Source organism: Lysobacter sp. 22409 (assembly GCF_052045105.1).
Taxonomy (GTDB): Bacteria; Pseudomonadota; Gammaproteobacteria; order Xanthomonadales; family Xanthomonadaceae; genus Lysobacter; species Lysobacter antibioticus_B.
Window position 1 is genome coordinate 18,362 of sequence record NZ_JBQEOE010000002.1, and the last position, 115,343, is coordinate 133,704.

The 115,343-nt window shown below is 67.3% G+C and carries 93 protein-coding genes, 2 tRNA genes and 3 pseudogenes (1 of these 98 cut by a window edge); 26 read left to right on the plus strand and 72 right to left on the minus strand.

Going from position 1 to position 115,343, the window contains the following annotated elements; genetic code table 11:
* Positions 1–2,104 (minus strand): annotated as a pseudogene (locus ACTJJK_RS01180) (hypothetical protein); the annotation flags it as partial.
* Positions 2,105–2,137: 33 nt separating this feature from the next.
* Positions 2,138–2,224: pseudogene (locus tag ACTJJK_RS01185) on the minus strand (ESPR domain-containing protein); the annotation flags it as partial.
* Between the two features lie 706 nt (positions 2,225–2,930).
* Here ACTJJK_RS01185 and ACTJJK_RS01190 point away from each other — a divergent pair.
* Positions 2,931–3,332, plus strand: coding sequence for a hypothetical protein (locus ACTJJK_RS01190; RefSeq protein ID WP_031370818.1), 402 nt, complete (start codon positions 2,931–2,933; stop codon positions 3,330–3,332).
* Between the two features lie 99 nt (positions 3,333–3,431).
* On the opposite strand, the gene ACTJJK_RS01195 is transcribed toward ACTJJK_RS01190, so the two are convergent.
* The 3 genes from ACTJJK_RS01195 to ACTJJK_RS01205 form a co-directional block, all read right to left on the minus strand.
* On the minus strand, positions 3,432–6,509 hold the full coding sequence (locus ACTJJK_RS01195) for an autotransporter domain-containing protein (RefSeq protein WP_440729252.1): 3,078 nt from the start codon (positions 6,507–6,509) through the stop codon (positions 3,432–3,434).
* Between the two features lie 710 nt (positions 6,510–7,219).
* Positions 7,220–10,066, minus strand: a complete 2,847-nt coding sequence (locus ACTJJK_RS01200; RefSeq protein WP_440729253.1) for a M16 family metallopeptidase — start codon at positions 10,064–10,066, stop codon at positions 7,220–7,222.
* A 237-nt stretch (positions 10,067–10,303) separates the two neighbouring features.
* Positions 10,304–11,767 carry an MBL fold metallo-hydrolase gene (locus ACTJJK_RS01205; protein WP_440729254.1) on the minus strand — a complete coding sequence of 488 codons (1,464 nt, stop codon included), beginning with the start codon at positions 11,765–11,767 and terminating at the stop codon, positions 10,304–10,306.
* 300 nt (positions 11,768–12,067) lie between these two features.
* Between ACTJJK_RS01205 and ACTJJK_RS01210 the strand changes: the two genes are divergently transcribed.
* From ACTJJK_RS01210 to ACTJJK_RS01220, 3 genes are all read left to right on the plus strand, one after another.
* On the plus strand, positions 12,068–12,619 hold the full coding sequence (locus tag ACTJJK_RS01210) for an N-acetyltransferase family protein (RefSeq protein ID WP_440729255.1): 552 nt from the start codon (positions 12,068–12,070) through the stop codon (positions 12,617–12,619).
* Positions 12,620–12,628: 9 nt separating this feature from the next.
* Positions 12,629–12,886 carry a DUF6868 family protein gene (locus ACTJJK_RS01215; RefSeq protein ID WP_223620134.1) on the plus strand — a complete coding sequence of 86 codons (258 nt, stop codon included), beginning with the start codon at positions 12,629–12,631 and terminating at the stop codon, positions 12,884–12,886.
* A 73-nt stretch (positions 12,887–12,959) separates the two neighbouring features.
* On the plus strand, positions 12,960–15,491 hold the full coding sequence (locus ACTJJK_RS01220) for a cation-translocating P-type ATPase (RefSeq protein WP_440729256.1): 2,532 nt from the start codon (positions 12,960–12,962) through the stop codon (positions 15,489–15,491).
* A gap of 3 nt (positions 15,492–15,494) precedes the next feature.
* Here ACTJJK_RS01220 and ACTJJK_RS01225 read toward each other — a convergent pair whose 3' ends face one another.
* From ACTJJK_RS01225 to ACTJJK_RS01285, 13 genes are all read right to left on the minus strand, one after another.
* Positions 15,495–16,664: an acetate/propionate family kinase gene (locus ACTJJK_RS01225; protein ID WP_440729257.1), complete on the minus strand. Its 1,170-nt coding sequence runs from the start codon at positions 16,662–16,664 to the stop codon at positions 15,495–15,497.
* Positions 16,657–19,149, minus strand: a complete 2,493-nt coding sequence (locus ACTJJK_RS01230) for a xylulose 5-phosphate 3-epimerase (RefSeq protein WP_440729258.1) — start codon at positions 19,147–19,149, stop codon at positions 16,657–16,659. Before ACTJJK_RS01230 ends, ACTJJK_RS01225 begins: the two co-directional genes overlap by 8 nt.
* Positions 19,146–20,057: a ribose-phosphate pyrophosphokinase gene (locus ACTJJK_RS01235; protein ID WP_440729259.1), complete on the minus strand. Its 912-nt coding sequence runs from the start codon at positions 20,055–20,057 to the stop codon at positions 19,146–19,148. The genes ACTJJK_RS01230 and ACTJJK_RS01235 overlap by 4 nt, the downstream gene beginning before the upstream one ends.
* Complete coding sequence (locus ACTJJK_RS01240) at positions 20,054–21,601, minus strand: thymidine phosphorylase family protein (protein WP_440729260.1); 1,548 nt, start codon at positions 21,599–21,601, stop codon at positions 20,054–20,056. Before ACTJJK_RS01240 ends, ACTJJK_RS01235 begins: the two co-directional genes overlap by 4 nt.
* Before the next feature lie 133 nt (positions 21,602–21,734).
* The gene (locus ACTJJK_RS01245; protein WP_440729261.1) at positions 21,735–22,091 is read right to left on the minus strand and encodes a DUF4377 domain-containing protein; all 357 of its coding nucleotides are present in this window, start codon (positions 22,089–22,091) and stop codon (positions 21,735–21,737) included.
* A 200-nt stretch (positions 22,092–22,291) separates the two neighbouring features.
* Complete coding sequence (locus ACTJJK_RS01250; protein ID WP_440729262.1) at positions 22,292–23,971, minus strand: ABC1 kinase family protein; 1,680 nt, start codon at positions 23,969–23,971, stop codon at positions 22,292–22,294.
* Between the two features lie 52 nt (positions 23,972–24,023).
* The gene (locus ACTJJK_RS01255) at positions 24,024–24,518 is read right to left on the minus strand and encodes a universal stress protein (RefSeq protein WP_440729263.1); all 495 of its coding nucleotides are present in this window, start codon (positions 24,516–24,518) and stop codon (positions 24,024–24,026) included.
* Positions 24,519–24,600: 82 nt separating this feature from the next.
* Complete coding sequence (locus ACTJJK_RS01260) at positions 24,601–24,855, minus strand: cyd operon YbgE family protein (protein ID WP_223620125.1); 255 nt, start codon at positions 24,853–24,855, stop codon at positions 24,601–24,603.
* Positions 24,855–24,980, minus strand: a complete 126-nt coding sequence (gene cydX, locus ACTJJK_RS01265; RefSeq protein WP_082559664.1) for a cytochrome bd-I oxidase subunit CydX — start codon at positions 24,978–24,980, stop codon at positions 24,855–24,857. Before cydX ends, ACTJJK_RS01260 begins: the two co-directional genes overlap by 1 nt.
* The gene (gene cydB / locus ACTJJK_RS01270) at positions 24,980–26,122 is read right to left on the minus strand and encodes a cytochrome d ubiquinol oxidase subunit II (RefSeq protein WP_440729264.1); all 1,143 of its coding nucleotides are present in this window, start codon (positions 26,120–26,122) and stop codon (positions 24,980–24,982) included. The genes cydX and cydB overlap by 1 nt, the downstream gene beginning before the upstream one ends.
* Positions 26,119–27,696 carry a cytochrome ubiquinol oxidase subunit I gene (locus ACTJJK_RS01275; protein WP_440729265.1) on the minus strand — a complete coding sequence of 526 codons (1,578 nt, stop codon included), beginning with the start codon at positions 27,694–27,696 and terminating at the stop codon, positions 26,119–26,121. The genes cydB and ACTJJK_RS01275 overlap by 4 nt, the downstream gene beginning before the upstream one ends.
* A gap of 6 nt (positions 27,697–27,702) precedes the next feature.
* Positions 27,703–27,909 (minus strand): cytochrome oxidase putative small subunit CydP, encoded by a 207-nt coding sequence (cydP, locus tag ACTJJK_RS01280; protein ID WP_440729266.1) that lies wholly within the window; start codon positions 27,907–27,909, stop codon positions 27,703–27,705.
* On the minus strand, positions 27,906–28,556 hold the full coding sequence (locus ACTJJK_RS01285) for a BON domain-containing protein (protein WP_223620122.1): 651 nt from the start codon (positions 28,554–28,556) through the stop codon (positions 27,906–27,908). The genes cydP and ACTJJK_RS01285 overlap by 4 nt, the downstream gene beginning before the upstream one ends.
* A gap of 228 nt (positions 28,557–28,784) precedes the next feature.
* Here ACTJJK_RS01285 and ACTJJK_RS01290 point away from each other — a divergent pair, with 228 nt between their 5' ends.
* Positions 28,785–29,621, plus strand: a complete 837-nt coding sequence (locus ACTJJK_RS01290) for a hypothetical protein (protein ID WP_440729267.1) — start codon at positions 28,785–28,787, stop codon at positions 29,619–29,621.
* Positions 29,622–29,638: 17 nt separating this feature from the next.
* The gene (locus ACTJJK_RS01295) at positions 29,639–29,926 is read left to right on the plus strand and encodes a hypothetical protein (protein ID WP_440729268.1); all 288 of its coding nucleotides are present in this window, start codon (positions 29,639–29,641) and stop codon (positions 29,924–29,926) included.
* Positions 29,927–29,972: 46 nt separating this feature from the next.
* Here the strand turns inward: ACTJJK_RS01295 and ACTJJK_RS01300 are convergent, their stop codons facing one another.
* Entirely contained in the window at positions 29,973–30,869 is an 897-nt protein-coding gene (locus ACTJJK_RS01300) for a hypothetical protein (RefSeq protein ID WP_440729269.1), read from the minus strand.
* A 220-nt stretch (positions 30,870–31,089) separates the two neighbouring features.
* Between ACTJJK_RS01300 and ACTJJK_RS01305 the strand changes: the two genes are divergently transcribed.
* Complete coding sequence (locus tag ACTJJK_RS01305; RefSeq protein WP_223620118.1) at positions 31,090–31,812, plus strand: helix-turn-helix domain-containing protein; 723 nt, start codon at positions 31,090–31,092, stop codon at positions 31,810–31,812.
* Here ACTJJK_RS01305 and ACTJJK_RS01310 read toward each other — a convergent pair.
* Positions 31,806–33,842, minus strand: coding sequence for a PAS domain S-box protein (locus ACTJJK_RS01310; protein ID WP_440729270.1), 2,037 nt, complete (start codon positions 33,840–33,842; stop codon positions 31,806–31,808). The genes ACTJJK_RS01305 and ACTJJK_RS01310 overlap by 7 nt on opposite strands.
* Positions 33,839–34,585, minus strand: a complete 747-nt coding sequence (locus tag ACTJJK_RS01315) for a response regulator (protein WP_223620116.1) — start codon at positions 34,583–34,585, stop codon at positions 33,839–33,841. The genes ACTJJK_RS01310 and ACTJJK_RS01315 overlap by 4 nt, the downstream gene beginning before the upstream one ends.
* Before the next feature lie 147 nt (positions 34,586–34,732).
* On the opposite strand from ACTJJK_RS01315, the gene ACTJJK_RS01320 reads away from it, so the two are divergent.
* Together ACTJJK_RS01320 and ACTJJK_RS01325 are read left to right on the plus strand one after the other, a co-directional pair.
* Positions 34,733–35,770, plus strand: coding sequence for a zinc-dependent alcohol dehydrogenase (locus tag ACTJJK_RS01320; RefSeq protein ID WP_223620115.1), 1,038 nt, complete (start codon positions 34,733–34,735; stop codon positions 35,768–35,770).
* Positions 35,771–35,800: 30 nt separating this feature from the next.
* Positions 35,801–37,042: an MgtC/SapB family protein gene (locus ACTJJK_RS01325; RefSeq protein ID WP_223620114.1), complete on the plus strand. Its 1,242-nt coding sequence runs from the start codon at positions 35,801–35,803 to the stop codon at positions 37,040–37,042.
* Positions 37,043–37,069: 27 nt separating this feature from the next.
* Here the strand turns inward: ACTJJK_RS01325 and ACTJJK_RS01330 are convergent, their stop codons facing one another.
* The gene (locus ACTJJK_RS01330) at positions 37,070–37,441 is read right to left on the minus strand and encodes a low affinity iron permease family protein (RefSeq protein ID WP_223620113.1); all 372 of its coding nucleotides are present in this window, start codon (positions 37,439–37,441) and stop codon (positions 37,070–37,072) included.
* 54 nt (positions 37,442–37,495) lie between these two features.
* Entirely contained in the window at positions 37,496–38,050 is a 555-nt protein-coding gene (locus ACTJJK_RS01335; protein ID WP_440729271.1) for an N-acetyltransferase family protein, read from the minus strand.
* 163 nt (positions 38,051–38,213) lie between these two features.
* On the opposite strand from ACTJJK_RS01335, the gene ACTJJK_RS01340 reads away from it, so the two are divergent.
* Positions 38,214–39,062: a universal stress protein gene (locus tag ACTJJK_RS01340; RefSeq protein WP_223620111.1), complete on the plus strand. Its 849-nt coding sequence runs from the start codon at positions 38,214–38,216 to the stop codon at positions 39,060–39,062.
* 71 nt (positions 39,063–39,133) lie between these two features.
* On the opposite strand, the gene ACTJJK_RS01345 is transcribed toward ACTJJK_RS01340, so the two are convergent.
* The 5 genes from ACTJJK_RS01345 to ACTJJK_RS01365 all read right to left on the minus strand — a co-directional run bounded on the left by ACTJJK_RS01345 (position 39,134) and on the right by ACTJJK_RS01365 (position 42,016).
* Entirely contained in the window at positions 39,134–39,403 is a 270-nt protein-coding gene (locus ACTJJK_RS01345; protein ID WP_031370821.1) for a hypothetical protein, read from the minus strand.
* Between the two features lie 280 nt (positions 39,404–39,683).
* Entirely contained in the window at positions 39,684–40,070 is a 387-nt protein-coding gene (locus tag ACTJJK_RS01350; RefSeq protein ID WP_031370822.1) for a hypothetical protein, read from the minus strand.
* A gap of 246 nt (positions 40,071–40,316) precedes the next feature.
* The gene (locus ACTJJK_RS01355) at positions 40,317–40,517 is read right to left on the minus strand and encodes a hypothetical protein (protein ID WP_152566097.1); all 201 of its coding nucleotides are present in this window, start codon (positions 40,515–40,517) and stop codon (positions 40,317–40,319) included.
* 282 nt (positions 40,518–40,799) lie between these two features.
* Positions 40,800–41,246: a hypothetical protein gene (locus ACTJJK_RS01360; RefSeq protein ID WP_223620110.1), complete on the minus strand. Its 447-nt coding sequence runs from the start codon at positions 41,244–41,246 to the stop codon at positions 40,800–40,802.
* 299 nt (positions 41,247–41,545) lie between these two features.
* Positions 41,546–42,016, minus strand: coding sequence for a GNAT family N-acetyltransferase (locus ACTJJK_RS01365; RefSeq protein WP_223620109.1), 471 nt, complete (start codon positions 42,014–42,016; stop codon positions 41,546–41,548).
* Between the two features lie 248 nt (positions 42,017–42,264).
* Here ACTJJK_RS01365 and ACTJJK_RS01370 point away from each other — a divergent pair, with 248 nt between their 5' ends.
* Entirely contained in the window at positions 42,265–42,888 is a 624-nt protein-coding gene (locus ACTJJK_RS01370; RefSeq protein WP_081930626.1) for an antitoxin Xre/MbcA/ParS toxin-binding domain-containing protein, read from the plus strand.
* 34 nt (positions 42,889–42,922) lie between these two features.
* Complete coding sequence (locus ACTJJK_RS01375) at positions 42,923–43,399, plus strand: RES family NAD+ phosphorylase (protein ID WP_031370827.1); 477 nt, start codon at positions 42,923–42,925, stop codon at positions 43,397–43,399.
* A gap of 127 nt (positions 43,400–43,526) precedes the next feature.
* On the opposite strand, the gene ACTJJK_RS01380 is transcribed toward ACTJJK_RS01375, so the two are convergent.
* From ACTJJK_RS01380 to ACTJJK_RS01395, 4 genes are read right to left on the minus strand one after another with little or no spacing between them, the layout of a single operon-like run.
* Positions 43,527–44,303, minus strand: a complete 777-nt coding sequence (locus ACTJJK_RS01380) for a DUF4166 domain-containing protein (protein WP_223620108.1) — start codon at positions 44,301–44,303, stop codon at positions 43,527–43,529.
* Positions 44,275–45,786 (minus strand): TIGR01777 family oxidoreductase, encoded by a 1,512-nt coding sequence (locus tag ACTJJK_RS01385; protein WP_223620107.1) that lies wholly within the window; start codon positions 45,784–45,786, stop codon positions 44,275–44,277. Before ACTJJK_RS01385 ends, ACTJJK_RS01380 begins: the two co-directional genes overlap by 29 nt.
* A gap of 13 nt (positions 45,787–45,799) precedes the next feature.
* Positions 45,800–46,237, minus strand: a complete 438-nt coding sequence (locus ACTJJK_RS01390) for a thiol-disulfide oxidoreductase DCC family protein (protein ID WP_051884494.1) — start codon at positions 46,235–46,237, stop codon at positions 45,800–45,802.
* A gap of 55 nt (positions 46,238–46,292) precedes the next feature.
* Positions 46,293–46,970 carry a GbsR/MarR family transcriptional regulator gene (locus tag ACTJJK_RS01395; RefSeq protein ID WP_081930628.1) on the minus strand — a complete coding sequence of 226 codons (678 nt, stop codon included), beginning with the start codon at positions 46,968–46,970 and terminating at the stop codon, positions 46,293–46,295.
* A gap of 369 nt (positions 46,971–47,339) precedes the next feature.
* On the opposite strand from ACTJJK_RS01395, the gene lexA reads away from it, so the two are divergent.
* The 4 genes and pseudogenes from lexA (at position 47,340) to ACTJJK_RS01415 (ending at position 53,437) form a co-directional block, all read left to right on the plus strand.
* Positions 47,340–48,008 carry a transcriptional repressor LexA gene (lexA, locus tag ACTJJK_RS01400; RefSeq protein WP_031370832.1) on the plus strand — a complete coding sequence of 223 codons (669 nt, stop codon included), beginning with the start codon at positions 47,340–47,342 and terminating at the stop codon, positions 48,006–48,008.
* 8 nt (positions 48,009–48,016) lie between these two features.
* A pseudogene (imuA, locus tag ACTJJK_RS01405) lies at positions 48,017–48,640 on the plus strand (translesion DNA synthesis-associated protein ImuA); the annotation flags it as partial.
* Positions 48,641–48,875: 235 nt separating this feature from the next.
* Positions 48,876–50,315, plus strand: coding sequence for a Y-family DNA polymerase (locus ACTJJK_RS01410; protein WP_440729272.1), 1,440 nt, complete (start codon positions 48,876–48,878; stop codon positions 50,313–50,315).
* Positions 50,312–53,437, plus strand: coding sequence for an error-prone DNA polymerase (locus ACTJJK_RS01415; RefSeq protein WP_440729273.1), 3,126 nt, complete (start codon positions 50,312–50,314; stop codon positions 53,435–53,437). The genes ACTJJK_RS01410 and ACTJJK_RS01415 overlap by 4 nt, the downstream gene beginning before the upstream one ends.
* 56 nt (positions 53,438–53,493) lie before the next feature.
* On the opposite strand, the gene pssA is transcribed toward ACTJJK_RS01415, so the two are convergent.
* Together pssA and ACTJJK_RS01425 are read right to left on the minus strand one after the other, a co-directional pair.
* The gene (gene pssA, locus ACTJJK_RS01420; RefSeq protein WP_031370836.1) at positions 53,494–54,108 is read right to left on the minus strand and encodes a CDP-diacylglycerol--serine O-phosphatidyltransferase; all 615 of its coding nucleotides are present in this window, start codon (positions 54,106–54,108) and stop codon (positions 53,494–53,496) included.
* Positions 54,109–54,387: 279 nt separating this feature from the next.
* Entirely contained in the window at positions 54,388–56,361 is a 1,974-nt protein-coding gene (locus tag ACTJJK_RS01425) for a 3-hydroxybutyrate oligomer hydrolase family protein (protein WP_440729274.1), read from the minus strand.
* 100 nt (positions 56,362–56,461) lie between these two features.
* Between ACTJJK_RS01425 and ACTJJK_RS01430 the strand changes: the two genes are divergently transcribed.
* Entirely contained in the window at positions 56,462–57,127 is a 666-nt protein-coding gene (locus tag ACTJJK_RS01430; RefSeq protein WP_031370838.1) for a response regulator transcription factor, read from the plus strand.
* Between the two features lie 348 nt (positions 57,128–57,475).
* On the opposite strand, the gene ACTJJK_RS01435 is transcribed toward ACTJJK_RS01430, so the two are convergent.
* Entirely contained in the window at positions 57,476–60,826 is a 3,351-nt protein-coding gene (locus ACTJJK_RS01435) for a hybrid sensor histidine kinase/response regulator (RefSeq protein ID WP_440729275.1), read from the minus strand.
* Positions 60,827–61,239: 413 nt separating this feature from the next.
* Positions 61,240–63,426, minus strand: a complete 2,187-nt coding sequence (locus ACTJJK_RS01440) for a TonB-dependent receptor (protein WP_440729338.1) — start codon at positions 63,424–63,426, stop codon at positions 61,240–61,242.
* Between the two features lie 316 nt (positions 63,427–63,742).
* Between ACTJJK_RS01440 and ACTJJK_RS01445 the strand changes: the two genes are divergently transcribed.
* Positions 63,743–65,140, plus strand: a complete 1,398-nt coding sequence (locus tag ACTJJK_RS01445; protein WP_440729276.1) for a GntP family permease — start codon at positions 63,743–63,745, stop codon at positions 65,138–65,140.
* Between the two features lie 125 nt (positions 65,141–65,265).
* Here the strand turns inward: ACTJJK_RS01445 and ACTJJK_RS01450 are convergent, their stop codons facing one another.
* On the minus strand, positions 65,266–67,353 hold the full coding sequence (locus tag ACTJJK_RS01450) for a S8 family serine peptidase (RefSeq protein WP_440729277.1): 2,088 nt from the start codon (positions 67,351–67,353) through the stop codon (positions 65,266–65,268).
* A gap of 513 nt (positions 67,354–67,866) precedes the next feature.
* On the opposite strand from ACTJJK_RS01450, the gene ACTJJK_RS01455 reads away from it, so the two are divergent.
* The gene (locus ACTJJK_RS01455) at positions 67,867–68,976 is read left to right on the plus strand and encodes a glycoside hydrolase family 99 protein (protein ID WP_051884497.1); all 1,110 of its coding nucleotides are present in this window, start codon (positions 67,867–67,869) and stop codon (positions 68,974–68,976) included.
* 194 nt (positions 68,977–69,170) lie between these two features.
* Here the strand turns inward: ACTJJK_RS01455 and ACTJJK_RS01460 are convergent, their stop codons facing one another.
* Positions 69,171–69,713: a response regulator transcription factor gene (locus tag ACTJJK_RS01460; protein WP_031370844.1), complete on the minus strand. Its 543-nt coding sequence runs from the start codon at positions 69,711–69,713 to the stop codon at positions 69,171–69,173.
* Complete coding sequence (locus ACTJJK_RS01465; protein ID WP_051884499.1) at positions 69,710–70,918, minus strand: ATP-binding protein; 1,209 nt, start codon at positions 70,916–70,918, stop codon at positions 69,710–69,712. The genes ACTJJK_RS01460 and ACTJJK_RS01465 overlap by 4 nt, the downstream gene beginning before the upstream one ends.
* 230 nt (positions 70,919–71,148) lie before the next feature.
* On the opposite strand from ACTJJK_RS01465, the gene ACTJJK_RS01470 reads away from it, so the two are divergent.
* The gene (locus ACTJJK_RS01470; RefSeq protein WP_440729278.1) at positions 71,149–71,559 is read left to right on the plus strand and encodes a hypothetical protein; all 411 of its coding nucleotides are present in this window, start codon (positions 71,149–71,151) and stop codon (positions 71,557–71,559) included.
* 92 nt (positions 71,560–71,651) lie between these two features.
* Here the strand turns inward: ACTJJK_RS01470 and ACTJJK_RS01475 are convergent, their stop codons facing one another.
* Positions 71,652–74,393, minus strand: a complete 2,742-nt coding sequence (locus tag ACTJJK_RS01475; RefSeq protein WP_440729279.1) for a TonB-dependent receptor plug domain-containing protein — start codon at positions 74,391–74,393, stop codon at positions 71,652–71,654.
* A 482-nt stretch (positions 74,394–74,875) separates the two neighbouring features.
* Here ACTJJK_RS01475 and ACTJJK_RS01480 point away from each other — a divergent pair, with 482 nt between their 5' ends.
* Positions 74,876–76,633 carry a DUF1800 domain-containing protein gene (locus tag ACTJJK_RS01480; RefSeq protein ID WP_051884501.1) on the plus strand — a complete coding sequence of 586 codons (1,758 nt, stop codon included), beginning with the start codon at positions 74,876–74,878 and terminating at the stop codon, positions 76,631–76,633.
* 12 nt (positions 76,634–76,645) lie between these two features.
* Complete coding sequence (locus ACTJJK_RS01485) at positions 76,646–78,079, plus strand: DUF1501 domain-containing protein (protein ID WP_051884502.1); 1,434 nt, start codon at positions 76,646–76,648, stop codon at positions 78,077–78,079.
* 259 nt (positions 78,080–78,338) lie between these two features.
* On the opposite strand, the gene ACTJJK_RS01490 is transcribed toward ACTJJK_RS01485, so the two are convergent.
* Positions 78,339–79,244, minus strand: a complete 906-nt coding sequence (locus ACTJJK_RS01490; protein WP_031370850.1) for a LysR family transcriptional regulator — start codon at positions 79,242–79,244, stop codon at positions 78,339–78,341.
* 154 nt (positions 79,245–79,398) lie between these two features.
* Here ACTJJK_RS01490 and ACTJJK_RS01495 point away from each other — a divergent pair, with 154 nt between their 5' ends.
* Complete coding sequence (locus ACTJJK_RS01495; RefSeq protein ID WP_440729280.1) at positions 79,399–80,151, plus strand: SDR family oxidoreductase; 753 nt, start codon at positions 79,399–79,401, stop codon at positions 80,149–80,151.
* A gap of 90 nt (positions 80,152–80,241) precedes the next feature.
* Positions 80,242–81,171, plus strand: coding sequence for an SDR family NAD(P)-dependent oxidoreductase (locus ACTJJK_RS01500; protein ID WP_440729281.1), 930 nt, complete (start codon positions 80,242–80,244; stop codon positions 81,169–81,171).
* Between the two features lie 33 nt (positions 81,172–81,204).
* On the opposite strand, the gene ACTJJK_RS01505 is transcribed toward ACTJJK_RS01500, so the two are convergent.
* Entirely contained in the window at positions 81,205–81,645 is a 441-nt protein-coding gene (locus tag ACTJJK_RS01505) for a hypothetical protein (protein ID WP_440729282.1), read from the minus strand.
* Positions 81,642–82,292 carry a DUF5671 domain-containing protein gene (locus ACTJJK_RS01510; protein WP_031370854.1) on the minus strand — a complete coding sequence of 217 codons (651 nt, stop codon included), beginning with the start codon at positions 82,290–82,292 and terminating at the stop codon, positions 81,642–81,644. Before ACTJJK_RS01510 ends, ACTJJK_RS01505 begins: the two co-directional genes overlap by 4 nt.
* A 388-nt stretch (positions 82,293–82,680) precedes the next feature.
* Here ACTJJK_RS01510 and ACTJJK_RS01515 point away from each other — a divergent pair, with 388 nt between their 5' ends.
* Positions 82,681–83,145 (plus strand): nuclear transport factor 2 family protein, encoded by a 465-nt coding sequence (locus tag ACTJJK_RS01515; RefSeq protein ID WP_223620094.1) that lies wholly within the window; start codon positions 82,681–82,683, stop codon positions 83,143–83,145.
* 107 nt (positions 83,146–83,252) lie between these two features.
* Here the strand turns inward: ACTJJK_RS01515 and ACTJJK_RS01520 are convergent, their stop codons facing one another.
* Complete coding sequence (locus ACTJJK_RS01520; RefSeq protein WP_031370856.1) at positions 83,253–83,696, minus strand: helix-turn-helix transcriptional regulator; 444 nt, start codon at positions 83,694–83,696, stop codon at positions 83,253–83,255.
* 401 nt (positions 83,697–84,097) lie between these two features.
* Here ACTJJK_RS01520 and ACTJJK_RS01525 point away from each other — a divergent pair, with 401 nt between their 5' ends.
* The gene (locus tag ACTJJK_RS01525) at positions 84,098–85,606 is read left to right on the plus strand and encodes a discoidin domain-containing protein (RefSeq protein WP_440729283.1); all 1,509 of its coding nucleotides are present in this window, start codon (positions 84,098–84,100) and stop codon (positions 85,604–85,606) included.
* A gap of 130 nt (positions 85,607–85,736) precedes the next feature.
* Here the strand turns inward: ACTJJK_RS01525 and ACTJJK_RS01530 are convergent, their stop codons facing one another.
* The 28 genes from ACTJJK_RS01530 to tpiA form a co-directional block, all read right to left on the minus strand.
* Positions 85,737–86,777: a TraB/GumN family protein gene (locus ACTJJK_RS01530; RefSeq protein ID WP_440729284.1), complete on the minus strand. Its 1,041-nt coding sequence runs from the start codon at positions 86,775–86,777 to the stop codon at positions 85,737–85,739.
* A gap of 219 nt (positions 86,778–86,996) precedes the next feature.
* A complete protein-coding gene (gene pnp / locus ACTJJK_RS01535) occupies positions 86,997–89,105 on the minus strand; it encodes a polyribonucleotide nucleotidyltransferase (RefSeq protein WP_031370859.1) in 2,109 nt (702 codons plus the stop codon).
* Positions 89,106–89,346: 241 nt separating this feature from the next.
* Positions 89,347–89,607, minus strand: coding sequence for a 30S ribosomal protein S15 (gene rpsO / locus ACTJJK_RS01540; protein ID WP_031370860.1), 261 nt, complete (start codon positions 89,605–89,607; stop codon positions 89,347–89,349).
* A gap of 222 nt (positions 89,608–89,829) precedes the next feature.
* Positions 89,830–90,477, minus strand: coding sequence for a hypothetical protein (locus ACTJJK_RS01545; RefSeq protein ID WP_223620090.1), 648 nt, complete (start codon positions 90,475–90,477; stop codon positions 89,830–89,832).
* Positions 90,478–90,537: 60 nt separating this feature from the next.
* Complete coding sequence (truB, locus tag ACTJJK_RS01550; protein ID WP_031370862.1) at positions 90,538–91,470, minus strand: tRNA pseudouridine(55) synthase TruB; 933 nt, start codon at positions 91,468–91,470, stop codon at positions 90,538–90,540.
* Complete coding sequence (locus tag ACTJJK_RS01555; protein WP_200875798.1) at positions 91,454–91,828, minus strand: GlcG/HbpS family heme-binding protein; 375 nt, start codon at positions 91,826–91,828, stop codon at positions 91,454–91,456. Before ACTJJK_RS01555 ends, truB begins: the two co-directional genes overlap by 17 nt.
* Positions 91,829–92,083: 255 nt before the next feature.
* On the minus strand, positions 92,084–92,503 hold the full coding sequence (gene rbfA, locus ACTJJK_RS01560) for a 30S ribosome-binding factor RbfA (RefSeq protein WP_440729285.1): 420 nt from the start codon (positions 92,501–92,503) through the stop codon (positions 92,084–92,086).
* A gap of 109 nt (positions 92,504–92,612) precedes the next feature.
* The gene (gene infB / locus ACTJJK_RS01565) at positions 92,613–95,255 is read right to left on the minus strand and encodes a translation initiation factor IF-2 (protein ID WP_031370865.1); all 2,643 of its coding nucleotides are present in this window, start codon (positions 95,253–95,255) and stop codon (positions 92,613–92,615) included.
* Positions 95,256–95,462: 207 nt separating this feature from the next.
* A complete protein-coding gene (gene nusA, locus ACTJJK_RS01570) occupies positions 95,463–96,950 on the minus strand; it encodes a transcription termination factor NusA (RefSeq protein ID WP_031370866.1) in 1,488 nt (495 codons plus the stop codon).
* Between the two features lie 76 nt (positions 96,951–97,026).
* Positions 97,027–97,623 carry a ribosome maturation factor RimP gene (gene rimP, locus ACTJJK_RS01575; protein ID WP_031370867.1) on the minus strand — a complete coding sequence of 199 codons (597 nt, stop codon included), beginning with the start codon at positions 97,621–97,623 and terminating at the stop codon, positions 97,027–97,029.
* A gap of 293 nt (positions 97,624–97,916) precedes the next feature.
* A tRNA-Met gene (locus ACTJJK_RS01580) sits at positions 97,917–97,993 on the minus strand.
* 795 nt (positions 97,994–98,788) lie between these two features.
* Complete coding sequence (gene nuoN / locus ACTJJK_RS01585; protein WP_057918241.1) at positions 98,789–100,234, minus strand: NADH-quinone oxidoreductase subunit NuoN; 1,446 nt, start codon at positions 100,232–100,234, stop codon at positions 98,789–98,791.
* Between the two features lie 158 nt (positions 100,235–100,392).
* On the minus strand, positions 100,393–101,910 hold the full coding sequence (locus ACTJJK_RS01590; protein WP_440729286.1) for an NADH-quinone oxidoreductase subunit M: 1,518 nt from the start codon (positions 101,908–101,910) through the stop codon (positions 100,393–100,395).
* Between the two features lie 19 nt (positions 101,911–101,929).
* Positions 101,930–104,056 carry an NADH-quinone oxidoreductase subunit L gene (nuoL, locus tag ACTJJK_RS01595; RefSeq protein WP_440729287.1) on the minus strand — a complete coding sequence of 709 codons (2,127 nt, stop codon included), beginning with the start codon at positions 104,054–104,056 and terminating at the stop codon, positions 101,930–101,932.
* A 6-nt stretch (positions 104,057–104,062) separates the two neighbouring features.
* Positions 104,063–104,389 (minus strand): NADH-quinone oxidoreductase subunit NuoK, encoded by a 327-nt coding sequence (gene nuoK / locus ACTJJK_RS01600; RefSeq protein WP_031370871.1) that lies wholly within the window; start codon positions 104,387–104,389, stop codon positions 104,063–104,065.
* Positions 104,386–105,024, minus strand: coding sequence for an NADH-quinone oxidoreductase subunit J (locus tag ACTJJK_RS01605; RefSeq protein ID WP_031370872.1), 639 nt, complete (start codon positions 105,022–105,024; stop codon positions 104,386–104,388). The genes nuoK and ACTJJK_RS01605 overlap by 4 nt, the downstream gene beginning before the upstream one ends.
* Before the next feature lie 11 nt (positions 105,025–105,035).
* Positions 105,036–105,524 carry an NADH-quinone oxidoreductase subunit NuoI gene (gene nuoI, locus ACTJJK_RS01610; RefSeq protein WP_031370873.1) on the minus strand — a complete coding sequence of 163 codons (489 nt, stop codon included), beginning with the start codon at positions 105,522–105,524 and terminating at the stop codon, positions 105,036–105,038.
* A gap of 13 nt (positions 105,525–105,537) precedes the next feature.
* Entirely contained in the window at positions 105,538–106,614 is a 1,077-nt protein-coding gene (gene nuoH, locus ACTJJK_RS01615; RefSeq protein WP_031370874.1) for an NADH-quinone oxidoreductase subunit NuoH, read from the minus strand.
* Positions 106,615–106,619: 5 nt separating this feature from the next.
* Positions 106,620–108,851, minus strand: coding sequence for an NADH-quinone oxidoreductase subunit NuoG (gene nuoG / locus ACTJJK_RS01620; RefSeq protein ID WP_440729288.1), 2,232 nt, complete (start codon positions 108,849–108,851; stop codon positions 106,620–106,622).
* A 103-nt stretch (positions 108,852–108,954) separates the two neighbouring features.
* Positions 108,955–110,319 carry an NADH-quinone oxidoreductase subunit NuoF gene (nuoF, locus tag ACTJJK_RS01625; protein WP_031370876.1) on the minus strand — a complete coding sequence of 455 codons (1,365 nt, stop codon included), beginning with the start codon at positions 110,317–110,319 and terminating at the stop codon, positions 108,955–108,957.
* Positions 110,320–110,330: 11 nt separating this feature from the next.
* Entirely contained in the window at positions 110,331–110,858 is a 528-nt protein-coding gene (gene nuoE, locus ACTJJK_RS01630; RefSeq protein WP_223620085.1) for an NADH-quinone oxidoreductase subunit NuoE, read from the minus strand.
* Between the two features lie 151 nt (positions 110,859–111,009).
* A complete protein-coding gene (locus tag ACTJJK_RS01635; protein ID WP_031370878.1) occupies positions 111,010–112,299 on the minus strand; it encodes an NADH-quinone oxidoreductase subunit D in 1,290 nt (429 codons plus the stop codon).
* Positions 112,300–112,319: 20 nt separating this feature from the next.
* Positions 112,320–113,039, minus strand: a complete 720-nt coding sequence (locus tag ACTJJK_RS01640; RefSeq protein ID WP_440729289.1) for an NADH-quinone oxidoreductase subunit C — start codon at positions 113,037–113,039, stop codon at positions 112,320–112,322.
* Entirely contained in the window at positions 113,036–113,623 is a 588-nt protein-coding gene (locus ACTJJK_RS01645; RefSeq protein WP_031370880.1) for a NuoB/complex I 20 kDa subunit family protein, read from the minus strand. The genes ACTJJK_RS01640 and ACTJJK_RS01645 overlap by 4 nt, the downstream gene beginning before the upstream one ends.
* On the minus strand, positions 113,614–113,970 hold the full coding sequence (locus tag ACTJJK_RS01650) for an NADH-quinone oxidoreductase subunit A (RefSeq protein ID WP_031370881.1): 357 nt from the start codon (positions 113,968–113,970) through the stop codon (positions 113,614–113,616). The genes ACTJJK_RS01645 and ACTJJK_RS01650 overlap by 10 nt, the downstream gene beginning before the upstream one ends.
* Before the next feature lie 178 nt (positions 113,971–114,148).
* Positions 114,149–114,233: transfer RNA gene (locus ACTJJK_RS01655), tRNA-Leu, on the minus strand.
* Between the two features lie 122 nt (positions 114,234–114,355).
* Entirely contained in the window at positions 114,356–114,850 is a 495-nt protein-coding gene (gene secG / locus ACTJJK_RS01660; protein ID WP_031370882.1) for a preprotein translocase subunit SecG, read from the minus strand.
* Between the two features lie 73 nt (positions 114,851–114,923).
* Positions 114,924–115,343, minus strand: the 3' portion of a protein-coding gene (gene tpiA, locus ACTJJK_RS01665; protein WP_223620082.1) for a triose-phosphate isomerase. Its footprint extends 333 nt past the window's final position; 420 of the gene's 753 nt are visible here — the last part of the coding sequence; the start codon falls outside the window, past its right edge — the gene reads right to left on this strand; it ends in the stop codon at positions 114,924–114,926.

Below are 115,343 nucleotides of genomic sequence, written 5' to 3' on the forward strand. Positions count from 1 at the left end.
CGGTGATGTCGTCGGCCAGGTCGAAGGCGACGTTATCGTCGGCGCCGGTCTTGCTGACCACGATGTTGCCGTCGCTGTTGCGTAGGTCGACAGTCTCGCCCGGAGCCACGTTGGTGCTGTTGGCGCCCTGTGCGGAGACGTTGAAGCCCGCGTTCGCGGTCGCGCCGACCGCATCGAGCTGGCTCTTGTTGACGCCATCGGTCCCTGCAACACCCGCGGCAACGTTGGTGATCACCTGGTTGCCGGCGTTGATACCGGCGGAGGTCACGCTCGGGCCACCGGTGATGACCAGGCCGGTGTTGTCGAGCCGGCTGTTGCCAGCGGTGACGCTGTTGACTGTGATGTCGTCGGCCAGGTCGAAGTTGACGTTGTTGTCGCCCGCGACCTTGCTGACGGCGATGTTGCCATCGGTGTTGCGCAGGTCGACTGCCTCGCTGGGGTCGACGTTGGAGCCGTTGGCGCCCTGCGCGCTCAAGCCGAAGCCGGCGCCGGCCGCTTGCACCGCCTGGTTGGTGGCGAACAACTGGCTGCCGTTGACCGCATCGGTGCTGGTGCCGCTGAGACGGCCGGCGGCGACGTTGGTGACGCTGCGTTCGGCACCGGCCGTGCCCACGCTGACCGTGCTGGTCGGCGCGGTGCCGGCGAAGTTGTAGGTGGTGCCGCGGATGACGGTGCTGGCGGTACCGACCGCGGCGGCGGTCGTCGAACCGCTGCCCAGTGCGACGCTGCGCGCGATGCCGGCCGAGGCGCCGTCGCCGATGGCGACCGCGCCGGCGGCGCCGGCCGAGCTCGAATTGCCGAGGGCCACCGAGCCCTGCCCGGTCGCGGTGTTGAGGTTGCCCAGGGCCACGGCGCCCTGGCCGTTGGCGTTGTTGTCCGCACCGACCGCCACCGCGCCGGTGCCGGTCGCGGTATTCGGATCGCCGATGGCGACCGCACCGTTGCCGTTGGCGGTCTGGGCGCGGCCGATGGCCACGGCGCCGCCGATGGCGCTGCTGCTGTTGGCGGTAGTGCCGGTAGAACCGATGGCGACGTTGCGGCCGGTTGCGCCGGACACGACGCCATCGCCCTGGGCGATACCGAAGGCACCGTTGACGGTGGCGCCGCGGCCGAGGGCGATGCCCGAAGTGTTGGCTGCGCCGACCCCGGCCCCGCGGCCGATCGCGACGGAGTCGACGGCATTCGCGTGCGCCGCTGCAGTCGTGCTGGTGCCCGCGCCAAGGGCGACGGCACCGGCGGCAGTCGCTTGGGCGAACTCGCCGAGGGCGACCGATTCGATGCCCGTCGCATCGGATTCGGTGCCGACCGAAGTGGACCGCTGCCCCGATGCCGTTGCCAGGTAGCCTACTGCAGTGGCGCTGAGGGCCGAGGCGTTGGCCGAATCGCCGAAGGCTGAGCTGTACTGGGCCGATGCCGTGGCCGATTGACCCAGTGCAACGGCATCCAGGGCATTCGCCTGGGCCTTGTTGCCGATGGCGATACTGCCGATGCTGGTCGCGCTGACGTCGGACTCACGGCCGATCGCGATGGAATCAGTGGCTGCAGCCTCGGCTCCCGCGGTGCTATCAAACGCACCACCCAGGGCAATGGATCCTATGCCGCCCGCATTCGCATTCTCGCCGACGGCGGTGGATTCGCTGCCGGAAGCCTTGGACAAGGTGCCTAGTGCGGTGGAATAGGTCCCCGAGGCACTCGCATCCTTGCCCAGTGCCGTAGCACTAGTGGTAGTCGCCTTGGCGCCCTTGCCTATGGCGGTGGAGTGTTGGCCCTCCGCACTCGCACCGTTACCAAGGGCTGTCGCGTTTGTTTCACTCGCCTTGGCGATGCTGCCTACGGCAGTGGAAAAATCCCCCGATGCCTCCGAGTCGTAGCCCAATGCGGTGGCGCTGACCTTGGTAGCCTGGGCGCTGGACCCTAGGGCCGTCGCATAAGTTCCGCTCGAGATGGCCCGATAACCTACTGCCGTTCCCCAGGTCGTAACGCCGTCGGGGATGTCGGAAAATTCGCCGCAACGGAACCCACCTGCCTGGTTATCGTTGTAACAGGTCCAAGCCACCTCCGCAGATAACACAGGCGGCGCCGCACCGGCCAACACCAGCGCCACCGCCGACACCACCGCCGACGAAGCCTTGCGCGCCTGCTTCTTCCCGCCCTTAGCCAACTCCGAAGCCACCACCCAGGTTCCCAGGCTCTTGCTCCACACCTTGCAGTAAATAAAGTTCATCGGTCATTCCCCTTCGCCTTCCCGGCGATTCGCTCAGTTGTGAATACCGATCTCGGACCGATATCCGCCCGCGGTTAAGACGCCCCGTGAAAGGCGAACCGTGTAATGGAGGGTCTTGAATGCCGATGCGCTGCCGTTCGATTGCTCGAACCGAGGCCGTCCCGGGTATGGCCGATGGGCCTGCCATCGAATCCCCCCGCGAGCAGCAGCCACTCGGCTGTGTCGCTGTCCCTATGGCGGCCAGACTAGGGACGCCGATCGAAGCGGGCATCTAAGGAGATATATTTTTTTTGTGATTTTTTCGGGCCTTTTGCGCACCTCCTTCGACGACAAAGCTGAATGCCCTGGCGGCTTTCGCCCAGGCTGGGAAAGCCTTTCGCGGCCTGGGCCGACGGGGCGCGGCGGCCTGCGCGGGCCGCTCGTAGGCCCGAAAAAATGAGACTTGATCCATAAAAAAATGTGCGCCAGTACCGCTACGGAGATCTCGAGAAGAAAAATTGATCTTTCCCCGCAAGCGTTCCGGCGCGAAATGAACGCTACTGGGCGGATGCCCCACCCCCTCAGACGGCTCACGGCGGTCCGCCCTGCACGCTCACCGAGAGGACGGCCTTGCCAGAGCCGGCAACCGCCCATCCGTTGCCCACCTGACGGAATCCTCCGCCGCCGCGTCGCCGCGCAGCGCGCGCCTTCACCCACCGAGAGCGTCATGACCGAAGCCGAGTTCGAGATCTTCATGGATTCCCTTCGCGTCCCGGGCTCGACCCATATCTCGCCGAAGCGGGTCATCACCGCCCTGGGCATCCGGGCCAAGGACCTCACCGCGATCTCCAACCCACACGGCAACGCGACGATCCGCAATCCGCACGGCTCGGCGAAACTGCAGCTCGCGCTGCGCAACCTGGTGCGGATCCTGTCGGCGGCCAAGGCCAACCACGAGAACGCCGAGCAGATGCTGTATTGGTTCATGAATTATCCGATTCCGCAGTTCTATTACCGGACCCCGTTCGAGCTGTACGCCGACGCGCGCACCGAGGAACTGCTGTCGCTGTTGTCGATCAGTGCCCACCATCAAGCGGCCGGCGACGTCGCCGAGGCGCGCAAAGGCTGAACCCGATACGCAGGCGTACAGGGGCTCGATCTCGCTCGGACATAAAGAAAGCCACGACGGTCGCGACCGCCGCGGCTTGGGGTGCCCCCTCGGGTCGGCTCAGAAGCGCAGCGAGTAACGCGCGTTGATGCCGTGGTCGTGCGCTTCGTCTGCGAATTGGCCGCTGTAGTTCAGTTCCAGCAGGCTGCTCGGGCTCAGGCGTGCCGCCAGGCCGGCTTCGACCAGGGTGGCGTCTTCGCCCAAGGGCGCGCCGGCCACGCTGAAGCTGTCGCCGCCGCGCCAGGCCACCTGGGTCTGCGGCGTCAACTCGCCGCCGGCATGGCGGCGCGCCAGACCGCCGCGCAGGCTCAACCAGCTCTGATCCTGCTGTGCACCCTTCAGGCCGACATCGAAGCGCAGCCCCAGCGTCGAGAGGTCGACGCGGCTTTCGGCAGCGCCACCGTTCAAGGCCGCGGCGCCACCACTTTCCTGGAACGAATCGCTCTTCACCCGTACCTGGGCGAACTGCGCATAGGGCTCGAAGCCCCAAGCGCCGGCCTGCAAGCGATAGGCGCCTTCGACGAAGCCCTGCCGCGTGTCAGCGTCGTAAGACGCACGGGTGCGATCGGCGAAACCGTCGAAGCCGATGCGGCGATCGAGCTCGACGCTCTGGCGCGCGACGGCGACACCGGCGCTGAGGCCGAACCCGCCCCAGCGACGGCCGCCATACAGGCCGAACTGGGTGCCATGGATCCGGCCCCGGTCGAGACGGCCGTTGTCGCTGTCGATGCGGCCGCGGCCGGCGAGCGCACCGAGGCGCCAGCCGCCGTCGAAGCGATAGTCGTAACCGAGCAGCGTGGTCGAACCGCGGTACTCGTTGCGCGCGGCATTGCCGTCGCCATCGAGGGTGCCGCCGGACTTCAACAGCTCGATCCACGCTCCTTGCCTCAGCTCGTCACCCTCGCCGTCGCCCTCGCCCGCCCATCCGCTGCCGTTGCGCGCGCGCACCAGCGCGGCTTCGCGCAGGTGGCGGCTGTCGTCGAGCAGGATCGAACGCAGGCTGGCGTGGCCTTCGCCGCTCAAGCCATCGAGCGCGGCCAGCGCCTGTTCCGGGAACAACTGGGTCAGCGGTTGCGGCAGGCCCTGCCCGACCGCGAGGCGGTCGGCTGCGGCCGCGGCGGCGAGTTGATTGCGGGTGCGCGCCACCGAAGCGAACGAGGCGCCGCGTACCACGCTCAGATCGACCTGGCTGGCCGCATAGCTGAGGCCGAACTTCAGGAACGGCGACAGCCAGGCCTGTTCCAGGGCCGCGAACTGCCCGGCGACGCCGCCGGCTGCATTGATGACGTTGAAGCGCTGGCCGAGCAGGTACTGCCCCGGCGCATACGCCACCTGCAAGGCGCCGCCTTCGATGGTCGCCTTGCCGCTCACCTCGATGCGGTCGGCGCGGCCGTCGGACGCGAGTTCCACGAGATAGCTGGAACCGGCGGCCTGCACGTAATCGCCCAGCACGCTCAAGGTGCCGATGGAATTGCCCGGCGACACGCGGCCCTGCATCAGCACATCGCCGACGATGCGGCCGCTGCCAGCGAGTTCGCCCTGGGCCCGCACCGGTAACGACGCGCTCGCCAGGCTGCCGTTGACCAACAAGGTGCCGCCTTCCACCTGCGCGGGATAGCGGTTGTCGCCGGTGAGTTCCAGCACGCCTTGTTTGACGTTGAGGCCGCCGAAGGCGTTGTCGCCGCTCAGGCGCAGCCAGCCCCCGCCGGACTTGCTCAACACGCCGGGGCCGCCGATGTCGTTGCGCCAATCGTCCCAGGCGTCGCCTTCCCACACCTTGAGGCCGCCGGCGGCGCGGTCCATCGCCACGTCGCTGTCTTTCAGTATCTGAGCCGGCCCGTCGATCGCCTTCTTCAGGTCGATCAGGCCCCAGCCGTAGATCTCGTCCACCCCGGCCACGCCGAGGTCGGTCGCCGTGGTCAGCAACACGTCGCGCACCTGCGGGCCGCTCAGGTACGGGAAACGCTCGAACAACAAGCCCATCGCGCCGATCGCATGCGGCGCGGCCATCGAGGTGCCGCTGAGGTCGGCGTAGTTCAATACCGGCTTGGTCTGGCCGAGCCGGATCTGCAGCGCCTGCTCGCCGCTGAGCTCGCCTTCGATCTGACCCTGCAGGGAGCCGCCGATGCTGGTGGAGTTGATCAAAGTGCCCGGCGCGGCCACGCACCAGTCCTTGGTGTAGGCGCAGATGCTGGAACTCGGCGAGATGACGTAACCGCCGGCGCCGGAGCGCTGCACGTTCGCCACGCTGAGCCAATACGGCTGCGCTTCGGGGCGGAACGCCGCCATGCCGGGATAGATGTTGGCAATGCGGCCGGAGTCGTTGCCCAAGGCGACGACGTTGACGATGCCGTGCCGGATCGCGCCGTCCATGTACGCGTCGTAAGAGGACTGATAGTCGCGATACGTTTGTTCGACCGCGGCCAGGGTGTTGGCTTGCGGCGAGTTGGCGATCGGCAACCAGATCTCCAGGTTCGCCGCACGCACACCGTGCGCACTCAGTTGCCGATAGAAATCCGTAACCACCTCGGCCTCGCCGCCGACGCCGCTGCTGGCGATGGCGGCGCGCTTCCAGGTGCCGTCGGCGCCCTGGTCCCAACGATAAATGGTGTCGCCGAAGAAACGCGCTGTCACCAGTCGCGAGCCCATCGCCACGCCGTGCATGCCGACGCCGTCGCGCTGAGCGACCATGGTGCCGGCCACGTGCGTGCCGTGGTTGCCGTAACCGGCGTATTGATACGGCGCGGTGCGGGCGGGATAGACGAAACTGAATTCGCGCGTGGGCGCATCGCCGCGCGTCGAGAAACAGCGGCTCGGCCCGCGAAAGACGATGACGCCGGGGTCGGAAATACAGCCCGATGCGCCCAGGCTGAGACTGACGTGCCCGCGCCCGGCAAATTCGGCATGGTCCAGGGCCACGCCGCTGTCGTACTGGCCCAAGGCGATGCCCGCGCCGGTCAGGCCGCGCGCGTAGGCATGATGGGCGTTGATCGCGCCCAGGCCCCAGTCCCTCTCGAACTCTTTGCTGCGCCAACTGTCGGCATCGCCGTAGCGGCCGTCGTGCTCGCCCGGTGCGGCGACTTGCGCCGACGAAGGCGCGGATGCGAACAACAGGACACAAGCGATCGCGAGGGACAAAGGCTGAGCGCGTGCGCCGAGCGCTCGCGGAACCGCAACCGGGGCAATACGGGATGGCATGGAGCGTGGTTCCTCTTCGATAACGACGATGAAGGACGGCGACGAAGGCCGCCGATAGTGGATTCCGATCTGCCGATCGACAGTTGCAGATCAACAGCTGCCGATTTCCGACGGCCGCTTTCGCGGCCCGCCGGTTCGTCTCGGTCGGTTTGGGTCCAGTGAGTGGGCGCCCGCTGCAATAACGTGATGACCTCCGTATCCCCCTACACCGCCGCGCGCCATGCGTGACGGTTTTCTCGTTCACCGTGATCGCGGGCACGCTGGCGACGGCTTGCACTCGAAGCCGAAGGCCGCAAACGTACGCGCGAATCGAAAGCAGGAGCCGACCGTACTCTTGCGAATACAGGCGGCATTGCTTCGCCGGGACGCCGCTACACCGACATCGAACGGCGTCCCGATCTTGTAACGCATGCAAGACAACGACACCCCAACGCTGTCACACCTGTAGTCGCGCGCATCGAAGGTCTTCGTTCAGGCGCTTGCACGGTCGCAGCCCGGCCTGAAACGAATCACCGATGCCGGCATCGGTCCGTTTGCACAACGTCGCCGTCGATTACCGCGAAGGCACTGCGCGGCCTGTCCCAGTCGAATACCTGCACCGGCATGGGCGACTCTGGCGGCGGCAAACCCGATGCAGCAGACCGATCTCCTCACCGCACCGCGGCCTCGCCGACAACGGGTTTCACCGCCTCGCCTTCTATAGTCCTGCCATCGGGCTTGGCCTCCCTCTTGGCCACATCGATATCGCCCGCCACGTAAAAGCTGAATTGCTCCGGCTTGAGGTATTTCCGGATCGCGGCATTCACCGATTCGGCGCTGAGCGCGGCCATTTTCCGATCGTACTCGGCCAGAAAATCCAGGCTGCGGCCGTAATACATGAGACCGCCGAGCAACGAGGCCAAGCCGGCATCCGTATCGCGGGCTTGTTCCTGCTCGGCGCGCATCGCCGTCGCCACGGTGCGCACTTCATCGGCGCTCACGCCATCGCGCAGCAGGCGATCGAGTTCTTCGCGTACGCCGCGCTCGACCTGCGCGAGATTCTGCGGAGCGGAGGTCGCGTGAACCATCCAGCTGCCTGCATCGTCGCGGCCGTCGAGGCTGGGCTGGGCGTCGAGCGTACTGGCGACACTGTAACTGAGCCCGCCCCGGTCGCGAATCCGCTGTCCCAGCCGCGAATCGATGGTATGGCCGCCGAGAATCCGGTTCGCCACCCTCAACGCGAAGGCGTCGTCGGTGTATTCGATCAAGGGAATATTGCTGCGCGCCAGCAGCACGCCACTGTCCTTGTCGGGCGTCGCGAACTTGCGATGCTCGGCCGGCACCGCGACATGGCGCCTGGCGATCGGCGCATGGGCGCGCGGAGCCTTCCAATCGGCGAACAGCCGGCGCAGTTCCCGCTCGGCCTCGACCGGATCGAAATCGCCGACCACGCTGATCACCCCGTTCGCGGTCCCATAGAAGTCCCGATGAAACGCCCGCACTTGTTCGCTGGTGAGGGCGCGGATGTCGGCCAGGGATCGTTCGGCATCGGCCTGGCGCATCGGATGGCCGACCGGCCAGGGATCGAAATGACGCGTCATGGCATCGCCGACGATGCTGTTCGCATCCTCGCGAGCGGCTTGCAGGCCGAGCGTCGCGCGTCGTTTGTATTGCTCGACCTGGGCATCGCTGTAGCGCGGCGTGCGCAACAGGCGCTCGGCCAAGGACAAGGCCTTGCCCAACTGCCCACGTTGCGTGTTCAGCGACAAATGCGCCGATTGCAAGCCGCCCCCGAGATCGATCGTGGAATTGAGTCTGGCCAGTTCCACCGCCAGTTCCGCGGCGCTCATCTTGAAGTTTCCGTCGCCCAGGAGCTCGCCGGCGGCTTGTGCTGCCGTATCGCGGCCGCGCAGGCTCTCGACGTCGCCGAAACTGAAGAAGGCCTCGACCACGACCTTGTTGCCGCGACTCTTCTTGGGCAGCAAAGCCAGGCGCAATCCATCGCCGGAGCCCGTGTCGATGTGCACGAACCGGGTGCGTTGTCGGATATTGGAAAGCGATGCATCGAAGCGTTCGACCCTGTCGGCCTCGGCCTTGCCGGCGTAATCCCATAACAGGGATGCGGGCGACGGTGCGTCCGGGATCGCGACTCGCTGCGGCGATGCGGTCGCCAGCAAGCGCCCCAGGGTACGGTTGGCCGGCCGCAGATAAGTACGCGCGACGCGGTTCACCTGCTCGGCGTCGACTGTCTCCAGGCTATCGCGATAACGGAAGTACAAACGCCAATCGCCGACACTGATCGCGGGGGTAAGCGCCATCGCAAGCCGGCCGGCGTCGGTGACTTCGCGAGCGAAATTCTGCCGCAGAAGCTGTTTGGCCGCGTCGACTTCCGCGGCAAGGATCGGCCGCTTGTCCAGCCCTTCGACTTGAGTCAACAGAAGATTCTGGGTGGCCGCGAGGTCGGAGTCTTTCGCTAAAGTGGCGTAGGCCATCCACAGTCCCGGGGCTCGCAGCCACTGCGTGCTTGCGCCCGCGCTGACGGCATGCCGATTGCCTACCACCGTCGAGTACAGACGCTCGCCGACCGGACCCTGCAGGACTTCGCCCAGGATCTGCAGCGCCGCGGAATCGGCGTGCGTCGCCGCCGGCACGTGATACGCCGCCAGAAGCTGGCTGTAGCCGCCGACACGCCGCACCGTGACCTCGCGCTCGCCGGCTTGCGCGGGCTCGGCCGTGTACAGCGTCTGCATCGGCGCATGCGGCCGGGCGATCCTGCCGAAACGGCGGGCCGCCGAGCTCAAGGCCTGCGCCGGGTCGAAACCGCCGGCGATCACCAGGGTGGCGTTGTCGGGCCGGTACCAGGCGCGATAGAACGCTTGCAGCCGTTCGATGCGCAGGTTTTCGACATCGCTGCGCGCACCGATGATCCGTTTCCCGTAGTGGTGCCACTGATAGGCGGTGGAGGCCACGCTTTCGTAGAGTACGCCGGACAGATCGTCGTCGCGATTCTCCATCTCGTTGCGCACTACGGTCATTTCCCGATCGAGATCCTCGCGCGCGACGCGCGAGTGCACCATGCGATCGGCCTCCATGCCGAGCAACCAATCCAGCTTGGCGGCGTCGGCGGCGAACGAAGAATGGTAGTTGGTGTAGTCGGTCGTCGTGGTGGCGTTGGAGTCGATGCTGCGCTTGCTCAGTTCGGCGAAGATATCGGCGTGAGTGGGCGTGCCCTTGAACAGCATGTGTTCGAGCAGATGCGCCATGCCGGCTTCGCCGTAATTCTCGTGCGCCGAACCGACGCCGTAGACCAGATTGACGATCAACTTCGATTCGCTGGCATCGGGAAGCAACAGCACGCGCATGCCGTTGCCGAGCCGATACTCGCAGACCCCTTCCATGCAGGCGCCCGCGCTCGCCCCCTTGGGCAGTTTGAAGGCGCCGGGTTGCGCGGCGAGCGCGGGAAACGACGAGGCGGCGAACAAACACGCGGCCAATAACCAACGTTTATTTAATGCCATGGGCTTTCCTAAAATCTAACGAAACGCCCGATCGTTGCGGGCGAGGTTCGCGATAGACGGAAAGCCATCGGGTATAGTTCCCGCTCCCGGCCGCCACAAGTGTGACTGCGGAAGCCGAGCATTAATTAAACGCGCCCTATTCGCCTCCGCCGGAATCGGACTCGACGGCATTCGTTGATGGCGGAGAACTATCAATCCGCGAACTGGCTTCGGACTGTGCTGGCCCGTCGTTGATCGCTAGCGGGACAACGGCGCACCGACGTGCTCAAGTGCCGGGCGATCGAGAGTCGCCAATCCGAGTTCGGCGGTCTTGGACATGAGATCCACGGTCGCGCCGAATTCCGGCACGCAGGCGGCCCAGCCCAATTCATGCTCGATGCGAACACGCAGCCGGTCGGCCGCGTTCGGTTCGCCGTGTGTCACGAACACCGCGCGCGGGCGGACCGGGCCCGAACGCAGCCAAGCGATGATCTCAGAAGCATCGGCGTGCGCGGACGCCGACGCCAGCTGCCTGAGCTCGGCATTGATTTCGACCTCCTCCCCATAGATGCGCACACGGCGCGCCCCACCGGCCAAAAGCGCGCCGCGCGTGCCGCCTGCTTGGTAGCCGCACAGAATGATCGCGTTGAGCGGGTCTGGAGCGAACGCGATCAGGTGATGGAGCACGCGCCCGCCGGTCACCATGCCGCTGGCCGATACGATCACCATCGGCCCCTTGCGGCGATTGAGCTCTTTGGACTCCTCCGGGCTGTTGATGATCCGGGTGTTGCGATACATCTTTTCCAAAGCCGTTTCGTCTAGGCGCAGCTGACCGGAATACTGCCGGTACAGCGAAGTCACATCGGTCGCCATGGGGCTGTTGAGATAGATAGGTGCGGCGGGAAGCTCCTTGTCCTCCTGCAACTGCGCGATCACGTGCAGCAAGGATTGCGCCCGGCCGACCGCGAAGGCCGGGATCACGGCGACGCCGCCCCGTTGCAGCACGGGCTTCAGCGCTTCGCACAGCTCCTGCCTCATGCCGCCCACTGGATGCTCCCGATCGCCGTAGGTCGACTCGGCGACGATCCAGTCGCTTGCCGCCGGCGCGCTCGGCGGCTGCATGACCGGATCGCTGTAACGGCCGATATCGCCGCTGAAGGTCAGGCGCACGCCGCGGTATTCGAGGGTGACGGCGGCGGCGCCGAGGATATGTCCCTGGCTCCTGAAACGAGCGGTCACCCCGGGCACCGGTTCGAACGGCGTCTCGAACTCCCAGGCGCGCATCCGTCGCACGGCCGTATGCGCGGACGCCACCTCGTAAAGCGGCTCGGCCGGATGGTGCCTGGTCGTGCCGAGCCGGTTGGCGTCGCCTGCCTCCTCCTCCAACAGATGGGCAGAATCGGGAAGCAGGATTCCGCACAGCCTGCGCGTCGCCGGCGTGCACCAGACGACGCCGTCGAAGCCTTCGTCCACCAGCCTGGGCAGGTAGCCGCTATGGTCCAGGTGCGCATGCGTGAGCACGACCGCATCGATCGACGCCGGATCCACGGGGAACGGCGCCCAATTGCGCAAGCGAAGCGTTTTGTAGCCTTGAAACAACCCGCAATCCACGAGCAGCCGCTTGTCGCCGGCTTCGACCAGGTATCTGGAGCCGGTGACGGTGCCGGTCGCACCCAGGAAGGTCAAACGGAATGCGGAGGCTTCGGACGTGGCGATGCCCATGGCGCGTTACCTCTTTCGTGTATGGGTCGTGGATCCGCGAACAGTCCCAAGGCGACAACGCCATCGGTATCCGACTCGCCGGAGCGGACCGAGCCGGCGCGCGGACTCATCGCCCGCTCTTGCCCTCGACGTACCGAGGAAACGGGGCCGTGAACAGGGCCGCGGGCTGCAGGGCCAGATTGCAGTCCGACTGGCGGCGCGGCATTGATCTGGGTCAGCCCCCGGACGAAAGGAGTTGACCTGGATCAATGCAGCCGGCAGCCGCCGGCCTAGCCTGAAACGACCCTCCGGGAGCACGTCATGACTACCCAATCCTTATCCGCCTCAGACGTCATCGGTCCCGATACGCCGCGCTGGTCGGACACCTTGCGCGACGGCCGCCAGGTGACGATTCGCCCCATCGCCGCGAGCGACGGCGCGGCCGAACGCGAATTCATCGAACGACTGTCGGACCAGAGCCGGCGTTTTCGCTTCCTCGGACAGACCCGCCGCCCCAGCGACGCGTTCATCCGCCAGCTGACGGACATCGACTACACCCACGATGTCGCCTTCGCCGCGTTCGACAGCGCCGACGAAGGCAGGATCGTCGGAGTCAGCCGATACAGCACCGCGCAAGACGGATCGCAATGCGAGTGCGCGGTTACCGTCGATGACGAGTGGCAGAACAAGGGCCTGGGAGCGGTGCTGATGAAGCACCTGATTCAGGTCGCAAAGCTCCGCGGCATCCACAGGATGTATTCGGTCGACTCCGCCGAGAACCGGCAGATGCACGAGCTCGCCGCCTATCTGGGCTTCCGCACCGTGACCGACCCCGACGACGCCAGCCAGGTCATCCACGAACTGACCTTGTGAGGCCTGCCCATGGACCCGGCACTGTGGCCCGGCTTCCTGATGTGGTGCGCGATTTTCAACTACGGCCTGTTGCTGCTCGGATTCGTGGCCTTCGTGATGTTTCACGACGCCATGTATCGGCTGCATCGCCGCTGGTTCCAGCTCTCGGCGGCGCGCTTCGACGCGACGGCCTATCTCCTGTTCGGGCTGTACAAGATCGCGATCTGGATGTTCGTCATCGTTCCCTACCTGGTGCTTTGCTTCATCCGCTACACCCCGTATTTCTGAGGCCGGGCGGGTCGCGACGGGCCGGGCGACGGCCTCGCGCATGAGCGCCGTCGAGCCAGCGAGGACGAACGATATGGAATCCAGCCAGGGGGCCCGCGCCCACCCGACAGGGCTGTCGAGCGAAGAGGCCGCGCGCCGGCTGCAGGCCGGAGGGCCGAACCGGCTGCCGGAACCGGACCGTCGCAACTGGCTGCGCATCCTGGCCGGCGTGTTGCGCGAGCCGATGCTCCTGCTGCTGATCTTCGCCTCGGCCGTCTACCTGCTGTTGGGCGATGCCGAGGAAGCCTCAGCGCTGGCCGCTTCGGTCGCGCTCGTGATCGGCCTGACCGCGTACCAGGACTATCGCTCCGAACGCGCGCTGCAGGCCCTGCGCGAGCTGAGCACGCCGCAGGCGCGAGCGATCCGCGACGGCCTGGTCCGGTCGGTGCCGTCCTCGCAGCTCGTGGTCGGCGACGTGATTCTGGTCGCCGAGGGCGACCGCGTTCTGGCGGATGCGCGGGTGCTGGACGACGGCGACCTGATGCTCGACGAGTCCATGCTCACCGGCGAATCGATGCCGGTGCAACGTGGCGCCGCGGCGGCGGCCGAGCCGGACAAGAACCTCATCCATGCCGGCACCCTGGTGGTGCGCGGGCATGCCGCCGCTCGCGTGACCGCCATCGGCATCGCCACGGCGGTGGGCCGGATAGGCGAAGCGCTGCACACCTTGCGCTCGCCGCCGACGCCGATGCAGCGGGAAATCCGCTATGCGGTGCTGGTGTTCGCGGTACTGGGCCTCAGCGTCAGCGCGCTGGTCGCGCTGCTGTACGGCTGGACCCGCGGCGATTGGCTGCAAGGCCTGCTGGCCGGCATCACCCTGGCCATGGCCAATATCCCCGAGGAATTCCCGGTCGTGCTTACCGTGTTCCTCGCCTTGGGCAGCTGGCGCATGGCGCGCCGCAACGCCCTGATCCGGCGCGCGCCGGCGATCGAAGCCCTGGGGTCGGTGACCGTGTTGTGCACGGACAAAACCGGCACCCTGACCACCAACCAGATGACCCTGGTCGAGCTGGCGCGGGGCGACGAGCGCTCGAACCCGACGGCGCGACTCTCCCCCAGGCTGGCGGCGCTGCTCGATTGCGCCGGCCGCGCCTGCTCGGAGCACTCGTTCGACCCGATGGACCTCGCCATCCGCGCCGCCGTGGCCGGTTCGGCCGCGACCGCGCCGAGGACGGGAACGCACTGCGCCCGCGAATACCCGCTTTCCAAAGACCTGCCTGCGGTGACCCACGTCTGGCAGCTCCCCGACGAACCCGGCCTGGCGGTCGCCGCCAAGGGCGCGCCGGAAACCATTGCCGAGCTGTGCGCGCTGAGCCGCGAACAGCGATCGGCCGTGATGCAACTCGCCGCGGACATGGCGCGCCGCGGCTTGCGCGTCATCGCCGCGGCCTCGGCGGTCTGGCGGGACGGCCCTGCCTCGCTTCCGTCCACGCCTCACGGCTTTCGCTTCGAGTGGCGCGGCCTGCTCGGGTTCGAGGACCCGCTGCGAGCGGGCGTTCGCGACGCGGTCGCCGAGGCCCAGGCGGCCGGCATACGGGTCGTGATGCTGACCGGCGACCATCTCGATACCGCCCGCACGATCGCCGCGCAGGCCGGACTGCGACGGGCCGACGCCGCCATGCTCGGGAGCGAGCTGGAAGCGCTCGACGAGAAGACCCTGGCCCAGCGCGTGCGCGATACCGATGTGTTCGCGCGGGTGAAACCGGATCACAAACTGCGCCTGATCGATGCATTGAAGCGGAACCGCGAGGTGGTGGCGATGACCGGCGACGGCGTCAACGACGCGCCGGCGTTGATGGCCGCCCACGTCGGCATCGCGATGGGCAAGCGCGGCACCGATGTCGCCCGCGAGGCGGCGTCCATCGTCCTGCTCGACGACGACTTCGTCACCGTGGTCGAAGCGGTGCGCCAGGGGCGCCTGATCTACGACAATATCCTGCGCGCCATCCGCTACATCCTGGCCGTGCACGTGCCGATCACCGGCCTGGCGCTGCTGCCGCTGATCATCGGCGCGCCGATGATGCTGATGCCGTTGCACGTGGTGTTCCTGGAGCTGATCATCGACCCGGCCTCGGCGCTGGTGTTCGAGCGCGAGCCCGCATCGGCGCAGATCATGCAGCGGCCTCCCCGGCCGCCTTCGCGGCGTTTGCTCGACCTGCCGACCCTGTCGGGCAGTCTGGGCCGGGGCATGGTCGTGTTCGCGGCGGTGGCGGCCGTTTATTTCCTCGGGCGCGGCGACGCCCTGCCGACGCCGCAATTGGCGGCGCTCTCCTTCATCGCATTGATCTCGGGAAACCTCGGGCTGATCGTCGTCAACCGCGGCTTCGGCTATGCGCGCTGGTTCGGCCCGACCGGCAAGGCGTTCTGGATCCTGGTGGTGTCGGCGCTGAGCCTGCTGTTGTTGATCACGCGTTTCCAGGCGCCCGGCGCCTGGTTCCGCTTCGCGCCGCCTCCGCTCGGTCTGTCCTGCCTGGCCTTGCTCATGCCGCTGGCCGGATTGGCAGTGGTCGAGCTCGGCCGCAGCGGGCTCGCCCGCATGCGCCTTAGCCGCCAGCGCAGCGGCTGAGGCTCAGGGCCAGGGCAAGGCGGTCGCCACCGCGCACACGGATGCGATCTCGGCTTCTTCGTCCACGTCCACGCGCCACACTTTCGTCCGGCTCTGCGGGCTTTCGAGCCGCGCATCGCCGCGGACATTGGCCGCCTCGGCCAGGCCGATGCCGAGCCATCCCAGGTAAGCCGCGATCGAACTGCGCACCAACGGCGCGTTGGCGCCTATGCCGCCGGAAAATATCAGATGGTCGATGCCGCCCAGCCGGGTCGCCATGGCGGCGATGCCTTGCGCGGTGCGCAAGGCGAAGATGTCCAGGGCCAGGGCGGCCTCGACGCTGTCGGCGGCGAGCAGATCGCGCGTGTCGCCGCTGAGCCCCGAGATTCCGCGCAGACCGCAGTCGCGGTACAGCGCACGTTCGACCGCGTCGGCAGTCAGGCCGCCGCTGCGCAGCAGATAGAGCAGCGCGCCGGGATCGAGCGTGCCGCTGCGCGTCGCCATCGGCAAGCCATCGAGCGGCGTGCTGGCCATCGTGGTGTCGATGCTTTGCCCATCGCGCACCGCGCAAAGGCTGCAGCCGCTGCCCAGGTGCGCCAACACCGCGCGCTCGCGGCCGAGCGAGGGATGCGCGGAGCGGATCTGGCGCATGGCCGAAGCGAAGGCCAGGCCGTGGAAACCGTACCGGCGGAGGCCGAGTGCATCCCAGGCCCGCGGCACGGCCAGCCGGCGGGTGTTTGCCGGAAGGTTGGCGTGCCACACGGTATCGAACGCCGCGTATTGCTCGACGCCGGGCCAACGATCGGCGACGGCGTCCACCAACGTCAGCGCGGCCGGCTGATGCAAGGGCGCCAGGCCGGACAGGGCGCGCAACCGCTCGCGTTCGGCGGCATCGAGCACACGCGCCCGTGCGGCATTGCCGCCATGGACGATACGGTGCCCGACCAAGGCCGGAGCGGCGGCCAATTCCAGGGTGTCGATCGCCTCGGCGAACGCGGCGCCCAGGCCGGGATTGGGATTGGGATTGGGATTGGGATTCGAATTCGGATCGGGATCGACCCATGCGATCTGGATCCGCCGCGACAGTCGTGCCGACCCGGCCGCCGACGAGCCGCTCATCTCGTAGCGCGCCGCCTTGAGCGTGGACGAGCCGAGGTTGACGACCAACAAGGTGCGATCGCCCGGCTCAGTCATCGCTCTCGTCTCGCCACAAGTGCTCCGGCGCGCCCCGGCCCAGGGCGGCATCGTATTCCTGCGCGTCGAGCCAGGCCGCCGCGCTGCGCTTGAGCAGGGTGCCCGCGGCCAGGAGCGCATGAGCCCAGGTGCAGCGGTTGGCGAACATCAAGCCGTCGACGTCGAAGGTTCCGCCGCGATTGCGATAGCCCAGGGCGGCGGTGAGCGCCGGGCCGTCGTCGAGCCTGCGCAACGCGCCCAGGAACGGTTCCGGACGCGTGTGGGTGAGAAACACCCGGGGCCGACCGGGGATGAACCAGCGCCTGACGGTCTCGTCGTCGTGTATGTACTGCGCCTCTTCCTCGTCGCGCGGGGTCCTGAACCGTCCCGGCTCCGCGAGGTAGATCAGGTTCGTCGCCACGCCGCGCGAGCGCAGCCGGCGCCAGGCCCTGCCCGCGGCCGCCAACTGATAGGCCCCGGTGGCCACCAGGTCGATCTCCGCGTCGACCGATCGCTCCAGGAATGCGGCGCCGTCGTATTGCAAGGCCATCGCCTGCTCGGCATCCAGTGCGACCGGCACTTCGCGTTTCGGCACGACCAGGGCGAAGATCCTGCCGTGATCGGCATAGGCCGCCTGCAGCGCCGTGCACGCGCAGTTCGCGTCCGGCGGAAACACGATGCGTACGCAGTCCTGCATTTCCCCCAACAAGGCCTCGACCAGGGTCGGGTCTTGGTGCGACTGCTCGTTCTTGGCGTTTTCCCAGGTGTGCGAGGTCAGCACCAGCGGAACCGACAGCCAGCCGGGGGCCCGACCGGCGCGGCGCAACTGGCGAGCGAACGTCAGCTCCTGCCGCAGCGCGCCGAGCATTTTCACCGCGAAGGCTTCGTAGGTGACCACCAGGTTGATGCCGCCCTTGTTGGCCAGCGCCGCACACACCACCGCCTCTTCGTTGAGCGCGGTAATGACGCTGCCGGCATGAGATTCGGCCACGCCGGGCTCGGGCGATTGCACCCGATGCTTGAGCAGGTCCAGGCTGCGGTCCAGGCGATTGCTGCGCAGTTCGTCGGGATTTCCGACGCGCACGCGCAGGGCCGGGTTGGCGGCGGCTATCGCGACGAACTGCTCGTCCAGCGCCGCCATCGGCGAATGGGTTTCTCCGCGCGCGCGCCAGCGCGGCGTCGGCGACGCCGGCGGGCGCACCTGACGCGTGGCCAGGGCGTGGTCGCGCTCCAGCGGACGCCGCTGCTGGCCGTGGGTGGCCAGAACGCCGATCGCCTCGCGCAGTTCCGTTTCGGCCACGTGCAGTGTCGCGCAGGCGGCGTTGAACAGCTCGCGCGAGGCCTGGTCGCTGTGCGGATTTCCCGGCAACGGCAGGTTGTGCGCGCGGTTGCTGCCGGCGCCGGGGAAGCCGTAGCCCTTGGGCGCTTGCGCGATGCCGTAGCGCAACGGCGCGGCGGTGTCGAACCCGGCGGTGGCGAACGCCTCGATGCGGGTCTGCTGGCGCAACTCGATCTCGTGGATGCCCCAGGCGATGCTGGCCGGGTCGCGCCCGTCCAGTCCCACCGGCTGAAAACCGTTGAGGCGCAGATGCGCGTGCAGCCAGCGCTCGCCGCCTTCCTGCGCGATCTGGCTGCGCTGCTCGATCCGCCGCCCGTTGAGCACCATGATCGGCGAGACCAGCCCGCTGTCCTGCGGACGCCACCAACGCGGCGCCCAGTCGCTGCCGCGTTGCTCTTCGAACGCGCCGTCGCTGAGAAACGCCACCAGCCGCTCTCCCGGCAAGGGCGCGTGCACGTAGTGCAGTTCCGCGAAGCCGAGATAGCCGCCTTCCTGCAGGCTGCCGCCGGTGTAGGCGTTGACGTGCGAGCCCAACGGCGAGCTGGGATAGCCGTCGGCGGTGACGCCGCAGGCATAGAAATCGCCGACGAAGTCCGACAGGCGGCGGTCGTCCAGCCCGTAGCGTCCGGCGTGTTCGGGCGTCATGTTCCCGGTCAGCAGGTTCAACGCGTCCACGGCGGCGACGCAGTGCCCCTGGCCCATCAGCCAGGCGCGGGTATCGCCGGTCAGGGCATTGATCGCCAGATAGCCCGCATAGGCCGGCACCATGTTCAACGAACCGCCGGTGTGCCCTTCGGGATGGCGCTTGAAGTCGTCCGCGCCGAGCGGACTGCCGTCGAGGCGAACGCTGCGGGCATAGGTCATGTGAACGACCAGCCACATCGCGGCGCTGGCGATGCGGTCGGCGGCCGCCAGGCGACGATAGCCGGTGCGCGCATCGGGCAGGATGCGCTGGCCGACCAGGGTCTCGATCAACCCATGGACCCGCACCTGGGTCAGCGCGTCGTGGACGATCGCGCCGTAGCCTGCGGCCCAATGGGCGAAATCGCGATCGTTCGCGCGCCGCCCCGCCGCCTCGGCTTCGATCCGGCGCCGCAGCGGGGCGTCCAGCGCTTCGCTGGTGCCGCAGGCAAGGACGCATTCGTCCGGGGTCGCGTCGTAGATCATGGCTCGGTTCCTCTCTCGATCTTCGCCAACTGTCCGGAGACGGCGCGCGCGATCGGCCGGGCCAGGCCGATGCCGTTGCTGGGATGGCGGATGCTGTCGGTGCTGACGATGCGCTCCACCCCGGCCCGCTTCAGCAGCTCATGCGCGTTGTCGCTGAAGAGCGGATGGATGACCACGCACACCGGCGGCGGCAGCCCGAGCCGCCGCAGATGTTCGGCGGCCGCGATCAGGGTCCGCCCGGTCGAGACGATGTCGTCCACGAGCACCGGCGTCGCATCGCGCAAACGCTCCGGATCGGGGGCGCTGACCTCGACCTGACGGTCGCCGCGACGTTGCTTGTGCAGCACTTGGTACGGTATCCGCGCTGCGCCGGCGATGTTCGCCACCCATTGCGCGCTCTCTTCGTCGGGACCGACCAGGACCGGATCGCGAACCTCGCGCCGTATCCATTCGGCCAACTCCGGCGCCGATTCCACGCATGCGACCGGAATCCGGTAGAGGTCCTCGAGCGCGGCGATGCGGTGCAGGTGAGGGTCGACCGTCACCAGCCAGTCGACGCTCTGCTCCAGGAACCGGGCGAATACCCGGGCGGCGATCGCTTCGCCGGGACGGAAGCGCGCGTCCTGGCGCATATAGGCCAGGTAAGGCGCCGCCAGCCCGACGCTGCGCGCGCCGAGTTCTCGCGCGGTGTCGGCGACGAAGCGCAACGGCAGGGCCTTGCGATCCGCGCCGTCGAGGCTGGCGAAGACCACCACGTCGGCGCCCGCAAGCGTCTCCTCGATCCTGAGCAGCGACTCGCCATCGGGGAAATGCCGCCACTCGAGCGACCCCAGCCTGGCCTGCAGTTCCCGGCTCACCGAACCGGCCAGCCCGGCATCGTCGGGAAACGACAGCAGCACCGGCTTCATGACGGCGGGCTCCGCACGCTCAAGGTGTCCGGGTGCGCCGCGGCGTAATCCAGCGCATAAGCCAGCTCGCCCCTGGAGCCGGCATGGACCAGGAACAACGGCATCCCGCGTCGGATCGTGTCGCCCTGGCGCAGCGTGCAGACGACGCCGGCGGTCGGGGTGCGCGGCGCTCCGGCGAGCTTGGCGATACGCGCCAGTTGCCGATTGTTGATGCATGCCAGCACTCCGTCGGAGCGCGCGATATAGGGCTCGACGAAGCGTGCCCGCTCGGGCTCGCGAAAGCCGCCCTGGGCGCTGCAGATCGCCAGGAACTTCCTCAGCGCCGAGCCCGAAGCGAGCGCGCCCGCGGCCTGGTTTCGTCCGCTGCCGGGGGCGATGCCGGGCAACAGTTCGAGCACCGCTCCGGCCACGTCGAGCGCGCGCTCGCGCAGGTCGCTCGGCGCCTGCGGCGAGTTGCGCAACACCTCCAGCACATCGTGCGCTTCGAGCGCCGGGCCGATGCCGCGCCCCACCGGCTGGCGGCCGTCGCAGATGTGCACGCCTATGCGCAAGCCGAGCGCTTCCCCGACGAAGGCCAGGCGCCGGGCGATCGCATCGGCGGCGGCCATCGTGCGCACCTTGGCGGTGTCGCCCACCGGGATGTCGATCAATACATGGGTAGAACCCGCCGCGGCCTTCTTGGACAGGATGCTCGCGACCATCTGGCCGTCGCCGTCCAGGTCCAAGGGACGCTCTATCTGAATCAGGACGTCGTCGGCCGGGCTCAGGCGCATTTTTCCGCCGGAGGCCATGCAGCCGCCCTCGCGGTTCACCACGTCCCGCAGGGCCGCGATGTCGAGATCGACGACGGTCATGGTGGCCATGACATCGGCCGTTCCGGCGGGCGAAGTGATCGCCCGAGACGAGGTTTTCGGAATGCGATGGCCCAGCGCAGCGACGATGGACACCACGATCGGAGTGGTCCGGTTGCCGGGCAGGCCGCCGACGCAATGCTTGTCGAGCACCGGCCCCACGCCCCAGTCGATGCGCTCGCCCACCGAGACCATCGCGCGGGTCAGCGCGACCGATTCGTCCAGATCCAGCCGGTCGCCGGCGCAGACCGTCACGAATGCCGCCAACTCGATGTCGGACAATCTGGCGGTGAGCGTGTCGCGCAGCACCGCCTCGAACTGGGCCTCGTTCAAACGCTTTCCGAACACCTTGGCGCGCAGCACGCTCGCCGACCCCGGCGGTTCGGCATGGGCCAGGGTGGCGATGGCACCGGGCTCCGGCGCGAGCATTTGCCAGGCGGCATCGGACAACGCGGCCTCGTCCTTGCCCAGCCAGTCGCCGGTAACGATGTTCAGCAGAGCGACGACTTCGCGCTCGCCGCATTGCACGCTGACCCGGGTCAACGCGGCAAAGCCCTCGGCGCGCGACACCAGGCAATCCCGATGCAGGTACAGGACCGGTTGCCGATAGGTATCGATACCGGCTCGCCGCACCGGCAGCCGGGCGCTCGGCGGCTCGAAGTCGGGGCGCTCGTCGCGTTGGGTCGATCGCATGCCGGAGTTCCGAGAAAGCCCGGTCTCACCCTAGAGCGGTGGCGCGAACCGGCATTGATCTCGATCAATACAGGGGCACGCGCGGGCAATGAACGCCGTTCGGCATGCCCCCTGCTCCACTCTCGTCGCCTGGTCAGTTCCGCGCATGCGGGCGCTGTTCGATCACGCTTTTCAGTATCAGGCGGACGAGCGAGGCATCGCCCGCCGCCCGATGTTCGGTGACCTGCAGGACATAATCGTTACCGGGCCGGAACGCGAAACCTTCCACCTGAGCGCACAACCGCACCCAACCATCGCGGCCTCGTTCGACCACTTGGTACGGCAGGACGGGCTCCCGCCGACCGCACACTTCGCTGGATACGGCATATACGCGCTTCTCGACCGTAGTGCCCGCAATGTGCTCCTCGCCGCGGGGGCCGCCGTCGAGGAAGATCTGCGATACGCAGCCGGTCAGCGAAGCCGCCAACACGGGAAGCAATAGTCGGTTCATGATCGATACTCCCGGGTGGCCGTGGTGGAGCGGGATCGGCCCTGCAATGGAACGACTTGCGAACCGTCGTCACAGGCTAGGTCCGCCGCCATCGGTGAGGGCTGACCCAGATCAAACCGGAGGCATGCGCAACCGATCCCACGCTCGCCGGCAGGCTGCCGCGCCGCGCTTCGCTACCGACACGGTGGGCCGAACAGACGCTAGCGCCCGCCGCCGCTACGGAATATCGACAGCAGGAGCCAAATGCCGGCGAGCGAAGCTCCGGCAAAACCGACCAATCCGAACAAAGGCAGACCGAACAGTGTGGGACCGCCCTCGACCGTCATCGCGATGGACGAACCGACGATCAGCGCGGCGATGACCATGCTGCCCGCCAGGCGATTGGCCGAATGCGCCATCTGGCTGCCGAAGTCGCGCAGCTCGTCCATCCCGATATGCAGCCGCGCCCCGCCCGTACGCATCGCACGCAGCGCGCGCCGAAGATCCTGAGGCAACGTCGCCAGCACCTCGACGGTGTCCGCCAGCGACTGCACGCCGCGCCGCACGACCCGGCGAGGACGGAACCGTGCCGTCATGGCGCGGCGCAGGAAGGGCCGCGCCTGAAGCGCCATGTCGAATTTCGGATCGAGGCTGCGCCCCATTCCCTCCAAGGTAAGGCAGACCTTGATCAACAGAGCCAGGTCGGAAGGCAAGGCCAAACGATGCGATCGAAGCAAACTCACCACTTCGAGCAGCATCGCCGCCAGGTCGAGCTGCCCGAGCGGGACTCCGTGATAGCGGTCGATGAACGCATCGATGTCGATGGCCAGTTGCGCTTCGTCCACATCGGCCCGCCCGGTCCAGTCGAGCAATACCTCGGTGACGCGTTCGGGGGCGCGTTCGACCAATCCGAACAACAGGCTCACCACTTCCGCGCGGCGCGCTGGCGACAGTCGCCCCACCATGCCGAAATCTATCAGGGCGATGCGCCCGTCGCGCAACACGAACACGTTGCCCGGATGCGGATCGGCATGGAAGAAACCGTCGTCGAGCATCATTTTCAAAACGATCTGCGCGCCGGTGCGCGCCACCCGAGCGCGATCCAGTCGGGCGGCATCCAGTGCGGCCAAGTCGGCTACGGCAATACCGTCGACGAAGTCCTGCACGTTCATCCGTTCGCTGGTACAGAGCCAATGCACCGCCGGAACGACCAGGCGTTCGTCGCCGGAAAGATTGGCCGCGATACGCTCGGCATGCCGGCATTCGGCGGCCAGATCGAGTTCCCCCTGCAGCGATGCGTGGAACTGCCGCACCATGCCGACCGGATGGTAGCGGCGCATATCCGGGAATTTCGCTTCGATCTTGCTTGCCGCGTATTGCAACAGCCGCAAGTCGGCCTCGATGAGCGGTCGGATATCGGGACGCCGAACCTTGACGACGACCTCTCGTCCGTCGGGCAAGCGTGCCCGGTGTACCTGGGCGATCGACGCCGCCGCTAACGGCGAAGGATCGAGCCAGGCAAATGCCGCCTCTGGGACCTGGCCCAGCGCCGCCGACATCTCCGAGCGGATCGCCTCGAAAGGCACCGGCGGGACAGCGTTTTGCAGACGGCTGAACTCGGCGATCCATTGCGGAGGAAAGAGGTCCACTCGCGTCGCCAGGACTTGGCCGAGCTTGACGAACGTCGGCCCCATTTCCTCGAGCGCGCAGCGCACCCGCACATGCGGAGGCAGGGCCACCAACTCCTCGAGGTGCGCGAGCGGCAAAACCTTGCCCGCACGCGCGAGCGTCTGCGCAAGCCCCAGCCGGCGCGCCAGATCGCCGAACCCGTATCGCGCCAGGATGGCGACCAAGCTGTGCAAGCGGGCGAGGTCCTGGCTGGCGGTCAGCGTCTCCCACATGCGCGAGGGCTCCTCGTAGTGTCGCTGCAGCGCGAGCGTTGCCGCAGGGCGGTCAGCGCACGATGGTCAATGGCACCGAGCAACTGACCAGCACTTTGCTGGTCACCGAACCGAGAAACAGACTCTTCAGCGCCGAACGGCCGTGCGACCCCATGATCACCAGGTCGCATCGGTTGGCCTTGGCGAACTTGAGAATGGTGGCCGCCGGATCGCCGACCACCAGATGCTCTTCGCAAGCGGCCTTGGCCCGCTTGAGCATGGCCCTGGCCTTTTGGGTCGCCCCTTTGCCGTTGTCGGCGTGGTAACGGGCAGCGCCCTGCAACCCGAGGCTGAGCGCGACGCTGCGCATGAGCGGCTCATCGGCATACAGCAAGTGCATCTCGGGCGGTTCTTTGAGATCGCCCGCGAGTCTTATCGCATGGCGGACCGCGCGCAGCGCGGCGTCGCTGCCATCGACCGCGATCAGGATACGCATAACGTTTCTCCTCGAGGTTTGGATGCCGCCAGGATCCGACCGACGCTCGCCCAGCGTCTTGATCGAGATCAACGCAAGCGCCGGCTGTCGGCCCGGCCGCAGTCAGACAGGCCGGGCCGACCGCCAGCGGCTGGGCCGGGCCGCCGCGGTTCGCCTAGAAACTGCGTGCCCACATCACCGCCAGCCCCGCCATCGCCGGCCACAACAGCAACGGGTGCAGCAACGCCCTCGCCCAAGGCCGCACGGGCCGGTAGCCCACGCCATGGACGAAGCCCGCACAGATCGACAGCATCAGCGGGCTCAGCCAACCGTGCGCAGCCGTCGTCATCTCCCCGCCGCGCATCGCCGGCAGGAATAACAAGCCCAGGGACAGGGCCGATGCCAGCAGCAGCGAGACGGCGCGCGCCATCAGTCGTCCTCCAGCACTTCGCGGCGATCGCGCTCTTCGTCGCTGCGCAACTCGAACCACATGGCGTTGAGCACACCAAAACTGCAGGCCAGCGCAAGGCCCAATATCCAGGCGAAGTACCACATCAGTAGGCGCCTCCGGCGTCGTCTTGCGATTCCACATGGGCGCGCGTCACCGTGCCGCGCATGACCCGGAAAGCCCAGCCGGTGTACGCAAGGATCAGCGGCAGGAAGATCGCCGCGGCGACCAGCATGATGCCGAGCGTGCGTTCGCTCGACGAAGCGTCCCAGACGGTCAGACCGTGCCTCGGATCCGTCGCAGAAGGCATCAGGAACGGAAACATCGCCAGGCCCGCGGTCAGGACGATGCCGGCCACGGCAGTTCCGCTGGCCAGGAAAGCCATCCATCGTTTGCCGATCAGCACCACGGCGATCAATGCCGCCACCGTCGCCACCGGCACCGCGCTCATCCAGGGATTCAGGGCATAGTTCGCGTACCACCCGCCATCGATCATAAGCACGTGCTTGATCAGAGGATCCGACGGCGCATCCACGCGCATGCCGCCGACGATGGCCGGCGCCGGCAGGAAACGCAGCCACACGCCTGCCCCAACGAAGGCCGCCGCGGCCACGGCCGCGGCGATGCGCGCAATCCGCCTGGCGCGGGCGCCGACCGGGTCTTCGACCCGCATGGCAGCGAAACACGCGCCATGCATCACCAGCATGGCCAGGCTGATCAGGCCGGCCAGCAGCGCGAAGGGCCGGAACAGGCCGATGAAGTCGCCGTCGTAGATCGGCAGCAGTTCCGGGGTGAAATGGAACGGCACGCCGAGCAGCAGATTGCCGAACGCGACGCCGAACACCAGCGACGGCACCGCGCCGGCAATGGTCAGCGCCCAGTCCCAGGCTTCGCGCCATCTCGCCTGCGGCAGGCGGTTGCGGAAGGCGAAGCCCACCGGCCGCAGAATCAAGGCCACCAACAGCAGCAGCATGGCGAAATAAAAGGACGAGAACGACGCGGCATACAGCAACGGCCAGGCGGCGAACACGGCGCCGCCGCCGAGAACGAACCAGACTTGGTTGCCTTCCCAGTTGGGCTCGATCGATTCCAGCGCCATGCGCCGCTCGACGTCGTCGCGACCGATCAAACGCAGGATCGCGCCCAGGCCCAGGTCGTAGCCGTCGGTCACGGCAAAGCCGATCAACAGCACGCCGAGCAGCACCCACCAGATCTCGCGCAGTAGCGAGTAGTCGATCAGGTCGATCATGGCGCAGTCCTCAGCGGCAGACGGCGTTCGGCGGCCTCGCGCGACGCCGGCCAGAACCTCAGTTGGTCGGGCCCGGAACGGATCGCCCGCAGCATCAGCATCACGTCGACTACGGCCAGACCGGTATAGAGCACGACGAATCCGACCAAGCTCGCGAGCACTTGCGTGGAGCTGGTCGAGGACACGCCGAGGAAGGTCGGCAGCACACCGTCGATCGCCCATGGCTGGCGGCCGTACTCGGCGACGATCCAGCCCAGTTCGGCCGCGACCCACGGCAGCGGCAGGCTCCACAAGGCCACCCGCAGGAACAGCGGCCGTTCCAGCCGTCCACGCGCCGACAGATAGAAAGCGCCAGCGAACAGCACGATGAAAAAGATGCCCAGGCCGACCATGATCCGGAACGACCAGAACAGCACAGGCACGTTCGGTACCGTGCTCCAGGCCGCCCGCTCGATGACGGCCTCGTCGGCCAGCGCCGGATCAGCGACGTAGCGCAGGGTCAACAGGCCGAAGCCCAGATCCTCGCGCAGCGCCAGAAAAGCGGCGGCCTTGGCCGGGTCGTCCCGGTCGGCGCGCAGCTCGCGCAGGGCCGCGTATGCGGCGATGCCACTGCGAATGCGCTGGCGATTGCCCTCGACCAACTCGTGAATGCCGGGAACTTCCTTGTCCAGCGATCGCGTCGCGATCAGGCCCAGCGCCCATGGAATACGCACCGCGTGCGCGGTCTCGCGGCGCTCCATATCGGGCAAGCCGAACACCGTGAATGCGGCCGGCGCCGGATGAGTCCTCCATTCCGCCTCGATCGCTGCGACTTTCATCTTCTGGTTTTCGGAAGCCGTGTACCCGCTTTCGTCGCCGAGCACCGCCACCGACAACGACGCGGCCAAGCCGAAGCTGGCGGCCACCACCATCGAACGGCGCGCGATCTCGACGTTGCGCCCCCGCAGCAGATACCAGGCGCTGATCGACAGGACGAACATCGCGCCGGTCACATAGCCGGCGCTGACGGTATGCACGAACTTGGCCTGGGCAACCGGATTGAACACCACCGCGGCGAAGTCGGTGATCTCCATGCGCATGGTCTGGAAATTGAACTCCGACCCGACCGGGTTCTGCATCCATCCGTTGGCGATCAGTATCCACAAGGCCGAGAGGTTGGCGCCCAGCGCGGTCAGCCAGGTGACGGTCAGGTGCTGCAACTTGCCAAGTCGGTCCCAGCCGAAGAAGAACAGGCCTACGAAGGTGCTTTCCAGGAAGAAGGCCATCAGGCCCTCTATCGCAAGCGGCGCGCCGAATATGTCGCCGACGTAGTGCGAGTAATAGGCCCAGTTGGTGCCGAACTGAAACTCCATGGTGATGCCGGTGGCGACGCCCATGGCGAAGTTGATGCCGAACAACATGCCCCAGAAGCGGGTCATCTGCTTCCAGATCACCCGATCGGTCATTACGTACACGCTTTCCATGATCGCGATGATCAGGGCCAAACCGATGGTCAGCGGCACGAACAGGAAGTGGTACAGCGCGGTCAGCGCGAATTGCAATCGGGACAGATCGACGACGTGTAAGTCCGGCATGGCGGTTCACCTAGTGGGTAACAGGCGTTGGTCGACCGCGGCATCGTCGATATGCGGGCGGTGCGACGGCGAGAAAAACAGCAGATACAGCACGACCAACAGCGCCAGCTTCGCCGCGATGGTCGCGGCGATGCTGCGCAGCAGCGTGCGCGTGGGCCGCGACGGCGCCTGCGGCCCGTGCACGGATGCCCGCGGCGGGCCGGGCTCGGTCACCGCACGCGCACTCGGTTGTCTACGTCCTTGACTCCGGCGACCAGCCAGGCCGCGTCTTCGACGGTGTTGCGCGCCTGCCAATCCTCGACCTTGCCCTTGAGGGTCACCTTGCCGGTCTCGTCGACGTCGACGCGTATGTTCGAGGCTTGCACGTCGGCGCGCCGGTGCATCGCGTCCTTGATCGAACGTTTGACGTCCTGCTTGCAGGAGATGCTACGGATCGCGATCTTGTTGTCGATATTGATGACACCGGCGAGGCAACGCAGGTCGTTCTCAATCTCGCTGCGCTGGAACTGCCAATCGACGGTGCCGGTCAAAGTCAGGCAGCCCTGGTCGACGGCCACCTTGACCGCGCCCCTGGGCAGAGTGGTATCCCACTCCAGCACGTCGGCGGCGCGCTTGGCCAGCACCTCGTCGGAAACATGCGAATCGGGCGGGCTGCGCACTTCGAGGTCGAGCACCACCCCGCGCACGCCCTTGACCCGCTCGACCGCCTCGGCAACCGCGATCTTGTCGGCGAGACTGTGGACATGCCCGGTCAGCTTGACGATGCGTTCATCGACGCTCACTCCGATGCCCGATGCGTCGACCCGCGGGTCGAAAGCCAATTCTTCCAGGACGTATTTGCGCAACCGCTCGCTGTTCATGGGCGACTCCGGATAAAACCCGAGGCCATTACGCCCAAGCCGGCGACCGGCCGGCTTGATCCAGATCAAGTGCCTGCCGCATCGCCGCAGTCCGGCCTACACGGCCTATGCGGGTTATCCAGGTGTCACGCCGCGCGTCCCGACGCCGAGCGTTGACCCAGATCAATACGCGCGCTCTGCGCCGGATTGGAATGAGGGCGACGCCGATCGCGGCTGCGGAGAATGCTCATGTACAAGGACCTGATGATCCCGATGACCGGCAGCGACGGCGACGCCGATGCGTTGACCTTGGCCATGGCGCTGGCGAAATCGAACGACGCCCACCTGACGGCGCTGGAAATGGTCGACTTGCCCATGCCGATGACCCATCCTTGGGGGCTGACGCCCGACGCGGCAACCGCCGATCTCCACGCGGTCTTGCGAGAACGCGGCCAACTCAACCTCGCGAAGCTCAAACTGCGGCTGGCGTCCGAATGCGCTTCGGCGGAAGCCTTGCTGATGGAAGCCCTGTACTCCGAGGCGCCTCGCTTGGCCGCCAAGCAGGCCTACGACGCCGACCTCACGATCGTCGCTGGCGCCGTCGGCGATACGGTCGAGTCGATCGTGCCGCACGACTATTTCGTCGCCCTCCTGCTCGAATCCGGGCGGCCGGTACTGGTGGTTCCGCCGCGCTGCGTCCTAACCGTGCCGCCGCGCCGCGTGGTGATCGCCTGGCAACCTACCCGCGAAACCACGCGCGCCGTCCACGATGCACTGCCACTGTTGGCGGCCGCCGAAACCGTGGAGGTGCTGACGGTGGAAACCGACGATGGCCAGGATATCGAGCCGTCCGCACGCCGGATCGTCGAGCATCTGGGACGCCATGGAATCAGGGCTTCGCGCCTCGCACGGCCGGCCCTCGGGCAGACCGTCGCCACCGCGCTGCTGTATTACTCGCGCGAAATGCGTGCGGATCTGCTGGTAGCGGGCGGTTACGGGCATTCGCGCTTGCGCGAGTGGGCGCTGGGCGGCGTCACGCGCGAGTTGCTGATCGCGTCCGACCTTCCCGTTCTGTTCGGGCACTGACATGGCCGGCCTTGCGGGTGTCCACCGCCTGTCCTTCTCAGGCGTCCGCCATGCATCGCGTTGATCCGCCTTCTTCGGAATCCGCCGATCTCGAAGCGGCGCTGCGGCTCCAGTTACGATGGATCGAAGACGATGTCGCGGCCACCCTGCTCGGCCCCGAAACCGCTCCGGCCGCGGCGCCGGCGCCGGTGGACGCAGTCGAGCAGCGTCCATCCGCCGCCGCGGCACCGGACGAACGCACTGTGCTTGCGCGCCTGCGCCATCGATCGGCCGCATTGCTACGGAAATTGTGGCGAAGGTTCTGACGCCCCACCCGCGGCGTGTCCCGCAGCATCCGCGCGGAACCTTCGCTCAGCCGACGGCCTGGACCGCCCCACGGGCTCCTGTCGATACGCAGACCGGCGCGTCGATCCACGGCTGGACGGCAGCGCGAATCGCACGCGCGGCCAGTTGCAGCCCCGATCCTTCGCGTTCCAGTGCGGTCGTCTCCGCAGTCCGTGCCGGTTCCAATGCATCGCTCGCACCGTTGGCCAGGCAGGCCAGTTCCGGGTGCGACTCGACCCGGGTCAGGGATTCATAGCGCAGGTTTCGCGCTGCCGCTTCCGCCAGCGACGCCGGCAAGCCCCGATACATCCATAGCCCGGCAAGCCCGACGCCGCCGGCTGGGCTGCCGCGCTCCTCGGCCAATTGCAGCGCGCCGTGCAGGCAGCCGAACGCCAGACTCCGCGCGATCGCTTGCGCTACGGCGGGAGAGCGGCCCGAGGTGTACGCCAGACCGAGACGGTCCAGTGCATCGCCGACCCCTATCATGCCGATGCAGAGCCGCAGCGGCTGATCGTCGCCGGGGCCATAGGCCATCGCCGCATCGTCGAGCATGCGCACCGCCAGGGCGGCGGCCGCGCCGAAGCGCTTGTGATCGAAACGGGCCTGGCGCGTGTGCGGATCGGAGACGAAGACCCCGGCGTTGACCACCGCCTGCGGTTCGCTCAAAGGCGGAACCGGCGTGTCGGTGCCTGCGTAGCGCAGCAGCCGAGGGTCCGGCAGTATCTGCCAACTTCCGAACGCGAACGCGTAACGGCTGCACCAGTAAGCGCCGCCATTGCCTTCGGTCGCGGCGAGCGCCTGGGCGACCCTTTGCCAGGTCGCATCGATGGTCCGATCGCATAGCCGATCGCCGCTGCGCCAGCGGAAGCGGCTGTCCCAGAGGTCGACCGCATGCGGGTCGGTGAATCGCGTGAGAAGGGTCAAGGCGGTTCCTGACGGCTCGATGCCGGATGGTCTGCGCTGTCACTGTGCCCTCGCCGGGCAGCTCCGCCTTGACCGGGATCAAGCTTGCCGCTTCGCCGCGCTCGCGAATCGCCGGGACGGAAAGGGGCTGTTACAAAACGTTACCGGCGGTTACCGGTTTGGAATCGTCCGGCACGCCGGCATGGCTAGCCTTGCCTCAACCCCGTCGCGGAATGCCGCCATGTTGCTCGATACCCTCCAACGCTCAGAGCCGTCCAGCGAGACCTGCTTCGGCGCATCCTCGAGCGGACGCGCCCACGAGACCCACAGCCTGGAGCGGTTGTTGCAGGCTTGGCCCTTGCAGCGCCGCCGGGTCTGCGCGAAACAGTACGTATTCCGCGCGGGACAAGCCCGGCACGCCCTGTATCTGGTGCATGCCGGCTTCTTCAAGACCGCCGTGGTCAGCGAAGACGGTCGCGAGAAGATCACCGGATTCCGCATGCGCGGCGACCTGCTCGGCCTGGATGCCCTGGACATGCCGACCTACGCCTGCGACGTCATGGCGCTGGACACCGGGGAGCTCTGGGAGTTGCCGTATGCCCGGCTGCGCGACGAACTGCCGCAATTCCAGGAACGCGTCACCGCGCTGCTCGCCGGCGAGATCCGTCGCGACTGGAGCTGGATGCTGACCCTGGGCACGCTCGGCGCCGAGCAACGCGTCGTTACCTTCCTGTTCGACCTGGCCTCGCGCCTCGAACTATTGGGGTTCAGCCCGAACCGCCTGCAACTGCGCATGACGCGCGCCGAACTCGGTAATTTCCTGTCGCTGACCCTGGAAACCGTCACCCGCGTGCTTTCGCGGCTGCAGGCCCGGGGCCTGATCGGCGTCGCCGGGCGGGAGATTTGCATCAAGAACCGTAACGGCCTGCAGAGCGTACTGCGCAACGACACGGCCTATCACTGAGGCGCGGCACGCTCATCGGCCAGCGGATCCAGCGCCCGCGCGACCGCCGCGGCCAATTGCTCGCGCCGGTAAGGCTTTCGCAGCAACTCGAAGGCTTCCGCCGTCGTCGCTGGCTCGGCGGCAGCGTCGGTTTCGTAGCCCGAGGTCAGCAATATCGGCAACCGCGGCCGCAACCCCCGCGCGGCGATGGCCAGTTCCTTGCCGTTCATGCCTTCGCCGAGCATGACATCGCTGAACAACAACGCGATCGATTCGTCGTCCGACAAGTGCTGCAGCGCAGCTTCGGCGCTTGCGACCGCCAGCACCCGATAGCCGGAAGAACGCAGGAACGCCACTGCGATATTGCGCACCGCCCCGTCGTCCTCGACGACCAGCACGGTCTCTCCCTTGCCTTGGGCGCGGGTCGCCGCGACCGTCGAGGCGGCCGCAGCGAGCGCCTTTGCGGCCGGAAGAAACAACGCCACGCGAGTGCCGTAGCCCAGGGTGCTGTCGATGCGCAGATGACCGCCGCTCTGCTTGGCGAAACCGTAGGCCATGCTGAGTCCCAGCCCGCTGCCCCGCCCGGCTTCCTTGGTGGTGAAGAACGGCTCCATCGCGCGGGCCAGGATTTCCGGCGCCATGCCGCGCCCGGTATCGGTCACGCTGATGCGCACATAGCGGCCGGCAGCGAGTTCTCCGTCGCCGGCATGATCCCCGACCTGGTGCACGCCTGCCTCGACGGTGATCTCGCCGCCGCGCGGCATGGCGTCGCGAGCATTCAGGGACAGGTTGACCAGCGCCGCGTCCAGTTGGGTCGGATCGACGTAGGCCGGCGGCAGATCGTCCTCGCAACGCACGTACAGGCGCACGCTGTCGCCCAGAGTGCGTTGCAACATCGTTTCGACGTCGCGCAGCAGCGCCGGCACGGCGACGGCTTGCGGCATCAGTCGCTGCCGACGCGCAAAAGCCAACAACTTTCCGGTGAGTTCCGCGCCCCGGCCTACCGAACGCAAGGCGCTGGCGATCAGCTCGCTGGCCTCCGGCTTCTGCTCGCACTCCATCTCCAGCAGTTGCAGGCTGCCGGACAAGACCGTCAACAGGTTGTTGAAATCGTGAGCGATGCCTCCGGTCAGCTGACCGATCGCGTCGAGCCGTTGCGAATGGGCCAATTGTTCTTCGGTACGCCGCCGTTGCACGAAAGCCGCGATCAGGTTGGCCACCGATTGCAGCAAGTGCAGCGCGTCGTGGTCGAAGTGGCGCGGCTGCGACGACACCACCAGCAGCGCGCCCATCGGACGCCCGCGGTCCGACAGCGGCAGCAAGGCCGCGCTGCCCGAGCCCGCCGCGACCAGCGGAAAGCGGCCGCCGGCATCGTCGGCGAGGTCCTCGACGACCAGAGTCTCGCCCTCGGCTATGCGTGCGAGCAGCGCTTCGCGGTCGAAACCGATCGGCGAGCGCGAAGCCGCGGCGGCTTCATCGAGCCCGATCGAGGCCCGTGTCGCTACGCTCTGACGATCGTCGGCGACGAACACGACCGCGACCACCGGGGTATCGAGCGCGGCCGCCAACAGCGCCGGGACGTGGTCGACCACTGCGGACTCGTCCTGAGCCTCGAGCGCAAGTTGGCCGATTCGCGCGGCCAGCGCATCGTAGCGGGCGCGTACCAGGGCCTGGCGGGCCCGTTGCGTCTCGGAGATGTCGCGCACCGATGCCAAGTAACGCGGCCCCTGGCCGCTGTCGATCGGACTGAGCGCGATCTCCACCGGAAACTGCGCACCGTCGAGCCGCTGACCGATCAGGCTCTGACCGGTCACCCCCATCGGTCGTACGTGCGGTTGCCTCATGTAACGCGCACGGTGATCGCGATGGCGATCGCGCGCGGACGCAGGAATGAGCTGCTCGATGGCGACCTGTTCCAGGCCGCCTTGTGGATACCCGAACAGGCGCTCGGCCTGCGCGTTGGCCTGCACGATCCGCCCGTCGCCGTCGACGACGATGAGCGCGTCCGGAACGGCTTCGAATAAGCCCGGAAACAGCGTGCTTTCGCTCATGCGTTGCGAACCTCGGCCGCGAACAGATAGCCGGCCCCACGCACCGAGCGTATCAATCGCGGCTCGGCGGGATCGTGTTCGATCTTGCGCCGCAGCCGGCCGATGCTCACATCGATGCTGCGGTCGAACGGGCCGGCCTGCCGACCGTGCACTCGGGTCATGAGCTCGTCGCGGCTGAGCACCTGCCGGGGTCTTTCCAGCAATGCCTTGAGCAACTCGAATTCGCCGGTCGTCAAAACCACCTCGGCCCCGGCGGCATCGGTCAGGCGTCTTGCCCCCAGATCCAGGCGAAACCCTTCGAAAGCCAGTCCGGCGGCTGTCGCCATCGCTGACGCCCGGGTGGTGGAGCGGCGCAACACCGACCTGGTTCGCGCCAGCAGCTCGCGCAGGTCGAACGGCTTGGTCACATAGTCGTCGGCACCGAGTTCCAGCCCCACGACGCGTTCGACCGCCTCGCCGCGCCCGGTGATCACGATGACCGGCCCTCGCCACTCGGTCTGCAGGTGCCGTAGAAGCGACAGGCCGTCCTCGTCCGGAAGCCCCAGATCCAGCAAGATCAGCTCGACCGTCTCCGAAACGATCAACGCACGCGCCCGGGCCGCGCTCGAAGCACCGATCACCCGATAACCGTTCGCGCCGAAGTATCGCGACAACAAGGCGACGATGTCGGCATCGTCGTCGATTATCAGCAGCCTGGGCAGGGGACCCGCCGAGGAGGTCGCGCCCTTCGCTTCCGATGGCATGGCGGTCGTTGGACTCGTAGGAAACGTGGAAAGAATGGGCCGATCCGGCGGCGCCCGCAAGCTCGGTCGGCGTCGATTGATCTATATCAAGGCATCCATGGCGCGCCTGGCCCAAAGTCGAGAACGACTCAGTCCGAGGGACGTTCGATGGACGGTACGATGCGAGCGGCGGTCGCGCACCGCCTGGGCGTTCCGCTGACGGTCGATCGCCTGCCCATTCCCACGCCCGGTCCCGGCGAGATTCTCGTCAGGATCCGCGCAAGCGGCGTCTGCCACACCGATCTGCACGCGGTGCAGGGCGATTGGCCGGTCAAGCCCGCGCTGCCTTTCATTCCCGGGCACGAAGGCGCGGGCACGGTCGCCGAGGTCGGGGCCGGAGTAAAGCACCTGCGTCCGGGCGATTCCGTCGGCATCGCCTGGCTGCACCACGCCTGCGGCCGCTGCGAGTACTGCATCACCGGCTGGGAAACGCTGTGCGAGCTTCAGCGCAACAGCGGCTATAGCATCAACGGCACCTTCAGCGAGTACGCGATCGCCGATGCGGCGTACGTCGCGGCCCTGCCCCACCGCTGCGACTTCGTCGGTCTGGCCCCCATTCTTTGCGCCGGCGTCACCAGCTACAAGGGCATTCGCGAGACCGAGGCGCGTCCAGGAGAGTGGATCGTCATTTCCGGCATCGGCGGTCTGGGCCATCTGGCGATCCAGTATGCCCAAGCGATGGGCCTGCACGTGGCCGCGATCGACGTGCGCGAAAGCAAGCTCGAACTGGCGCGTTCGCTCGGCGCCGAGATCGTCGTCAACGCCAACGATCTCGGCGCGCTGGAAGACGTACGCCGAGGCACCGGCGGCGGAGCGCAAGGCGTGCTGGTCACCGCCGTTTCGCCCAGCGCCTTCGCCCAGGCGCTCGGCATGGTTCGGCGCAAGGGCACGATCAGCATGGTGGGGCTTCCGCCCGGAGAGTTCGCGACCCCGATCTTCGATGTGGTGCTCAAGCGCGTCACCCTGCGCGGCTCGATCGTCGGCAACCGCCAGGACCTGGCCGAGGCGATCGCGATAGCGGCCAGCGGCAAGGTCGAGGCCATGGTCGAGCCCTATCCGCTGGATCAGGTCAACGCCGTACTCGACCGCCTGCGGGTCGGCGAAATCGAAGGGCGTGCCGTGTTGGATATGAGCCTGGTAGCCTGACGTGGCGTCTTGGCTTACAAGTCTGTCGCGATGAACCTTTTCTCGCCCGAGATCAATGGCTTGGTCGTCGCTCTGGGCATCGGCTTGCTGGTCGGCCTTGAGCGCGAGCGTGCCAAGGGCGGCGGTCCGCTGCGCGAGCCCGCCGGCATCCGCAGTTTTATCCTGTGCAGCTTGGCCGGGGCGGTCGCCTCGAGTCTCGGAGGCATGGCGTTGTTGGTCGCAGGCGCGTTCCTGGGCGCGCTGGTCACCGCCGCCTACCTGAGCACGCGCGATCACGACCCGGGGCTCACTACGGAAATCGCGCTGCTGGCCACCCTGCTGCTCGGCGCCCTATCGATGCGGTCGCCGGCCACGGCCGCTGCGTTGGGCGTTATCGTCGCGGTCGTGTTGGCCAGCCGACAGCGCCTGCACCGCTTCAGCAAACACGTATTGACCCGGCAGGAATTGCACGATCTGCTGCTCCTGGCGGCGGCGGCCTTCGTGGTCCTGCCGCTGCTTCCGGATCGGAGCATCGATCCCTGGGGTTCGCTCAACCCGCGCAGGCTGTGGATTCTGGCAGTCGCCGTGATGGCCATCGGCTCGGCAGGCTATATCGCCTTGCGGTTGTTCGGGGCCAGACTGGGTTTATCGATCGCCGGGTTGGCCGGCGGCTTCGTTTCGAGCACAGCGACTATCGCCGTAATGGCCGATCGCGCTCGCGCGACGCCGGAGCTAGCCCCCACCGCCGCCGGCGCGGCGCTGATGTCCAATGTCGCCACGGTCGTGCAGTTGGCTGTCGTGATCGGAGCCTTGTCGCCCGCGATGCTCCATTGGGCTACGCCGGCCCTGGTGGCGGCGGGCATCGTCGTGGCCGCGGCGGCGTGGCTATCGGCCGCATCGTCGCCGTCGACAGCGGCTCCGGTGCGAAAACCGATTTCCAAGCGGCCGTTCGAACCGCTGGCGGCGCTGCGCTTCGTCTTCCTGCTCGCCGCGATCATGCTGGGCGCCGCCATCGCCCAGGCGTATCTCGGCGCAGCCAGCCTGCCCTGGGTATTGACCGCCTCCGGATTGGCCGACGTGCACGCCGCCGCAGCGTCGGCCGCTCAGTCGATGACGCGTCTGCCTGGCGATGCCGCTTTGGCGCAAGCGGGGCTGATCGGCGCATTCGTCGCGAACTCGACGGTGAAATGCCTGGTCGCCGCGATCAAAGGCGGCCGACGCTTCGCACTGCGGCTGATCCCGGGCATCGTCGCGATGACGACTGCCTTTGCGTTGGCCGCTCACCTGGCCTGAAGCGCGGGCACCGGCTCGATCGCCCCGTCACGGCTGGCGCGCTTGCCGGGCCAGCAGTTCGTAACGCTGCCGGTAGAGATCCAGAGTTGCCTCGTCCAACTCCTCCAAGTCCATCAATCCGTTGCTGGCCGCTTCGGTGACGCGGATCAATTCGTCGAGCTTGATCTGAATCGCCTCGGTGTCGCGACTCTGGGTGTTCTGGATGAGAAAGACCATCAAGAAGGTGATCACGGTGGTGGCGGTGTTGATGACCAACTGCCAGGTATCGCTGAAATGAAACAAGGGGCCGGTCACCAACCACGCCAGGATGATCGCGACGGCTGCCGTGAATGCCAACGGCCGTCCGGCGAAGCGCGCCGACAGCTTTGAAAACCGGTCGAATGCAGGTATCCAGCCCATGACGTCCGCCTCGCACTCTTCGCTTCTTGGAAAACGCCGCCCGGCTCGATCCGGTCACAAATACAGTTCATGGATCACTTGACTGACATTGTCGGGATCGATTCGCACATGGAAACCGAGATAGATCGCGAGATCGCGCATTTGGACGTTCTCGGCCAGATCGATCGAGGACATGCGGCGGATGCCGCGCTGCCGCGCAATCTCGATCAGATGCTTCATCAACGCACTGCCCAACCCCTTGTTCTGCCAGTCGTCGAGCACCGTGACGGCGCATTCGCAACTGTTTCCGTCGGCCAAGGCACTGTAACGGCTGACGCCGACGATACGCTCCGCGCTGCCGTCCGGCACCGCCGCGACGAACGCCACTTCGCTCGCCGGGTCGATATCGACGAGCCGATCGATGAGCTGCTCTCCCGGGCACTTGATCTGACCGAGAAAACGGAAGCGTCTGGCTTCGGAAGAAAGTGCTTCCAGAAAGTTCCGTTCGGCGGTTCTATCCTGCGGCGCGATCGGCCGTATCAGCACTTGGCTGCGGTCGCGCAGCGTCTGCGACCAGCGACCGGACAGCGCCGGCAACGAAGCGGAGAAAGGGGTGGATGACGTATTCACGGAGAGCTCCTGCGACCGGTTCGTACCGCACGTTAGCTCTCCGACGGCCGGGCCCATTGACCTGGATCAAGCACGAAACGGCTATCGGCCACCAATTTGACCGACATCAACACCGCCAGGACCGAGGCAATCAGGATGAACACGGCGAAACGGAGACGGCAGCATGTTCAAGGACATACTGGTTCCCTTATTGATGGGCGACATCCCCTGCCCGGCTCTGCGTGCGGCCTGCGCTTTGGCATCTACGTGCGACGGCCAGGTAACCGCCTTGGTGGGCGTCAGCCAGATCGCTCCGGTCGCGCAGGCCTGGAAGCACTATCCACCGGGGATCTATCGGAACATGCGCGAGTGCGCCATGGCCACCACCCAGGCCATGGCCGACGCTGCGCGACGCTGGATGGTCTGCGCACAGGTGCATTTCGAAATAAGCCAGTCGCAGGAGTTCTGGTGCACGCCGGGCGAAATCTGCATCGGACCGGCGCGCCGGTCCGATCTCATCGTCCTAGGGACCATCGACGGCGACGAACGCGAAGCGCGGCAGCGCCTGCTGTCCGAGATATTGCTGGGATCCGGGCGGCCGGTGCTGATCATCCCGCCGTCCGCCCCGCCCCCGACCAGCTCCGGCAAGACCAGTTCCGGCAAGGCGGTGATCGCTTGGAAATCCTCGCGCGAATCCGCGCGGGCGCTGCACGACGCGCTGCCGTGGTTACGGCAGATGCGCTCGGTCGATCTGTTGATGGTCGACGAAGAGCACGAGGCCTCGAATCGTCATTGCCTCGATGCTTTGATGATCGGCCATCTCGAGAACAACGGTATTCAAGCGCGCCTGGTCAGGCGCCGGGCATCGGCCGGCCAAGTCGGCGCCGTCGTTGCGGCGCACGCCGTGGAAGCTCAGGCGGATTTGCTGGTGGCCGGAGGTTACAGCCGGTCTCGGTTACTGGAACAAGTACTCGGAGGCACTACCCGCTACCTCACCGAATACGCGCCGGTGCCGACTCTGCTTTCTCATTGAGCGCGGCGCGGGTTGTTCCTGCGACCGGACCGCGCCCATGGGATCGGCAGCCAGAGCACCGAGGCGCCGGCTCAGAACACCTCTCGGATATCGGTGATCTTGCCCTCGGTGATCGTGATCAGCACGCTCTTGCCGGTCAGGTAATACTCGAAACGTTCGGCAATGGTCGCGCCGTATTTGTTCTGGATGGGGACGATGCGATCGGGCTTGCCGGCGACGTGCTGGAGGGTGCCGACGGTGTCGCCGACGTTGATCAATTTGTTGCCGAACGATACCGACTGAGCCCAGGCCGGCATGGCCAGAGTGGTGGCCAGGGCCAGGGCGATGACGAGACTGCGCATGGGAACTCCGTTTCGCGTGGGGGAACCGCCGACCGCGCGTGGCTTGTCGTCGGCCGGCGATGATGGAGGCTCGACGCCCGCGTTACAGCTAAGGCGACCAGGCCGGTAATCGCCGTTAACGTAATGCCGGATGGCGGGTCGGCGATGTGATGGCGTTCGCGGTGTTACATGCCGCTACGTCCAATCGACACATACGGCCAATCGGCAAGCAATAACAAGCCTGCTCCCCGCGAGCGAGGAGGTTCTTCGCCGGTACGGATGGCCCGAATCCGGCTCCGGATCAGCGCTTGCGTCGCGCCAGACGCCGGTGGTTGGCCGACACCGTGCGCGCGACCGGCGCCAGCCCGGCCGAGAGGATGCGTTCGCCGCTCTGGGCGCCGCGCACCCACCAGTCGGCCGGCGACGGCATCGACCAAGGCGTCCAGGCGCCGCTCATGAGGTTGGACCAGGCGTCGTAGTACGCCTCCCACAACGCCCCCGACATCGCCCACGAGCCTTGCAGAGCGGCCGTCCACTTTTCCTCGAGCATGCGCTGCCACTCGCGTTGGTCGAGGACCGAAGGATCGGCGCCGGCCGCGGCGAAACGCATCAGGCGCTCGGCGATGACGAAGGGTGCGGAATACGCGACGCTGGACAATTGCGTGGTCGAATGCGCGCGGCGTGTCATGGCTCATCCCATCGGATCGGAAAAATCCAGTCTGACAGGGCCGTGCGTTGCCCACGTGACGAGGCATCGCATTGCAGCGACCAAGCCACTGGCTGAACGATTAAGCCGACATCGCGGCATCCCTGTTTTGCATAGGCAAAAAAAACAGGCCCGCCATTGCCGGCGAGCCAAGAGGAGAGACGAGATGAGACATGAGATGAGAGATACGGAGATGAAAGGCTGCGCAGATAAGGAAGGCGCGGATGCTTAGGCGGCAGGCCACCCCGGCTCGTCGGAGCCGTCCACGCGATTGAACAGATGGTCGACGCGCTGGAAGAAATCGGAGATGTTCTCGAACACCTCGTGACGCAGCACCAGGCCGCCGGCCTCGCGAACGAAGTACTTGAACACCCAGCCGTTGTCGGCGCGCTCGAATTCGCCGGTCTTTTCCGCAGGGGTCGGGGTCATGTCGATCTCCATGAAATGCCGGCATCCGTCCCTGCCGGCAGGGTGTAGGCGTTGCGCCCGATGCATTATCGCAAGCCGCACTCGCACCGCCTGAGATGGCCGAAAACGCGAAAACCCCGGCGCGGGCCGGGGTTTCGGGGTCGTTGAACCAGTATTGGCGAGGAGTGGATGCGGAACTCATCACCGGTCGGTGTTCAAGCTTGCGGCCGCGTCATCGCACGATGCCGTATGCGGTTCGCATCGCCTGCGGCCGCTTCGGCCCAGGCCACGCCGCGCGCCGGATCAACGCACCAAACGACCGCGGAACGCCGGCACCAAGGCCCCTTCGGCCAACTTGCCGTTCGGCTTCCAGACCACGGTCTGGGCCGGAAAGGATTTGTCTTTCGCATAGGCTGCGACCTTGCCGGCGAGCAACTTGACCGCGCCGCGGGCGCCGGGATTCCAGGCGAACACGCCTTCGCGGCCGTACCAGACCACCGGCGTCTGCGAGTCCAGGCGTCGGTCCGGGCACAGGGCGTAGTTGCGTTGCTCGATCACCCGCAATGCCGCGACGGGAATGCTTCTGATGCCGGGTCCGCTGCGTTCCGGCGAATGGTCGGGACACACGCGCGAGGCGCGCGCGATGGCTTCGTCGTAGACCTGGCGGTCGCCCGGGGCCGCCTGCGCCACGGACGCCGCGGCCAAGGCCCATCCGAAGCAAGTGGCGAAGATCTGCGCTTGGCGGTTCATGGAAACTCCTTACGTTTAACGATTGCGTTGACGCGTTTCGAGCGACGGCCCAGCCGGCCATGCAGAGCATAGCAACCGTAAATGGCTCTTCGATGCAGTACCAATGGCGGATGGACTCCATCGCAAACCAACGCGGAACGGCGGCGATGCAGGCCCTGCGAGCGGCTGGAAACACCGTTCGTCGACCGCCGCCGACGCTACCGGAAGCCTCGGGCCGGGCATGTGAAATCCGCGCTCCTCGCACGCCGGCCGCTGCCTTTCCGGCGTTCGCTCAGCCGGGAAAACGGCTTGCCATCAATTTACGGCGTAGCCGTCTCAAGGCCTGCGCCCACGCCCGCGTTTGCGCCGGGCGCGTAGATATCCGGTACGTACCGCTCCATGAAGGTCTGCGGGTAGCGCGGCGCGGTGAAGCCGTAGCGGGCGTAAAGCCCGTGCGCATCGCCGGTCGCCAGGGTGAAACGGCGCAGCCCCTGCAACTGCGGATGCGCCAGCACCGCCTCCATCATCTGCTTGCTGAAACCGCGGCCGCGGCATTCGGGCAACACGAACACGTCGACCAGGTTGGCGAAGGTGGCGTAGTCCGACACGACGCGTGCGAACGCGACCTGGCGGTCGCCGAGGAAGCCGCCGAAACACAGCGAGTGGGCGATGGATTTCTCGACCAGGGCCAGCGGGATGCCCTGGGCCCAGGTGCTGTGCTTGGACAAAAACCGATGCACGAAGCCGATGTCGATATGCTCGCGTTCAGAGGTGATGCGTAGTTCGTTCATTCCCCAGTCTCGATGGATGGCCGATCGCGGCGGCAAGCCGATCCATCCGCGACGATGGATCGCTGCCCATGAACCGGTAATTTTGCCGCCGATCGCCGGCGCACGCATCCGCCTGCGTTCGCGGCCGATCCGGGGCGCCGGACCGGAACGCCGGTCGGCCCCGGACAGGCTCGGGCGGGCCAGGCGCCACTTGTGATGGCCGTCCAGTTTTGTGCTAGAGTGAGTCCCGATCCAGACAGAGCCCCGCCATGAGCAAAGCCGCCAAGAAGCCCTCGCCGGCCAAGCCGCTCGCCAAGTCGGCGGGGCGCGCGCAGTCCAGCGTGCACGAAAGCAAGCTCGGCCTGCAGGAATCGCAGGCCTACCCCGCCTCCCAACGCCAGCGCGGCCTGTCGGTCAAGGAGCCGCCGCTGGACGTCCACGGCGCCCCCGCCACGCTCAAGGGCTATGTCAGTTATCTGCGCTCGGCCACGCCTCTGCAGCGCGTAGCGGCCGAACGCCAGGGCGTGCCGGCCCAGGTCGTCAAGCACATGGCCGCGAGCATGGAGTTGCCGGCAGTGCGCATGTTCAACATCCTCGGCATCGCCAAGGCCACCGCCGAAAGCAAGGCCGCACAACAGGCGCGCATCGCCGGCGCCAGCGGCCAGGCCGCGCTCGGCATCATGCGCTTGCTCGGCATCACCGAGGCCATCGTCGACGCGAGCACCGCCGAAGGCGCGCGCGGCTTCGATTCGGCCAAGTGGCTGGGGCGCTGGATCGAGCAGCCGCAGCCCGCGCTCGGCGGCCGCAAGCCGGCCGACCTGCTCGACACGCCGACCGGCTTCGACGTCGTCGCGCGTTTGCTCGGCTCGCTCGAAAGCGGCTCTTACCAGTGACGTCCGGCGCAGCCGCAAGGACGAGGCCGGCCTCATGAAACTCTGGCGCATCGCCACCGAAACCCGCGCTTATCGCGCCGACGATCTCAGCGGCGCCGGCGCGGCCGCGCGTCCGGGGCGTTGGAACGACGACGGCCAGCGCGTGCTCTACACCGCCACCTCGCTGGCGCTGGCGGCGCTGGAAACCGCGGCCTATGTCGACGCGCACGGCCTGCCCTTGAATCGGCACGTGGTGTCGATCGAGGTGCCGGCGGCGGTATGGAAGGCGCGCCTGCAACTGTCGCCGCAAGAACTGCCCGGCGCCTGGGACGCGGTGCCCGCCGGCATGGCCAGCGTGCGCGTGGGTTCGCAATGGCTGGCCAGCCAGGCCTCGGCGATTTTGCTGGTGCCGTCGGTGATCGTGCCGGAGGAATACAACGCCCTGATCAATCCCGAACATCGCGACGCCAAGAAGCTGCGCGCGACCACGGGCCGGCGCTTCCACTACAACGTGTTGTTCCGGGTGGCCTGAGCCGCAGCGACGCAGTGTGGCGCCGCATCGCGCGGCGCCCTCGCCCAACCCGCGCCAGGCCGTCCATGGCCCCTGCGCCGTCCTTGTCGGCGCTTCCTTGCGCCCCTCCCCGCGTCTCCTTCGCCGGTCAGACCCGCGCCGCTTCCATGCGCTCGAAGGTTCCGTCCTGATGGAACAGCGGTCCGAACCACGGGTGCACGACATCGATCGTGACTTCGAAATGCGCTGCATCGAGGTCTCTATGCACAAGAACGAAGCGGCCCGGCCAGAGCGGCCGCGGCAACGGCAAACGCAGGCCGCGCCAGTGCAGGAAAAACCCCTGATCGACGAACACCAGCCGGTTCGGCAGCACCTCCAGGCGCACGCGCATGCCCAGGCCGCCGCCGAAATGCTCGAGTAATTCGCCGTTTTCGCCCAGGACCATACGCGAGCGGAAACTGAACACCTCGTCGATGAAGTGATAGGTGCGGGTCTTGATCCAGCCCAGGCCGCTGCGCAAAGGCTGCACGTCGAAACGGAACGGCACTTCGTCGGCGTTCTGGTGCGGCAGCACGCGCGCATAGCGGATCGCACGCGCGAACAGGCCGCCCAGGCGCGTGCAGCGCACCTGGTGCATGTTGCCGACGTACTCGGCCTGGGCCTCGCCGTCGCCGAGGGTGAAGCGCGCTTGGATATGCGGATGCAGCAGCTTCCAGCGCGCTCCGAGCGCAGCCCGCAGCAAGGCGGCGAGATCGCTCGATGCCTCGGGTAAACGCGTTTCGCCGCGCGAACCGGCAAGACCGCGGTCGCTCGCCGCAGCGGCGCTCACCGAAGCTGCAGTGGCTTGCGGCTTCGAAGGCAGCGGGCCGGTACCGGCCGAATCGAGATCGGTGGGCTTAAAACAAGCCGGATTCAACAGTTCCATGTTGGTCCCCTGGGTGTTCGTCACCCGAATGAGTAGAACGGCAAGCGCGGTCGCTACCGGCGCTCAGTGCGCCGTCGAGATCGGGATGCAGGAAGCGGTAGCGCTGATCGAGCAAGCGACGCGGTTCGACCTTCGGGCCGTCGAGCAGCATTGTCGACATCTCGCCGAGCGCGAGCCGCAGCGGCCAGGCCGGCATCCGCAGAAAGGCCGGCCGATGCAGGCTGTGCGCCAATGCGCGGGTGAAATCGGCCTGGCTGCAGCCGCCCGGCGCGACCAGGTTGTAAGGACCGCGGATACCGGCATGTTCGACGGCTTGTTCGACGAAACGCAGCACGTCGTCCAGATGCACCCAGGCGAACCACTGTTTGCCGTCGCCGAGCACCGCGCCGGCGCCGAGCGAGGCCGACAACGACAGCATCGGCAACACGCCGCCGCTGCGATGCAGGACCAGGCCCAGGCGCATCGTGGTCAGGCGCACGCCCCACTCGCTGACCGGCGCGGCGGCGCGTTCCCATTCGCAGCACAACTCGCTGGCGAAATCGCCGGCCTGCGCCGCGGGCTCGCGCAGTTCCGGGCCGCTGCGCGCATGCGCGCCGTACACGCCGATCGCGCTGGCCTGCAGCCACAGCGCCGGCTTGCGTTGTGAACGCTCGCACCAGGCGCGCAAGGCATGGGTCGTATCGATGCGGCTCGCGCGCAACGCACGCTTGCGCGCCGGCGACCAGCGCGGGCCGACCACCGGTGCGCCGGCGAGATTCACCACCACGTCGATGGCCTCGTCGTCGCGCAATTCGGCGGTGTCGGCGATGCAGCGCACGCGGCCGCCGAAACGCAAGGCGGCACGTCGCGGATCGCGGCTGAGCACGGTCACGCGATGGCCGCCGGCGATCAAACCTTCGACGAGAGCGGTGCCGATGAAGCCGGTGCCGCCGCTGATCAAAAAACCGGTCTGCGGCTGCCCGGCGAGCAAGGCGCGCGGCGCCGGTTCGGCGGCATTGACGCCTGCGGCGAGTCCGTCGCGCAGCGCCGATACGCCGATGCCGAGCGCCGCCGCGGTCAGCGCCCACGACGCCCAACCGTGCGAGACCGGCAGCAAGGCGCTCGGCGCGCTCCAGTCCTGTGCGGTCGCCAGGGCATACACGGCGAACATCGCGCCGCCGTTGACGGCGAGGATGGTGTGCAGCACGCGCTCGGTCGGCGGCAGCAGGCGCGTCGCGTCCTCGACGACGAAATCCCACAAGGTGATGGCGACTTCCACCAGCACCAGCGCCCACACCAGCGCCAGCCACAGGCCTTGCGGATGCAGCCAGGCGAACACCAGGAACAACGCGCCGTAGATGAAGGCGCGCGCCGAATGCAGTTTCAGTTCGAGCGCGGCGCTGCGGCGATTGGCGAGTTTTTCCATCAGTTCGTGATGGGCGACGGTGTCGATCGCGCCCAGCACGACCTGGATCAGCAACAAGGCGATGAAGACACGTTCCATGATCGCGCTCCGCTCAGAAGTGGGTCGGGCAATGCTCGTTGTCGCAGCGCGGCGCAGGCTCGTGCCCGGCTTCGCGATAACCGAGCCAGCGCGACACGCGGTGCCGGTTCGGTGCGATCCAGCGGTAAGCGCGCGCAGCCATGCGTCCCGCTCCCGGCACGCGCAGCGGCCAGGTCAGCCAGCCGAGGCCGACCGCGCGATAGGCCTCGGCGATGCCGGGCACGCCGATCCGCCATTCGCCGTTCGGCAGTCGCACGTGCAGGGCATTGCGCAGCGCTTCGAGTTCGAAACCCCATTGCGCGGCGTCGAACTCCGGCGCGGCGATGTCGACCAATTGCAGGCGGCCGCGGCGGTCGTGGGCCTTGAGCCGGTGCATCTCGGTGCGGCACAGCGGACAAGCGTGGTCGTACAGGGCGATGACGGCGTGCGGGACGGGATCGTGCTTGCTCATGGCCTGCTCCTACAGTTATTTCGGTAATTAGAGAAATTACTGGGCAAAAAAACGCTCAGGACGGGTCGTCTCCGGCGCGCGCGCGGCCGGCTTCGGGCTGACGCGTTTCGGGGTGGCCTGCTTCGGGATCTGCTTCGGAGGCGGCGCCCGCTTCGGGATAAGGCTCGACCGGCGGAGCTTGGGGCGGCGGCAGCGGCTTGACCGGGCCGCGCACGTATTGCTGGATGCGCGCGCCCATCTTGAGCAGCTTGATCAGGGTCTTGGGGTCGAGCCGGTTCATCTCGTCGATCCAGCTGGTGCCGGTCTCCATGAAGTCCAGCACCTCGCGCATGCGCTCCAGGGTGCGCTGGTCGCGCGGATCGGCCGGGTGGCTGGCGCTGTCGAGCACCGAGCTGCGCAGCATGCTCAGGGTCGGCTCGATCTCGCGCCGGCGCCGCTCCTGGACCACGGCGCGGAAGATGTCCCAAACGTCCTTGTAGGTCTCGAAGTGGTCGCGGCGGTCGCCAAGCACGTGGGTGACCCGGGCCAGGTTCCAGCCCTGCAGTTCCTTGAGGCTGGTGCTGACGTTGGAACGCGCCAGGCTGAGGGTTTCGCAGATCTCGTCGGCGGTGATCGCGCGCTCGGACAGGAACAGCAGCGCGTGGATCTGGGCGACGGTGCGGTTGACGCCCCAGCGGCTGCCCATCTCACCCCAGTGGAGGATGAATTTCTCTTGGAGCGGGCTGAGCTGCATGGGTTTTCTCTTATTTCTGTTTAGACAGAAATTAAAGAATGATCCGGCGGGAGTCAATCTCCGTTCGTCGGTTTAGGGGCCGCTCGGATCAAGGGCTTCAAGGGTAGGAGCGGCGCAAGCCGCGACCACTCGAAGCCCGAATACGCAGGCCCTACGAATCATTCCGAAGCTACGCAGCTTTCGGCCGGCGACGACCTCACGGCCCGAGGTCGCGGCTTGCGCCGCTCCTACCCCGAAGCCCAAAGCACGAAGCGGGCTGTCTCAGCCTGCGCGACCGCCCCGACGCAGGCTCGCGCTGCGAGCCGGACCATCCGTCGGCTGCTTCGATCAAGTCTTACCGGCTTGCCCATTTGTTACTAAGATTAGTACATGAGCCTGACCGACACCCGCCGCGCCCTCCTCGCCTACCTGCGCGAACGCATCGCCGCCGACGGCCTGCCGCCGTCGCAGCAGGAGATCGCCGCGCATTTCGGCTTCCGCCAGAACCGCTCGGCCGGCTACCACCTGCAGGCCCTGCAGGCCGAGGGGCTGATCGAGCTGCTGCCCGGCCGCGCGCGTGGCATCCGCCTGGTCCACGAGGCCGGTCTGGACGGCGAATTCGATACCAGCGGCTTCGACGACAGCGACCGTGCCGATGCCGCCGCCAACGACGATTCGCGCCTGTCCCTGCCGATCCTCGGCCGCGTCGCCGCCGGCGCGCCGATCGGCGCCGCCGCCGAGGCCGAGAGCCACGTCCTGATCGACCGCCTGCTGTTCTCGCCGCGCCCGGACTATCTGCTGCGGGTCAAAGGCGATTCGATGCGCGAGGACGGCATCCTCGACGGCGACCTGGTCGCCGTGCACCGCACCCGCGACGCCGCCAACGGCCAGACCGTGGTCGCGCGCATCGGCGAGGAAATCACCATCAAGCGCCTGAAGATCACCGCCGACGGCATCGAGTTGCTGCCGCGCAATCCCGACTACGCGCCGATCGTGATCGCCGCCGACGCCGACTTCGCGATCGAAGGCATCTACTGCGGCCTGGTACGCCGGGCCTGAGCGCGGCCATGAGCCACATCGTCGCGCTCGACCGCTTGATCGACACGCGCCAGGTCTGGCGCGGGCAGTCGGCGAACCTGGCGCCGTCCTCGCAATCCACCGGCCACGCCGCGCTCGATGCCGCGCTGCCGACCGGCGGCTGGCCCGAGGCGGCCCTGAGCGAGTTGCTGCTGCCGGCCAACGGCGTCGGCGAACTGGAACTGCTGTGGCCGGCGCTGGCGCGGCTGTCGCAGGACGACGCCCTGCACGGCGGGCGGATGATCGCCCTGGTCGACCCCCCATTCGTGCCGTATGCGCCGGCCTGGCGCGATGCCGGGGTGGCGCCTGCGCGCTTGCAATGGATCCGCGCCCAGCATCGCGACGCCTTGTGGGCGGCCGAGCAATGCCTGCGTTCGGGCGCTTGCGCGGCGGTGCTGTGTTGGCCGCAGCGCGCCGACGACCGTGCGCTGCGCCGGCTGCAGGTCGCCGCCGAGACCGGGCAATGCCTGGGCTTCGCCCTGCGCGACAGCCGCGCCGCGTTGAACCCTTCGCCGGCGGCGCTGCGCATCGCCATCGACACCGCGCCGCGGCAACTGCGCGTGCTCAAGTGCCGCGGCGGCAATGCGCCGGCCCGGCCGATCGCCTTCGCCCATGGCGCGCACAACGGCATCGCCGATGCGGCAGTATCGACGCGTATCGAAACGATCCGCAACGAAAGCGAGCCGGGCCGGAACGAACCCGCCATTTTGCCATCGATCCGCCTCGCCACGCAGCCGAGCCGAAGCACACGTCCCGATCCCGCGCGTCCCGATCCCGCGCGACAAGAACCGTCGCCGGCGCCGCGACCCGCGCCGGTCCTGACCCTGCGCCCGCGTTGAGCCGGCCGACATGCGCTGGGCCTGCCTGCTGTTGCCGCAATTGGCGTTGGACGTGGTCCTGCGCGGGCATGCACAGCCCGAGCGCGCGCTGGCCCTGGTCGACGGCCCGCAGGCGCGGCGGCGCCTGTATGCCGTCAACGCCGGCGCACGCGCACTCGGCCTGAAACCCGGCATGTCGCTGATCGCCGCGCAGGCGATCGCCGACGGGTTCCAGACCGTCGACCACGACCCGCAAGCCGCCGAACAGGCGCGCCAGTTGCTCGCCGCCTGGGCTTATCGCTACAGCTCGCAGGTCAGCACCGCCTTCGCGCATGCAATCGTGCTCGAAGTCGGGCGCAGCCGGCGTTTGTTCGGGCCCTGGCCGCAGTTGCGCGAACGCCTCGCACAGGAATTGCACGAGCTGGGTTTCCGTCATCGCATCGCCGCCGCGCCGAACCCGCATGCCGCGCGTGTGCTGACCAATATCGAAGACGGACTGTGCTGCGACGACGACCGGCTCGAAGCGATGTTGGCGAAGTTGCCGATCGAACGTTGCGGCTTCGACGCCGACACGGTCGAGGCGCTGCAGCGCATGGGCCTGCGCAGGCTCGGCGCGGTCTTCGCCCTGCCGCGTGCGCCACTGGCCCGGCGTTTCGGTCAGGACGTGCTGACTCGCCTGGACGCATTGCGCGGTGCGGCGACGCCGCCGCTGATCTATTTCCAACCGCCGGACGCCTTCGACGCGCGCATCGAGCTCGGCCACGAAGTCGAATCCAGCCAGGCCCTGCTGTTTCCCCTGCGCCGGCTCACCGCCGACCTGTCGGCGTATCTGTCCGGCCGCGACGGCGGCGTCGAACGCTTCAAGCTGATCCTCGAACACGAGCGCCACGCCCACCATCTGAACCACCCGCCCAGCGAGGTCGTAGTCGGGCTGCTCGCGCCGGAACGCGATGCGACGATGCTGTTCGAACTCGCGCGCGGCCGCTTGCAGCAGGCGCAGCTGCCGGCCGCGGTGGTCGGTCTGCGTTTACTCGCCGAGGCCCTGCCGCCGTTCGTGCCGGCACGCCGCGACCTGTTCGACACCCGTCCGCAACAGGCACTGCCGTGGACGCAATTGCGCGAACGCCTGCGCGCGCGGCTCGGCGACGACGGCGTGCAGGGTCTCGCGCCGCAGGCCGACCATCGCCCCGAGCGCGCCTGGCGCAGTCTGCCCGGCGATGTCGCCGCACGCGCCGCCCCGCAGGCCGGCAAAGTGCCGCGCCCGGGCTGGCTGCTGCGCGAACCTGAGCCGCTGCACGACAAAGTCGCCCAGGTCCTGGCCGGCCCGGAGCGCATCGAATCGGGCTGGTGGGACGAAGACGACGTGCGCCGCGACTACTACCTGGTCGAAACCGTCAAAGGCCAGCGCGCCTGGGTCTACCGCAGCGCCGGCGGCGACGGCCCGCTGATCCTGCACGGCTGGTTCGCATGAGCGCCCTGCCCGACCGCGCCCTGCCCGATTACGCCGAACTGCATTGCCTGTCGGCCTTCAGTTTCCAGCGCGGCGCCTCGATCGCCAGCGAGTTGTTCGAGCGCGCGCAAGCCTTGGGCTATCGCGCCCTGGCGATCACCGACGAATGCAGCCTGGCCGGCATCGTGCGCGCCTGGCAGGCGGCGAAGCAGACCGGGCTGGCGCTGATCGTCGGCAGCGAGATCCGCATCGACGGCGGGCCCAAAGTCGTGCTGCTGGTCGCCGAGCCGGTCGGTTACGCCTCGCTGTGCGGGTTGATCACCAGCGCGCGGCGACGCGCGAAAAAAGGCGAATACCGCTCGCTGCGCGAAGATTTCGACGGCCGCTGCGAAGGCCTGCTGGCGCTGTGGCTGCCCGACGGCGATGCCCATGACGACGCTCACGCCGATTGGCTGCGCGAGCGTTTCGGCGCACGCCTGTGGCTGGCGGTGGAACTGCATCGCGGCCCCGACGACGACGCGCGCCTGGCCCAACTGCAGGCGCTGGCCGCGCGCCACGGCCTGGCGACTGTGGCCGCCGGCGACGTGCACATGCACGAGCGCGCTCGCCGTCCGCTGCAGGACGTGCTGACCGCGATCCGCCATCGCACCACCGTCGCCGAGGCCGGCCATCGTCTGTTCCCGAACGGCGAACGCCACCTGCGCATCCGCAAGGCGCTCGCGGCGATCTATCCGCGCGCGATGCTCGAAGAAACCCTACGGATCGCGGCTATGTGCCGCTTCGACCTCAAGCGCGACCTCGAATACCAGTACCCGCACGAACTGATTCCGGCCGGCGAAACCCCGAAGACCTGGCTGCCGCGCCTGGTCGAAAAAGGCGCCGCGGCGCGCTGGCCCCGGGGCGTGCCCGCGGATGCGCAAAAACAGATCGAACACGAGCTGCGTGTCATCGCCCACCTCGACTACGAGTCGTATTTCCTCACCGTCCACGACATCGTCGATTTCGCCCGCTCGCAGGACATTCTCTGCCAGGGCCGCGGCTCGGCGGCGAATTCGGTGGTCTGTTACGCGCTGGGCATCACCGAGATCGACCCGATCCGCATGGGCATGCTGTTCGAGCGCTTCATGTCGATCGAACGCAACGAACCGCCGGACATCGACGTCGACTTCGAGCACGAACGGCGCGAGGAAGTGCTGCAGTACGTGTTCAATCGCTACGGCCGCGAACGCGCGGCGCTGACCGCGGTGGCGATCAGCTACCGCGGCCGCAGCGCGGTGCGCAACGTCGCCGCCGCCCTGGGCATGCCGCAGGACCAGATCGGCGAGCTGGCGCGCACGCTGGACCGCTGGAGCGAGGACGTACCCTTGCCCGAGCATCTGCGCGAACGCGGCTTCGACCCGGATTCGCCCCTGCTGCGGCGCGTGGTCGCGCTGTCCTCGCATCTGGTCCAACACGGTTTCCCGCGCCACCTGTCGCAGCACCCGGGCGGCTTCGTGATCTCCGAGCGGCCGCTGCACACCCTGGTGCCGGTCGAGAACGCGGCGATGGACGATCGCACCGTGGTGCAGTGGGACAAGGACGATCTCGACGCCCTGGGCATCCTCAAGGTCGACTGCCTGGCCCTGGGCATGTTGACTGCGGTGCGCAAGACCTTCGCCTCGCTAGAACGCCAGGGCCACGGCCAGCTCGACATGGCCGGCATCCTCGCCCGCGGCGAGGACGCGGCGGTCTACGACATGATCTGCGAGGCCGACACCATCGGCGTGTTCCAGATCGAATCGCGCGCGCAGATGTCGATGCTGCCGCGGCTGCGCCCGCGCACGTTCTACGACCTGGTGATCGAGATCGCGATCGTGCGGCCCGGGCCGATTCAGGGCGACATGGTGAATCCCTATCTGCTGCGGCGCAAAAATCCCGACTTGGTCGAATACCCGTCGGAAGCGCTGCGCACGGTGCTGGTGCGCACCCTCGGCGTGCCCCTGTTCCAGGAGCAGGTCATGCAGATCGCCATCGTCGCCGCCGACTACACGCCCGGCGAGTCCGACGAGCTGCGCCGCTCGATGGCGGCCTGGAAACGTCACGGCGGGCTCGAACCGCACCGCGACAAACTGCGCAGCGGCATGTTGAGAAACGGCTATACGGAAGACTTCGCCCACCGTATCTTCGAGCAGATCAAGGGCTTCGGCAGCTACGGTTTTCCCGAATCGCACGCCGCCAGCTTCGCCCTGATCACCTACGTCAGCTGCTGGCTAAAGCATCACCACCCGGCCGCGTTCGCCTGCGGGGTCATCAACTCGATGCCGATGGGCTTCTACACGCCCGGGCAGATCCTCCACGACGCGCGCCGCCACGGCGTCGCGGTGCTGCCGGTCGACGTGCGCTACAGCGAATGGGACTGCACTCTGGAGCCGGTGCACGGCCGGGTCGGCAAGCATCCGCATGCGATCCGCATGGGCCTGCGCCTGATCAACGGTTTCGACGAAGCCTCGGCCGAGCGCATCGCCGACGCGCGGGTGCGGGCGCCGTGGCGCGACGTCGAAGACCTGTGCGCGCGCGCCGCCATCGACGCCCGCGTGCGCGCCCTGCTCGCCGACTCGGGCGCGCTGCGCGCGCTCGCCGGCCATCGCCACCGCGCGCGCTGGGCGGTCGCCGGCGTCGACACCCAGTTACCGCTGTTCGCCGGGGTGGCCCGCGACGAGGCACCGGTGTCGCTGCCGTTGCCGACCGCGGGCGAAGACGTGCAGGCCGACTACGCCCTGCTCGGCACCACCCTCGGTCGCCATCCTTTATCGCTGCTTCGCAGCACCCTGCACGCGCGGCGCTGCCGGCGTTCTTCGCAACTGGCCAAGACCGAGTCCGGCACTCAGGTGCGTTTCGCCGGTCTGGTGACCGTGCGCCAGCATCCGGAAACCTCCGGCGGGGTGACCTTCCTCAGCCTCGAAGACGAAGACGGCACGGTCAATGCGATTGTCTGGCGCGATCTCGCCCAGCGCCAGCGCCGGGTCCTGGTCGAAGCGCGGCTGATGGCGATCGACGCGCGCCTGGAACGCGTCGACGGCGTGCAGAACCTGATCGTCTCGCGCATGGAAGACCTGACCGCCCTGCTCGGCAGCCTGAGCACGCATTCGCGCGACTTCCACTAATCGGCCAGCTGCGCACGCCGCCTTCGACGCAGGACACGCCCACGCAAGGACTTCGATCAGGGCTTGGGGATACGCAAGGTCTTGCTGATCATCAGCGAGCCCGACAGCGCGAACATCAGCACCAGCGGATGGAACTGCCAGGGCCCGAGCTTGAACATGCCCAGCCACAGATCGGCGCCGATGTCGCCCTGCACCGCGGCGATGGCGAGCACGATCACCAGCAGCAGGCTGGTCGGGATCGGCGTGCCCTCGAAGTATTTGACCTTGCCCTCGTCGCCGGCCAGGGCCTCGGCGGTGACGTTGTAGCGCGCCAGGCGGCTCACGCCGCAACCGACGAAATAGCTCAGCACCACCCAGTCCCAGCCGCCCTGCAGGCCGCAGGCATAGGCCAGCGCCGCCGGCGCGACGCCGAAGGAGATCACGTCGGCCAGCGAATCCAGTTCGCGCCCGAGCGTGGACGAGGACTTGCGCCAGCGCGCGACGCGGCCGTCGAGGGCGTCGAAGATGAAGGCCAGCGGGATCAGCGCCATGCCGATCATCAAATCGCGCACGCCGCCTTCCTGCAGGAAACGCATCGCGGCGAAGATCGCGCCGGTGCCGCAAAAGGCGTTGGCGAGGGTGAACCAGTCCGCGAGATGGAATTCGCGGAGCATCGAAAAATGACGCGCCATGCGGTGCTGCTCCGTGGCGAACGGCCGCGGGGCCGTCCAGTGAGGGCGTTCAGCCTGCCAAAGCCGATGCGCCCGCCGCAAGAGGCAGAGGTCGCAAAGGCATCGATCCTCGCCTGTAGCGGCCCTCGGCACGCCCCTCGCAAGCGCTAGCGTCCCAGCCGGCGAACCACGCAGCGAGCCGCGTCGGGCCTGCTTCAGGCCTGCATGGCGGCGGTTGCTGCGCGGATGAACCCCATGTTCGCGCCTGGCTTGCGCGCGGATGAACGGCGCGCCGGCGCCTCAGCGCGGAATCGCCAGGTCGGCGGCCTTCAAGGCCTGCCCTTGCGCGCGCGGCGCGGTCTGGATCAGCGCATCGGCCGGCAAGGGCTGGTCCCGGTCGAGGTGCGCGTCGACGCGGTCGAGCGCCTCGTAGACATAGGGCAACAAGGGCAAATAACGCGTGCTCAGCGCCGGCAGGCCGAGGAAGGCGTCGAAGTGCTGGACGTTGCGCACCTGCCAGTAACGCACCTGCGCGCCGGCCTCGCGCGCCATCGCCACATAGGGCGCGCTGCTGAAGGCCGGCGGGATCAGGCCGTCGTCGAGGCCGTGCACGACCACGATCGGCAGGTCCTTGCGCGGCGCCGACGCGCGGGTCGCCTCGATGCCCTTGCGCACGCGTTGTTGCGCGGCGGCGAGCGCGGCGCCGCGCCCGGGCTGTTGCTCAGCGAGCGGTTCGCCGTTCCACAACTCGCGCAGGCCCGCCAGCGGCGCGAGGCGTTGCTCGGGCTGCGCCGCATTCGGGCCGAACAGATACACCCCCGCGCCCGGCGGAATGCCGCTGGCATCGGACCACCAGGCCGCGCGTTCGGCTTCGCTGGCGGCGCGTTCGCTGATCGGCGCGCCCGGAGCGACCTGGCCGGCGCTGTAGACGTAGCGGACCCAGGGCTGGTCGGGATTGCGCGTGCGCGGCTGCTGTGCCGCGCTGAAGCGGCCGTAGGCCGAGGCATAGGTCGCCGCGACCGCGCGCCACAGATCGAAGTTGACCGACAAGGCGCCGGCGCGCAGTGCGTCGTCGCTCCAGCCGTTGCCGCGCATGCGCTCGTAGGCGGCTTGCGCACGCACCTGCGTGCTCGCCTGCTTCGCCGCCTCGCCGAGCAAGCCCAGGGCGGCGGCGTAGTTGCAGAACGATTCCGCGCTGTCGCCGCTGATCGGCGCCACCGGCATCGCACCCAGCGGCTTGTGCAACAAGGCGCAAGGCATCAACAAGGCGGCTTCGGTGGTGTAGTCGTACAAGGGCCGCGCGCCTTCGACGTAGACGTTCGGCTCGCCGGCCACGACCGCATCGAGCCAGCGACCCTCGCGCCCGCCCTCGTCGTCGAGTTCGGCCGCGCGTAACACCGCGCCGCCGCCGTTGGAAATGCCGACTGCGATCACCCGCGTATTGGCGAAGGTGAAAGGCGCCTGTTTCGGAAAGGCTTGGTCGAGCGAGCGCAAGCCGAACTGCACGGCCTGACGCACGTGCCGGCCCCAATCGGCCTCCGGGTTGTCGCGCGAGTGCGCATGCTTGAAGGCGACGCCCTTCGAAGCTTCGCGTTCGTTCGCATTCGGAGTGAAGGCCAGCCCGCCTTCGGCGACCGGGCCGGTGGTGCCGTCGGCACGCACGCCGATGCCGGCATCGAAATCGAAATAGTCGGTGCCCGCGCCCTTGTCGGTGTAGGCCACCGCGCAGCCCTTCGGCAGGCCCCAGGCGCCGGCGACCGCGATCGAGCCGTAGACGCCGCGCGAGCCCGACGAGGCGCTGACCACCAGGCAACGCTTCTTGGCATCGAACTCGTCGGGCACCTGCACCAGTACGCGATGCGGCTGATGGGCGCCGGGCAAATTCGCGAACGCGCTGAACTCGCGCCCGGGCACGCGCGCGAGGCTGCCGTACAGCTCACCGTAGCCGCCGCCCGGGGCGAGGTCGGCGATGCCGCGCCAGTTCGCCCACAAGGCGCGCCGACGCAACTCCGCAGCGGTGGGATGCGCGGCGTCGGCGAACGCCGGCGGTAGCATCGCGCGCAAGCCGTCGAGGCCGAGGCCTGCGCTGAGCAGGTCGTCGTGCTCGCCGCGATGCTCGGTCTGGCGTTCGGCGCTGAACATCGATGCGGATTCCTGGCGGGCGTTCGGGGCGGCGGAGCGCTGCTTGGCGGCGACCGCCACCGGCGATGCCGCGCAAGCCAGCAAGACGAGGGCGGCGGTGGCCGCGGCGGTGCGAAGGGATTGGGCGCTCATCCTCTCAGGCTAGCAAGTCGCGCGCAGCGCCTCATCGTACTTTCGTACAGCCGTGCACGGCGGCCGCGGCCGGTGCGCCGGGCCTGTTAGGCTAAAGACGATGCCGACCCTGCTGATCGCCGACGACCACCCGCTGTTCCGCGCCGCACTGCGCCAGGCCGCGGCCGATGCCGTGCCCGACACCATGATTCGCGAAGCCGGCACGCTCGACGACACCCTCGCCGCGCTCGAAGCCGAGCCCGGCATCGACCTGGTTCTGCTCGATCTGCACATGCCCGGTAACCACGGCCTGGCCGGGCTCGCGGCGATCCGCGCGCAGTACCCCGGCACCGCGGTCGCGGTGGTGTCGGCCAACGACGATCCGCGCGTGGTGCGGCGCGCGCTCGACCATGGCGCCGCCGGTTATCTGCCCAAGAGTTCCGGCCTGGACGAATTGCGCGATGCGATTCGCGCGGTGCTCGCTTGCGAGCAGTGGCTGCCGGCCTCGTTGCGCGCCGCGGTCGCGCGCACTCACAGCGAGCGCGGCGACGCCGACCTCGCCTCGCGCCTGGCCAGCCTGTCGCCGCAGCAGTTCCGGGTGCTGACCCTGGTCGCACAGGGCTTGCTCAACAAACAGATCGCCGATCGCCTCGACGTGCAGGAGCGCACAGTCAAGGCGCATCTGTCGGCGATCTTCGACCGCCTCGGCGTGCGCAACCGCACCCAGGCCGGCGTGGTCTTGCGCGAACTCGAATTGTCCGACCCGGCGCGGCGAATCGAAGACTAAGCGCTAGCGTCGGCTCGGACGTTCCGCGCCCGCCGCTCGACCCCGGATTCCTTGGTGGCGTCTAGCGTCGGACACTCGCGCCGTCAAGACTGCGCACGCCATCGCGGATCGTGATAGGCCTGCGACGAAGCACGCGGCACAGACCTTGGCACATTCAGGCTGTTTATCGTTTTCGCGGCCCGTGTTGTCCACACAGCCTGTGGACAAGCCTGCGGACAGTTCTCTTCCAACCACTCGCAACGCATTGCTACACAAGCATTGCAATAGGGTTGGCTAGAAAATGACCACCAAATTTCCTTGACTTTGCTCACGCTTGGTCACCACCCGAATTCGGCGCGGCGATGGCGCTCAGCGCTCGATTCCGCCGGCGGCGAGCAAGCGGTCGAGCACCGATTTCAGGGCCAGCGGCTTGACCGGTTTGGCCAGCAGCGACCAGCCGGCGGCATGCACCGATTGCCGCACCGCAGCACCGGTGTCGGCGCTCAGCAGCAGGCAAGGCCGTGCGCCGAACTCGTCGCTGAGGCGCTGCGCCAGGGCCACGCCGGTGTCGTCGTCGTCGAGGTGGTAGTCGAACAGCCACAGCGCCGCGGGCTGCTCGCGCATGGCCCGGCGCGCGTCCTCGCCGACGCTGGCGGTGACCACGGCGCAGCCCCAGCGCCGCAGCGTCTCGCTCAATGCGCCCAAGGCCTGCGGATCGTTGTCGACCGCGAGCACGCGCAGCCCGGCGATGCCGCGCGCCGCGCCGGCGGACGCGATCGGCTGCGATGCGATCGGCTGCGGCACGGGCAGGCTCGGCACGCGTACGCCGAACGCGGTGCCGTGGCCGACGCGGCTGTGCAGGCTCAGCGGCGCGTCGAGCAATTGCGCGATGCGGTCGGCGATCGACAGGCCCAGGCCGAGGCCCTGCCCCGGCGCGTCCTCGCCACGGCGGAATTCCTCGAAGATCATCGTGCGCTGGTCGGCCGCGATGCCCGGGCCGCTGTCGTGCACTTCGATCGACAGGCCGCCACCGCGCCGACGCACGCCGATCAACACCCGCCCCTGCGCGGTGTAGCGCACCGCATTGGCGAGGAAGTTCTGCAACACGCGGCGCAGCAACTGCGGGTCGCTGCGCGTCCACGCGCGCGAGGCGACATAGCGGAAACGCAGGCCGCGCGCGGCGGCAATGGCGCCGAACTCCGAGGCCAACGGCTCCAGCACTTCGGCCAGCGGAAACTCGCGCGGCTGCGGCACCAGGCCGCCGGCCTGCAAACGCGACATGTCGAGCAAACCGGTCAACAGATCTCCGGTGGAATCGAGCGCGCCGCCGATCTGGGCCACGGTTTCGCGTTGCGCCGGCTCGGCGACCTGTTGCGCCAAGGCATCGGTGAACAATTGCGCGGCGTGCAGGGGCTGCATCAGGTCGTGGCCGACCGCGGCGAGGAAGCGGCTCTTGGCTTCGTTGGCGCGCTCGGCCTCGCGGGTCGCCACTTCCAGGTCGGCGGTGCGCTCTGCGACGCGCTGCTCCAGGGTTTCGTTGGCCTGGATCAGGCCGGCCTCGGCGCGCCGGAACGCGGTGACGTCGGTGAAAGTCGCGACGAAGCCGCCGCCGGGCATGGGGTTGCCGCGGATCTCGATGATGCTGCCGTCGGCGAGCACGCGCTCGGACAAATGCGCAGTGCCGGCGCGCATGAAGGCCAGGCGCCGTTCCAGCGAGTATTCGATATCGGCCTGCATCGGTAAGCGCTGCATCGCCCAGCGCGCGAGATCGGCGATCGGCCGGCCGACCTGCAGCAACTCGGCCGGATAGCCGAACAGCTCGGCATAACGGCGGTTCCAGGCGACCAGGCGCAGTTGCGCGTCGACCACGCTGATGCCTTGGCTCATGTTCTGCAACGCCGCTTCCAGCAGACGCTGGTTGAAACGCAGGTCGGCCGAGGCCTCGCCGACGATCGCCGCCACGGTGTCGAGATCGCGCCCGGCTTCGCGCCGCGCCGCGTCCAGCAGCACCCGCGCCGAGGCCGAACCCAGCACCGCGGCCAGTTCGCGTTCGACCCCTGCTTCGACCGTGGCATCGACCGCGCCGCCGGCCGGCACCCCGTCGAGCAATTGCGCGACGCGTTCGCGCGACAGAAAGCGCAGGCCGGCGTCGCGCAAGGTCTGTGCATCGAGCCCGCGGCGCGCATGGCGCGGCGATTCGCGCCGCCACAGCGCCGCCAGCACGGTGGTCAGGGTGCCGATGAACAGACTGACGCCGACCGCGCGACCGAGCCGGCTCCAGCCGGTCAGGCCGAACAAACGTTCCGGCGCCAGCCAATGCCAACCGAACGGCCCCTCGTGCAGCCACGACGGCGCGATACCGCGCGCTTCGTACAACAGCGGCAGCAGCAACACCCAGGCCCAGGCCGCGAAGCCGGCGACGATGCCGGCAAAGGCGGCGCGCGCCGGCGTCTGCGGCCGCCACACCGCGAACGCGAGTGCCGGCGCCAGGGTCGCCAATGCCGAGAACGACACCGCGCCGACGTCGGCGAGCGCCTCGCTGCCGGCGATCAGGCGGCTATAGCCCCAGGCCAACAGCATGATCGCGACGATGCCGGCGCGGCGCAGCGCGAGCACGCGCCCGCGCAAGTCGTCGTTGCGAGCCCAGGCGCCGCGCAGCAGACCCGGCGCGAACCAGTGGTTGCCGATCATCAGGCTCAGGGTCAGGGTGCTGACCACGACCATGCCGGTGGCGGCGCTGAGCCCCCCGAGGAAAGCGAACAGCGCCAGCGATTCGTGCCCTTGCGCCAGCGGCAGGGCCAGCACGTACAGGTCCGACGGCACCTGGCTGCCGAGCAAGGACTGGCCGACCTTGGCCAGCGGCAGCACCGGCAACGCGATCAACAACAGATACAGCGGGAACTGCCAACGCGCGGTGCGCACGTCGGCTTCATCGCGGCATTCGACCACCGCGACGTGGAACTGATGCGGCAGGATGAACATCGCCAGCCCGCCGAGCAGCACCAGCGGCACGAAACCGCCGGCCGGCTGCGCCGGTGCGTCGACAGCGACCGCCGCGGCCTGCGGCAAATCGCCGAGGCCGAACCAGACGAAGGCGCCGAGCGCGAGCATCGCGGCGAGCTTGAACACCGACTCGAACGCCATCGCCAGGACCAGGCCGCGGTTGTGCTCGGCCGCGCTGGCGCGGCGGGTGCCGAATAACATCGCGAACAAGGCCATCGCCAAGGCCACGTACAGCGCACTGTCGCGCCAGGCCGGCAGCGCGCCGCCGTCGGTCGCGCGCGTGGTCAGCATCGCGAAGCTCATCGCCACGGCCTTGAGCTGCAGGGCGATGTAGGGGATCAGGCCGAGCGCGGCGATCAAGGTCACCAGCGCGGCGAGCCAGGCGTCCTTGCCCAGGCGCGTGGCGATCAGGTCGGCCAGCGAGGTCGCGTTGGTTTCGCGCGCCAGCTTGACCAGCTTGACCATGAAGCCGAGCGCGAGCGCGTAGAACAGGATCGAGCCGAGGAAAGTCGGCGGCAACGGCCAACCGTAGCGCGCCGCCTGGGTGACCGTGCCGTAGAAGGTCCACGAGGTGCAGTGCACCGCGAGCGACAGCGCGTAGATATGGCGCCAATGCCGCGCCAGCACGTTCGGCCGCCGCTCGGCGAACAGCGCGGTGCCGAACATCAGCGCCAGCCAGGCCAGGCTGGCGAAGGCGACGACGGTAAGGCTCAGCATGAGGCGGCGACGGGAGGCATCGGCGCAGGATAGCGCAGCGGTTCGGTGCGGCGGATGGGCCTGCGGATGAAAAGGGGTCGCTTTGGCTACGCGAAGCGAAGGCTGGGCAAAAGCAAATCCCCCCTACCCCCCTCAACAAAGGGGGGAACAGCATGGGCTTTGGGTGAGGAACGAATCTCCCCGAAGCACTTCCCTGTTTACAAGAGAGAACGGCACGAGCTTCGGGATCGAACGAATCGCCCTGAAATACCTCCCCCTTTGGAAAAGGGGGACCGAGGGGGATTTGCTCTCGGCTCTCGGCTCTCGGCTTTCACTTCTCAATATCCGACCCAAGCCAAACAAAACGAATCCCCGCCATCCGTGGCAGAGGATTCACGCCGTCACGGCGACGTCGTCGGTCGCCGCGGCAACGATCAGAACGCGTACTTCACCGACAGCGTGTACTGGCGCGGCGGGCCGTAGAAGCCGGTGTAGACGCCCAAGGCCGAGTTGAGGCTGTAACCGGTGGTGCGGTATTCCTTGTCGGCCAGGTTGGTGCCCTGCAGCGACACCGTCCACGGGCCCGGGCTCTTCCAGGTCACGCCGGCGTTGACCAGGCCATAGCCGTCCTGGGTGATCGGCACTGCGCCGGTACGGATGATCTCGGTGGTCGCCACCACGTCGCTCTGGTAGCTGTAGCCCACGCGCGCCGACAGATTGCTGCCGTTGCTCAGGTCGGTGCGGTACTCGACGTTGAGCGCGCCGGAGAAGTCCGGGGCGTTGGTGAACTCCTGCTCGTTGGCGATGTTGACGCCGGCATAGATGAATTCGTCGTACTTGGCGTCGAGCCAGGCCAGGTTGCCCGAGATCAGCCAATGCTCGTTCGGCAGCCACTGGTATTCGACTTCCAGGCCCTGCACCGTGCCGGAGCCTGCGTTGGTGAAATCGCCGAAAAAGGCATCGTTGGTGCCGTCGCCGTTGCTGTCGTAGGCGGTGAACACCGACAACTGGATGTCTTTGTAGTCGTTGTGGAAATAGGCCAGGTTCAAGAACAGGCGCTGATCGAAGAAGGCCATCTTGCTGCCGACTTCGAAGCTGTCGACGACCTCGTCGTCGAAGGGCTCGGCCGAGCGCGGCACCGCGGCGGCCTGTGCGCGGATGTTGTAGCCGCCGGACTTGAAGCCGCGCGTGGCCAGGCCGTACAGCAGAATGTCGGGCGCGATCTGGTAGTCGAGCGAGATCTTCGGCGAGGTGTTCTTGAAATTGATCTTGCGGTCGAAATTCGCCGCGACCAGGCCGTTGGGCACGCTGAAGCTGGCGTCGCGGTAGCCGCGGTTGAGCACCTTGGCGCGCTTGTCCTCGTCGGTGTAGCGCACGCCGACGTCGAGCTTGAGCTTGTCGGTAAGATCGAAGGTCCAGTCGGCATAAGCGGCGATGCTCTCGGTGAAGACCGTGCCCTGGGTGTCGCCGAAGCTGAGGTTGAAGAAGTTGTTGAGCACCTGGCCGCCGGCCTCGCCGTCGAAGGCGTACACGCCCATGACACCGCGGGCGCGGCCGCCGCCGTCGTAGTTGGCCTGCAGCTCGTGGGTGATCTGCTGGTCGCTGTAGAACGCCTTCACGTCGGCAATCTTGTTCTGCAGAGTGTCGAAGTCGATGTTGGTCTCGGTGTCCGACTCGCGCTTGGCCAGCACGTACTTGAAGCTCCAGTCTTCGCTGGCGCGCCAATTGACCGTCGCCGACGCGCCCTTGATGGTGGTGTCGTTGATGTTGGGCATGCCGCTGCGGATGTCGTAGCGCGAATTCAGCGGCGCCTGGCCCGGGGCGAAACGGTTGGCGGCGAGCATCTTGGCGCCGCGCACGCCGGACTGGTCGTCCATCCAGTCGAAGGCGAACTGGATATCGAGGGCATCGCTGACGTAGGCGCCGAGGCTGCCGCGCAGGGCGAGAATCTCTTTATCGCTGACGTCCTGGCCGGTAACCACGTTCTCGCCGAAACCGTCGCGGTTGAGGCTGGCCACCGAGAGGCGGCCGCGCAGGGTGGCATCGCCGCCCTGGGTGCTGCCGCCGATCGGGCCGGCGATCGCCGCCTTGACGTCGAGCTGGCCGTAGTTGCCGACCGTGACCGAAGCGAAGCCGTCGAGCGAAGTCGGCAGGCCGCGCGAGATGTACTTGATCGCGCCGCCGATGGTGTTCTTGCCGTACAGCGTGCCCTGCGGGCCGCGCAGCACTTCGATGCGCTCGACGTCGAACACGTCGAGCAAGGCCCCCTGCGGACGGGCGATGTAGACATCGTCCATGTAGATGCCGACGCCCGGGTCGACGCCCCACAGCGGATCGGACTGGCCGACGCCGCGGATATAAGCGGTGATGGTGCTGCTGGAGCCGCGCGCGGCGTAGATGGTCAGATTGGGCACCTGCGCGTCGAGGTCGCTGAGGTCTTCGACATTGAGCCGATCCAGCGCCTCGGGCGTGAACGCGGTGATCGCGACCGGCACCTCCTGCAAGGTCTCCTCGCGCTTGCGCGCGGTCACGGTGATCGAACCCAGCGTCTTGGCCTGCGCCTCGGCGGCCGGCGCGGCTTCCTGCGCCCAGGCGGCCGGCGCCAGCAACGCGCCGGCGATGGCCAGGCTCAACGTGCTGTGACCGATCTTGCTGCGTGTCTGCTTGCCTTGCTTCACGTGTGTCTCTCCCCTTGTAGCGGCCGTTTGCAGCAGCCGTTCGTAGCGATCGCGATGGGCCGGTGTCCGCACCGCCGCCATTCCGCCCCCACGCGAGAATGGCGGCGGCAGCTGGACGAAGGCCCCCGTCATGCCGCGCAGACTATGAGGACGCGGTCACGCCGGGCAGCTGTACCTTCGGACAATGCCCCGTCCGCCCGCGCTTGCCGACACTGCGCGCACCGACGGGCCTGGACGTTCGTCACGGGGAAACAAACCGATGGCGTTCGTGATCGTGCTGGCCGCGCTGTGCTTTCTGATGTATGTCGCCTATCGCGGCCACAGCGTGATCCTGTTCGCGCCGGTGGCGGCGCTCGGCGCAGTGCTGCTGACCGACCCGAGCCTGGTCGCGCCGATGTTCACCGGCCTGTTCATGGACAAGATGGTCGGCTTCCTCAAGCTGTATTTCCCGGTGTTCCTGCTCGGCGCGGTGTTCGGCAAGCTGATCGAGGTCTCGGGCTTCTCGAAATCGATCGTCGCCGCGACCATCCGCCTGCTCGGGCGCGAACGCGCCATGCTGTCGATCGTCGCGGTCTGCGCCCTGCTCACCTACGGCGGCGTGTCGCTGTTCGTGGTGGTGTTTGCGGTGTATCCCTTCGCCGCCGAGCTGTTCCGCCAGAGCGACATTCCCAAGCGCCTGATCCCCGGCACCATCGCGCTCGGCGCGTTCACCTTCACCATGGACGCGTTGCCGGGCACGCCGCAGATCCAGAACATCATCCCGACCGCGTTCTTCGGCACCGACACCTGGGCCGCGCCCTGGCTGGGCCTGATCGGCGGCGTGTTCATCCTGATCGTCGGCCTGCGCTATCTGAACTGGCGCCGCCGCGTGGCGCTGCGCGCCGGCGAAGGCTACGGCGAGAATCTGATCAACGAGCCGGCGCCGTTCGCCGGCGGCCGCCTCGCCCATCCGGCGGTCGCGATCCTGCCGCTGCTGCTGGTCGGCATCGCCAACAAAGCGTTCAGCGTGTGGCTGCCGCAGGTGTACGGCGCTCGACACAGTTTCGACCCGGCGGTCATCGGCGACGCCGCGCCGGTAGTGCAGGAGGTGTCGAAAATCGCCGCGATCTGGGCGGTCGAAGGCGCGCTGTTGATCGGCATCGCCGCGGTGGTCGTCTTTGCCTGGAAGCCGGTGACGGTGAGCTTCGCCGAAGGCAGCAAGGCGGCTATCGGCGGCGCCCTGCTCGCGGCGATGAACACCGCCAGCGAATACGGTTTCGGCGCGGTCATCGCCGCGCTGCCGGGCTTCCTGGTGGTCGCCAATGCCCTGGCCGCGATTCCGAACCCGCTGGTCAACGAAGCGGTCACGGTGACCGCCCTGGCCGGCATCACCGGCTCGGCCTCGGGCGGCATGAGCATCGCGCTCGCGGCCATGGCCGACAGCTTCATCGCCAACGCCAACGCCGCCGGCATCCCGATGGAAGTGCTGCACCGCGTCGCCGCGATGGCCTCCGGCGGCATGGACACCCTGCCGCACAACGGCGCGGTCATCACCCTGCTGGCGGTGACCGGCCTGACCCATCGCCAGGCCTACAAGGACGTGTTCGCGATCACCCTGATCAAGACCATGGCGGTGTTCGTGGTGATCGGGGTGTTCTATGCGACCGGGGTGGTGTGAGGCCGGCGTTGCGGCGGCTCATCGATCGTTCGTTGCGTATCGATCTGCCCTTACCTCACCTCATCCGCCCTCACCCCCACCCCTCTCCCGCACGCGGGAGAGGGGCTTTAAGCGGGTAGGAAGGCTCAACCCGCGCAGTTGTAGCAGACCAGGGCGAAGTCCTGGTCGGTGTCGTCGCCGGCGTTCGGCAGTGCGTTGGAGTTGATGTCGGTCGCGCGCACTTCGACGTTGACGCTGCCGCCATGCTGCGCGGCCTGCAGGAACACGCCCTCGCCGTTGTTCCTGGCATCGGCGCTGCCGCCGGTGACCGACCAGCCGCTGCTGGAGAAAACGTTACCGAGGTAAGTGCTGGCGCCGGCGGTGACGCGCAGATCGAGGTTATTGTTCCAGGCTGGGGTGGTGCCGCCGAGGCCATGGCCGGGCGCATCGGTCCAGACCAGCATGATCCGGATCGGCTTACTCGGGTCGGCCGCGGTGAAGGTCCTCGTCCAGGTCTCGCCGCTGGCATTGAACACACGGCTCTGATCGACGTATTGCACGCTCTGCGCCGGCTGCAGCACCGGCTTGATCAGCATCCGCCCCCAGCCCTGCTTGCTGTCGGGCGCGGTGCCGAGGGTGCCGCCGTCGGCATCGAGACGGCCGATCAGGTTCTGCGCGACCGCGGTATAAGCGGCCTTGGTCAACGCCGGGCTCGGATCGACGCCGAAGCGTGCGCGGTAGTACTGCACGAACAAGGCGCTGGCGCCGGCGACCTGCGGCGAGGCCATGCTGGTGCCGCACATCAGGCCGTGGCCGCTCGCGCTGTTGGCCGAGTCGATCGAACACCCCGGCGCGACCATACTCGGTATGCGCCGGCCATCGAGCGCCGGCCCGTGCGCGGTGTTGCTGGACAAGTCGTTGATCGCGGTCAGCTGCACCGTGGCCGAGGTCTGTCCCTTGGTCGAGCCGATGGTGAAGGTGTTCTTGGCTTCGTCCGGCGTGCCCTGGCTCTGGGTGCCGCCGTTGCCGTTCATGAACGACAGCACGTAGTTCAGCGGCTGATCGCCGGGCGCATCGGGGTCGGCATCGCGCACGCCGACATCGACCTGGCGGGTGGCGTTGTCGTAACCGCGCGGCGAACCGGCCGGGCCCCAGCTGTTGCCGGAGATCACCGCGCGGTTGCGCACCGACTGGGTCATCAACAGCAACATGCCGCCGGCCTGGCTGTAGGTCGGCGAATAACGCTGCTCGACCAACTTGGCGCCCGGCGCCACGCCGAGACCGCGGCGGAAGCTGCCGTTCGGCGTGGTCGCGTTGACGTTCGATGCGCCGTCGCCGGCCATGATCGCCGCGGTGTGGGTGCCGTGCGCGCTGCTCGCCGCCGCGCCGCAGGTGCTGCCCACGCAGGCGGTCATGCGCGCGGCCAGGTCGGGATGAGTGTGGTAGATGCCGCTGTCGACGTTGGCCATGGTCACGCCGGTGCCGTCGACGCCGATGGACGTCAGATAAGCGCGATAACCGGGCAAGGCGAAATTGCTCGCGTTGACGTTGCCGGCGTTGATCTGGCTGCTGATCTCGCCGCGCAGGCCGCCGTCGGTCGGCACGCTCTGCACGCTGTAAACGCCGGGCGTCTGCGCCAGTGCCGAGAGGCGGTCAACCGATATCCGCAGAGTCTGCGCCTGCAGGTGGCGATCGATCGCACGCGCCTCGGCGCCGACCTTGCTCGCACCGAGCACGTTCAATGCAGTGACGAAGCCGGAGTTGCCGCGGCGGCTGACGACATCGACCTCGACCGCCCCGGTCGCGGCCTTGCGCAGTTCGGCCTTGCGCAGTTCGGGCTGCACCCGATACGCCGGCAGGAAATCGCCGCTCCAACGCACTTCAGGACGGCCGGAGAGCCGCGCCAAGGCATCGCGACGGCCCCAGGCGACATAGGTGTAGGGATGGACGTACTGCACCGGCTCCAGGCCGGCACGACGCAGTTCGTCGAGCCAGGCCTGGCGCACCGGGCCGCCGAACTGGATCAGGCGCCAGTCTTCGCCATCGGCGCGCGCGCGGCCCCAGGCGCTGCTGGGCTGCACCGGCGTGGATGCGAGCGGGTCGAAACGCAATCCGCCCAGATCGAGTTCGAAACGCGGATCGGCGCCCGGCGAGGCGGCCGGAGCGGAAGAAGCGGTGGCGGCGAAGCCGATCGCTACGGCGATGGCGAGATGCAACAGACGACGGTCGGTCATGCGAGTTCTCCGATGGATCGATGGAACGCCGTCGGCGACGACGGCGGCTCGGGTTAGAGAAGTGCTGAAGAGCGACTGCGGGCGTCCCTGCTGCTGGCGTCGTGGGACGGCTACCGACACTGCGCCCGCGCCGGGGCGGCGTCCACGTGAATACGAACGGCGTTCCGCCGGCGACGTTGAGTGGCATCACAGAAAGCGATGCGCGCCGTTGGGTGCCGGCGGCCCGCGGCCGTGGCCTGAGACGGCGGTCGCGGCTTGCGCCGCGGCGGGGTTCGGCCGAAGCCAGGCCATCGGCCTTCAGCGCGACCGTCCGGCCATCCAAAAAATTCCAAACGAATCGAAAAATATTCGCCCTGGACGACGTGTCGGCGAGCGCAGCAGCGAAATCATCGGGAACCCGATGCGTTTCGACGATTTCGACAATGCCAAAACCGCGCGCTGCCGCTGCGCCGGCGCTGTGCGCGACGCGCGCGGCGTCCTATAGTCGGGCGGTCGCCGCTGCCCTACTCGTCCATGCGCCTGCTCTTACTGCGTTGCCTGTTGTCGATCGTCTCGCTGCTGTCGCCCTTGCTCGCCTCGGCGGCGGATGCGCCGCACGCATTGAATCCGCGCGCGATCGCCTTCTACTACAACTGGTACGGCAGCCCGACGCTCGACGGCGCGCCGCTGCATTGGGCACACGATGTATTGCGCGAGAACGACCGCGACCGGACGGCCAAGCGCCTGCCCGGCAACGGCGACATCTCGGCCAATTTCTATCCGCAACTCGGCGAATACAGCAGCGCCGACCCGGCGGTGATCGAGCGCCACATGGCGATGATCGCCTCGGCGCGGATCGGTGTGATCGCGGTGACCTGGCTCGGCGTCGACGACCCGAGCTACAAGAGCCTGCGCCCGCTGTTCGAAGCCGCACAGCGCCACGGCGTGCGCATCTGCTTCCAGATCGAGCCGGCCGCGCGCAAGACCGCCGCCGACGCGCGCGCCTCGATCCGCTATCTGGTCGAGACCTTCGGCGCGCATCCGGCCTTCTATCGCGATCCGGACAGTAAACGCCCGCTGTTCTTCGTCTACGACTCCTATGTCATCGACGCCAAGGACTGGGCCCAGGTGCTCGGCCGCGACGGTGCCGACAGCATCCGCGGCACCGCTTTCGATGCCGATGTGCTCGGGCTGTGGGTCGGCGCCGACGAGCATGCCTTCTTCGAGCAGTCCGGCTTCGACGGCTTCTACACCTATTTCGCCAGCCGCGGCTTCAGCTACGGCGCCACGCCCGAGCATTGGCCCGAGTTGCAGCGCTGGGCCAAGCAACACGGCAAGCTGTTCGTTCCTTCGGTCGGCCCGGGTTATATCGACACCCGCGTCCGCCCCTGGAATGCCAAGAACACGAAGGAGCGCGACGGCGGCCGCTATTACGACGCGATGTTCGAGGCGGCGATCGACAGCGGCGCGCCGTTCATCGGCATCACCTCGTTCAACGAATGGCACGAAGGCACCCAGATCGAACCGGCAGTCGCGTTCAAGCACGCCGCCTTCGAGTATCTGGATTACGCACCGCGGGCACCGGAGTATTACCTCGAACGCACCGCGCATTGGCTGCAGCGCTATAAGTCCGCCGCCGAATAGCGCCTCACCGCTTCAAGGGTAGGAGCGGCGTAAGCCGCGACAGCGCCGCCGCAGAGCCGGCGCAACGCGATGAAAAAGGTCGTGGCTGAAGCGTTCCCCATCCTACCGGGCTGACGAAGCCGCTTGAGATAGCGCGGTCGCGGCTCGCGCCGCTCCTACCCTTTACAGGCGCCGCGTCTTGGGATTCGTCGCGGCTATCGCTCGCGCACCGGCCGTTTGGCCAGGCGCCGCTGCAGGGTACGCCGGTCGACGCCGAGCACGCGCGCGGCGGCGGAGACGTTGCCGCCGCATTCGGCCAAGACGCGCTGCACGTGTTCCCAGCCCTGGCGCCTCAACGACGGCGGGTCGAGCGGCGGTTCCGGCGGTGGCGCTTCGGCCGCGGGCGACTCGAACGACTGCGCCAATGCCTCGATGTCGAACGGCTTGGGCAGGTAGTTCCAGGCGCCGCGCCGCATCGCGTCGACCGCGGTGGCGATGCTGGCGTAGCCGGTCGCGAGCACGATCCGCGCCTGCGGGCAGCGCTCGCGCAGGTCGCGGATCAGCAGCAGGCCGTTGTCGGCGCCGAGCTTGAGGTCGAGCAGGATGCCTTCGGGCGCGAACTCGTCCAGCGCCGCCAGCGCACTCGCCGCATCGTGGCGCGCCTGCACTTCGACGCCGCGACGCTGCAGCAAGCGCGCCAGCACCTGGCAGAAGGCCAGGTCGTCGTCGATCAACAGCATGCGTGCGGGCAGGCTCATGCCGGCGCCCCGGTCAGCGGCAGATCGACTTCGGTAACGCAGCCCCCGCCCTCGCGTTCGAACTGGCGCACGCGGCCGCGGCTGCGTTCGATGCTGGCCTTGGAGATCATCAGGCCGATGCCGAGTCCCGGCCCCTCGCTGTCGTGGCGCGGGCGCGCGGCGATGCCGGCGGGGCCGGCGCCGCGGTCGAGGATGGTGACCACCAACCAGCCCTCGCGCACCTGCGTGGCGACCTCGACCGGCTCGTCGCGGCCGCGCGCGGCGTTGGCGTCGGCCGCGTTGTTGATCAGGTTGATCAGCGCCTGCGGCAAGGCCGCGTCGATGCGCACTTCGCGATCGGCGGCGCCGCCGCGGAACACCGCGGTCGCGTTCGGCCGCAGCAAACGCCAGCGATCGACGCAGGCGTGGACGAAACGGTCGGCGTCTTCGACGGTGGCTTCGCCGGCGGCGCCACGGCGCGCCATCTCGGCCAGCGCGCGCACATGGTCGCGGCAATGCGCGAGCTGGCCGCGCAGCAGTTCGACGTCCTCGCGCGCCGGCGGCGCGTCGCTGGCGATCCAGTCGTCGACCAACAGGCTCATCGTCGCCAGCGGCGTATTGAGTTCGTGCGCGGTGCCGGCGGCGAGCGAACCCAGCGCCGACAACGACTCGTCGCGGATCGCGCGTTCGCGCGCTTCCGACAATCGGCGGCGCTGGTCGCGCACGATGCTCATGAAGCGGCTCAGGACTACGCCCATGATCACCGCCGAGAGCAGGAAATTGACCCACATGCCGGTCACGTGCAGCTCGAAATCGCCGCCGTGCACGTGCGGCAGCGGCACATGGTGTTGCAGCAGCCAGGTGTAGAGCGCCGCAGTCAGCACGGTCAGGCCGAGCATCGGCGCGATTTCCAGGCCGATCGCCGCCACCGCCACCGGCACCAGGTACAGCGACACGAAGGGGTTGGCCGGGCCGCCGGAGAAATACAGCAAGGCGGTCAAGGTCAGCAGATCGACCAGCAACTGCAGGATCAAGGCGCGCGCACCGGCGTTGCGATGGCGCAGCCACCACACATGACTGACCACGTTGAAGGCCAGCAGGCCGGCCGAAATCGCCAACAAGGGCCGTGCCGGAATCGGCAGATTCAGGCGCTCGACGACATAGGCGACCGTGAGCATCTGCCCGGCCACCGCCATGTATCGCAGGTAGATCAGCAGGTGCAGCAAAGGCGGAGTCCACGGAGCGGGAGCCGCGATTATCGCATCCGCGCCAATGCGCCCGCGGGCCACCCCGGAGCCTGCGTCATCCGGTCGCGGCCGCGGCGGGGACTCGTGACGGCCCTGTCAGTTCCGACAGCCCGCGGCCCCGCCCGATATCCGCGCGTTATCCTCGGCCGGGCCAGAATCGTCTGGCCACTTCAGGAACGGACCTCATGAAATCAAAGGGATTGGCTCTCATGAACACCCTGTTCGGCAGCGCGCTCGTCGCCGCCGCGGTCGCCGCCTCCGCATTCGCGCCGGCAGCCGCGCAGCAGATCGCCCCACAAGCCATCACCGGGCCGGTGCTGTATTGCTTCGTCAGCCCCAACGACCAACCGCCGGTGGGCAACTTCGGCCGCTGCACCTCGTTCTATCCGGCCAGCAGCTACACCGCCGCATTCGAGATCCGCAATCTGCCGGCCGGCAGCTACAGCTATGTCTGGACCACCGAGCTGGGCCTGGTGCTGCCCTGCACCACTTGGCGCTGCAGCCAGCAGTACCGCGGCGGCATGGCGATCTCCGACATCGTCAACGTGACCTACACCAACCTGGCCACCGGCGAAGCCAAGACGCTGAGCCGCTCGCTGGCGATCAACGGGCCGTTCTGAGCGCAGGTTCGGCCACGTCCGCTGATTAAGAGAACGCGGGCCGAGGCCCGCTTTCTCTTTGTCGATGCAGGACTCGCGCCTGTGCCGCGTCCTCAGCGGAAACGGTAGTCGAGCTCGAGCCAGAACTGACGGCCGTAGGGGTCGTAGTTGCCGACCGGATAGAACGGCCAGCCGCCGCCGCTGCGGTCCGCCGGCGGCTTGGAATCGCGCAGGTTGTTGACGATGAAGGCGATCGAACCGCGGTCGTTGAAGCGATACGAAACGCTGCCGTTGTAGCGCGTGTACGGCGCGATGCGGCCGCTGCCGTCGCTGTTGGGCAGGCTGCCGTAGCGCAGGGCGACGAGGTTCGAGCTCCAGGGGCCGATGTTCCAGGTCACGCCGGCATTGATCTTGCTGCGCCAGTCGGTCGCGTCGAGCGAATCGCGGCGATCGGTCTTCTCGTCGTCGGAGAACTGCTGGTAATCGTGCTTGAGCACCAGGGTGTAGCCCAGGCGGCTGCTGAAGTCGCCGTAGCGGCCGGCGTTCCAACGGAAGTTGGTCTTCAGGTCGATGCCGTCGGTGCGTTCGGAGGCGGCGTTGATCGCATTGATGAGCACGCGGCGAACCTGGTTCGGCTGCACCGCGGCATCGGCCGGGTTGCGCAGCACGCGGCTCAGCGCGTTCTGGCACAGCGGCGAGTTGATGTCGCGGCTCTCGCCGCCGACGGTCGCGCCGAGACGGCAATCGGCCTCCTCGCGCAGGATGCGGCTGCTGCTGAGGTTGGTGACTTCGTCCTCGAGACGGATGCTGTAGTAATCCAGCGAAACGTCGAAGCGTTCCGACGGCGACCAGACCAGGCCGAAGCCGTAGGACTTGCCGCTTTCCGGCTTCAGGTCGCGGTTGCCGGCGCTGGTGTAATCGATCGCCAGCCCCGAGTAATCGCAATTGTCGTAAGGCTGGCCGGCGGTGCGGCAACGCCAGTAGTCGGTCATGCCCGGGTTATAGCCGCGCGTTTCCGCGGCGAAGATGTAGTTCATATCCGGCGCGCGGAAACTGGTCGAGGCGCTGCCGCGCAGCAGCAGGCTGTCGAAGGGGCGGTACTCGAGGCCGACGTTCCAGGTGCCCTTGCCGGATTTGCGCCCGGCGAAGCGGAACTCGTCGTAGCGCGCCGCCGCCGATGCGGTCAGGGTGCTGAAGATCGGCACGTTGATCTCGGCGCCGATCGCATAACGGTCGCGCTCGCCTTCGGCACGCGTACCCGAGCTGGTGTTCCAGAACGTGCCGTCGCCCAGGCGCGCATCGGGGCGGTTGCTGTAGCCCTGGTTGCCGGCTTCGAGCACGCCGGCGAAGCCGACCGTGCCGGCCGGCAGCTCGAACAGGTCGCCGTTGACGGTGAAGCTGAGGTTCTGGATCCAGGCGGCGTTCTCGCTTTCGTAGAAGCCGGTCAGGCGCTGGTAGTCGGCCGGCGTCAGCGGTTGGTACAGACGCGAGAGATCGGGGTTGTATACGCCGATGCCGTTGCGCGTGCCCAGGCGCGGGCCGAGGTAGAACTCGTTGATGCCTTTCAGGAACTGGCGACGCTTGGTGCGGTTCTCGTAGCGGCCGCGGTTGTAGGCGACCTCAAAGTCCCAACCCGACTCGCCGAAGCTGCCGCGCAGGCCGGTGGTGAACGCCCAGGAGCGTTCGAGGAAGCGATTGTTGTTGGCGTGCGCCGAGCCGATCTCTTCCGGGGCGATGCGGCGGTACCAGATTTCGTTGAGGCCGCTGGCCTGGTTGTAGAAATAGTTGTTGTCCGAAGTCCAGCTCGGCGCGCGGGTGTTGTTCTCGATGCTCGAAATGCCCAGTTGCAGGTCGGCGAACACCTCGGTGCGGTCGCTCAGACGCCAGGTCAACGAACCGTAGGCATCGGCGTTTTTCTTCTGGGTCTGCACGGTCCAGAACGCCGGCGAGGCCTCGTTGCTGCCGCAGTACCAGCCCTGGCGAGGATTGCGCGTGCGCTGCACCGAGCCGTGGTACAGCTCCGAGACCGCATCGCAGGCCGCGCCCGGGTCGATGAAACCGTTGCTCTGCGCGTTGCGCCGGAACGCCACCTGGGTCGGCAGCAGCGCCGTGCCGGAAGGTTGGTCGAGCAAGGAATCCATGAAGTCGCGCTGGTCGCCCCAGATCGCTTCGCGATGCAGCAGCTCGATGCCGAAGACTGCGTCGAACTTGTCGCCCGACAAACCGCTGACCACCTGCAGGCGCTGGTTCTGGCCGCCGCCCTGCTCGGTGCCGCCGACGCGCAGGTTGACTTCGGTGCCTTCGAACTTGTCCTTGAGGATGATGTTGACCACGCCGGCGACCGCGTCCGAGCCGTAGATCGCCGAAGCGCCGCCGGCCAACACTTCGATGCGCTTGATCAGCGCAGTGGGAATGTTGGCGAGGTTGACGACGTTGACCGAACCCTCATACGCCAGCGGGTAATCGACCAGACGCCGGCCGTTGACCAGCACCAGGGTGTGGTTGGGGCCGAAGCCGCGCAGGTTGATGGTGTTGGCCGCGGGCGTGAAGGTATTGCCGAAATCCTCGCCCTGCACCGAGCCGGTGTTCTGGGTCAGCGCGCTGATCGCATCGAAGGCGCTGCGATAGCCCTGCGCGTCGATCTCTTCCTTGCTGATGATCGTCACCGGCGACGGCCCTTCCAGGGTCGCGCGCGGGATGCGCGAACCGGTCACCACGACCTGTTCGAGATTGGTCGCGGCTCGGTCGGCCGGCGGTGCCTCCGCGGCCTGGACAGCGGACGCGGCCATCATGGGCAACGCCAGGGCGAGAACGACGGAAAGCGGACGGCGTTGCAGCCGCAGGACAGCGTGCATGGGGAATCCTTGGCAGAGGGGTGGGCCAGGCCGCCGGGTGTTGCGATCCCCGGACACTGGCGACTGGCGTTCGATTCATCTTTGTTGCTATGCAGCACACACAGAAATGAAGGCGCTGCATCTGCATATGGCGACCGGGAATTTGCTTTGCGACGCAGAGCCTGCCGAGCCCGTCGAAACGGCGATGTGCGCTTGCGCACGAAGCCGATGCGAGCCGCTCGTGAACGTGGCGTCGGCAAATCGACAGAATCGGCAAAGCCGCACGCAATGCGATTCGAAGAGTGCTCGTTATCTGCGTGACCGTTCGCACGTTGATGGGGATAACTGCGCCATCGTGGTGAATTCGCCGTCGCCTATGCGCATTCGAACAGTGACGCAGCGCATCCCACGACACATTGATCTGTGACGCAACCGGGACTTTGCGGCTTGCCGGCCGACATAAGCTCGCGCTCCCCGACACGACCGATGACAGGAGCGCGCCGATGACCCGCTCGATAACCGCCTCCGAACAGGCCGCGATCCGCACTCGACTGCAGGATCGTTACGGCACGCTCGGACGCAGCACGCCGTCGAAAGCCGCGCGCGCCAAACTCGACGCGACGCAAAGCGCCGCGCCGGACGTGCAGGCCTCGCCGCTGCTGGTTTCGCCGCTCGACCTGCCGCGTCCTCCGTTCGTGGTGCGCGCGCTCGCCAGCCTCAGCTACGGCGCCACCGCGCAATCGATCAGCGAGTTCAACGCGCTCGGCACCACCGATACGCAGCGCCTGGCCAACTACGTCGACTGGCAACTGGACTGGGCCAACATCGACGACAGCGCGGTCGAGACGCGTTTGCTCAACGCCGGCTACACCACCCTGGGCAAATCGCTGACCCAGTTGTGGGCCGACCACGTCAAGCCGAACCCGGCCTACGAAGTGCGCATGCGCCCGGCCTGGGAGGCGCAGCGCGCCGCCCTGGTGCGCGCGGTGCATTCCAAGCGCCAGTTGCGCGAGGTCATGGTCAATTTCTGGCACGACCATTTCAACGTCACCGCCAGCGACTACGACGCCGGCCCGGTCTACGTGCATTACCAGCGCGACGTATTGCGCCCGCATGCCTTCGGCAATTTCCGCGCGATGCTCGAGGAAGTCGCCAAGAGCACCTCGATGCTCTACTACCTCGACAACGCCTCCAACACGCGCGCCGGCCCGAACGAAAACTTCGCCCGCGAATTGCTGGAACTGCATACGCTCGGCGCCGAGCATTACCTGGGTTTCATGGACCCGTTCCAGGTTCCGCCCGATGCCGAAGACCCGACCTACCCGGCCGGCTACACCGACATCGACGTTTACGAGACCGCCTCGGCCTTCACCGGCTGGTCGATCAAGAACGGCCACTGGCAGTACCCGACCGAGAACGACGGCAGCTTCGTCTATCGCCAGGCCTGGCACGATGCCGGCCCGAAGTTCCTGCTCGGCCGCATGCTCTATCCCGAGCAGCCGGCGCTGAAGGACGGGCGCGACGTACTCGACCGCCTCGCCAGCCACCCCGGCGTGGCCCGCTTCATCTGCAAGAAACTCATCCGCCGCTTCGTCAGCGACACGCCCAGCGCGGCTCTTGTGACCAGCGCGGCGGCGATCTTCCGCCAGAACTGGCGCAGTGCCGACCAGATCGCGCTGACGCTGCGCCACATCGTCTTGTCGAGCGCGTTCGCGCAGGCCTGGGGCCTGAAGTCGCGGCGCCCGTTCGAGGCCGTCGCCGCGGCGATGCGCACGCTCGGCAGCGACTGGACGATTGCGGTCGGCACGCCGAAGAGCGACGAGTTCGCCTGGCGCATGGGCTTCACCGGCCACGCGCCCTACGAATGGCCGGCGCCGAACGGCTATCCCGACACCCAGGCCGCGTGGTCGGGTTCGGGCAGTTATGCGATGACCTGGAAGATCCTCAACTGGATCACCGAAACCCAGGACGGCGGCGTGCCGATGGCGCCGATCCTCGCCACCACGCGCAGCAAGGTGCCGTCGTGGACGCCGACCAAGCTGGTCGATTTCTGGTGCAAGCGCATCCTCGGCTATCTGCCGACCGCGGCGCGCCGCCAGACCTTGATCGCCTTCATGGCCCAGAACGGCGACCCGCTCACTTACGTGGTCACCGACACCAACACCTGGGCGGCGAGCGACCTCAAGCGCCACTACAACCAGGACCGATTGCGCAGCATGGTGTCGCTGATCCTGATGTCGCCCGAATTCCTCAGCCGCTAGCAGGCCGCCGACATGACGCTGACCCGACGCGAGTTTCTCAAAGGCACCGCCGCCGTCACCGCCGGTGCGGTGGGCGGCCCCGCCCTGCTGTTCGCCAACCCCGCCTTCGCCGCCGCCAACGGCCACGACACTGTCGTGCACCTGTTCCTGCGCGGCGGCCTGGACGGCCTCAACCTGGTCGTGCCGATCAGCGGCAACGACCGCAGTTTCTACGAGCAGGCACGGCCGAATCTGTCGATCGCCGCGACCGGCACCTACGGCGCCTTGCCGTTGACGCTCGGCACTGGCGCCGCCACCGGCTTCGGCTTGCATCCCTCGGCGAACGGCCTGCGCGATCTGTGGAACGCCGGGCACCTGGCCATCGTGCACGGCTGCGGACTCGCTACCAGCGTGACCCGCAGCCACTTCGATGCGCAGCTCTACATCGACCTGGGCACGCCCGGGCAACAAGGCATCGGCAGCGGCTGGTTGACGCGCGCGATGAACACCCAGCCGAACCTGAGCGGCGCGGAAAAACTGCCGGCGCTCGGCGTCGCTTCGCGGCAACCGGCCGGGCTGTTGGCTTCGGTGCAGGCGCTGACCATGGCCAGCCCGAGCGATTTCGCCCTCAACGCCGGCGCCTGGTCGTGGCAGACCGCGCGGCCCGATTCGCCGGTCGGCTTCCGCGGCGTCAACGAAACCCTGGCCAGCCTGTGGGCCGGAACGACCGCGCTCGAACTCGGCGGCCAACGCGCCGACCGCGCCTTGCAGGTGATCGCGCGCCAGTCCTACAGCGCGCCGCCGGCGGGCTGGCCGAGCAGCGGCTTCGCCCAGCAACTGTGGACCATCGCCCAGTCGATCCAGTTCGACCTCGGCCTGCACTACGCCACGCTCGACCTCGGCGGTTGGGACACCCATGACGGCCAGGGCACGGCCGGCAGCGGCTATCACTACTACCAGAACAAGATCGCCGAACTCTCGCAGGCCTTGTCGGCGTTTTATGCCGCGCTGGATGCGAGCGGACACGCCTCGCGCGTGACCGTGGTGGTGCAGTCCGAATTCGGCCGGCGCGTGCGCGCCAACGCCAACGGCGGCACCGACCACGGCTACGGCAATCCGGTGCTGGTGCTGGGCGGCCCGGTCAACGGCCGGCGTTTCTACGGCACCTGGTCCGGGCTCGATCCGGAAATCCTGTCGCCGCATTTCGGCGACGTGCCGGTGACCACCGACCACCGTCAGGTGCTGTCGGAAATCCTGGTGCGGCGGATGGGCAATACCGACCTTGCGACGGTATTTCCCGGCTACACCGGCTATGCGCCGCTCGGGATCATGCGCGATTTCGGAACACTGGCGAAACCGCTGCCGGAGCTGCGCCGGCTGTACAAACCGGCGACGAAACCGGCGGCGGCGGACGATCCGGATTTGCTGGAGCGTTTGCTGCGTTATATGCGGCAGTTGGTGGATTGAGCCGGGACTGTCCGCGCGTTGGCTGAGGGACGTTGCTTCTTCTCGTGGGGCGAGCAAGAGCAAATCCCCCGCGCTCTGCATTCGCGGTCTTCACCGATTTCCGTCGGCGCCGCCCCCTTCTAAAAAGGGGGCCATCGGTCAGCGCTCGCTGTCCCTTGCTTGATGCAACCCAAGTTCTTCCCCCCTTTGAAAAAGGGGTCTAAGGGGGGATTTGCTGTTGCTGTTGCTGTTGCTGTTGCTGTTGCTGCGGCCCACCCCACTACTCCGCCCCGAACTTCTCCGCGAACAGCACCGACACCCAGTCGACGAACACCCGCACCCGCGGCGACAGCTGCCGGTGCTGCGGATACAACACCGACACCGGCACGCCCGGGCTGCGGTAATCGCTCAACACTTCCACCAGGCGGCCATCGCGCAGATGCGGTTCGATGTGATGCCGCGGCAACTGGATCAATCCGCAGCCGCGCAAGGCCGCGGCGACATAGCATTCGGCTTCGTTGACCGAGATCCACGAGCTCAGCGGCACCTCGCGCAATTCGCCGTCGACGATGAACTCGAACGGATACCGCACATCGCGGTTGCTGGAGAAAAACCCCACCGACTGGTGCGCGGACAATTCGTCGGGATGCTTTGGGGTGCCGAAATACGCCAGATAGTCGGGGCTCGCACAGGTCGCCTCCGGCATCACCGCCAGGCGCTTGGCGATCAACGACGAGTCGCGCGGGTTGCCGGCGCGCACCACGCAGTCGATGCCCTCGCGCACCAGGTCGACCAGGCGGTCGCCGCTGCTGATCGCCAGGTCGATATGCGGATAACGCGCGCGGAACTCGTCGATGCGCGGCAGGATGATGCCGGTCGCGTGCGAGCCGTGCAGGTCCAGGCGCAAGGTGCCGCGCGGATTGCTCGCGACCGAGCGCAGCGCCGAATCGGCATCGTCGAGTTCGGCCAGGATGTGCACGCAGCGTTCGTAATAGGCCTGGCCGTCGAGGGTCGGCCGCACCTGGCGCGTAGTGCGTTCGAGCAGGCGCACGCCCAGGCTCGCCTCCAGCTCCTTGATCGCATGGGTCGCGGTGGCCTTGGGCAGGTCGAGCACGCCGGCGGCGCGGGTGAAGCTGCCGAGCTCGACGATGCGGGTGAACAGGCGCAGGGCCTCGAAACGGTCCATGGCGGGCTCCCGGGCGGCCGGCGGCGACATTGTTGGCAATTATTGAATTGTATTGCCAATCCAGCATGGTTTATCCAACTCAGGACAATCAGCAGACTGCCTCCACCGCGGAACCCTGGCATCCCGCCCCCGCCGCCCAACCTGGAGTCCAGCCATGTCGTCCACCCAGCCCGTCCAGCCCCAGACCGCCCTCGTCACCGGCGCCTCGCGCGGCATCGGCCGCGCCATCGCCCTGCGCCTCGCCGCCGACGGCTACGCGGTCGTCGTCAACTACGCCGGCAACGCCGCCGCGACCGAGGCCGTGGTCGCGCAGATCCGCGACGCCGGCGGCCAGGCCATCGCCGCCCAGGGCGATGTCGCCGATCCCGTCGCGATGGAGCGCGTATTCGCCCTCGCCTTGCAGACCTACGGCCGCCTCGACGCGGTGGTCAACAGCGCCGGCATCATGCCGTACGTGCCGATCCAAGGCGGCGACCTGGCCGAGTTCGACCGCGTCATCGGCACCAACCTGCGCGGCAGCTTCGTCGTGCTCGGCCTGGCCGCGCAGCATCTGCGCGACGGCGGCCGCATCGTCGCCCTGTCGACCAGTGTGATCGGCAAGGCCTTCCCTACCTACGGCCCCTACATCGCCTCCAAGGCCGGCGTCGAAGGCCTGGTGCACGTGCTCGCCAACGAACTGCGCGGCCGCAACATCACCGTCAATGCGGTCGCCCCGGGCCCGGTCGGCACCGAGCTGTTCCTGCACGGCAAGAGCGAAGAACAGATCGCCCACTTCCGCGGCCTGGCGCCGCTGGAACGCCTAGGTACGCCGGAGGAAATCGCCGCGGCCGTGTCCTTCCTCGCCGGCCCCGACGGCAGTTGGGTGAACTCGCAGGTGCTGCGCGTCAACGGCGGCTACGTTTTCTGATCGTCGGCGGCGCGGTCTTCGCCGCGCCGTCTCCCGCTACCCATCCCCTTCATCGCGGGCGTCGACGACGCCCGTCAGCGGAGCTTTGCCATGAACCAGCAGATCGTTCTCGTCACCGGCGCCTCCAGCGGTTTCGGCGCCCTCGCCGCGCGCGCGCTCGCCGACGCCGGCCACACCGTCTACGCCAGCATGCGCGACACCGCCGGCCGCAACGCCGTCCAGGTCGAGGCCGCCCGCGCCTATGCCCGCGAGCACCGGGTCGACCTGCGTGCACTCGAACTCGACATCGCCTCGCAGGCCTCCGCCGACGCCGCGATCGCGCACGTCGTCGCCGCGCATGGCTGCCTCGACGTGGTGATCCACAACGCCGGCCACATGGCCTTCGGCCCGGCCGAAGCGTTCATGCCCGAGCAGTACGCGCAGCTCTACGACACCAACGTGATCGGCAGCCAGCGCGTCAATCGCGCCGCCCTGCCGCAGTTGCGCGCACAAGGCCGCGGCTTGCTGCTGTGGGTGTCGAGCAGCAGCGTGCGCGGCGGCACCCCGCCTTATCTAGCCCCCTATTTCGCCGCGAAGGCGGCGATGGATTCGCTGGCGGTCAGCTATGCCGGCGAACTCGCGCGCTGGGGCATCGAGACTTCCATCGTGATGCCGGGTGCGTTCACCTCGGGCACCCATCACTTCCTGAATTCGGGCACGCCGGCCGACAGCGCGCGCAACGCCGACTACGAGGCCGGCGTCGCCGCCGGTTTCGGCGAGGAGATCCTGGGCAAACTCGCCGGCACCGTGCCCGAGGACGCCGACGTCGCCAGCGTCGCCGAGGCCATCGTCGAGATCGTCGCGAGCCCTTACGGCCGGCGCCCGTTCCGCGTGCACGTCGACCCGGCCGGCGACGGTTGCGACGTCGTCAGTGCGGTCGGCGACCGCATCCGCGCCGAGTTCCTGCGCCGCGTCGGCCTGGGCGACCTGCTCGGAGTGCGCCTGCCGTCGAATACCCAGCCGCAGCGCGACCGCGGCTGAGCGCGCGACGGCCGGCATGCGGCCGCCGCCGGCTCAGTTCTCGGGCTTGGAAGCGTCGAGCTCGAAACAGTGTTCGCCGGCCGGATGACGCCAACTGCGCGGATGCCATTCGTTCGTAGCTCGACGCTTGGCATCCTCGCGCCCGGTGTCGGTGGCGAAGCTCGCGCACAGGCGAAAGCGGCCGGCCTCGCCGACGAGGTAGCGGTAAGGCGCGGCGGTAACCGGATCGACCGTGCTCAGGGCCACGCCCGGTTGGTTCGCCAGGCTCGGCAGATCCGCCGGCAGGCGCGCCTGCTGTTTCCAATAGTCGCGCACCTCGTCGTTGATCCGGTCCAGTTCCTGCGTGCGGCGCTGATCGAGCTTGGCCTCGCGCTGCGAACCTGGGCCGCCCATGACCACGATCGCCGCCGTCACCGCCGCCGCGATCGCCACTGCGGCTGCGATCAGCAGCCAACGTCCGACCGGTGCGCTCATGCCTGGCTCTCCTCGCGACGCAGGTCCCACAGGTAGTAACCGAATACGCTGCCGGCGATCGTCGCGACCACCAGCACCTTGAGCACGAAACGCAGGCTCAATTCGCCGCCGAGCAGGTTGTAGACCAAGGCGGTCATGTCGCCGATCAACACCGTAGCGGCGATGAACAAGGTCAGGTAAGTCAGCCAGCGACGCACCGGCGACAGGCGCTTGATCGGATGCCGCGCAACGTCCTGGGCGACCCGGTGGGCGACGAAAGCGAACACCGGGAAAGCGATCACCAGCGCCGACACCGACCAGCGCAGCGAGTCGTCGACGCTCTTGCGCCAAAACTCGTAACCGTTGTCGGCGGCATCCGGCCAGGCGATGTTGATCAGATCGAACAACAAGCTGCCGAGGTGGTAGGCGACGAAGTACAGGGTGGTGAACATCACCAGGTAGGCGAAGGCCTCGCGCGCCGACAACGAGGCGCGCGGCTTCGGCACCGGCAGCACGAAACCGACGTCGGCATAGGCGTCGAGCGCGCCGCGGGTCTGCTCGGCACTCCAGCCTGCCGCCGCCAGCGCCTGTGCGGTCGCCTCCTTCGATTGCCCACGCAACAAGGCTTCGCGGACGAAACCCTCCAGTTCCAGACTTCCCGAGGCCATGGCCACCGCTCCATAAAGGGACGCCCGGAATGTAGCAGTGCCGGGGCTGGCCGGCGCAGGGATCGGCGAGGTAGCGGAAAACGCTACCCGCGGGGGACCGACGTCGCTACGCCGAGTCTTCGCCGCGCAGACCTTGCCAACAAGCGTCCGCGCGGCGGCGGCCTGCACCGCCGCTCGTCGAGCCTGGCCGTCGTCGTGCCCGAATGCGGCTATATTCCGCGAACGCGCCATGGACGGCCCGGCGCAAGCGCACGAGCCGGAGCCATCGCCGCCGCACAGGGGACATGCTCATCACAGCAGGCCCACCACACAGCAGGCCCACTAAAGCACGCCCACCACAGGTCGAACCATGCGCCACACAGACGATGCAAGGCCAGCACGACTGTTGATGCTGGCATCGGCTTTTGTCCTGCTGCTGCCGTGGTGCAGCGCCGCAGCCCAAGCCCAAGCCGCGCGCCCGCCCGCGCCGGAAGCGAGCAAGCTCGTAGCCACGGCCTCTCCCGAAGACTATGCCGCCGTGCGCAAGGTCCTCGACCGCTATATCGAGGCCGGCCGCCAGGGCAAGAGCGAGCTCATGCGCCCGGCGTTCCTGCCGCAAGCGACCATCCACGGTCTCGCGGCCGACGGCAGCATCGGCGGCGGTCCGATCCGCAGCCTGTTCGACTACATCGACAGCGCGCCCGCGGCCAAGCAACTGCAGGCGCAGATCGTCTCGATCGAGATCGTCGGCACCATCGCGCAGGCGCGGGTCGAATCCGACCAGTGGAACGGCGCGCGCTACAGCGACCTGTTCCAACTGTTGAAGGTCGGCGGCGAGTGGAAGATCCTCAGCAAGATCTACCACACCCACTGACCTTCATACTCTGGAGTAGGAGCGGCGGGAGTAGGAGCGGCGCAAGCCGCGACCACGCGGCTGCGGTCGGCGACGTACGATCCATCGGGAACCAAGCGCCCACGACCTCAGGCACTGCCCGTCTCCGGGGTTTCGCGTTGCCGGACCGGCCGCGTCACCTGCTTCTCCACGCACGCCGGCAGCCCGTCGCCCGCCTGTGCGGCCTCGCGCCGATAGACGCTCGGCGGCACGCCGACCAGTTCGGCGAACCGCGTGCTGAAGGTGCCCAACGATGAGCAGCCGACCTCGAAGCAGATCTCGGTGACGCTGAGGTCGCCGCGGCGCAGCAAGGCCATCGCGCGCTCGATGCGCCGAGTCATCAGATACGAATACGGCGACTCGCCGTAAGCGGCGCGGAACTGCCGGCTCAGATGCCCGGCCGACATGCCCACGCCCTGGGCGAGCGCCTCGACGTCGAGCGGCTGCGCGTACTCGCGGTCGATGCGGTCGCGCACGCGGCGCAGGCGCGCGAGGTCGCGCAGGTAAGTCGTGGCATCGGGGCTGTTACTCATCGGCGCGATCCTGCCATGCCCGGCGCGAGCCGCCTAGCGCGATCGGCCTGGTGCGATCGGCCTCGTCCAAGCATCGGCGACGCTGGTTGCGCCCGCGCTCCATCGAAGCGCGATCCGAAACTGCGGACGGCTGCTCTTAAATCGCCCTCCGCGCGGGCGCAGGCCTGGGTTGTGCGCTGCCGGGTTCCACTAATCTCGCGATTGGATCGATCTAAACCGTTCCGGTCGGTCCCCGTCGCGGCGGCGCCCCGCCGTTCCTGGCCAGTTCCAGTCGTCCCCTGCCGCAGCCCCTTCGCGGCAACGATCGTCGAGCCGGCCGCCTTCGCACCGACAAGGACATCCTCATGCCATCGAGACAGAGCGCTTCACCCCGACCGGGCCTGCACGCAGGCCCGAGGCTCATGAGCCTGACGTTCACCAGCCTGCAGTTGACCAGCTCGCAGTTCGCGGGCCTGCTGCTGTGCCTGGGCTTCGCCGGCACGGCCTCGGCCGCCAACCTCGCCTTGAACAAACCCGCCACCGGTTCGACCGCCTGCAACGCCAACGAAGCGCCGGCGAAGGCTTTCAACGGCAGCACCGGCGGCGGCAACAGCGACAAGTTCTGCTCCGCGGCCAGCAGCCGTTGGTTGCAAGTCGATCTCGGCGCCAGCCGTTCGATATCGAGTTTCGTGATCAAGCATGCCGGCGCCGGCGGCGAACCGGCGTCGTTCAACAGCAAGAGCTTCAACATCCAGACCTCGGCCAACGGCAACGCCTGGAGCACCGCGGTCAGCGTGAGCAACAACAGCGCCAACGTCAGCACGCACCCGATCGCGGCGACCAGCGCGCGTTACGTCCGCCTCAACATCGCCACGCCGACCCAGGGCAGCGACAGCGCCGCGCGCATCTACGAGTTCGAGGTCCACGACGCGCCGCCGGCCGCCGAGAAGCTGGTGCAGGTGCTCGACCAGGTGCCGCAGTTCGGCATCTATCGCAGCACCGAGCCGACCACCTACACGCCGCCCGCGGGCGTACTGATGTGGAAGCGCGGCACCGAGTACGCGCGCAAGCTCAGCGACGCCGAGAAGGCCAAGATCGGCGACGACGTCGCCCTGCGCATCGTCTATCACGCCCAGTGCGACCCCTACGATCGCTTCGCCTCGGCCTTCTTCATCAGTACGCCGAAGGGCATTGCGCCCACCGTCGACACGCCGCGGGTGACCTTCACCGATTTCATTTCGCCGTTCAGCGACATGTGGCAGGGCGCGAAAGCGACCCGGGTGTATCCGGATGCGCCGATGAACCCCTATGCCGCGGCGCTGGCCAACCCCGACCGCGACATCTGGGTCGGCATCAGCGGCGGCGCCAATCCGCAATACGGCGGCGATGCCTGCGAACAACACGGCGTGACCGACCCGGCGATCGCCGAAGTCGGCTTCAAGTACTCGCTGGCGTTGGTCTCCACCCAGGCGCTCACGCCCGGCAGCGACCCCGACGTGATCGGCCTGCTGTCGCGCTCGTCGGAAAAGGACGACAGCATCGCCACCGCCACCGTCTCGCACACCGCCAACCTGGGCATCGCCACCCTCGCGGTCAGCATCGCCGGCTACGGCGCTTCCAGCGGCGGCCAGGAATACACCAACACCAACATCGCGGTGAAGCTCAACGGCACGCAGATCGCGACCTTCAGCACCAAGATCGATTGCGCGAGCTACGAGCAGTTCAGCCCGCGCGGCAACCCGGGCATCTTCCGCAACAACAACACCACCAACCCGCGCAGTTGGTGCCCGGGCGCACTGGTGCCGATGCGTTATTTCGACCTCGGCAACATCGCCGGCAAGACCCTGCAGGTCGGTCTCGGCGTCGGCAATCCCTCGCCGTGGACCGCCGACTCGCAATACGTGACCAGCGTGAGCGTGCTCGAACACTGATCGCGCGCAGGACGCCGGCCGCTCGCGACGGCCGGCGTCCTCCTGGGTCGATGAAATCGCCTTGGTGGGCCGCGGCATCGGCGCAGCGGACAGGCGCGTCCCGGCGCCGGAATGGACCGTTTGCGGCCGGTTACGGCGCCTCGACCTCAAAGCCCTTGGCCTGCAGCTTGGCGACGACGCCGTCGGCCTTGAGCAACTGCGATATCGGCAGGACGGTGAAGACCACCCGCTGTTCCTTCAGCGCGCCGTCGACGGCGTGATACCAGTGCTCGGCCATCTGCGCCTGGACATCGTCCATACCGAGCTTCTGCGAGAAGCCCGAGCCGGTCAGTGCGTTCAGACAAGCCTCGTGCTGATCTTCGTAAGGCAAGGCACGCAGCGCGTCGATGTCGCCGGTGGCCCAGGCATTGGCGCGCGTAGTCATGATCGCCAGGTCGGTTTCGAGCCGGTCCAGCGTCTTGCGGAAGCAGGCCACGTCGTCGAGCGTGGTCGCATTGAAGGCCTTGAGGGTCTGTTTCGGATCCTCGACCTTGAGCGGCAGGCTGGTGGAGCGCGTTTCGATCCCGGCCGCCTCGACCGCCTTGCGGATCGCCGGCCCGACGATGCCGGTTTCGTCGAGACCGCTTTTCTTCAGCGCCGCACGATACAGCTCGCTCGCCGCGAACAGCGGCCGCCAGTTCTCGACGCTGTTGTCGCGGCCGATGTATTTGAGCTTCAACACCTGCCAACGCGCATACAAGTCCGCCGGCAGCACGTCCTGCAGTTTCGCGCCGCCGGGGTTCTTGCGCAGTTTCAGCATCGAAGGCAACAACGACAGGCGCCCGAACAGGCCGATATCGGCGCTGACCGACAGGCGCGGCGGCTGCAATGCGAGCTGCGATTGTGCGATCGCGGCATCCATGTCGCGCGACAGCCAGGTGATGTCCTTGGGCAGCGGCGACAGCGTTCCCAGGATCCACAACACGCGATCGCCCTTGTGGAATTTCCACAGGCCGGGCCCCGGCTGCACGCCGGAAACCACCACCACGTCCATGTCGACGATGGGCGGCGGCGCCACGGCCGCCACGGCCGCGACAGAGGACGGTGCACCGCCTTGCGTTGACGACGGCTGCGCCGCCGCGGGCGCGGCCAGCATCGCGGTCGCCAGACCTAACAGCAGCTTCCTTCGCATCTCGGCGTTCTCCTTTGGTCGAACCGCAGTCGAGGCAGGGTTCGGCCACGATGGAAGCCCATCCGCGAGCCCGGCGCAAGTCGATCCGCCGCGACTGTCCCAGGCAATGCCTGCCGGTATGTCGCCGGCTGCTTCCGCCGCAGGCGCGAAGCTAAACGGCGCACAAAAGAAAAGCGGGCCGAAGCCCGCTTTTCTCGAATCCGACGTTGCGCGTGCCGATTACTCGGCGACGACGCCCTCGCCTTCTTCGACGGCCTTCATCGACAGGCGGATACGGCCCTGCTTGTCGACTTCCAGCACCTTGACCTTGACCACGTCGCCTTCCTTGAGCTTGTCGCTGACCTTCTCGACGCGCTCGTTGGAGATCTGCGAGACGTGGACCAGACCGTCCTTGCCCGGCAGGATCGTCACGAAGGCGCCGAAGTCCATGATCTTGGCGACCTTGCCTTCGTAGATGCGGCCCGGCTCGACGTCGGACACGATCTGGTCGATGCGCGCCTTCGCGGCCTGAGCGGCGGCGGCGTTGACCGAAGCGATGACGATGGTGCCGTCGTCCTGGATGTCGATCTGGGTGCCGGTTTCCTTGGTGATCGCCTGGATGGTCGAGCCGCCCTTGCCGATCACTTCGCGGATCTTGTCCGGGTGGATCTTCATGGTCAGCAGACGCGGCGCGTACTCGGACAGCTCGGTGCGCGATTCGGTGAGGGCGTGAGCCATCTCGCCGAGGATGTGCAGACGGCCGGCCTTCGCCTGGCCCAGCGCGACCTTCATGATCTCTTCGGTGATGCCCTGGATCTTGATGTCCATCTGCAGCGCCGAGATGCCCTCGGAGGTGCCGGCCACCTTGAAGTCCATGTCGCCGAGGTGATCTTCATCGCCCAGGATGTCCGACAGGACGACGAAGTTGTCGCCTTCCTTGACCAGGCCCATCGCGATGCCGGCGACCGGCGCCTTGATCGGCACGCCGGCGTCCATCAGCGCCAGCGAGCTGCCGCAGACCGAAGCCATCGAGGACGAACCGTTCGACTCGGTGATTTCCGAGACGATGCGGATGGTGTACGGGAATTCTTCCATCGTCGGCATCACGGCGAGCACGCCGCGCTTGGCGAGGCGGCCGTGGCCGATTTCGCGACGCTTCGGGCCCATCATGCGGCCGGCTTCGCCGACCGAGTAAGGCGGGAAGTTGTAATGGAACAGGAAGTGTTCCTTGTACTCGCCCGAGACGGCGTCGATGATCTGGCCGTCGCGCGCGGTGCCGAGGGTGGCGACCACGATGGCCTGGGTTTCGCCGCGGGTGAACAGCGAGGAGCCGTGGGTACGCGGCAGCACGCCGACGCGCGAAGCGATCGGACGCACGGTGTCGAGGGCGCGGCCGTCGATGCGGACCTTGGTGTCGAGCACCGAGTTACGCATGGTCTGGTACTCGAGCTCGCCGAATTCCTTCGACAGCTCCGAGGTGCTCCAGCCGTCGGCTTCGGCGCGGCCGGCGAGGCTCTGCAGCACGTCCTTCTTGATCGCGCCGATGGCGTCGCGGCGCTGCAGCTTGTCGCGCACTTGGAAAGCGGAGGCGAGCTGGCCGCCGACGGCTTCCTTCAGCGCGGCGATCAGCGCCTCGTTCTTGACCGGAGCTTCCCACGTCGACGGCTTGGTGCCGGCTTCGACGACGAGCTCGTTGATGATGTTGATGACCTTCTGCATTTCGCGATGGCCGAACATCACCGCGCCGAGCATGACGTCCTCGGACAGCATCTTGGCTTCGGATTCGACCATCAGCACCGCGTTCGAGGTGCCGGCGACGACGAGCTCGAGCTCGGATTCGGCCAGCTCGGCGGCGGTCGGATTGAGCAGGTACTGGCCGTTCTTGTAACCGACCTTGGCCGCGCCGATCGGGCCCTGGAACGGGGTGCCGGCCAGCGCGAGCGCGGCCGAGGCACCGATCAGGGCCGGGATGTCGCCGTCGATTTCCGGATTCATCGACATGACCGTGGCGATGATCTGGACTTCGTTACGATAGTCCTCCGGGAACAGCGGACGGATCGGACGGTCGATCAGGCGCGAGATCAGCGTTTCCTTCTCGGTCGCACGGCCTTCGCGCTTGAAGAAGCCGCCCGGGATGCGACCGCCGGCGTAGAACTTCTCCTGGTAATCCACGGTGAGCGGGAAGAAGTCCTGGCCTTCGCGCGCGCTCTTGGCGGCGACGGCCGTCACCAGCAACACGGTGTCCTCCATCTTCACGATGACGGCGCCGCCGGCCTGACGGGCGATTTCGCCGGTCTCCAGGGTCACCTGATGGTTGCCGTATTGGAAGGTCTTGGTAATTTTTGCCACGGGTGGGTTCCTTCGGTATCTATGCGTTCCGGTCGGGGCCCTTGCCCCGCTCCGGTCGGNCCAATAGGTGGGTGTGCGTTGCGCCGGTCCGACCGGCCGCGTTGCACGTGACCCGGTTTCGCCAGGTCGAAGCCATGCGCTCATCAAGCGCAGGCGGCGTTGCGTCCTGCAGCGCCACGCGGGTTTTCATGCCCGCCAAAACAAACCGCGGCGCATCGCTGCGCCGCGGTTGGGTGTCCGGTTAGCGGCGCAGACCGAGCTTTTCGATCAGAGCCTTGTAGCGATCGCCGTCTTTGCGCTTGAGGTAATCAAGCAGGCTGCGACGACGGTTGACCATCATCAGCAGGCCGCGGCGGCTGTGGTGATCCTGTTTGTGCTGCTTGAAGTGGCCGGTGAGCAACTCGATGCGAGCGGTGAGCAGGGCGACCTGGACTTCCGGCGAACCGGTGTCGGCGGCGCCGCGCTTGTTGTCTTCAATAATCTTGCTGGTGTCGATCGACATGACTTATGTTCTCTGTAGATGCGGGGCCCGCAGAAGCGAATCGGTCGCGACAAAATCGCCCCGACGCACCGCCTGGCCCGCCGCTTGCTTTAGTGAGGATTGCCGTCCAAGCAGGTCCCGTTTGGAAGTGCTTGAAAAGCGGCGGGATTGTACCAGCCCGCGGCGGCGAATGCGACCCGTGGGTCACTGGGCGGTGCCCGCCCGGACAGCTGCGACACCCGTTCAGTTACTGGTCGCCGGCTCGGCCTCTCCCGCCGCCTGCCCGGCCGCTTCCGGCGCCCAGGGACTGCCTGGCCGCGAACGCAGTCGCTTCAACAAATGGCGTATTTGCTGGAAATCCTTGGGCGGCTGCAGCCGCCAGCGCCCGTCGACCTTGCTCAGACTGATGATCCGCATCTCCCAGGCCGGACCGGCCCCGCCGCTTGCGTCATAGGTCGCCCGTCCCACCGCGTGATACAGGTCGGCCCCTTCGTAGAGCCCGCCGATGAGAGTCAGACTCTTCACTCGCTGCACCCCAGGCTGCCGGGTGAGGCCTGCCAGGAAGGTCGCGAAGAACTGGGCATCGTCCAGCGCTTTCAGTTCCGCTGGCGTCTTGCCGCCCAGCACCTCCAGGAATTCCAAGGGAATGAACTCGGGCTCGACCTGCTCGAAAACCTCGGTGAACACCTCGCGAATGTCCCTGAGCACCGCTGGATCGGCGAGATAGGCTGCACACAACCCGTCATTGGAGACTGCGCAGCCGCGCGCCTGCTCGGCGACCGTTTCCGGGCGGCTTCGATCGAGCCGCTGCAGCCATTCGGGCTCATCGGCGAATACCGGAGCAGCGATCGCCAGCAAACCGGCCAGCGCCGCACAAACGATGGATTTCATTGCGGCCCCCCTGCCCGTTGCGATTCGGTTCTGTGGTTGCTGCCGCCTCGCGGCAGCCGCTCAGCCGCCTTGCGCCGCCCAACGGAACAGGCGCTGCGGCTGCAGCCGCCCTTCGGCCTGGCGTAAACCGAGGCCCAGGCAGCGCCCCGCTTCGCCGAACACCGCCACCAGGCCCGGTTCGCCGGGCTCGCAGCTGACCGCCTGACCATGGCCGAGGCGCTCGGCGGCCGTGGCATCCAGGCTGACCCGGCCGAAACCGCTCAACCCGGCCTCGATCGGCAGCAGGCAGGCGTCGAGGGCGGGGTCGCTGCCCTGCTCGGCCAGTTCGCGCAATGCATCCAGAGTGATCATCCGCGGCTGCATGAACGGTTCGACCCAGAGCCGGCGCAAGGTCGCCACGTGCGCGCCGCAACCGAGCGCCTCGCCGAGGTCGCGGACCAGGCTGCGCACATAGGTGCCGGAGCCGCATTCGATGTGCAGTTCCAGGCGCGGGCCGTCGCGGCCGGTCACGCTCAGGGAATGAACGACGACGTCGCGCTCGGGCGCTTCGATGACTTCGCCGCGGCGGGCCTTCGCATACAGCGGTTCGCCGCCCTGCTTGAGCGCGGAATAGATCGGCGCGCGCTGGCGGATCGGGCCGCGCAAGGGCGCCAAGGCGGCTTCGATCGCCGCGTCGTCGAATTCGGGCACCGGACGTTCGAGCAGGGGCGCGCCGTCGGCGTCGTCGCTGTCGGTGGTCAGGCCGAGCACCGCGGTCGCGCTGTAGGCCTTGCGCGCGCCGAGCAGCAGCCCGGCGATCTTGGTCGCTTCGCCGAAGCACAGCGGCAGCAGGCCGGTCGCGAGCGGGTCGAGGCTGCCGGTGTGGCCGCCCTTCTCCGCACGAAACAGATGACGTGCCTGCTGCAGCGCCTGGTTGGAGCTGATGCCGGGGGGCTTGTCGAGCAGCAGCAAGCCGTCGACGTTGCGCCAATTGCGTTTACGCGTCGTGTTCAAGCAAGCCGTCCGCCCCTGCCTGCGCGATTTGCGCGTCCTGAACCGCCTGCATCCCGGACACGCCGATCGCACCGATCAACTCGCCGCCCACGATCAGGGGCAGCCCGCCATCCAACGGCAACAGACCATCGATTCCGAGCAGTCGCAGCCCCAACCCGCCGGCAGCGACCGCGTCTTCGAACGCCTTGGTCGGACGGCGGAACTTGACCGCCGTCTCGGCCTTGGCCTGGGCCACGGGAATGCTGCCATATTGCGCCTGATCGAGCTTGTGCAACATCACCAGATGGCCGCCGCTGTCGACGATGGCGATCACCATCGGCCATTGCAGGCGTTCGGCCTCGGCCTGCGCGGCGCGCATGACCCGGCCGGCGGCCGCTAACGAAATCGGCGCGCCGTAACGCGGCGGTGGCTGCGACATGCGAGGGCTCCTGCTCGGGCAAGAAAGAAGGGAAAGAACGCCGCGCGAAGGCGATCGGGGTGCTGCGAGACGCGCCGCGCGCGTGGATCGGACAGAGCCACGATCGAGTCCTCGCGGATCGCGAACGACTGCGCCGGACTTGGCGGCTTCGCGCCGGTACCGACCGACGGACCGGGCGCCAGCGCCTGCCTGCGCTTACTCCGGCTTGGCGTCGCCGTCGCTTTGGCCGGCGGCCTGATCGTCGTCGGCTTCAGCGTCGGTTTCCAGCGGCGGCAGATCGCGCAACAGGATGCCGATGCGCTCGCCGCGATCGACCGAATCGTCGTAATGGAAATGCAGTTCGGGTACGTGACGCAGCTTCATCGCCCGGCCCAGCTGGTAACGCAGCTCGCGCGAGAGTTCCTTGAGCGCCTTGACGGCCTCCTTGGAACGCTCGGCCTGCAGCGCGGTCACGAACACCTTGGCATGGGCCAGGTCGCGCGAGACCTCGACGTCGGAAACGCTTACCGACGGCAGGTTGTGCTCGCGCACAGCCTCATGCACCAGCGTCCCGAGCTCGCGGCGGAGCTGGGCGGAAACGCGGTCGGTGCGATGGAACGATTTGCTGCTGGGCATGTGGATCCGGGAAACGAGAAACGGGAAAGAGAATCGGTAGAGCGGAAGGGGGAACCGGTTGCCGATAACCGCCTTGCGATTCCCGACTCCCGATTCCCGATTCCCTGTCTTACAGCGTCCGCTGCACTTCGATGCGCTCGAAGCACTCGATCTGGTCGCCCGGCTTGACGTCGTTGTAGGCCTTCACGCCGATACCGCATTCGGTGCCGTTGCGCACTTCGTCGACGTTTTCCTTGAAGCGGCGCAGCGATTCCAACTCGCCCTCGAAGACCACGGCGTTGTCGCGCAGGACGCGGATCGGCTTGCTGCGCTTGACCACGCCTTCGACCACCATGCAACCGGCGACCGCGCCGAACTTGGAGCTGCGGAACACGTCGCGCACTTCGGCGATGCCGATGATTTCTTCGCGGATCTCGACGCCGAGGATGCCCGAAGCCACCTGCTTCACCTGGTCGATCACGTCATAGATGATCGAGAAGTAACGCAGGTCGACGCCGTTGCCTTCGATGATGCGGCGCGCGGAGGCGTCGGCGCGGACGTTGAAGCCGATCACCGTGGCCTTGGCCGTGGCCGCCGCGTTCGCGTCGGACTCGGTGATGCCGCCGACGCCGGAGCTGATCACGTTGATGCGGATCTGGTCGTTCGACAGCGCCATCAAGGACTGGCGCAGCGCCTCGACCGAACCCTGCACGTCGGCCTTGATGACCAGGTTGAGGCTCAGCTGGCCCTCGCCCTTGCCCATCTGGGCCATGATGTCTTCCATGCGGTTGCCGGCAGCGGCGACCAGGCGCGATTCGCGGCGCTTGGCGTCGCGCTGCTGGGCGACGTCCTTGGCCAGACGCTCGTCCTCGACGACCACGAAGTCGTCGCCGGCATCGGGCACGCCCGACAAGCCGAGCACCTGCACCGGGATCGACGGACCCGCTTCCTGCACCTGCGAACCGGTTTCGTCGAACAGCGCACGCACGCGGCCGTACTGCACGCCGCAGACGAGGTAATCGCCCTTCTTGAGCTGGCCCTGCTGGACCAGCACGGTCGCGACCGGGCCGCGGCCCTTGTCGAGCGCGGATTCGATGACCGTACCGGTGGCGCGGCCGATCGGCACCGCACGCAGTTCCAGCACTTCGGCCTGCAGCGAGATCGCGTCGAGCAGATCGTCGACGCCGTCGCCGGTCTTGGCCGACAGCTCCACCATCTGGGTCTCGCCGCCGAAATCTTCGGCGACGATGCCCTCGGCGAGCAGCTCGTTCTTGACCCGCAGCGGATCGGCGCCGGACTTGTCGATCTTGTTGATCGCCACGATCAGCGGCACGCCGGCCGCCTTGGCGTGCTGCACGGCTTCCTTGGTCTGCGGCATGACGCCGTCGTCGGCGGCGACCACCAGCACGACGATGTCGGTCAGCTTGGCGCCGCGCGCGCGCATCGAGGTGAAGGCGGAATGGCCCGGAGTGTCCAGGAAGCTGATCACGCCGCGCGCGGTTTCGACGTGGTACGCGCCGATGTGCTGGGTGATTCCGCCGGCTTCGCCCGAGGCGACCTTGGTACGACGGATGTAGTCGAGCAGCGAGGTCTTGCCGTGGTCGACGTGACCCATGATGGTCACCACCGGCGGACGCGCGACCTTGTCGCCCTGCACTTCCTCGGCGTGCGCGATCAGCGCGTCCTCGGCGGCATTGGCGTTGGTGCGCACGACGGTGTGGCCGAGTTCTTCGGTCACCAGCGCGGCGGTGTCGTGGTCGATGCTCTGGTTGATGGTCGCCATGACGCCCATCTTGAACAGCGCCTTGACCACGTCGCCGCCCTTGAGGGCGAGCTTCTGGGCCAGGTCGGCGACCGTGATGGTCTCGCCGATCGCGACTTCGCGCACGATCGGTGCGGTCGGACGCGAGAAGCCGTGCTGGCCGCCGCCGGAGCGCGACTGCTCGGACTGGCGACGCGGCTGCGGCCGCGACTTGCCGCGCGAGCTGCTGGTGCGACGGGCGCGGTCGGAGGCGCTCAGATGCAGCTGGCCGGCGAAGCGGTTGGCCGCATCGTCGTCCTCGACGCCGGCGACCATCGCGTGCGAGCCGCGGGTCTTGTGGCGCGGCGCGTTGTGGTCGACCCGGGCCGGAGCCGGCGCGGCCGGCTTCGGATGGCCGTGACCGTGGGTCGTCGGCGGCTTGCGTACGGCCGTGGTCGTCTCTGCAGCGGCCTCGGCGGCCGCGACGACGACGCTGGCGTCGGCGAGCTTGGTCTTCTGCTCTTCCTCGGCCTGCTCGGCCTTGGCGCGCGCAGCTTCCTCGGCGGCGCGACGCACCGCATCGGCCGCGTCGGCGCGACGCTGGTCGTCGGCGGCCAGGCGCTGCTGTTCGGCGAGGTTGCGCTGCTTGGACTCTTCGAGCTTGCGCAGGATCTCGGCGCGTTCGTCGTCCGGCGAGATGGATTGGCCGGATTCGTTCGGCTTCACCAGCGTCACCTTCTTGCGCACGACCACGTCGACGGTGGTGCGGTTCTTGCCGCCACCGACGGTGATTTCCTGCTTGCGGCTGCGATTGAGCGTGATCTTCTTCGCCGCCTCGTCGGTCTCGGCCGGCTTGTCGACCTTGCCGTGAGCGCGCTTGAGGAAGCCGAGCAGCTTGACTTTCTCGATGCTGGTCACGACCTGGTCGGGGCCGCTGAACTTCATGCCGGCCTCGGCCAGCTGTTCCAGCAACTTCTCGACCGGCGTGTTCACCAGTTCGGCCAGCTTGCGGATGGTGGTTTGCTGCGACATTCGGTTTCCGTGTCCTCGTGGCGCGGGACGAGTCCCGCGCGTGATGGCGCCATTCTAGCTCCGCGCGCGCCGCACGACCGGCTCGCACAGACCTTTTTGGCCTGCCCGCGGACCGGGCCGATGCCCGATCCTGCGAATCCGAGGCCGGCCAGGCCGGTCTCGGTGTGCCGCAAGACGCTCTTTGAGCCTCTTGCGACGTGTGTCACCTCATTCGAACCAGTGCTTGCGCGCTTCCATGATCAGGGCGGCGGCACGTTCCTCGTCGACGCCTTCGATATCGGTCAACTCGTCGGTCGCCAGGTCGGCCAGGTCGTCGCGCGTGACCACCCCGCGCGAGGCGAGCGTGAAGGCCAGCGACTCGTCCATGCCTTCCAGCGACAGCAGATCGGCGGCCGGCTGGTGCTCGTCGAGCTCTTCCTCGGCGGCCAGCGCCTCGTTGAGCAGGGCGTCGCGGGCGCGGGCGCGCAGTTCCTCGACGATGTCCTCGTCGAAGCCCTCCACCGCCAGCAGCTCGCCGACCGGCACATAGGCGATTTCCTCGACCGTGCTGAAGCCTTCCGAGACCAGGATGCCGGCGATTTCCTCGTCGACCTCGAGCTTGTCCTGGAACAGCTGGCGGGCCGAGGACTGCTCGGCCTCGGACTTCGCCGTGACCTGGTCCTGGGTCATGACGTTGAGCTGCCAGCCCGACAGGCGGCTGGCGAGGCGCACGTTCTGGCCGCCCTTGCCGATCGCCTGGGCCAGGCGGTCTTCGGCCACGGCCAGGTCCATCGAATGCTTTTCTTCGTCGACGATGATCGACTGCACTTCCGCCGGCGCCATCGCGTTGATGACGAACTGGGCCGGGTTGTCCGACCACAGCACGATGTCGACGCGCTCGCCGTTGAGCTCGTTGGACACCGCCTGCACGCGCGAACCGCGCATGCCGATGCAGGCGCCGATCGGATCGGTGCGGTTGTCGTGGGCGAGCACGGCGATCTTGGCGCGGTCGCCCGGATCGCGTGCGCAGGCCTTGATCGAGACCAGGCCCTGGCCAACTTCCGGCACTTCGAGCTTGAACAGCTCCATCATGAATTCGGGGGCGGCGCGGCTGATGAACAGCTGCGGGCCGCGCGGCTCGGTGCGCACGTCGAACAGGAAACCGCGCACGCGGTCGCCGGCGCGCAGTACGTCGCGCGGAATGCCCTTGTCCTTCGGGATGATCGCCTCGGCGTTGCCGCCCAGGTCGACGTAGATGTTGCCGCGCTCCACGCGCTTGACGATGCCGGTGACCAGCTCGCCGACGCGGTCCTTCCACTGGTCCACGACCTGGGCGCGCTCGGCCTCGCGCACGCGCTGGACGATGACTTGCTTGGCGGCCTGGGCGGCGATGCGGCCGAAATCCGGGTTTTCGATCTGTTCTTCGATGTAGTCGCCGACCTCGACGCCTTCGACTTCGTCGATCGCGTCCATCAGGCGGATCTGGCGGTCCGGGGACTCCATGACCACGTCGTCGGCGACCACTTCCATGCGGCGGAAGGTCTCGTAGCTGCCGTCCTTCTGGTCGATGCTGACGCGGACCAGCACGTCCTCATCGTGGTAGCGCTTCTTCGCGGCCGAAGCCAGCGCGGCCTCGATGGCCTCGAAGATCACTTCGCGCGGCACGCCCTTTTCGTTGGCTACCGCGTCCACTACCAGCAACAGTTCCTTGCTCATTTCGTCACTCCGCACGGGTCGGCTCGCAGCCGCCGGCTATTGGGATTGGTAATTGGCTGAATCTGAATCGTTGTGATCACTTCTTCTTCGAAGGCTTGGCCTTCGAGGACTTGTTCTTGGGTCGGCCCTTGGCCGGCGCGCCCTGCGGCTCGCCCTTGCTCGGGGCCAGGCCGAGCGCGGCCCAGTCGGGCACCAGACGGCCCTTGTCGATGTTCGAGAACGGCACGGTGAACGTCGCGGCCTCGACCGTGAACACGACCTGCTCGCCTTCGATGGCGACGATCCGGCCCTGCAGGCGACGGCGGCCTTCGTGCGGCAGCTTGAGCGCGACCTTGACCGTTTCGCCGACCAGGCGGCGGTAATGCTCGAGCGTAAACAGCGGGCGGTCGATGCCCGGCGACGACACTTCGAGGGTGTAATTGCTGCTGATCGGGTCCTCGACGTCGAGCTGCGCCGACACTTCGCGGCTTACCGCCTCGCAGTCCTCGATCGACACCGAACGCGGCTCGGCGCCATCGGCACCGGCGGCCGCTTCATCGGCGGGCACATCGATATAAATACGCAGCACTGCATTGCCGGCGGCCGGCAGATATTCCACGCCGAGCAGTTCCACGCCCAACGACTCTACCGTCGGGGCGAGCAATGCAGCGATTTGCGTTGCCTTGTCCGTCACGCGCCTGACTCCTGACTCGGGGTTGCGACTGGTGTAACCAATCCTGGTGTAACCAATGTTCGATACGTCATGTTTCCGCTGCCATCCGTTTCGCGGTCCGCAAGCGCATGAACGCGGGACGCCATTCGAAACGAAGCTTCCGGAAACCCAAAAACAACAAGGGGCCCATCGGGCCCCTTGTCCGTACAACTGGATTTCGGTGTGTTCGCGCGAGCAGAGCGCGATCACAAAGCCCGAGCTTCGCGGCCAAAAAAGAAAGCCTCTAGAGAGGCTTTCGATTCGCCAGCCGAAGCTGGTAGCGGGGGCAGGATTTGAACCTGCGACCTTCGGGTTATGAGCCCGACGAGCTGCCAGACTGCTCCACCCCGCATCAGGCCGACCATCATAACGGCCGGCGTTACTTTCTGCAAGCCTGCAATCAGATCTTCATGATTGCCGCTTACCGCTGCATCGAACCGGTGGATTCCCTTGGGAATTCGCGGCGTTGGTGCAGGCCGCAATCTTAATGCGCATTCAAATATTTTCAAGTCTTTTTTGCGATGAGCGTTGCAATCGGTCCGGGCCGGCAGAAAAACCTGTCGCAGATTTCAACGCCAGGCCATGCTGGGCCTGGTTGTCCGGCGCGTTCGGCGGCCTCGCAACGGGTGTCCAGTGGCGCCTACGGCGAAGCCCCACCGTGCTCTTCGAGTTCGCCCGGCCCGTCATTCCGTCGAAAGCGAGCTCCGCCTTATTCCGGCGTAGCCGAATATCCGGGGCTTTATCGCAACATGACTCTGAAGTCTCTGCGGCCCGGCCGGAGCGCATGGCGCCCTGGCGTTCATGGATGCGCGAGCCTATGGCTCGCGAGCGCATCCATTTACCCGCTCCGCGGGGATGACAGCAAAAAAGGCGATACCTCGCCGCTTTGCCGCGAACGCACGCTAGAGGCCGAAAACCGAACGAGCCCGGCCAAACCTGCTTTCGATGCCGTCCACAGCCCCCTCGCCTTCCCCGGCGAATCGCGGATACGAAGCCCGCCCCCGCTCTACCCGCTTCGGCCGGCGCTGCGCTGAGACGGCCGCACAGCCGCGAGGATCGCGCGCCACAAACGCATCGGGCCGGCAAAAGCCGGCCCGATGCTGAAAGTGTCAGCGAAACCGTCGCAGGTTTCGGATGCGGCCGTCGATCAGGACGGGAACGCGCGCATGCACCAGTCCATGATCGGGTTCCAGGCCAGGCCCAGCGCCAACAGCGCGAGCGCGTTGACCCCGAACACCACGCGCAGCGGGCGGTCGTCGCTCGGCGCCGGCATCTTGCCGTCGGGCTCGTCGAAGTACATCGCCTTGATCACGCGCAGGTAGTAGAACGCGCCGATCACCGCGAACACGATGCCGACGATCGCCAGCCACAGCATGTCGCCCTGCAGCGCGGCCTTGAGCACCGCCAGCTTGGCCCAGAAGCCGAGGAACGGCGGCAGGCCGGCCAGCGAGGCCATCACGCACAGGACCATGCCGGCCAGCCACGGGCTGCGCGCGTTGAGGCCCTTGTAGTCGTCGATCTTGTCGGCGTCGAAACCGCGGCCGGACATGACGATGATCGCGGCGAAGGCCGCGGCCGACATCAACGCATAGCTGATCGCGTAGAACATCGCCGCGGCGAAGCCCTGGGCGCCGCCGCCGGCCATGCCGAGGAACAGGAAGCCGACGTGCGAGACCGTCGAGTACGCCAGCAGGCGCTTGAGGTTGGTCTGGACCAGCGCGCTGAGGTTACCGATCGCCAGCGACAGCACGGCCAGGCCGGCCAGCAGCAGGCGCCAATGGTCCTCCTGCCCCGCCGCACCGACTTCGAGCAGGCGGTAGGTCATGCCGAACGCGGCCAGCTTCGGCGCCGAACCGATGAACAGAGTGATCGGGGTCGGCGCGCCCTGGTAGACGTCCGGCAGCCACATATGGAACGGCGCCGCACCGAACTTGAAGGCGATGCCGGCGACCACGAACACCACGCCGGTGATCATCATCAGCGAGGACGGACCGACCTGGGCCGCGATCGCGATCTGGTCGAGCATCAGGCTGCCGGTGGCGCCGTAGATCAGCGACAGGCCGTACAGCAGCAGGCCCGAGGCCAGCGCACCGAGCACGAAGTACTTGATCGCCGCTTCCGAGGCCAGCGGGCTGTCGCGGTCCACCGCGACCAGCGCGTAGGAACACAGGGCCAGCATTTCCAGGCCGAGGTAGACCATGACCAGGCTGCCGGCCGAGACCAGCAGCATCATGCCGGCGATGGCGAACAGCATCAGCACCGCGACTTCGCCCTTGTACAGGCCGCGCGAACGCAGGTAAGGCCAGGTGTAGATCATCGACAGGATGCCGACCACGCCGATGCCGAGCTTGAGGCCGTCGGCGGCGGTGTCGCGCACGAACATGCCGCTGAGCACCGTGCCCTGCCCGCCGACATCGAAGGCGATCAGCGCCGTCGCCACCGCGACCACGACGATCGCGAACACGTGGGAAACGATGCGGTTGCGCTCCTCGATGAACAGATCGAGCATCAGCAGCGCGAACGCGCCGATGATCACCACCAGTTCGGGCAGCAGGGGCATCAGGTCGGCGATGGTCCGTACAGGCATGTTCATTAGTGAATCTCTTGGCGGATCCGGCCCTGGGCGAGCCTTGCTCTAGGAACGAGTTCAGAGGAGTGAGAAGTGAGCTGCCGCGTTCGCGCTTCCTACTCGTTCCTCACTACTCGCTTCTACTCACTTCTCCACCGCGCGGGCCTGAGCCCACGCGGGGTTCACAACTTACTGGCGACGATCTGGCTGGCCAGGTTCGCGATGGCGGGTTCCATCAGGTCGGTCAGCGGCTTCGGCCACAGGCCGAGCACCAGCACACCGGCCGCGAACACACCCAGCACCAGCGCTTCGCGCGGGTTGATGTCTTCCAACTCGGCGACATGGGCGTTGCCGACGTCGCCCCAGATCACCCGCTTGACCAGCCACAGGGTGTAGCCGGCGCCGACGATCAGGGTGGTGGCCGCGCCGAACGCGATCAGCGGGTGCTGCTGGAAGCTGGCCACGATCACCATGAACTCGCCGACGAAACCCGAGGTGCCCGGCAGGCCCGAGTTGGCCATCGCGAACAACACCACGAACGCGGCGAACCACGGCATCACGTTGGCGACGCCGCCGTAGTCTTTGATCATTCGGCTGTGCATGCGGTCGTAGAGCACGCCGACGCAGGTGAACATCGCGCCCGACACGAAGCCGTGGCTGATCATCTGCACCATCGCGCCCTGCAGGCCCAGGCGCGCGGCATCGGTGCCGTGCGCATCGCCGTTGTGGACCAGGGCGAAGGCGATGAACGTGCCCAGGGTGACGAAGCCCATGTGCGAAACCGACGAGTACGCGATCAGTTTCTTCATGTCGTCCTGGACCAGGGCGACCATACCGACGTAGATGATCGCGATCAGGCTCAGCGCGATCACCAGCCAGGCCCACTCGTGGCCGGCGTCCGGCACGATCGGCAGGACGAAACGCAGGAAACCGTAGCCGCCGATCTTCAGCATGATCGCAGCCAGGATCACCGAACCGGCGGTCGGCGCCTCGACGTGCGCGTCCGGCAACCAGGTGTGGACCGGGAACATCGGCACCTTGACCGCGAAGGCGATCAGGAAGCCGAAGAAGATCCACATCTGCTCGGTCGCGTTGAGCTGCAGCGCGTACATGTCCGACAACTGCCAGCTGCCGCCCTTCAGGTACAGGTAGATCAACCCGACCAGCATGAACACCGAGCCGAGGAAGGTGTACAGGAAGAACTTCACCGACGCGTAGACGCGGCGCGGGCCGCCCCAGACGCCGATGATGATGAACATCGGGATCAGCATGCCCTCGAAGAACACGTAGAACAGCATCGCGTCCAGGGCCGAGAACACGCCGACCATCAGGCCTTCGAGGATCAGGAAGGCGGCGTAATACTGGCTGACGCGCTTGTCGATCGAGGTCCATGCGCTGATCAGCACCAGGCTCGAGGTCAGCGTGGTCAGCGCGATCAGCGCCGCCGAGATGCCGTCCGCGCCAAGGTGGTAGCGGATGTCGTAGGTCGGGATCCAGGCGTGGTCTTCGACCAACTGCATCGCCGCGCTGCCGAAATCGGCATGGGTGAACATCATCACGCTCAGGCCGAGCGTGACGAGGGCCACCACCAGGGCGAACCAACGCGCGGCGTTGGCGCGCTCGTTGCCGAACGCGAGGGTGGCGAAACCGCCGAGGATCGGCAGCCAGATCAGAATGCTAAGCAAGGGCACGGGGCTCACGTCGGGTGTCCTTGTCGGATTAGTGCCAGAACCGGATGACGACGGCGAGCAATGCAATCAGGCCGAGGATCATCGCGAAGGCGTAGTGGTAGAGATAACCGGATTGGACGCGGCGGGTCAGGTTGGCGACGAAGCCGACCAGGCTCGCACCGCCGTTGACGACGGCGCCGTCGATCAGCTTGCTGTCGACCGCGCGCGAGGCCTTGCCGATGCCCACGCCGCCGGCGGCGAAGCCGTCGATCCACAGATTGTCCATGCCGTACTTGTTCTCCAGGATGCGCACCGGCAGCGCGAACAGCTTGCGCGCCTTGGCCGGCAGCTCCGGCTTCCACCAGTACATGACCGTGGCCAGGGCGAAGCCCGAGAACGCGAGCCAGAACGCCGGCGCCTGGAAGCCGTGCAGCGCGAACGCCACCGGACCGTGCCAGGCCTCCTCGCCGACCATCGCGATGGTGTCGCGGGCGGCGTCCAGGTCGATCGCACCGAGGAAGAACGGCAGCTGCTTGACCTTGTAGTCCAGCCAATCGGTGCCGAACAGCATCGGGCCGGCGGTGAAGAAGCCGATCAGCACCGACGGGATCGCCAGCAGGATCAGCGGCACAGTGACCACCCACGGCGATTCGTGCGGCTCGTGCGGGCCATGATGACCGTGGTCGTCGTGCGCCTCGTCGTGCTTGCCGTGGCCATGATCGTCATGGGCGTGCGCCGCATGGTCGTCGTGACCGTGCCCGGCATGCGCGTCGCGGAAACGCTCCTTGCCGTGGAAGGTCATGTACAGCAGGCGGAAGCTGTAGAAGGCGGTCACGAAGGCACCGAGCAGCACCGCCCAATAGGCGTACTGGGCGACCCAGTTGGCGTGCTCGCCGTGCGCGGCGTGGTGCGCCGCCTCGATGATGGTGTCCTTCGAGTAGAAACCGGCGAAGAACGGCGTGCCGACCAGGGCCAGCGTGCCGAGCAGACTGGTCCAGTAGGTGATCGGCATGTACTTGCGCAGGCCGCCCATCTTGCGCATGTCCTGCTCGTGGTGCATGCCGATGATGACCGAGCCGGCGGCGAGGAACAGCAGCGCCTTGAAGAACGCGTGGGTCATCAGGTGGTAGACCGCCGCCGAGTACGCCGACACGCCGAGCGCGACGGTCATGTAGCCCAGCTGCGACAGGGTCGAGTACGCGACCACGCGCTTGATGTCGTTCTGGACGATGCCGATCAGGCCGGTCCAGAACGCGGTGGTGGCGCCGATGAAGAGGACGAAGTTCAGCGCCGTCTGCGACAGCTCGAACAGCGGCGACATGCGCGCGACCATGAAGATGCCGGCGGTGACCATCGTCGCGGCATGGATCAGCGCCGAGATCGGGGTCGGGCCTTCCATCGAGTCGGGCAGCCAGACGTGCAGCGGCACTTGCGCCGACTTGCCCATCGCGCCGATGAACAGACAGATGCAGATCACCGTCGGCAGCGACCAGACGATCGGGTGCTCGCCGCCCCACACCTGGATGGTGCGGTCGGCCAGGGTCGGCGCGTTGGCGAACACGGTGCCGTAGTCGAGCGAGCCCAGCGCCCACATCACCGCGCAGATGCCGAGCAGGAAGCCGAAATCGCCGACGCGGTTGACCAGGAACGCCTTCATGTTGGCGAACACCGCGGTCGGCTTCTTGAACCAGAAACCGATCAACAGGTAGGAGACCAGGCCCACCGCTTCCCAGCCGAAGAACAGCTGCAGGAAGTTGTTGCTCATGACCAGCATGAGCATCGAGAAGGTGAACAGCGAGATATAGCTGAAGAAGCGCTGGTAACCCGGGTCGTCGGCCATGTAGCCGATGGTGTAGACGTGGACCAGCAGCGAGACGAAGGTGACGACCACCATCATCATCGCGGTCAGCTTGTCGATCATGAAGCCGACGTGGGCCTCATAACCGCCGACCTGGAACCAGGTGTAGACGTTCTCGTTGAACGGCGAGGCGCCCTGCCCGGCCAGCTGCCAGAGCACGTACACCGACATCGCGCAGCTCGCGGCGACGCCGAGGATGGTGATCGTGTGCGAGCCGGCGCGGCCGACCTTGCGTCCGAACAGGCCGGCGATGATCGAGCCGAGCAACGGCGCGAGCACGATCGCCAGCAGGATGGACTTGGAGATTGCGGGTTCCATGCCGGATCAGCCTTTCATCGTGTCGATTTCAGCGACGTTGATCGTGCGCCGGTTGCGGAACAGCGTGACCAGGATCGCCAGGCCGATGGCGGCCTCGGCGGCGGCGACGGTCAGGATGAAGAACACGAACACCTGACCGGCCGGATCGGCCAGCTGACGCGAGAACGCGACGAAGTTGATGTTGACCGCGAGCAGCATCAGCTCGATCGACATCAGCAACACGATCACGTTCTTGCGGTTGAGGAAGATGCCGGCGACGCTGATGCAGAACAGCACCGCGCCGAGGGCGAGGTAATGGCCCAGCGCGAGGCCCGACCCAAAGAATTCGCTCACGGCTTGGCCTCCTGCGCGGCGGGTTCGGCGGGCGCCGGCACCACCGGTTTGACCGCATCCATCTTGATGAGGCGGACGCGGTCGCTGGCGCGGACGCGGGCCTGGGCGCTCGGGTTCTGGTGCTTGGCGCCCGGGCGGCGGCGCAGGGTCAGCATGACCGCGGCGATCACCGCCACCGTCAGGATCACCGCGGCGATCTCGAACGGCAGCAGGAAGTCGGTGAACAGCGCATGCGCCAGCCACTTGGTGTTGGAGGCGCCGGCGGCGTCCGCGGTCAGCGGCGTGGCCAGGTTGGCCTTGACCCCGATCAGGGTCAGCATCTCTACCAGCATCACCACCGCGACCAGCAGGCCGAACGGCAGATAGCGCACGTAGCCTTCGCGCAGCGGCGCCACGTCGATATCGAGCATCATCACCACGAACAGGAACAGCACCATCACCGCGCCGACGTAGACCAGGATCAGGGCCACGCCGAGGAATTCGGCGCCGGCGATGATCCACACGCAGGCCACCGAGAAGAAGGTCAGCACCAGGCTGAGCGCGGCGTGGACCGGGTTTTTCAGGCTGATCACGGCCACCGCCGACAGCGTGGCCGCGGCGGCGAAGACGAAGAAAGCGATCTGGGCGAGATCCATATCGTGTGTACTCAGCGGAAGGCGGCGTCGGCAGCGCGGCGTTCGGCGATCTCGGTTTCGAGACGGTCGCCGATGGCCAGCAGCTGCTGCTTGTTGACGATGTTCTGTCCGCGTTGGTCGAAGTGATACTCGTGGATGTGGGTTTCCACGATCGAGTCGACCGGGCAGGACTCTTCGCAGAAGCCGCAGAAGATGCACTTGAACAGATCGATGTCGTAGCGCGTGGTGCGGCGGGTGCCGTCGGCGCGCTTTTCCGAGTCGATCGTGATCGCCAGCGCCGGGCACACCGCCTCGCACAGCTTGCAGGCGATGCAGCGCTCTTCGCCGTTGGGATAACGGCGCAGCGCGTGCACGCCGCGGAAGCGCGGCGATTGCGGGGTCTTCTCCATCGGGTACATCAGCGTGTACTTGGGCTTGAACAGATACTTGAGCGTCAGCCCAAGGCCCTGCGCGAGCTCGATCAGGAGCAGGCTCTTGAAATAGGAAACGATGCGGTTCATTAGGATGCCTGTCTCACTGTCCCGGCTGGAAGACGCCGTAGTACGCCATCACCGCGACCACGCAGATCCAGGCGATGGTCAAGGGGATGAAGACCTTCCAGCCCAGACGCATGATCTGGTCGTAGCGATAGCGCGGGAACGAAGCGCGGAACCAGATGAAGCAGCTGGCGAAGAAGAACACCTTGACCAGCAGCCACCACCAGCCGTCGACCGACAGCAGCGGAATGCCCAGGCCCTGGAACGGGCTGAGCCAGCCGCCGAGGAAGAACAGCGAAGTCAGGAAGCTGATCAGGATCATGTTGGCGTATTCGGCCAGGAAGAACAGCGCGAACGCCGACCCCGAATACTCCACCATGTGACCGGCGACGATTTCCGACTCGCCCTCGACCACGTCGAACGGCGCGCGGTTGGTCTCGGCCACGCCGGAGATGAAATAGACCACGAACAGCGGCAACATCGGCAGCGCGAACCATTCCAGCGCGCCGGCGTTGCCGGACTGCGCCATCACGATGTCGGTGAGGTTGAGGCTGCCGGCGCCGACCATCACGCCGACCATGGCGAAGCCCATGGCGATTTCGTACGAGACCACCTGGGCCGCGGCGCGCATCGCGCCGAGAAAGGCGTACTTCGAGTTCGACGCCCAGCCGGCCAGGATGATGCCGTACACGCCGAGCGAGGTCATCGCCAGCAGATACAACAGACCGGCATTGGCGTTGGACAGCACCAGCTTGGTGTCGAACGGCACCACCGCCCAGGCCGCGAACGCCGGCGCCAGGGTCAGCAGCGGCGCGAGCTTGTACAGGAAGGACTCGGCCTTGGTCGGCTGGATCACTTCCTTGAACAGCAGCTTGAACACGTCGGCGAAGGCCTGGAGGATGCCCATGCCGACGTACATCGGACCGCGGCGCACGTGCATCCAGCCGATCAGCTTGCGTTCCCAGACCACGTAGAAGGCGACGGTGATGATCACCGGCATCGCGATCAGCAGGATCTTGAGCACGATCCAGGCGACCGTGCCGGCCATGCCGAACGACTCGAGCCATGCATGGAAGGGATCGACCACTTGGGCGATTGCGGTGGCAGTGTTCATCGCACTCATGCCCTCACCACGTTGACGCGGGCGGCGCCGAGCGGCGCGGTGGCGCCATGCCCGCTTTCGATCCAGACCGTACCCGGCGCGACCTTGTCGCTGATCGCGACCGGCAGCGTGGCGGTGCCGGCGCCGGCGCTGAACTTGCCCACCGCGCCAGCGGTGAAACCGAGCGCGGCGGCATCGCTGGAATGCAGCACCGCACGCGGCTCGAGATTGAGCGGGTGCGATTGCAGTGCGGGCGCGCGGCGCACGGTGGCGTCGCTGCGGTAGATCGCGGTCGAGACCGCGACCTCCATGCCCTCGCCCGCCGCCGTCGGCGCACGGCCGGCGGCCGGCTTGACGTCGCGGCCTTGCAGACCGGCGCGCAGGCCGTCGAGATCGGTGAACTCGAAGCCCTTGGCCGCCAGTTCGCCACCGAGCGCGCGCAGCACGCGCCAGCCCGGACGCGCTTCGCCCGGCAGCTTGCCGCCGGAGACCGCACGTTGCTCGATGCCGTCGAGGTTGGTCAGGGTGGCGTCGACTTCAGGCAGCAGACCGATCGGCAGGATCACGTCGGCGACGGCCTGGGTCGAACGGCAGGCGTAATGGCTGAAGGCCACGACCTGGGCCGCGCCGAGCGCGCGCAGCGCACTGGCGGTGTCGGCGAAATCCAGACCCGGCTCGATGCCGTAGAGAATGTAAGCGCCGCGCGCTTCGTCGAGCATGCCGCGCGCATCGCGGGCGCTCGGCAGCACGCCCTGGCGAGCCAGGCCGACCGCGTTCGCGCCCTGCGGAATACGGCACAGACGCGCACCGGTGGCGTCGGCGAAAGCCTTCGCGGCGGCACGGATGGCGGCGGCGTAGGGGCCGTTCTCGGCCAGCGCGCCGACGATGATCGCCGCATGCGTGGCGTTCTTGGCGATTTCGCGCAGCGCCTCGTCGCCGAGCGCGGCGGCGAGCTGCGACGGCGCGACGATGCGCTTGCCGGCGACGTCGAAGGTGAAATCGAAGTCGACCGGATTGACCACGTGCACCTTGGCGCCGCGGTTGAAGGCCTTGCGCACGCGCTGATGCACCAGCGGCAATTCGTGGCGCAGGTTGCTGCCGACGATCACGACCAGGTCGGCCTTGTCGATCTCGGCGGCCGGCATGGCGAAGGTTTCGGCCACGGCGGCGTCGGACAGGTCGTGCTGGGAGATGCGGTGATCGAGGTTGCCGGTGCCCAGGGCCTCGGCCAGACGAGCCAGCAGCGCGCCCTCTTCGTTCGAGGTCGCCGGGTGCGCGAGCACACCGAGGTTATCGCCGCCGTTGTCGCGCAGGATCTTAGCGGCGCGGGCCATGGCCTCGTCCCACGAGGCCTCGCGCCACTCGCCGCCGTCCTTGACCATGGGGCGCTGAGCGCGGTCTTCCGCGTACAGGCCCTGGTGCGAATAACGGTCGCGGTCCGACAGCCAGCACTCGTTGACCGCTTCGTTGTCGCGCGGCACGGTGCGCAGCACGTCGCCGCGGCGCACGTGCAGGAACAGGTTGCTGCCGAGCGCGTCGTGATAGCCCAGCGACTCGCGTGCGGTCAGCTCCCACGGGCGCGCCTTGAACTGGAACACCTTGTTGGTCAGCGCGCCGACCGGGCACACGTCGATGACGTTGCCCGACAGCTCGGTGGTCAAAGGCTTGCCGTCGAAAGTGCCGATCTGCAGGTTCTCGCCGCGGTACATGCCGCCGAGCTCGTAGGTACCGGCGATCTCGGCGGTGAAGCGGACGCAGCGCGTGCACTGGATGCAGCGCGTCATCTCGGTGGCGACCAGCGGGCCGATGTCCTCGTCGGGCACCACGCGCTTGCGCTCGGAGAAACGGCTGACCGAACGGCCGTAGCCCATCGACAGGTCTTGCAGTTCGCACTCGCCGCCCTGATCGCAGATCGGGCAGTCGAGCGGATGATTGACGAGCAGGAACTCCATCACGTTGCGCTGCGACTTCAGCGCCTTTTCGCTGCGCGTGACGACCTTCATGCCGTCCATGACCGGCGTGGCGCAGGCCGGCGCCGGCTTGGGCATCTTCTCGACTTCGACCAGGCACATGCGGCAGTTCGCCGCGATCGCCAGCTTGTCGTGGTAGCAGAAACGCGGGATCGCGATGCCGGCCTTGTCGGCGGCCTGGATGATCATCGAACCCTTCGGCGCGGCCATCTCGACGCCGTCGATGAAGACGGTGACGTGGTCCGGCGGCAGATTGGGATTTACCGGTTGAGCGCTCACAGCGAGCCCCCCATCAAAGCGACGAACGAGCCCCTTGAGTCAAGGGGCGCATTGTCCGGACGCATCGCGTTCGAACAACGGGGGTTGTGGTAGTGCGCCGCGCTCATGCCGCCATCTCCACGTTGCCGGCGGCCTGATCGTCGACCAGGAAACGCTTGTTGACGATCGCGTATTCGAACTCGCTCCAGAAGTGGTGCAGGAAGCCCTGCACCGGCCACGCGGCGGCTTCGCCGAACGCGCAGATGGTGTGGCCTTCGATCTGGCCCGCGGCGGCGCGCAGCATCTGCAGGTCGTCCAGGGTCGCCTGCTTCTCGACGATGCGGGTCAGCATGCGGTACATCCAGCCGGTGCCTTCGCGGCACGGCGTGCACTGGCCGCAGCTTTCCTTGAAATAGAACCGGGCGATGCGCTGGCAGGCGCGGACCATGCAGGCGGTCTCGTCCATCACGATCACCGCGCCCGAGCCGAGGCCGGAACCGGCCTTCTGCAGCGAGTCGTAGTCCATCGTGCAGGCCATCATCGCCTCGGCCGGCAGCACCTTCATCGAGGAACCGCCGGGGATCACGGCCTTGAGCTTGCGGCCGCCGCGCACGCCGCCGGCAAGTTCGAGCAGGTCGGCGAACGAAGTGCCCAGGCGGATCTCGTAATTGCCCGGCTTGTTGACGTGGCCGGACACCGAGAAGATCTTCGGGCCGCCGTTGTTCGGCTTGCCGAGGTTGAGGAACCACTCGGCGCCGTTGCGCAGGATCGCCGGCACCGAAGCGTAGGTCTCGGTGTTGTTGATCGTGGTCGGCTTGCCGTACAGGCCGAAATTGGCCGGGAACGGCGGCTTGTAGCGCGGCTGGCCCTTCTTGCCTTCCAGCGATTCCATCAGCGCGGTTTCTTCGCCGCAGATGTAGGCGCCGGCGCCGAGCGCGCCGTAGATGTCGATGTCCACGCCGCTGCCGAGCACGTTCTTGCCCAGCCAGCCGTGTTCGTAGGCTTCCTTCAGCGCCTGCTCGAAATGCTCGAACGGCTCGTGATGGAATTCGCCGCGCAGGTAGTTGTAGGCGACGGTCGAACCGGTCGCGTAGCAGGCGATCGCCATGCCCTCGACCACCGCATGCGGGTTGAAGCGCAGGATGTCGCGGTCCTTGGCGGTGCCCGGCTCGGATTCGTCCGAGTTGCACAGAATGTACTTCTGGGTGCCGCTGCCCTTGGGCATGAAGCTCCACTTCAGGCCGGTCGGAAAGCCCGCGCCGCCGCGGCCGCGCAGGCCCGAGGCCTTGACCATGTCGACGATCTGCGCCGGGTCGGTCTTCTCGCTGAGGATCTTGCGCAACGCGCTGTAACCGCCGGTCTTGAGATAGTTCTCGTACGACCAGGGGGTTTCGTAATGCAGCGTCGTGTAGACGACCTGGTGCTCCTGCGGAGCCGGGCCGACCGGGCCGTAGCCCTTGGAATAATCGTGGTGATCGTGATGCGCCATCGGGGCCGACCTCACTTCAAACCGTCGAGCAGCGCGTCGACCTGGGTCGCATCGAGCTTCTCGTGGTAATGACCATTGACGACGACCACCGGCGCGCCGCAGCACGCGGCCAGGCACTCTTCCTCGCGCTTGAGGAAGACGCGGCCGTCGGCGGTGGATTCGCCGAGCTTGCAGCCGAGCTTCTTCTCGGCGTGCCGGACCAGGTCCTCGGCGCCGTTGAGCCAGCAGCTGATGTTGGTGCAGAAAGCGACGTTGTTGCGACCGACTTTCTCGGTCTCGAACATCGAGTAGAAGCTCGCGACCTCGTAGGCCCACACCGGCGGCAGGCTCAGGTACTTGGCGACCGCGGCGATCAGCTCGTCGGTCAACCAACCGCCGTTCTGCTCCTGCGCCGCATGCAGACCCTGCAGCACGGCCGAGCGCTTACGGTCCGGCGGAAACTTGCTCAGCCAGTGATCGATGTGCGCACGCGTCTTGTCCGATAGCGCGAGCATCGGATCGACGTGCTGGGTGGCTTCGAAATTGCCTGTCGCTTTCATAAGGGTAAAGCCGGGAATCGGGAATGGGGAATCGAGAGTCGGGAAAAGCGGAACAGCGAGAAAGCGGAGCGGGCGAATCGCAGAAGCTCGGCGCAAAACCGCACGGCCTCAGCTTTGTCGATTCCCCATTCGCGATTCCCGATTCCCGCCTTCACCGATCGATCTCGCCGAACACGATGTCGTAGGTGCCGATCATCGCCACCACGTCGGCGAGCATGTGGCCCTTGACGACCTCGTCCATCGACGACAGATGGGCGAAGCCCGGCGCGCGCAGCTTGACCCGGAACGGCTTGTTGGCGCCGTCGGAGACCAGGTAGCAGCCGAACTCGCCCTTGGGTGCCTCGACCGCGGCATAAGTCTCGCCGGCCGGCACGCAATAGCCTTCGGAGAACAGCTTGAAGTGATGGATCAGGGCTTCCATGTCGTCCTTCATCTCCTCGCGCTTGGGCGGGGCGACCTTGAAGTTGTCGACGATCACGGGGCCGGGATTGGCGCGCAGCCACTTCACGCACTGCTTGATGATGCGGGTGGATTCGCGCATTTCCGCGACGCGCACCAGGTAACGGTCGTAGCAGTCGCCGTTGACGCCGACCGGAATGTCGAAATCGACCTCGGCGTACTTGGCATAGGGCTGCTTCTTGCGCAGGTCCCAGGCGATGCCGGAGCCGCGGATCATCGGACCGGTCATGCCCCAGGCCAGGGCCTGCTCCGGCGAGATCACGCCCACGCCGACGGTACGCTGTTTCCAGATGCGGTTATCGGTCAGCAGCGTCTCGTACTCGTCGACGCGCTTGGGGAAATCGTCGGTGAACGCATCCAGGTAGTCGAGCATCGAGCCTTCGCGCCATTCGTTGAAGCGCTTGAGGCTGCTGCCCTTCTTCCACGGCGATTCCTTGTACTTCGGCATCCGCTCGGGCAGATCGCGATAGACGCCGCCGGGACGGTAGTACGCGGCATGCATGCGCGCGCCGCTGACCGCCTCGTAGCAGTCCATGAGCTCTTCGCGCTCGCGGAAGGCGTACAGGAACACCGCCATCGCGCCCAGGTCGAGCGCGTTGGAACCGACCCACATCAGGTGGTTCAGGATGCGGGTGATTTCATCGAACATGGTGCGGATGTACTGCGCACGCTCGGGCGCCTCGATCCCCATCAGGGTTTCGATCGCGCGCACGTAAGCGTGCTCGTTGCACATCATCGACACGTAGTCCAGGCGATCCATGTAGCCGATCGACTGGTTGAACGGCTTGGACTCGGCCAGCTTCTCGGTGCCGCGGTGCAGCAGGCCGATATGCGGGTCGGCGCGCTGCACGACTTCGCCGTCCATTTCCAGGATCAGGCGCAGCACGCCGTGCGCGGCCGGATGCTGGGGGCCGAAGTTGAGCGTGTAGTTGCGGATCTCGGCGTTGTTGAGGCCCGAGGTGCCGCTGTTGACGAACGGCATCGTGGTGGCGGGGTTGGACATCACTTCACCTCGCCGCGCTGGGCGGCTTCGCCGACGGCGGTCTGGTAGCGCGCGTCGTCGCGGATCACGCGCGGCACGCCGACGCGCGGTTCGATCGAGACCGGCTCGTAAACCACGCGCTTCTTCTCGGCGTCGTAACGCACTTCGACGTTGCCGATCAGCGGGAAATCCTTGCGGAACGGATGGCCGACGAAACCGTAGTCGGTCAGGATGCGGCGCAGGTCCGGATGGCCTTCGAAGATGATGCCGTACAGGTCGAAGGCTTCTCGTTCGAACCAATTAGTGCCGGGCCAAATGGCGCTCAGAGAAGCGACCACAGGTAGGTCGTCGTTCGCAGCGAAGGTCTTCAGCCGCAGACGCAGATTGTGCTGGCACGACAGCAGATGGGCGACCGCGGCGAAGCGGCGCTCCGGCGTCGAGGCGTCGCCGTTGGGCGACTCGCCCCAACGGAAACGGCCGGCGCTCTTGCCTTCGACGCCGCGCGAGAAGCCTTCCGAGGACACGTCGGTGTCCCACTCGTCGCCGCCGTAGCTGAGGTAGTCGACGCCGCTGACGTCGACGCATTGCTCGAAACCGAACTCGTCGCGCAAGGCGCGCGCCGCGGCCTGCCAGGCGGCCGGGGAGACTTCGAGGGTCAGCTCGCCGCGCGGTTCGGCCACGACGACCAGAGCGTCGGCGAAACGTTCGCGCAGACGCTCGGCAAGGTTCGCAGTGCTCATTCGCGGACGCCCTGCTTGTGATCGCCGAAGTTGGTGCCGCGGCGGATCTTGCGCTGCAACTGCAGGATGCCGTAGACCAGCGCTTCGGCGGTCGGCGGGCAGCCGGGCACGTAGACGTCGACCGGCACCACGCGGTCGCAACCGCGCACGACCGCATAGGAATAGTGGTAGTAGCCGCCGCCGTTGGCGCAGCTGCCCATCGAGATCACCCACTTCGGGTCGGGCATCTGGTCGTAGACCTTGCGCAACGCCGGGGCCATCTTGTTGACCAGGGTGCCGGCGACGATCATCACGTCGGACTGGCGCGGCGACGGGCGGAACACCACGCCGTAGCGGTCCAGGTCCAGGCGCGAGGCGCCGGCGTGCATCATCTCGACCGCACAGCAGGCCAGACCGAAGGTCATCGGCCACATCGAGCCGGTGCGCGCCCAGTTCCAGAGCGTGTCCAGATTGGTCGTGACGAAACCCTGCTGCAGCAGCGGATTTTCGCCTTCCGGGCGCAGGATGTCGTCGAGGCGGCCTTCCGGGATCGGGTTGTGCATCAAGCCCGAAACCTTGTCGCCAACGGTTTGGATCACTCCCATTCGAGCGCTCCCTTCTTCCAGACGTAAACGAAGCCGAGCAGGAGCATGCTGGCGAAAATGCCCATCTCGATCAGGCCGATCGGTCCGAGGTCTCGGAACACCGTGGCCCAAGGCACGATGAAGATGATTTCCAGGTCGAAGATGATGAACTGGATGGCGATCAGGTAGTAGCGCACGTCGAACTGCATGCGCGCGTCTTCGAAGGCTTCGAAGCCGCATTCGTACGGAGACAGTTTCTCCGCAGTCGGACGCTTGGGTCCGAGCGTATTGCCTACTACCAACAGGGCGACGCCAATGACGCTGGCGACGATCAGGAACAACAGAGTCGGCAGGTATTCGGCCAGCACGCGGTGTTCTCTCGGCTACTTGTTCGGCTACATGGGCGCGTTTCCGCGACCTTGGCTTGGCGCCCGGGCGCCCAGTCGTTGGGACGGCGGGTCGCGGCCCGCCGTGCGTGCCGCACCTGCGTACCGTGGTGCGAGTTGCGAATTGCTTGGAGCTAGGAGTGTGAAGCTAGGAATGGAATGGTGCCCAAAGGGGGACTCGAACCCCCACGACCTAAGTCGCTACCACCTCAAGGTAGTGCGTCTACCAATTCCGCCATCTGGGCACTGTATCCAACCAAGCCATCCTGGCTTCGACTTCACAAGGGTCTTGCGAAGTCGCTCGGTCATCGCTGACCTGCCCCGCCATCCGAGCGGGGCGCTGGAACTCTATTTTAACCTGTTTATCTCAGCCGCCAGTAGTCGGCTGCTTTGCCGGGGCTGCCTGCTCGGCCGGAACCTGCGCCGGAGCAGCGGCCGGGGCCGCCGGAACCTGGGTCGCGGGTGCCGGAGCCGTCGCCGGAGCGGACTGGCTTGCCGGAGCCTGCGGCACGCTGGTGGCCGGAGCCGCCGGGGTGCTAGTGGCCGGAGCAGCGGTCGCCGACGGGGCCGGAGCCGTCGCCTGCGGAACGTTGCCCATGAGGCCGACGCTGGGCTTGTCCGGGGTGACTGCGGTGCGACTCGCCTGCCAGGCCATGAAGAGGCTGATCACGAAAAACGCGATCGCCAGCCACTTGGTGGCCTTGGACAGGAAGTTCGACGAACCGCGGGCACCGAACACGGTCGCCGAGGCACCGCCGCCGAAGCCCGAGCCCGCCTGCGCACCCGCGCCGCGCTGCATCAGGATCAGCGCGATCATGGCGATCGCGATCAACACATAGATGACGTTGAGGAACAACAGCATCGTTAAGGATTCTTCGATTCGGACTGCTTGTTACGACCGTGCCGGGCCCGCGAGGTTCATCGGGCCCGCTCGATCAGGGTGCCGCCGCGAGTGCGATGGCGTTGAAGTCCGCTGCGACCAGGGAGGCGCCGCCGACCAGGCCGCCATCGACGTCCGGCTGGGAAAACAGCGCGGCGGCGTTGTCGGCTTTCACGCTTCCGCCGTAAAGGATCGGAAGCGAGCCAGCGATTGTAGCATCGTGTGAAGCGATTTCGCTACGAATGAATGCGTGGACTTCCTGGGCCTGCTCGGGCGTCGCGGTCTTGCCGGTGCCGATGGCCCAGACCGGTTCGTAGGCGAGGATCGCGCCTTCCAGCGCGGCCACGCCGAGCAGCTCGAAGATCGGGGCCAATTGCTCCTGCAGGCGCCACTGGGTCTGGCCGTCTTCGCGTTCGGCCAGGGTCTCGCCGATGCACAGGACCGGCACCAGCCCGGCGGCCTTGGCGGCGGCGAA

Excerpts from the sequence above, each read along its gene's own strand:
- ACTJJK_RS01320 (WP_223620115.1), top strand. The coding sequence starts at position 34,733 with ATGGACGGTACGATGCGAGCGGCGGTCGCGCACCGCCTGGGCGTTCCG.
- ACTJJK_RS01315 (WP_223620116.1), bottom strand. The coding sequence starts at position 34,585 with ATGCCATCGGAAGCGAAGGGCGCGACCTCCTCGGCGGGTCCCCTGCCC.
- ACTJJK_RS01505 (WP_440729282.1), bottom strand. The coding sequence starts at position 81,645 with ATGAGCGCACCGGTCGGACGTTGGCTGCTGATCGCAGCCGCAGTGGCG.
- nuoH (WP_031370874.1), bottom strand. The coding sequence starts at position 106,614 with ATGAACACTGCCACCGCAATCGCCCAAGTGGTCGATCCCTTCCATGCA.
- nuoN (WP_057918241.1), bottom strand. The coding sequence starts at position 100,234 with ATGAACATGCCTGTACGGACCATCGCCGACCTGATGCCCCTGCTGCCC.
- ACTJJK_RS01640 (WP_440729289.1), bottom strand. The coding sequence starts at position 113,039 with ATGAGCACTGCGAACCTTGCCGAGCGTCTGCGCGAACGTTTCGCCGAC.
- ACTJJK_RS01365 (WP_223620109.1), bottom strand. The coding sequence starts at position 42,016 with ATGAACGAACTACGCATCACCTCTGAACGCGAGCATATCGACATCGGC.
- ACTJJK_RS01390 (WP_051884494.1), bottom strand. The coding sequence starts at position 46,237 with ATGAGCAAGCACGATCCCGTCCCGCACGCCGTCATCGCCCTGTACGAC.
- ACTJJK_RS01635 (WP_031370878.1), bottom strand. The coding sequence starts at position 112,299 with ATGCCGTTCGTCAACAGCGGCACCTCGGGCCTCAACAACGCCGAGATC.
- ACTJJK_RS01240 (WP_440729260.1), bottom strand. The coding sequence starts at position 21,601 with ATGCGATCGACCCAACGCGACGAGCGCCCCGACTTCGAGCCGCCGAGC.
- ACTJJK_RS01205 (WP_440729254.1), bottom strand. The coding sequence starts at position 11,767 with ATGGGCATCGCCACGTCCGAAGCCTCCGCATTCCGTTTGACCTTCCTG.
- ACTJJK_RS01345 (WP_031370821.1), bottom strand. The coding sequence starts at position 39,403 with ATGCGCAGTCTCGTCATCGCCCTGGCCCTGGCCACCACTCTGGCCATG.
- nuoL (WP_440729287.1), bottom strand. The coding sequence starts at position 104,056 with ATGGAACCCGCAATCTCCAAGTCCATCCTGCTGGCGATCGTGCTCGCG.
- secG (WP_031370882.1), bottom strand. The coding sequence starts at position 114,850 with ATGCTGTTGTTCCTCAACGTCATCTATGTGTTGATCGCGATCGCCATG.
- ACTJJK_RS01545 (WP_223620090.1), bottom strand. The coding sequence starts at position 90,477 with ATGAAATCCATCGTTTGTGCGGCGCTGGCCGGTTTGCTGGCGATCGCT.
- ACTJJK_RS01290 (WP_440729267.1), top strand. The coding sequence starts at position 28,785 with ATGTACAAGGACCTGATGATCCCGATGACCGGCAGCGACGGCGACGCC.
- ACTJJK_RS01385 (WP_223620107.1), bottom strand. The coding sequence starts at position 45,786 with ATGGAACGTGTCTTCATCGCCTTGTTGCTGATCCAGGTCGTGCTGGGC.
- ACTJJK_RS01470 (WP_440729278.1), top strand. The coding sequence starts at position 71,149 with ATGAACACCCTGTTCGGCAGCGCGCTCGTCGCCGCCGCGGTCGCCGCC.
- rbfA (WP_440729285.1), bottom strand. The coding sequence starts at position 92,503 with ATGCCCAGCAGCAAATCGTTCCATCGCACCGACCGCGTTTCCGCCCAG.
- ACTJJK_RS01410 (WP_440729272.1), top strand. The coding sequence starts at position 48,876 with ATGCGCTGGGCCTGCCTGCTGTTGCCGCAATTGGCGTTGGACGTGGTC.
- ACTJJK_RS01450 (WP_440729277.1), bottom strand. The coding sequence starts at position 67,353 with ATGACCGACCGTCGTCTGTTGCATCTCGCCATCGCCGTAGCGATCGGC.
- ACTJJK_RS01285 (WP_223620122.1), bottom strand. The coding sequence starts at position 28,556 with ATGAACAGCGAGCGGTTGCGCAAATACGTCCTGGAAGAATTGGCTTTC.
- ACTJJK_RS01605 (WP_031370872.1), bottom strand. The coding sequence starts at position 105,024 with ATGGATCTCGCCCAGATCGCTTTCTTCGTCTTCGCCGCCGCGGCCACG.
- nuoE (WP_223620085.1), bottom strand. The coding sequence starts at position 110,858 with ATGAAAGCGACAGGCAATTTCGAAGCCACCCAGCACGTCGATCCGATG.
- ACTJJK_RS01500 (WP_440729281.1), top strand. The coding sequence starts at position 80,242 with ATGAACCAGCAGATCGTTCTCGTCACCGGCGCCTCCAGCGGTTTCGGC.
- ACTJJK_RS01460 (WP_031370844.1), bottom strand. The coding sequence starts at position 69,713 with ATGAGCCTGCCCGCACGCATGCTGTTGATCGACGACGACCTGGCCTTC.
- ACTJJK_RS01480 (WP_051884501.1), top strand. The coding sequence starts at position 74,876 with ATGACCCGCTCGATAACCGCCTCCGAACAGGCCGCGATCCGCACTCGA.
- cydX (WP_082559664.1), bottom strand. The coding sequence starts at position 24,980 with ATGTGGTACTTCGCCTGGATATTGGGCCTTGCGCTGGCCTGCAGTTTT.
- ACTJJK_RS01395 (WP_081930628.1), bottom strand. The coding sequence starts at position 46,970 with ATGCAGCTCAGCCCGCTCCAAGAGAAATTCATCCTCCACTGGGGTGAG.
- ACTJJK_RS01310 (WP_440729270.1), bottom strand. The coding sequence starts at position 33,842 with ATGAGCGAAAGCACGCTGTTTCCGGGCTTATTCGAAGCCGTTCCGGAC.
- ACTJJK_RS01260 (WP_223620125.1), bottom strand. The coding sequence starts at position 24,855 with ATGGCGCGCGCCGTCTCGCTGCTGCTGGCATCGGCCCTGTCCCTGGGC.
- ACTJJK_RS01455 (WP_051884497.1), top strand. The coding sequence starts at position 67,867 with ATGCGCCTGCTCTTACTGCGTTGCCTGTTGTCGATCGTCTCGCTGCTG.
- ACTJJK_RS01490 (WP_031370850.1), bottom strand. The coding sequence starts at position 79,244 with ATGGACCGTTTCGAGGCCCTGCGCCTGTTCACCCGCATCGTCGAGCTC.
- ACTJJK_RS01520 (WP_031370856.1), bottom strand. The coding sequence starts at position 83,696 with ATGAGTAACAGCCCCGATGCCACGACTTACCTGCGCGACCTCGCGCGC.
- ACTJJK_RS01190 (WP_031370818.1), top strand. The coding sequence starts at position 2,931 with ATGACCGAAGCCGAGTTCGAGATCTTCATGGATTCCCTTCGCGTCCCG.
- ACTJJK_RS01510 (WP_031370854.1), bottom strand. The coding sequence starts at position 82,292 with ATGGCCTCGGGAAGTCTGGAACTGGAGGGTTTCGTCCGCGAAGCCTTG.
- ACTJJK_RS01555 (WP_200875798.1), bottom strand. The coding sequence starts at position 91,828 with ATGCGCGCCGCGCAGGCCGAGGCCGAACGCCTGCAATGGCCGATGGTG.
- nuoI (WP_031370873.1), bottom strand. The coding sequence starts at position 105,524 with ATGAACCGCATCGTTTCCTATTTCAAGAGCCTGCTCCTGATCGAGCTC.
- ACTJJK_RS01430 (WP_031370838.1), top strand. The coding sequence starts at position 56,462 with ATGCCGACCCTGCTGATCGCCGACGACCACCCGCTGTTCCGCGCCGCA.
- rpsO (WP_031370860.1), bottom strand. The coding sequence starts at position 89,607 with ATGTCGATCGACACCAGCAAGATTATTGAAGACAACAAGCGCGGCGCC.
- ACTJJK_RS01330 (WP_223620113.1), bottom strand. The coding sequence starts at position 37,441 with ATGGGCTGGATACCTGCATTCGACCGGTTTTCAAAGCTGTCGGCGCGC.
- ACTJJK_RS01235 (WP_440729259.1), bottom strand. The coding sequence starts at position 20,057 with ATGAAGCCGGTGCTGCTGTCGTTTCCCGACGATGCCGGGCTGGCCGGT.
- ACTJJK_RS01200 (WP_440729253.1), bottom strand. The coding sequence starts at position 10,066 with ATGGCATTAAATAAACGTTGGTTATTGGCCGCGTGTTTGTTCGCCGCC.
- ACTJJK_RS01495 (WP_440729280.1), top strand. The coding sequence starts at position 79,399 with ATGTCGTCCACCCAGCCCGTCCAGCCCCAGACCGCCCTCGTCACCGGC.
- nuoF (WP_031370876.1), bottom strand. The coding sequence starts at position 110,319 with ATGGCGCATCACGATCACCACGATTATTCCAAGGGCTACGGCCCGGTC.
- ACTJJK_RS01375 (WP_031370827.1), top strand. The coding sequence starts at position 42,923 with ATGAAACTCTGGCGCATCGCCACCGAAACCCGCGCTTATCGCGCCGAC.
- ACTJJK_RS01515 (WP_223620094.1), top strand. The coding sequence starts at position 82,681 with ATGCTGGCATCGGCTTTTGTCCTGCTGCTGCCGTGGTGCAGCGCCGCA.
- ACTJJK_RS01415 (WP_440729273.1), top strand. The coding sequence starts at position 50,312 with ATGAGCGCCCTGCCCGACCGCGCCCTGCCCGATTACGCCGAACTGCAT.
- ACTJJK_RS01435 (WP_440729275.1), bottom strand. The coding sequence starts at position 60,826 with ATGCTGAGCCTTACCGTCGTCGCCTTCGCCAGCCTGGCCTGGCTGGCG.
- nusA (WP_031370866.1), bottom strand. The coding sequence starts at position 96,950 with ATGAGCAAGGAACTGTTGCTGGTAGTGGACGCGGTAGCCAACGAAAAG.
- ACTJJK_RS01210 (WP_440729255.1), top strand. The coding sequence starts at position 12,068 with ATGACTACCCAATCCTTATCCGCCTCAGACGTCATCGGTCCCGATACG.
- ACTJJK_RS01475 (WP_440729279.1), bottom strand. The coding sequence starts at position 74,393 with ATGCACGCTGTCCTGCGGCTGCAACGCCGTCCGCTTTCCGTCGTTCTC.
- ACTJJK_RS01380 (WP_223620108.1), bottom strand. The coding sequence starts at position 44,303 with ATGGAACTGTTGAATCCGGCTTGTTTTAAGCCCACCGATCTCGATTCG.
- ACTJJK_RS01250 (WP_440729262.1), bottom strand. The coding sequence starts at position 23,971 with ATGTGGGAGACGCTGACCGCCAGCCAGGACCTCGCCCGCTTGCACAGC.
- ACTJJK_RS01350 (WP_031370822.1), bottom strand. The coding sequence starts at position 40,070 with ATGACACGCCGCGCGCATTCGACCACGCAATTGTCCAGCGTCGCGTAT.
- infB (WP_031370865.1), bottom strand. The coding sequence starts at position 95,255 with ATGTCGCAGCAAACCACCATCCGCAAGCTGGCCGAACTGGTGAACACG.
- ACTJJK_RS01305 (WP_223620118.1), top strand. The coding sequence starts at position 31,090 with ATGTTGCTCGATACCCTCCAACGCTCAGAGCCGTCCAGCGAGACCTGC.
- ACTJJK_RS01370 (WP_081930626.1), top strand. The coding sequence starts at position 42,265 with ATGAGCAAAGCCGCCAAGAAGCCCTCGCCGGCCAAGCCGCTCGCCAAG.
- lexA (WP_031370832.1), top strand. The coding sequence starts at position 47,340 with ATGAGCCTGACCGACACCCGCCGCGCCCTCCTCGCCTACCTGCGCGAA.
- ACTJJK_RS01445 (WP_440729276.1), top strand. The coding sequence starts at position 63,743 with ATGGCGTTCGTGATCGTGCTGGCCGCGCTGTGCTTTCTGATGTATGTC.
- ACTJJK_RS01645 (WP_031370880.1), bottom strand. The coding sequence starts at position 113,623 with ATGGGAGTGATCCAAACCGTTGGCGACAAGGTTTCGGGCTTGATGCAC.
- cydB (WP_440729264.1), bottom strand. The coding sequence starts at position 26,122 with ATGATCGACCTGATCGACTACTCGCTACTGCGCGAGATCTGGTGGGTG.
- ACTJJK_RS01275 (WP_440729265.1), bottom strand. The coding sequence starts at position 27,696 with ATGCCGGACTTACACGTCGTCGATCTGTCCCGATTGCAATTCGCGCTG.
- ACTJJK_RS01525 (WP_440729283.1), top strand. The coding sequence starts at position 84,098 with ATGAGCCTGACGTTCACCAGCCTGCAGTTGACCAGCTCGCAGTTCGCG.
- ACTJJK_RS01355 (WP_152566097.1), bottom strand. The coding sequence starts at position 40,517 with ATGACCCCGACCCCTGCGGAAAAGACCGGCGAATTCGAGCGCGCCGAC.
- ACTJJK_RS01225 (WP_440729257.1), bottom strand. The coding sequence starts at position 16,664 with ATGACTGAGCCGGGCGATCGCACCTTGTTGGTCGTCAACCTCGGCTCG.
- ACTJJK_RS01360 (WP_223620110.1), bottom strand. The coding sequence starts at position 41,246 with ATGAACCGCCAAGCGCAGATCTTCGCCACTTGCTTCGGATGGGCCTTG.
- ACTJJK_RS01425 (WP_440729274.1), bottom strand. The coding sequence starts at position 56,361 with ATGAGCGCCCAATCCCTTCGCACCGCCGCGGCCACCGCCGCCCTCGTC.
- ACTJJK_RS01245 (WP_440729261.1), bottom strand. The coding sequence starts at position 22,091 with ATGAACCGACTATTGCTTCCCGTGTTGGCGGCTTCGCTGACCGGCTGC.
- ACTJJK_RS01530 (WP_440729284.1), bottom strand. The coding sequence starts at position 86,777 with ATGCGAAGGAAGCTGCTGTTAGGTCTGGCGACCGCGATGCTGGCCGCG.
- ACTJJK_RS01215 (WP_223620134.1), top strand. The coding sequence starts at position 12,629 with ATGGACCCGGCACTGTGGCCCGGCTTCCTGATGTGGTGCGCGATTTTC.
- ACTJJK_RS01485 (WP_051884502.1), top strand. The coding sequence starts at position 76,646 with ATGACGCTGACCCGACGCGAGTTTCTCAAAGGCACCGCCGCCGTCACC.
- ACTJJK_RS01220 (WP_440729256.1), top strand. The coding sequence starts at position 12,960 with ATGGAATCCAGCCAGGGGGCCCGCGCCCACCCGACAGGGCTGTCGAGC.
- ACTJJK_RS01230 (WP_440729258.1), bottom strand. The coding sequence starts at position 19,149 with ATGATCTACGACGCGACCCCGGACGAATGCGTCCTTGCCTGCGGCACC.
- pssA (WP_031370836.1), bottom strand. The coding sequence starts at position 54,108 with ATGGCGCGTCATTTTTCGATGCTCCGCGAATTCCATCTCGCGGACTGG.
- ACTJJK_RS01325 (WP_223620114.1), top strand. The coding sequence starts at position 35,801 with ATGAACCTTTTCTCGCCCGAGATCAATGGCTTGGTCGTCGCTCTGGGC.
- ACTJJK_RS01340 (WP_223620111.1), top strand. The coding sequence starts at position 38,214 with ATGTTCAAGGACATACTGGTTCCCTTATTGATGGGCGACATCCCCTGC.